Consider the following 111954-nt stretch of genomic DNA (forward strand, 5'->3'; position numbering starts at 1 on the left):
ACACCGCCGACCACATGTGCAGGATCACCGCGAGCAGCAGGACGACCTCGAGGGCCGTCAGCACCGTCCGGTACGGGACGGCGGGCTCACCGATCGTGCGCAGCCAGTGCGCGTAGTGGTTGAAGTCCTCCGCGCCGAAGAAGATCTTCAGGTTCCCGACCATGTGCGCGATCAGGAACAGCACGAGGATGCCGCCGGTCACGGCCATGACGGCCTTCTTGCCGACGGTCGACCGGTAGAACGCAGGTATCGCTATAGCCACGGGCGCACGGTATGTCCGACTCGGTGCAGAGCTCCAAGTCATCAGCGCACTCATTTCGATAGCCCAGGACTATCGACCGAGCAGAACAGGGGGTTCTCGCGTTCCACCGGACGTCCCGGGGTGAGGGACTTCACAGGGGGTTCGGGAACTCTGCCTCACAGTGACCAACATGACATTGACGGTCACTCGAACGCCCTGGTCAGCCGCCCGAACCCGCGAACGGGCCGGTTCGTCCCGTTGCCGTCCGTCCCGTGGGTCACACCTGGCGCGATAGCAGCAGGACGGCGAGGTCGTCGGTGAGCGCGTCCTCGTTGAGGTGCTCGACCTCGGAGACGAGCTCGTCGATCAGCGCGCGGCCGGTCGCGCCCGTCCCGCGCGCCGCGTGCGCGAGCTTCACCAGGCCGTCGGTGCCGAGCCGGTCGGGGCCCGCGCCGATCCGGCCCTCGATCAGCCCGTCGGTGTAGAGCATCAGCCCCCACGACTCGCCGAGGTCGATCTCCGTCGTCGGCCACTCGGCGCCCGGGATCAGCCCGAGCGCCGGGCCGTGCGCGTAGTCAGGCAGCGCCGACACGTCGTACGAACCGTTCGGGCCCTCGCGGAACAGCAGCGGCGCCGGGTGCCCGGCCAGGTGCATCCGCGCGGTCCGCCGGGACGGCGCGATCGTGATCATGCAGAGGGTCGTGAAGATCTCCTCGTTGCGCCGCTCGTGCCCGAGGACGCTGTCGAGGGTGCCGAGCAGCTGCTCCCCGGTGTGCCCCGCCAGGACGAGCGTCCGCCACGCCATCCGCAGCTGCACGCCGAGCGCCGCCTCGTCCGGCCCGTGCCCGCAGACGTCCCCGATCATCAGGTGGACGGCGCCGCCCTCGGTCTGCACGGTGTCGTAGAAGTCGCCGCCGAGCAGTGCGCGCCGCCGCCCCGGCCGGTAGCGGGTGTGGTGCCGCAGCGACGGGTCGTCGATCAGCGGGACGGGCAGCAGCCCGCGCTCTAGCCGCGCGTTCTCGCGCCGCAGGATCCGCGCCTCCACGAGGCGCCGCTCGGTCTCCTCGGCGCGCTTGCGCTCTATCGAGTACCGGACGGCGCGCGCCAGCAGCGGCCCGTCCACCTCCTGCTTGACCAGGTAGTCCTCGGCGCCCGCGGCGACGGCCCGCACCCCGAGGTGCGCGTCGTCCAGGCCGGTCAGCACCACGACGGCGGCGGTGCCGGACATTTCCAGGACCTCCCGCAGGCCCGCCATCCGGTCGTCGATGCCGGGCGCGGACAGGTCCACGATGATGCACTGCGTCCGCCGGGTGAGGGCGCGGCGGGCGGCGGCCAGGTCGGCGGCGACGGCGATGTCGGCGTCCAGGCCGCTGTCGGCGAGCATCTTCTCGACCATGAGGACGTCGGAGGGGGCGCCGTCGATGAGGAGGAGGTCCACCCGCTCCTCGGTTCCCGAGGCGGGGGGACGCGTCTGGTGGCTGATGGTGCTCACAAAGCTTCCAAGAGTTAGGGCCGGCGACGGGCACAGGCAACGTCAGGACGGCTCCGCATGCCGCGCGCTCACCGCGCGGACGGACGGCCGCACCGGGGTGGTGGCATTTGCCTAACCGCCAGGGTCCCGGCTCATGGAGCGCTGGGGAAGCCCGCTCCGTACGGTGAGAGCTTAGCGTCTCCTTACCAGGTGACGCACGGTGCGCGTCGGGGCGCGCGGCCGGAAAATCAGTCGATTCCCCGCCCGCGACCTGCATAGCCTGCGGTCGTGAAGCCATTGCCGGAGAAAGATCCAGGCAATCCCGATCACCGGTCTCCCGCCCGATATCTCCTGTGGCTGCTGCGCGCGCAGTGGCGCACCGCGTCCGCCGGCGCGGCCCTCGGCGTCCTCTGGATGCTCGGCTACGTGCTGATCCCCGCGGTGCTGGGCCGGGCCGTGGACGCCATGACCGCGCGGGACGCCGGGACGCTCGCCGCGTGGTCGGGCGTCCTGGTCCTCGTCGGGGCGTGCCAGGCCGCCGCGGGCGGCGTCCGCCACCGGTTCGCCGTCGCCAACTGGCTGGCCGCCGCCTACCGGACGATCCAGCTCGTCACCCGGCACGCGACGCGGCTGGGCGCGACGCTGCACAAGCGGATGAGCGCCGGGGAGGTCGTCAGCATCGGCATGTCGGACGTGGTCGGCATCGGGGACGTCCTGGACATCGTCTCGCGCGGCAGCGGCGCGGTCGTCGCGATCGTCGCCGTCGCCGCGATCCTGCTGACGATCTCGCCGCCGCTCGGCCTGATCGTCCTCGTCGGCGTCCCGTTGATCCTCGTCCTCGCGGCGCCGCTGCTGCGGCCGTTCCGGGAGCGCGAGGAGGCGCACCGGGAGCGGGTCGGGGAGCTCAACACCCGTGCGACCGACCTCGTCGCGGGGCTGCGCGTGCTGCGCGGCGTCGGCGGGGAGGAGCTGTTCGCCGGCCGCTACGCCGCCGAGTCCGCGCGGGTCCGCGCCGCCGGGGTGGCGGCCGCCCGCGCCGAGTCCCGGCTGAGCGGCGCCGAGGTGCTGCTGCCCGGCCTGCTGATCGCGCTCGTGACGTGGGTCGGCGCCCGGTTCGCCGTGCAGGGGACGATCTCCGCGGGCCAGCTCGTCGCGTTCTACGGCTACGCCGTCTTCCTCATCACCCCGCTGCAGACCCTCGGCGAGGCCGCGGGGAAGATCACCCGGGGCCTGGTCGCGGCGGAGCGGGTGGTGCGCCTCCTCGACATCGCCCCCGAGCGCGCGACCGGGGACGGCCCGGCCGCGCGGGTCGGCGCGCTCACGGACGTCGACTCGGGCCTGGTCGTGCGTCCCGGACGGCTCACCGCGATCGCGGCGGCCCGCCCGGAGGACGCCCGCGCGATCGCGGACCGGCTCGGCGGCTACGCCCCCGGCCGCGTCGACGCCGGCGGCGTGCCGCTGCACCGCCTCGGCGGCCTGCGCGACCGGATCGTGGTCGCGGTCAACGAGGACCGGCTGTTCGCCGGGACGCTGACCGAGGCGCTCACCCCGGCGCGCGGCCCCGTCGACCTGGAGCCCGCGCTGTGGGCCGCGAGCGCGACCGACATCGTCGCGGCGTCCGGCCCGGACGCGCACGTCGCCGAGGCGGGCCGCGAGTTCTCGGGCGGGCAGCAGCAGCGCCTCCGACTTGCGCGCGCGCTCGCCGCCGACCCGGAGGTGCTCGTCCTCGTCGAGCCCACCAGTGCGGTGGACGCGCACACCGAAGCACGCATCGCCGACCGCCTCGCCCAAGCGCGCGCGGGCCGCACCACCGTGGTGTGCACCACGAGCCCGCTGATGCTCGACCGCGCCGCGCACGTCGCGTTCGTCCTGGACGGACGCGTCGTCGCCGAGGGCACGCACCGCGACCTCCTCGACACCGACCCGCGCTACGCCGCCACGGTCACCCGAGGCGAGGCCAACGACACCGCCCCCCACCCCGCCCCGGACGCCCCCGAAGGCGCGGCGGACACGGATGGCGTGGACCAAGCGGATCGGGCCGGGGCAGCCCGCTCCGGGGTCGACCTCGCGGCGGACCGTGCGGGTGGCGTGGACCTCGGTGAAAGCGCGGACCATTTGGACGTCGCGAACGGCGCGGACGATGCAAAGCGCGCAAACCGGGCGGCAAACCGGGCGGAGCGTGCAGACGAAGCGGACGCGCGGGCGGTGCGCGGCGGGGTCGCGGACGAGGTCGCGGACGAGGTCGCGGACGAGGTCGCGGACGGGGTCGCGGACGAGGCCGCGGGAGAAGGGGTGCGGTCGTGAGTGCGGAGATCCTGCCGGTGGCGTCGCCCGCGCAGGTGCGGGCGTACGCGCGGCGGCTGGTGCTGCGGCATCCGCGGGCGCTCGCGGGCGCGCTGGCGCTGCACGCGCTCGCGGCGGCGGCCGGGCTCGTCGCGCCGCGCCTGCTGGGCGGCCTCGTCGAGGACGTCGCGGACGGGCGCGCGGACGTCGACACCGCGGGGATCGCGATCGCCGTGTTCGTGATCGTCCAGGGGGTGCTGCTGCGGTACGCGCACCTGCAGTCGGCGAAGCTCGGCGAGCGGGTCCTCGCGCAGTTGCGCGAGGAGTTCGTCCGGCGGGTGCTGCGGCTGCCGCTGTCGACGGTGGAGCGCGCCGGCACCGGCGACCTGGTGACCCGCGCGTCGCGCGACGTCGACACGCTCGCGACGTCCGTCCGGTACGCGATGCCCGAGACGCTGATCGCCGTCGTCATCGTGACGCTGACGGCGGGCGCGCTGGTGCTGAACGGTCCGCTGGTCGCGCTGCCGTGCCTGGTGTCGGTGCCGCTCCTGTGGGCGGTGACCCGCTGGTACCTGCCGCGCGCCCACGCGGGCTACCTGCGGGAGAACGCGGCGTACGCGCGGATCACCGACGGGCTCGCCGAGACGGTGCACGGGGCGCGGACGGTCGAGGCGCTGGGGCTGGCGGAGCGGCGGCGCGAGCGGGGGGACGCCGACATCGCCGCGGCGTTCGAGGTCGAGCGGTACACGCTGCGGCTGCGGACGGTGCTGTTCCCGGTGATCGAGCTCGGGTTCGTGCTGCCGGTCGCGGCGACGCTGCTCGGCGGCGGCCTGCTGTACATCAACGGCCACGCGACGCTCGCGCAGGTCACGGCGGCGACGCTGTACGTGCAGCAGCTGAGCGGGCCGGTGGAGACGCTGCTGTCGTGGCTGGACGAGCTGCAGCTCGGCGGCGCGTCGCTGGCGCGAGTGCTCGGCGTGGGCGACGTCCCGCCGGACCGGGCGCCGGACGGCCGCGAGCCGGCCGGCGAGCGGATCACGGCGCGCGACGTCCGGTACGCGTACCGGGGCGGGCGGGACGTCCTGCACGGCGTGGACCTGGAGCTGCGGCCGGGGGAGCGGCTGGCGGTGGTCGGGCCGAGCGGCGCGGGGAAGTCGACGCTGGGGCGGCTGCTCGCCGGGATCGACGGCCCCCGCACCGGGGAGGTCGCGGTCGGCGGCGTCCCGCTGGTCGGGCTGCCCCTGGACGACCTGCGCGGGCACGTCGCGCTGGTGACGCAGGAGCAGCACGTGTTCCGCGGGACGCTGCGCGACAACCTCGCGATGGCCCGCCCGGACGCGTCCGACGACGACCTGCGGCGCGTCCTGGCGGCCGTCGAGTGGGACGGCCCGGACCTGGACGCCGAGGTCGGTGCGGGCGACGCGGCGCCGTCCCCGGCGCAGGCGCAGCAGCTCGCGCTGGCCCGGCTGGTGCTCGCGGACCCGCACACGCTCGTCCTGGACGAGGCGACGTCGCTGCTCGACCCGCGCGCGGCCCGCCGCCTGGAGCGGTCGCTGGCGGCGGCGCTGGACGGGCGGACGGTCGTGGCGATCGCGCACCGCCTCCACACCGCGCACGACGCCGATCGTGTCGCGGTGGTGGAGGACGGGCGCATCAGCGAGCTCGGAACCCACGACGAGCTGCTCGCACAGAACGGGTCCTACGCCGCCCTGTGGGCGTCCTGGCACAGCTCCTGAGCGTTTACTTCGCCAGGGCGTTCTTGAGCCAGTCGACCTGGAGGTGCAGGAGGTTCTCCGCGACGACCTCCTGCGGGGTCATGTGCGTGACGCCCGACAGGGGGAGCACCGTGTGCGGGCGGCCCGCCGCGAGGAGCGCCGACGACAGCCGCAGCGTGTGCGCCGCGACCACGTTGTCGTCCGCGAGCCCGTGGATGATCATCAGCGGGCGCTCCAGCTTCCCGGCCATCTCGACGAGGGAGTTCGCCGCGTAGTTCTCCGGCTCCTCGTCGGGGTGGCCCAGGTAGCGCTCGGTGTAGTGGGTGTCGTACAGCCTCCAGTCGGTGACGGGCGCGCCCGCGATGCCCGCGTGGAAGACGTCCGGGCGCTTGAGGACGGCCAGGCCCGCGAGCCACCCGCCGAACGACCAGCCGCGGACGCCGACCCGGTCGAGGTCGAACGCGGCCGGGTGCAGCCGCGCCGCCTCGATCAGCGCGGCGATCTGGTCCTCCAGGACGGGCTCGACGAAGTCGCCGCGCACCGCGCGCTCCCACGCGGGCCCGCGGCCGGGCGTCCCGCGGCCGTCCGCGACGACGACGGCGAAGCCCTGGTCGGCGAGCCACTGCGCCTCGCAGTACGCCCGCCGAACCGCCACGACGCGCTGCGCGTGGGGGCCGCCGTAGGGGTCCATCAGGACGGGCAGCCGGCCGTGGCCGGGCTCCCACCCGGTCGGCAGCAGCACCGCCGTCCGGATCTGCCGGTCCCCGGCGCGGATCAGCTCGACCCGCGGCGTGATCACCGGCGTCTCGGCGAACGACGCGATCGGGTGCGTCCCGGCGGGGCCGCGGACCTCGATCTCCGACCCCGGCCGGTCCAGCCGCGCGCCCGTCACGACGGTCACCGCACCGGACCTGACGCCCCCGAAAACCCCCTGACCCTCTGTGATTTTCGTCACATCGCCGCCGTCGAGGGAGTAGAGGTGGACCTCCGTGGGCTCCTCCGACGCGGTGAACAGGATCGAGTCGCCCTCCACCCCGAGGACCGACCGCACCTGCAGCCCGCCCGGCGTCACCGGCTCCCCGCCGATCGTGATCCGCCGCGTGTCGGTCGTCCGGTCCTCGGTGACCCACACGAGCTCCCCGGCGCCGGTCCGCGCGGGCAGCCCCGGCACGATCTCCGTCCACACCGGGTCGTGCTCGTTGTGCAGCAGCGACGTCTCCCCGTTGGACGGGTCGACCCGCAGCACCCGCTGGGACCGCTGGTCGCGCGGCTGCACCACGATCAGCAGGCCGTGCTTGTCCCACGCCGCGTTCACCACGTACGGGAACTCGCCGCGGTCCCACGCGACCGCCAGCCGCCCGCCGTCCACCTTCAGCAGCACCAGCGAGACCAGCGCGTTCGGCGTCCCCGCGGCCGGGTAGGCGATCTCCGCGGGCGCCGCGTCCGGGTTCGCCGGGTCGGCGATGTGCCAGCGCTGCACGGGCGTCTCGTCCACCCGCGCCGCCAGCACCGTCCCGCCGTCCGGTGACCACCAGTGGCCGCGCATCCGGCCCATCTCCTCGGCCGCGACGAACTCGGCGAGCCCGTACGACACCTGCTCCGACTCCGGGCGGACGAGCGCGCGGTCGTCGCTCCCGTCCATCTCGATCACCCGCAGGGTGCGGCCCGACACGTACGCGACGCGCCGCCCGGCCGGGTCGGGCCGCGGGTCGAACACCGGCGTCGTCGCCGGCAGCTCCCGCACCTCGCCGCTCACCAGGTCGGCGACGTACAGCTGCCCGCCGAGCGTGAACACCGCCCGCCGCACGTCCCGGTCGACGGCGTACCCGACGATGCCCCCGGCCTGCTCGCGGGCCCGCTCCCGGCGCGCCCGCTCCTCCGCGGGCAGGTCCTCCTCACCGGGCACGTCCAGCGCGGCGGGGTCGGCGACGAGCCGCTCCTCGCCCGTCGCCGCGTCCAGCGTCCACAGGCAGGTGACGGGATCGTCGCCCGCGCGGGTGCGCAGGAAGACCACGCGCGACTCGTCCGGCGCGATCTGGAAGGCGCGCGGGACGCCGAGGGAGAACCGTCGGGTGCGGGCGCTCTGCCGCGGATAGCTGATGCTCATGGGAATCGAGTCTGCCAGCCTGATCGTTGGAGAAGTACGGCGCGCGGGCCCGCGCACCCCTATGATCACGGGTCGTCGCCTCGTGGGCGGTTAACGACCCCTGCCCGGGTCCGCGCTCGCGTAAGCTCAAAGCTTCCCCAAGCACTTGTTGTCGTCGCGGGCGGTGAGGAGAGGTCAATGTCGGAGCTGCAGCCGGGGGATCCCCGGCGGCTGGGCTCGTACGAGGTGGTCCAGCGCCTCGGCGAGGGCGGCCAGGGGGTCGTCTACCTCGGCGTCGACGCCTCGGGAAGCCAGGCCGCGATCAAGCTGCTGCGGACCGATCTGGCCGCGGACGCCTCGGCCCGGAACCGGTTCGTCCGCGAGGCCCAGGCCGCCAAGCAGGTCGCGCGGTTCTGCACCGCGCAGGTGCTCGAGGCCGACGTCGCGGGCGACCAGCCGTACATCGCGAGCGAGTACGTGCCCGGCCCGTCCCTGTACAAGCAGGTGACCGAGAGCGGCCCCATCACCGGCGCCGCGCTCGAACGGCTCGCGATCGGCACGCTCACCGCGCTCACCGCGATCCACCAGGCCGGGATCGTCCACCGCGACTTCAAGCCGCACAACGTCATCATGGCGCCGGACGGCCCCCGCGTGATCGACTTCGGCATCGCGCGGGCCCTCGACACCGGCCAGACGAACGCCACGAAGGCGATCGGCACCCCGTCCTACATGGCCCCCGAGCAGGTCGCGGGCGCGACCCTCACCGAGGCCGTGGACGTCTGGGCGTGGGCCACCACGATGGTGTTCGCCGCCACCGGGCGCCCCCCGTTCGGCGACGACACGGTCGTCGCGGTCATCAACCGGGTCATGCACGAGCCCCCGTCGCTCGAGGGCGTCCCGCAGGACCTGCATCCGATGATCTCCGCGTGCCTGGCCAAGGAGCCCACGCAGCGTCCGACGGCCCAGCAGCTGATGATGACCCTCATCGGCGGCGCGAACCCGAACGCCCCGATGGCGCCGGGCCAGACCCGCATGGACGACCCGACGCAGGCGACGTCGATGCTCGCCGAGGGCTCCACCCTCGCCGCCGGGATGGGCGTCGCGGGCATGGGCGCGATGGGCACCCAGCGCGTCTCGCCCGCCGACTACGACGGCGCCCTCCCGCCCGCGCGCGGCTATACCGGCGCGCACCGCGGCGGCCCGCGCTACGACGACTACGACGACTTCGAGCCCGAGCGCCGCTCCAAGGCTCCGATCATCGCGGGCGTCGCCGTCATCGCGATGCTCGCCGTCATCGTGGGCGTCTTCATGGCGAGCCGCAGCGGCGGCGACGGCGAGTCGAACCTCCCGACGATCGAGACGTCCCAGTCGACGTCCGAGACGCCGACCAGCGAGGAGCCGACGCAGGAGGAGCCGACCTTCAGCGAGGAGCCGACCACGGAGGCGCCCCGGACGTCCGAGGCCCCGCCGACGTCCGAGGCCCCGCCGACCTCCGAGGCCCCGCCGCCCAGCGGCGGCACCGGCGGCGGTGGCGGCGGTCCCGGCGGCGGCGGTGGCGGTGACGACGGCGGCGGCGATGACGGCGGCGACGACGGCACCACGCCCACGGGCGGCACCACGCCCACGGGCGGCACCACGCCCACCGGCGGAACCGGTGGTGGCGGCGGCGGTGGAGGCGGTGGAGGCGTCCCCGCCCCCTGATCTCCAGCCGTGGAGCAGAGCGCATGGAACCCCGTCCGGCTCGTGCCGGGCGGGGTTCGGCGTTCTGCGGGGGCGCGGGAGCGGGCCCGGGGCGCGGCGGCCGGTGGATTCCGGGTCCAACGGAGGGCGGTCATCGCCGGTGGGGCGCGGGCTGAGTAGGCTCGTTACCCATGAAGGAGCCGCGGATCCTGTTCGTCCATGCCCATCCGGACGACGAGTCCATCGGGACCGGGGCGACCATGGCCAAATACGCCGCCGAGGGCGCCCACGTCTGTCTCGTCACCTGCACGCTCGGCGAGGAGGGCGAGGTGATCCCGGAGGACCTGCGCCATCTGGCGCCCGACAAGGAGGATCGCCTCGGCGAGTACCGGATCGGGGAGCTCGCGGAGGCGTGCGCGGCGCTCGGGGTGCGCGACCACCGGTACCTGGGCGGGCCGGGGCGGTGGCGCGACTCGGGGATGATGGGCACCGCGGCGAACGACCACCCGCGGAGTTTCTGGCGCGCGGACGTGGACGTGGCCGGCGCCGAACTCGCGAAGATCGTCCGGGAGGTCCGGCCGCACGTGATCGTCACCTACGACGAGCGCGGCAACTACGGGCACCCGGACCACATCCAGGCGCACCGGGTGGCGTGGCGGGCGTTCGAGCTGGCGGCCGACCCGGCGCACGAGGACGGCGCCGAACCGTGGCGGGCCGCGAAGTTCTACGCGTACGCGACGCCGCGCACGGTGCTGGCGCGGGCGATCGCGGTGATGCGGGAGGCGCGGCTGCCGTTCGCGCGCGTGGCGGGCCTCGACGAGCTGGGGTCGGGCGTCCCGGACGACCAGGTCACCACGGTCGTGGACGCGCGGGCGCACCTGCCGGCGAAGCTCGCGGCGCTGCGGGCGCACCGGACGCAGATCGTGGTGGCGCCCGAGCAGGTGGGGCCGTTCTTCGCGCTGTCGAACAATCTGGGGCAGCAGGCGTTCGGCACCGAGTACTTCATCCTGCAGGCGGGCGAGCCGGGGCCGCTCGGGCCGGGCCGCCGCGAGCAGGACCTGTTCGCCGGGCTCGCGGACGCGGCGGGCTGACCCGCTGGATACGCTGGCGCCCGTGAAGAACGACGACACCGAGATCGAGTCGCGGGCCGAGGCGGTCGTGTCGGGCCTCGCGTACGTGATGCTCGCCGTGCTCGGCGCGGTGTACGGGCTCGCCGGTTCGTTCGTCCAGGACTGGACGGTGCGCGAGGTCCCGGTCGCGGCGCTCGTCCTCGTGGCGGTGCTGTTCGCGCTGGTGCGGCTCGCGGGCTGGGGGATGGGCGGACGGACGGGCGCGGTGATCCCCGCGCTCCTGTGGCTCGTCGCGGTGTTCGTGGTCTCGGTGCTGCGTCCGGGGGGCGATGTGGTGCTGCCGCAGACGGTCGCGGGCCACGTGTACCTCATGGGGGGCCTGCTGGCGGGGGTGCTCGGGGTGATGCGCGTCCCGGCGTCCGGACGGTCCGGGCAGTGGCTGCTGAGGGGCGCCGACGGTACCCGCGGGTAGGGTGCTGACGCTGTGGGCGACGAAACTGGCGAACGCGTCGATCCGGCGCTGTTCCGTGGTGTGGTGGGCCGGTTCGCGACCGGCGTGGCGATCGTGACGACGGTGTCCGCGGACGGCGTCGATCACGCGATGACCGTGAACGCGTTCACGTCGGTGTCGCTGGATCCGCTGCTGGTGATGTTCTGCGCGGAGAAGCTCGCGCGGTTCCACGACGTGGTGCTGGAGACGGGCCGGTGGGCGGTGTCGGTGCTCCCCGAGGACATGCGGGACGCGTCGCAGTGGTTCGCGACGCGGGGCCGGACGCTGGACGGGCAGCTGCTGGGCTGGGCGCACACGCGCGGGCCCGCGACGGGCGTGCCGGTCCTGTCGCGGGCCGTGGCGGCGGTCGAGTGCCGGACCCACGCCGTCCACGACGGCGGTGATCACACCATCGTGGTCGGCGAGGTCGTCGGCCTGGACGTCCCGGATCCGGACGGGCGCCCGCTGATCTTCTACGAGGGTGCCTACCGCACCTTGGACTGACCGGCCGGGACGGTCGCGGGCGGCGCGGCGGGCGCGGCGCCGCGGCGGTGCCCCTTCACGCCGAGGCACGCGGCGGCGCCCAGCAGGACGATCACGATGGGCACGGCCATCGTGGGCAGCAGCGCGTCGACGAACCCGTGCCCGAACACCTGCGCGGCCAGGTCCTGGACGCGGCCGGCGACCTCCGGCGGGAGGCCGGTGGGCGTCTGGTGGGCGCCGGTCTGGCCGGCGCCGACCTCGAGGCCGCCCTCGGCGGCGTTCGCGAACCCGTCGACGAACCCGGTGCGGGCGTCCGGCGGCAGCGCCGCGGCGCGTTGCGTCGCCTCCTCCTGCAGGGCGGCGGCGAGCCGGTTCTGCATGACGGCGCCGACGGCGGCGCCGCCGAGCACCGACCCCATCTGCCGGATCGTGTTGTTGACGCCGGACGCGGCGCCCGCGAGGTGCGGCGGCACGTTGCGGGTCGCCTCGGTGGCCATGGGCGCGAACACGCCGCCGACGCCGAGCCCGGTGAGGACGAGCGGCGCGATGAACGCCGTCCAGTCCGTGCCGACGTCCGCGATGGCGACCAGCCACAGCAGGCCGAGCGCGTAGAGGGTGAGGCCGGTCATGAGGATGAACTTGCCGCCGATGCGGTCGGACAGGCGGCCCGCGAACGGGGCGAGGAGCATCGACACGACCGACGACGGCGCCATGACGAGCCCGGCCTTGAGCGCGCTGAACTCCAGCACGGACTGCATGTAGATCGTCATCGGCAGGAACATCCCGACCATGCCGACGGACACGGCCGCGCCCACGAGGTTCAGGATCGTGAAGTTGCGGTCGCGGAACAGCGAGAACGGCACGAGCGGCTCGCGGTCCTGGCGTCCCCGCTGGTGCAGGACGAAGACGGCGAACAGGACGGCCCCGGCGGCGAGGAGCCCCCAGATGCGGGCGTCCCATCCGAACTTCTCGCCCTCGGTGAGCGCGAACACCAGGCAGAACAGCGCGGCGGACGCGAGCAGCACGCCCGGGACGTCGAACCGGTGCCGGACCCCCGGGGTGTGCGCGGGCAGGATGGGGATCGCCATCGCCAGCACCAGGATCCCGATCGGCAGGTTCACGAAGAAGATCCACCGCCAGTCGAGGCTGGTGACCAGGAGCCCGCCGACGGTCGGTCCCGCGATCGTGGAGACCCCGGCGACCGCTCCCCAGACGCCGAGGGCGGCGCCGCGCCGCTCCGGCGGGAACACGTTGATGATGATCGACATCGTCTGCGGCATCAGCAGCGCGGCGCCGAGGCCCTGCACGGCGCGGGCGGCGATGAGCTGCGCCGGGTCCTGCGCGAGGCCGCACACGAGGCTGGCCAGCGTGAACACCACGACGCCCGCGATGAACAGGTTCTTCTTGCCCCACAGGTCGCCGAGCCGGCCCGCGGTGATCAGCAGGACGGCCAGCACCAGGATGTAGGCGTTGACGACCCACAGCACCTGGTCCAGCGACGCGTCCAGCTTGTCGATCATGCTCGGGATCGCGATGTTCACGATCGTCAGGTCGAGCAGCGTCATGAAGAAGCCGAGGGACAGGGTGAGCAGGATCGCCCACGGGTTGCCGCGCCACCTGCTCATTCGGTTCCCCTCGTCGCGTCGGAGTCGGTCCAGGTCATCCGGCCGGACTCCAGGTCGTCGACGAGCGCGCGGACGTGGTCGAGTTCGCCGCGCACCCGCGTGATCGTCAGTTCCTGGTCGAGCAGCTTGTAGCGTTCGAGCCCGTTCTTGCGCAGCGCGTCGTAGACGGTCTGGCCCGCGGCGAGCAGCGCCTCCAGGGCCACGGCGCGGCTGCGCAGCAGCCGGGCGACCTCGCCCGGCGGGAGCAGGTTCGCGAACGCCAGCGCGGTGCCGAGGGACGGGTACTCCTCGGCCGGCTTGGCGAACAGCTCCGCGAGCCGGTTGTGGGCGGCGTCCCGTCCGGTGGTGGTGACGGCGTAGACGGTGCGCTCGGGACGGCGGCCCTCGCGGGACGTCTCGAGCGGCTCGATGAGCCCGGCGGCGGCGAGCCGGTCGACGGTGTGGTAGAGCGAGCCGGGCGTGATCTTGACTGCGGCGTCGTAGTGGCAGGTGCGGATGCGCTGCTGCATCTCGTACGGGTGCATGGGCCCGTCGCACAGCATGCGCAGCACGGTCAGCGCCGGCGGTGTGAGCGGTCTGGACATGGTCGATGCCTCATTGGTTCGTTCAGATTAGTCCGCTCAGACTAATCCAACGCAGAGCATCGGGGGACCGATTCCGAGAAACCCGACATGTCCGGCCCGTGGGCGGCGTGTCAGCGGACGGCGTGTCAGCGGACGGCGTCGACCGCGTTCGAGCCGCCGTTGCGGGCGACGTACTCCCCGATGCGGTCCTCGCGGACGGCCGTGAACAGCTCCGCGGCCCGCGCGTGGTCGAGGAGGATCACGCTCTGCTCGCCCCTGGCCGCCGGCCGGTCGACCGGCGTGGTCACGTACTCCAGCGTGCCGACGTCCAGGAGCCGCGTCGCGAGCTTGCGGAGCGTCGTCGCCGACACCGTCTCGTCCACGGTCACCGCGCCCGTCACGGCACGGATGAACCGGTCGATCCTGATGGGGTTCCGGGTGTCGAGCGCCTTGCCCGCGAGCGCCTCCAGGAACGCCTGCTGGCGCTTGATCCGGTCCAGGTCGCCGTTCGGCAGGTTGACCCGCTGCCGGACGAAGTCGAGGGCCTCGAGCCCGTCGAGGTGCTGGGTGCCCGCCTCCCACGCCCGCTGGTGCTTGGGGTCGTAGGTGTCCTCGGTGATCGTGACGGTGACGCCGCCGAGCGCGTCGGTCATCTCCACGAAGCCGCCGAAGTCCAGGGCCGCGTAGTGGTCGATGCGGACGCCGGTGAGCTTCTCCACCGTCCGGATCAGCAGCCGCGGCCCGCCGTAGGCGAACGCCGCGTTGATCTTGTCCGTGCCGTGCCCGGGGATCGGCACCCAGCTGTCGCGCGGGATCGCCACCACCGACACCCGGTCGCCGCTCTCCGCCATGTGGACGATCATGATGGCGTCCGCGCGGGCGCCCATCGACGGGATGTCGTCGCGCCGGTCGGAGCCGATCAGCATCCAGTTCTCGCCGCGCCCGGTGGCGGCCGGACGGTCGCCGGCCGTCGGCAGCGCGCCCTCGACCCGCTCGACCTGCCCGTTGTAGGAGTGCTGCAGCGCGTACGCGCCGCCGACGACGGCCAGCAGCAGGACGAGCGCCGCGCCGCCGCAGCCGATGAGGATGCGGCGGCGGCGCCGGTCGCGCGGGTTCGTGCCCGCGGCGTCGCTGTCGTCCGTCTGGGGGAGTCCCTGTGCGGGATCGTCCTGCTGGGGCGGCATGGGCTGCATGAAGCCACCCTGAGGCGCACGCCGCGCGCGCGCCGACACGGCAGGCGGGCGGCAGCCGACTCTTTGCCGATCCCGGGGTTTTCGATGGGCGTGGGAAAGGACATGGGCCGCCGCCGGGCGCCGTTGACCGGCGGCGGCCCCGTTCGGGGGTGCGGGCCGGTCAGCCCTTGAGGGCGATCTCGAGCTGGTCCAGCGCCCAGTCCAGGTCGGCGCGCTCGATGACCAGCGGCGGCGCGAGCCGCAGCGTGGTGGCGTGGGTCTCCTTGGCGAGGACGCCGAGTCCCATCAGCCGCTCGCTGACCGGGCGGGCCTGGCCGTGCAGCTCGACGCCCGCCCACAGGCCGCGGCCGCGCACCTCGCGGACGGCGTCGCCGGACAGCCCGCCGAGCCGCTCGTGCATGTGGGCGCCGAGCGTCCTGGAGCGTTCCTGGAACTCGCCCGTCCGCAGCATCGCGACGACCTCGCGGCCGATCGCGCACGCGAGCGGGTTGCCGCCGAACGTCGAGCCGTGCTGGCCGGGCTTGAACACGCCGAGGACGTCCGCGTCCGCGACGACCGCCGACACCGGCATGATGCCGCCGCCGAGCGCCTTGCCGAGGATGTAGACGTCCGGGACGACGTCCTCGTGCTCGACCGCGAACGTGGCGCCGGTGCGGCCGAGGCCCGACTGGATCTCGTCGGCGATCATCAGCGCGCCGTGCGCCGTGCACAGCTCCCGGACGGCGCGCAGGAAGCCGCTCGGCGGCACGTTCACGCCGGCCTCGCCCTGGATCGGCTCGACCAGCACGCCGACGGTCTCCGCGTCCATCGCCGCCTTGAGGGCCTCGACGTCGCCGTAGGGGACGGTGCGGAAGCCGGGCGTGTACGGGCCGTAGGAGTCGCGGGCGTCCGGGTCGGTCGAGAAGCTGATGATCGTGGTCGTCCGGCCGTGGAAGTTGCCCTCGAACGTGATGATGTTCGCCTTGTCGGCCGGGACGCCCTTGACCTCGTAGCCCCACTTGCGGGCGGTCTTCAGCGCGGTCTCGACGGCCTCGGCGCCGCTGTTCATCGGCAGGACCATGTCCTTGCCGCACAGCTCGGCGAGCTCGGTGACGAACGGGCCGAACCGGTCGTGGTCGAAGGCCCGGCTGACCAGCGTCACCCGGTCGAGCTGCCGCCGCACCGCCTCGGTGAGCCGCGGGTTGCGGTGCCCGAAGTTGACGGCCGAGTAGGCGGCCAGCATGTCCAGGTAGCGGCGGCCCTCGACGTCGGTCACCCACGCGCCCTCGGCGTCCGAGATGACGATCGGCAGCGGATGGTAGTTGTGCGCGCTGTGCTCCTCCGACAGCGCCCGCAGCTTCTCGGTCGGCGTCACGACGCTCCTTCGCGGCTCGGCCCCGGCCGGTCGGGCCGGGGGCAACGCTGAACACCGGGCGGGACGGGCCCGGTGCCGAGGGGGAGGACCGGACGGGACGGGTGGCCGACGGTCCGTTCCACAGCGTATGTTCGGGACCAACCGCCGACCAGTGACGAAAACCGACTTGGGGGGTGTTGTTTGTTGCGTCTTGACGAGATCGACCGTCGAATCGTTGCGCGCCTCCTGGAGGACGGCCGCGCCTCCTACGCGCAGATCGGCGACCGGGTCGGGCTGTCCGCCCCGGCGGTGAAGCGGCGCGTCGACCGGCTCCGCGCGGACGGCGTCATCACCGGCTTCGCCGCCGTCGTCGACCCGGCCGCCGTCGGCTGGACGACCGAGGCGTTCATCGAGATCTTCTGCACCGGCGCGACGTCCCCGGAGGAGATCCACTCGAGCGTCCGCGGCCATCCCGAGGTCGTCGCGGCCTACACGATCAGCGGTGACGCGAGCGCGCTCGTCCACGTGCGGGCCCGCGACATCCAGCACCTGGAGCAGGCGCTCGAACGCCTCCGCCGCGAGGACAACATCACCGCGACGAAGACGTCGATCGTCCTGTCGCGGCTGATCGGGCACCCGTTCGACGCGCCGTCCGGACGTCCGGACCCTGCCGGGACACAGGCGGTTACCGGACAGTAGGCTGCCGGTCATGGAGTTCGCGACCGCTGACCTCATCGACGACTTCGGGGACGAGCTGCGCAGCTGCGAGACGCAGTTCCGCCAGTACGGGGGCCGCGCGCGGTTCGCCGGGCCCGTCTCGACCGTCCGGTGCCACCGCGACAACGGCCTGGTGAAGAAGCTGCTGAACGGCCCCGGCGAGGGCCGGGTGCTCGTCGTGGACGGCGGCGGCTCGCTCGCGTCCGCGCTGATGGGCGACCTGATCGCGGCCGCCGCCGTGGAGAACGGCTGGGCCGGCGTGGTGATCAACGGCGCGGTGCGGGACGTCGTCGCGCTGCGCGGGCTCGACCTCGGCGCGAAGGCGCTCGGCTCGAACCCGCGCAAGAGCGCCAAGGACGCCGCCGGGGACGTGGACGTCCCGGTGACCTTCGGCGGCGTCGAGTTCCGCCCCGGCGACTGGCTCTACAGCGACGAGGACGGCATCGTCGTCGCGGAGCGCGATCTCCTCGCCCGAGCCTGAGACCGGCGCCCTCGATCACTGGCGCGACCTGCCAGAACGGGCCGGACAAGATCGTCTAAGTCCTCCATAGGACCCCGAACCGCGCGTATCTACCGTCGCAGTACCCCCGTGCGACAGGAGTGAGATGCGCGCCAAGAACGCTCTCGTGGTGCCCGTGGCGGCGGCGACGCTGCTCGCGGGCCTCGCGGCCGCCCCGGCCGCCGCGGAGCCGGGCCCCTCGGGCCCCGAACCCGCCGTGAACCCGTGGCAGATGCGGCACTGGCCGCAGACGCAGCCGTGGCAGCGTCCCGAACCGTCCCCGCGGACGTTCGCCGCGACCGACGGCCCGCGGCCCGTCGACCCGCAGAACTACGAGCTCCCCGACACGATGACGTGGGACGACTACACGTCCGTCCCCGGGACGTCGTGGGCCGACCCGTCCCGCGAGGGCTCGATCAAGAACTTCAAGGGCGCGGTCGTCCTCGTCGACTACCCGAACCAGCCGTTCGTCGTCACGCAGCCGAAGAACTCGTCCGTCTTCGGCAACCCGAACCTGGTCGGGGACGTCCCGCGCGAGGACGTCGCCCGGTTCTACGAGAACTTCCTGAACAAGCCGCAGGAGCTCAACCACGGCCACACCCTCCACGAGTACTGGATGGAGGACTCCGGCGGCCGGTACGGGGTCGACCTCACCGCGTTCGGCGCCTACAAGATGCCGGCGAAGGACCACGAGTACGGCATCGACGCCCGCATGCAGAAGGGCAACGGCTGTCCCGAGGGCGACACCTGCAACCGGGACCTGCGGACGGACGCGCGCGCCGCGTGGGTCGCCGACGTCGGCGAGCAGACCGCGGCGCAGTTCGACTTCGTGTTCTACCTGAGCGCCGGGCAGGACGAGTCGTCCACCTGGCAGGAGTTCGGCGAGATGAAGTTCGGCACGAGGGAGCAGGTGCCGGACCCGTGGGGCTCGGGCGACCCGAAGCTGCCGAACTGGGTCGACACCCGCTACGTCCCCTGGACGTCCTGGCAGGCGGGCTCGACGATCTGGCCGAACGCCACCCGGGGCAGCTCCACGCAGGCCGAGAGCTCCGGCATGGGCGTGTTCGCGCACGAGTTCAGCCACATCCTGGGCATCGGCGACAACTACAACAACCCGTACGGCGACCCGCCGCAGCGTGCGTTCAGCGGCCCGTGGGACATGCTGAGCCGCGGCAGCTTCAACGGGCCGGGCGGCCCGCACGCCCGCTGGACGATCCCGGCGACCGGCGCGTCCATGGGCGCCCAGCACATGCTGCGCAACAAGCTCGAACTGGGCATCGTCGACCCGTCCAAGGTCCTGCAGATGGACCGCGAGACGCTCGCCGCGCGCGGCACGGTCGTCGCGAAGATCACCGCGCGCGCCGCCGAACCGGGCGAGAACGCCTTCGCGGGCGTCAACCTCAAGTTCGGCGCGGGCGGCGACAGGAGCCCCGCGTGCGAGGTCGAGGACGACCCGCTGTGCGACGAGGGCGGCTACGACAACTACACCGTCGAGGTCGTCGACCGCATGGGCATGGACTCCTTCACCCCCGACTCCGGCGTCCTGCTGGCCAAGACCAAGGACGAGGACGACGCCCCGTTCATCTGGGTGAAGGACGCGAACCCGCAGGACATCGACAAGGTCGACTTCGTCCTCCCGGACGGGACGAAGAAGATGATGACGATCGGCGACTACCGGCAGCTCTCGGACGCCCTGTTCCACGCGGGCACGAACTCCGGCAGCGAGTTCGAGTACGTCGATGAGGCGAACCGCCTGCACTTCTACGTCCTCGACCTCGAACGCGACGAGAGCGGCGTCCTGTCGTACACCGTCGGGATCCGCTCCCTGGACGACGCGGCCCCGCGGCGGCGCGGCGTCAAGGTCGACTCCGCGAACGCGAGCCGCGAGGCCGGCGGCTGGCTGAAGTGCACGATGGAGGTCCACAACCGGGGCAAGGGCGGCACGGGCGTCCACGGCTCCGACGTGTTCCGCCTGAAGGCCGCGGTGGACGGCGGCGGCTGGCAGGTGCGGCTGCCGAACGAGCTCGCCGCCGCCCGCGACCGGCACAGCACGTGGGTCGAGGTGTGGGCCAAGCCCGGCCCGGACGCCGAGGGCAAGGCCAGGCTCCGGCTCACCGGCACCTCCGAGAGCGACCCGGCCGCGTCCGACTCCGGGACGTGCCGCCTTCGCTGACGCGTCCCCTTCCCCGGCGGGCCCGGGGCGCCGCGACCTCCGCGCGGCGCCCCGGGCCCGCCCGCGTCCGCACCCCGGTGCCCGGGTAATGCCGAACGCACCCAAAGTTGCCCCTGCATGGTGATGTCGCCGCCGTCCGGCGCCCGCGCCCTCGGTTACGTTGCCGAACGTGATGATCTTTCAGCGAGCGACGACGGCCCGCGCGGCCGGGATCCCCCTGGCGGCGCTGGCCGCGATCGTCCCCGGCGCCGTCCACGCCCCCGCCCGCGCGGCCGCGGCCGACCCCGACGGCGTGGCGCTGCGCCACGCCGCGACCCCCGCCGCCGCCCTCCGCGCCCTCGACGGCCGCCTCCGGCGCAGCGGCGTCGACGCGGTGCTGCGCGCGCCCGGCGCCCGCGAGCTCGGCCGGGACCGCTGCGGCAGGGCCGCCGCCGTGCCGCCCGGCTCCCTCGCGTACTGCTTCGACCGCAAGGACTCCCGCACGAAGACGTGGGTCCCGCAGGGCGTCACCACCGTGTCCGACGCCGTCGCCGACGAGAACTGGAACGGCGACCGCCCCATGCTCGTGTCGTGGCACGGCGGCGAGAGCGTCCGCGTCACGTTCGTCGACCCCGACAGGCGCGCCTACCGGCACGTCCTGCTCGTCCGGCCGGTCATGAAGGACGGACGGGCCACGTTCGGCGACATCGACGTCCACGCGGGCGGCATCGCCTGGTTCGGCGACAAGCTCTACGTCGCCGACACCACGCGCGGCTTCCGCGTGTTCGACATGACCCGGATCTACGACCTGGGGGCGAGCAGGTCGGGTTCGACGAAGCGCCCCGGACGCGTCGGGCTGCACGGCGGGACGTACTACGGGCACGGCCACCGCTACGTGCTGCCGCAGACCGCGACCTGGCGGTACGTCGGGGGCCGCGCGCCGTCGAACGGGTGCCGGGGCGAGGGGCCGCTCCGCACGTCCTGGACCGCCGTCGACCGCACCTCCTGGCCCCCCGCCCTCATCGCGGGCGAGTACTGCAAGGCCGAGAGGCCGCGCGGCCGCGTCGCGACCTGGCCGCTGCGCGACGGCACCGGCCCGGTGTCGTCCGGCGGCGTCGCTCACGCGAACTGGGTCGCGCCGATGCCGGACGACCAGATCCAGGGCGCCGTCCGGACGAACGGCTACTGGTGGTTCACCCGGGGCCGCGGCCGCGACACGCGCGGCGAGATGCTCGTGACCCGCACCGGCCTGTTCGGCGGCTGGGCCCCCGTCACTCGCCACACCATCTCCTACGGCCCCGAGGACCTCTCCTGCCACCGCGGCGCCAACCGCATCTGGACGGTCGCCGAGTACGCCGGCCGGCGCGCCCTCTGGGGCCTTCCCGCGAGCGCGTGCCACTGATCAGACCCGGGCGGGCGCCCGCTCCGGTTCGGTGACGCCGCCGCCCCGGCGCACCTGGCCCAGCGCGACCGCCGCCAGCGCCAGGACGCCCAGGCCCGCGCCGATCCACGCGGTGGACGCGTACCCGCCGCCGTCGCCGATCGCGAGGCCGCCCAGCCACGGGCCCACCGTGATCCCGACGTTGAACGCCGCGACGTTCCCCGCCGCGACCAGCGTCGCCGCACCGTCCACCATCCCGAACGCCCGCGTGTTCAGCGCCGGGTTCGTCGCGAACCCGAAGAACCCCAGCAGGAACACGAGCGCCACCGTGGGGACCGCCGACTCCAGCACCAGCGCGAGCCCCGCCGACACCGCGACCAGCCCGGCGAACCCCGCGTACAGCGTCGGCACCGTCCGCGCGTCCGCCGTCCGGCCCCCGACCGTGATCCCGATCAGCGCGCCCGCCCCGTACAGTGCGAGCACCCCGGGCACCCACGCCTCCGCGATCCCGGTCGCGTCCGTCAGCATCGCGCCCAGGTAGCCGAACGTCACCAGCAGCCCGCCCGTCGCCAGCGACGTCGCCGCGAACGCGAGCCACAACCGCGGGACGCCCAGGGCCCGCACCTGGTCCCGTACCCGCGGCGCCGCCCCCTCCGCGCGTTCGTCCGGGATCGTCGCGGCGACCCCCGCCATCGCGACCACCGACATCAGCGCGACCGCCCAGAACGCCGCACGCCACCCGAACTGCTGCCCCACGACCGTCCCGGCCGGAAGCCCCACGATCGTCGCGACCGTCAGCCCGCCCGCGACGACGCTCATCGCCCGTCCCCGCGCGTTCTCCGGCACCAGCTCCATGGCCGTCGCCGCCGCCACCGCCCAGAACCCCGCGTAGACGAACGCGCCCACCACCCGCGTCCCGAACAGCACCCAGTACCCGGGCGTCAGCGCCCCCACCACGTGCGCGAGCGCGAACACGGCGAGGAACGCCAGCAGCGCCCGCCGGTGCGGCCACCGCAGCGTCAGGACGGCCAGCACCGGCGCCCCCACCAGCATCCCGACCGCGAACGCCGAGATCAGCAGCCCCGCGTCCGGTACCGACACCCCCAGATCGTCCGCCATCGCGGGCAGCAGCCCCGCGAGCATCAACTCCGACGTCCCCTGCGCGAAGATCGCCCCGCCCAGCACGTACACGGCCGGTCGCATGACCGCCCTCCATTCTGAATCGATCAGTCCAAAACTGTGCCGTGAAAAAGGCGGCCGCACCGGCCGCCCGTCCTCAGATCGCGTCCAGCGCCGTCGCCGCGACGGCCCGCAGGGTCGCCCGGTCGGCGCCGCCGCGCGCCGCCACCCGGATGCCCCCGACCGTCGCCGCGACGAACTCCGCGAGCACCGCCGCGTCCTTCCCGGCGTCGATCTCGCCCGCGGCCATCCCCGTTGCGATCGCCGCCTCCAGCGCGTCCAGCCGCCGCCGTTTGTCCCGGTCGATCGCCGCCGCGATCCCCGCGTCCCGCGGCGCGAGCTCCACCATCGAGTTCACGACCAGGCAGCCGACCGGCTCCGCCTCGTCGCCCTCGGCGGCGCTCTCCAGCACCGCGCGCAGCCGCTCCCGCACCGGCCGTCCGGCGTCCTCCAGCACCTCGACCAGCCCGCCCGTCTTGATCTCCATGTACCGGGCGAGCGCCTTCTCGAACAACTCGCGCTTGCTCGCGAACGTGTTGTAGATGCTGCTGCGCCCGAGCCCCGTCGCCTCGCACAGCTCCTGCGTCGACGTCCCGTCGTACCCGCTCGTCCAGAACGCCCGCATGGCCGCCTCGACGGCCCGCCCCTCATCGAACATCCGCGGTCGTGCCATGGGAGGAGCGTAGCAGGGTTATGGACTGGGTAATCCAAAATCGTCCGGGCGAGTCGGCCGGGAGCCCCTCGCTGAGGACGACACCGCTCCCGGCCTGACCGCGCGCCCCGTCCCTACACGCTGACCGGGGTGCCGGGACGAGAGAAGTAGACCTTGATGGTCGTGCAGTCTCTCGCCAGGCTCCGGATCGGCTCGGTGACCGGTACCCGGACCTTCTCGAAGGGAGCGATCGAGACGAGCCCGCCGATGGGAAGGCTGCGCACCATCTGCTGGGAATGCCCCGGAGGCGGGTCCTCCCAGAGGATGCACACCAGCCGTACCGCGACTTCAACGCCGTTGACGTTGTGCAGGAGCAGCGCGTCGAAGTCGTTGGACGGTTCGGTGGGCCGATCGCCCAGAAACCGGCGCGCCTCCGGCCACTTGACGGCGCCCTCCGGCAGCTTCGACTCCTCCGTGCGCAATACGGTCACCTGGATATCGATGACGTCGCGGAAGCGAGGCCCGTCGAAGGCGAGTACGTCGACTGCCTCCGAGCGGGGCGGGAGGACGACCAGCCCACGGTCGCTCCCGTACGCGGTCCGCACCGTGACCCCGGGAACAGCGTGCCCGGTTCGGTCGAGAGGAACGAACTTCAAGGTCGGCGCGGTGGCGCCGAACCCGTGATTGGTCATCACGAGGGTCTGGTCCATGTAACCCGGGCCGGTGGTCCGCTCGAACGCGAAGTCGATCTGTGTCGCCGGGCTCGACGGCATGATGTTGGCGATGCCGACGCCGAAGAGCAGCACCCCCAGGCCAACGCTCGCCAGCCTCGTCCACAGGCGGGTGGACCGCAGGGCCCGGTCCTGACCCGGCGAGACGTCACCGGCCAGGAATCCCATGATCTTCGAAGACGGTTCGTACTCCCGCCGCAGTCGGTCGGCGATCTCGACGACCTCCGCCGCGGAGAGCGCGAGCCGTCCGGCGGGCAAGGCGATCGGGGCACCGAACCGCCGCAGGTTCGCGTGCACCGCCAAGCGGGCCGGGAACGCCACGCTGTCCAGCGCCTGGTCGGCTTCCCCGACGCGTACGACCAGCCGGCCGCCGCCCCGGCCGGTGCGGTGCTCCACCGCCGTCACATTGGCCCACGGAACATGCATCTCGTACTTGTGCCAGGTGATCCCGTCCGCTGTGAGGGTCAGGCCGCGGCGGGCGCGCAGGGCGGTCAGGACCGCGTTCGTCTCGAGGAGCGCGACGCTGGGAACCCACAGGACCATCGGCCCCCAGGCGTCCCAGCCGAGGAACCACCTGAGCGCGATGGCGACCGGCCATGCCACCGGCCAGAACCAGACGGCGCGGTTGCGATCCGTGATCTGCTGCTCATCCCGTGCTGTCGCCAATGAATCCCGCCCCTTGCGTTCGCTCCCGGCCCGGCGACGAAGATCATAAGGCTCGCGCGTGCCGCGGACGGCGCGGCCCGGTGCGGCTGCCCGCAGGCTAGGTCGGCGGGGACATCTTGGCCATCTGGAACGGGAGATGCCGTCCATGTCGGATGAGGACGCCGCGGCCGGGCGGTGCGTCTTCGGATTCGATGGGCGCGCCGTACAACCCCGCGACCGCACCGTTGCAGCGGCCCAGCAGGATCGTGGGCGCGCCCATCTCGTGCAGCGCGAGAACGATGGGAAACGCCGCCCCTCCAGACCGGTCGTCCCCGAGCGCGAGCACCAGATGGAGGCCGGTGCGGCCGGACGCGAACGCACGACGCAGGCCGAGTACGACCTGGGTGTCCCGCGGCCCGGGCGACCCCGTGATGATGAAGAAGCACTCGGTTCCCGCCGCACGCGCCGTGGCGGCGGCGGCAAAACGTGCGAGCCCGTCCGATGTGTCGGTGTACCGGACGCCGGGCGCCACCGGGCCGTCGAAACCGGCATCGGCGGCGCTTTGCTCGAGCAGTCCGGCGGGGTCGAAGACGTACACGGCCCTTTCCTCGGCGCCGTTTCCCGCCGCGAGCCCGGTCGAGATCAGGCGCACCAGGTTGCTGAGGCCCGTCCCCGGGCCCCCGACCACGACGAGGTGCGGGTCCGCGCCGAAGTCCAGCAGGACCGGGTCGCGAGCGCGGTTCCGCACACCGATGGGGACGCGTCCGTCCGTGGGCATGGGCAGTTCGTCGGCGCGCACCACGGCGGGAAGGTCGTCCGCGTCGGAGTCACGGCCGCCGCCGCCGAGGTGTTCCGCCAGCCGCACGCGGCGTCGTCCGTCCGGGCGGGCGAGGACGGCGTCACCGTGCGCGAGCGGGCCCCGCAGCGGCGCCTCGACGTCCCAGAGATCGGCCTCCCTGCCGTCGCAGTCACCCATGAACAACACGGCCCCGCCCGCGTCCCGCAGTCGTTCCACGAACGGGTCCGGGGGCTGACCGAGCATCAGCCGGTCCTTCACCAGGATGACGTGCAGCTTGTCCATCCGTTCGGTGCCGAGGAGGGGAAGCAGGGACTCCAGCGGATCGGCCTCGATCAAGTGCTTGCGGCCCAGCACGACCACGTACAACTCGGGCCGATGCCCGAAGCGCCGCCGAGAGTCCGTGGCCGTGGCCGAGGCGTCGGCGAGGAGTGCGGCGAACTCGTGGCCCGTGCGCGCGTACCGGGCGCCCGGCAGCGGGTCCTCCAACCGGCTGTCGAGCACGTAGACGAACTTGTCTCGTTCGCCCTTTCGCTGCGTGAGCCGCTCGACGAGCCGGCGTGCGAGCGTGCGCTTGCCCGAACCCGACGGCCCGGAGATCAGCAGGTGCCGATCCGTGTCGAAGTCGATTGCGACCGGCTCGCCGTCGTTTCCATCGGCCCCGATGGTGATTCCGGGCGCCGGCTGCGTCCGCTCGGTTTCCGTGTTCGGATCACTGGCCGTCGACCGGCCGCTCCGAACGGCATCGCCCTCACCCGGGTCGGGGCCGACGGTGAAGCGGTGGACGCCCTTGAGGGGGGACAGCAGGTAGGCCGTTCGGTCCCGGTCGAATGTCAGAGCAGACCGCTTGAGGACGCGCTGGGCCACGGCGGGTTCGAGGGCGCTCGTCGCGATCCGCCAGTCGAGCAGCGGCAAGATCTGGTCCCAGGCAGGGGAGCTCTCGACGGTCGTGGACGAGAGCACCAGCCCGATGCCGAGCGCCCTGCCTCGTTGAGCGAGCCTGAGCAGCGTGCTCGCCACCTCGGGCCGTGAGGACGGCAAGGTCAGCGAAACATCGACCACGACGAGGAGGAACGGTGCGTCGGAAGACGGCTGTGCGGCTCGGACTGCGAACTCCTCCGCCAGGAATCCCAGGAAGTGCTGGAGCCGGTCGGGGTTCCCGAGCAGCTCGTCCTCGGAGTACGTCACGTGCGGCTGCTCGATCGGCGTGCCCAGAGGGTGTTCGCCGAGCCCGCCGAGGACGAGCGAGAGGGAGTCGGGGGAGTGGGCCGCGGTGAGGGCCGGAGTGAGGACCCGCAGCATCCGCTGCCGGTCCTCCGTTTCGCCCACGATGAGGCCGTGCCCCGCGTCCCGTCCGAGGCCGGAGGGGAAAGGCGACACGACGGTGCCGTTGTCGTCGACTCCGATGACCGGGGCGTGCGGCCGCTCCCGCGGACCGTCTCCCTTGAGCGCGTCCGGCGCCGCCGTTTGCGTTCGTCCGGGGACGTCCCGGTCGCTCGGCACCTCGCCGTCCGGACCGCGGCCGCGGTCCTCGGCATCGGCCGTGTCGTCTCCGGGCGGTGCACTCGGGGCCTTGACGGACGGCCACGGTAGGCGGCGGGCGGGCGGGTATGCGGCGGTCATCGCCTCGACGTGCGGAACCATCGCGTCCAGGGAGAGGACTCCCGGACGGATCTGCACCGAGAGGCCCACGTTGGGGCGGTAGAGGATCGCGTAGCCGTCGTCCTCGTCGCCCGTGGCGGGTGCCAGCAGGGCCATGTCGCCGAGTGTGTCCAGGACGGGCCCGTCAGTGGTGCAGAGGACGAAGCGGACGCCTGCGGCGAGGGCGCGGTCGATCCGGTCCGCGAGGAAGTCGTGCAGCTCGGGACGGCGTTCCAGCAGCGGACCGGTGTTGTCGAGGACGACGACGAGGGCGGGCAGCCGGGGGCGCGGCGAGCCGAGTTCGAGGTAGGTCCAATAGTCGAGCCAGGTTCGGGCTCCGGCTTCGCGGAGGAGGCTCTCGCGGCGGGCCAGTTCGGCGTCGAGGGCCAGTGCGAACCCGTCGAGAAGCGACGAATCGGGAGACATCGCGTGGACGGCCGCGGAGACGTGCGGCAGGGTGCCCAGGCCGACGAACGAGGCGCCGCCGGAGAAGTCCACGAACGCGAACTCGACGATGCTCGGGGGGTGGTGGAGGGCGAGGCTGAAGACGAGCGTGCGGAGCCAGCGGTCGCGGAGCGCCCGGGGGCCGACGATCGCGAGGTTGTACCCGTCGCCGTCGGCCAGCAGGCCGATGCCGATGAGGGGGCCGGGGTCCTGCGCGCCGAAGGGGACGGGGTTCCAGCGGTCGGCCCACTCCCCGCCGATCAGCTCCTCCGGCGTGGCCCTGAGGAGCTCGAAGTAGTCCAGCGGCGCCCGCCGGACGGACGGGGCCGGGACCAGGTTCGCGCGGGTCCGCGGGGAGACGACCGCGAAGTGGTCGGCGTCCGCGACCAACCGCACCCGGCCCCCGGACGACGGGACGAGCGCGCGGAAGACCTCGGTGCTCGTCCCTGCGCGGCGCTCGATCTCCGCGGACACGGCCTCGAGGACGTGTCGCGTGTGCTGGGCTTCGGGACGCGGGAGGGTGTCGAGGAGGGCTTCGCGCGCCCCCGGGACGAACTCGTAGTGCAGGTCGTCGACGGGGCGCAGCAGCCCGCTCAGCAGCACTTCGGCGAGCTGCCCCGGCCCGGCGCCGCCGAGGATGCGGTGCTGGATCAGCCGCATGACCGGGAGGGACGGCACCGACACCGCGACGTGCGCGGCGAGTTCGGCGGCGGTCGGGGACGCCGTCGCGAGGAAGCGGCGGACGCGTTCGTCCACCGGCAGTTCGCGTTCCCGCTCGACGGGCGCCGGACGGGACGGGCGCGTCGGCTGCATCAGCGCGACGGCGACCGGCCGGGGCCCCGCCCCGGACACCAGGTCGGCCCACGCCGCGAACCAGCGCGGCGCGATCTCCAGCACCGGCACCGGCACGCCGGGCGCCGCGTTCCCGTCGTAGGGAACGAACCGGAGGTCGGTGTTCGGCGCGCCCGGACGCGGCGGGCGGGCGACGCCGGGGGTCGTGGGCGCGGCCGTCCGCCGCCACATGTGCTCGGGGAGCGGCTGCAGGATCGCGGCCGGCCCTGTGCGGGCCCAGCACCGGACGGCCCGCGCGGCGCGTCCGTCCCACCAGTGCGGACCCGAGCAGTCGCTGAGGACGAGCACCGCGTGGCGCCCGGACGGGTGCAGGAGCGTGCCTGGGGCCCGCGGCGGGGCGCCCGGCGCGCCCGACACCCGGTCGCCGCGCAGGTACGAGACGTGCACGTTCCGGAACGCGCCCTGCCGCACCAGGACTTCGGCGAGTTCGCGGGCGAGGGGTCGCCACAGCCGCATCGTCGGCCCGGTGTCGACGACGAGGTCGAGCGTCAGCCACCGTTCGGGGGCGGGCACGAGGACGGGCGCCCACAGGCCGGAGTCGGCGATGCGCGCGGCGGTCGCGTCCTCGTCGAGTTCGCGGCGGCGCGGGGACGGGACGCGGCGCTTCAGCGGACGCAGCGCGCGCTGCAGGCCGCGCGGGTCCGCCAGCATGGGCGCCGTCGGGACGAGCACCTCGTCGGCGCCCGTGTCCGCTGCGGGAGCCGGGGCGGGGGCGGGAAACGGGTGGAGCGGGACCTCGGAAGGCGGAGGCTCGGGAGGAACCGGCGGACGCCCGGACGTGCGAAAGAAGCTCGGAACGTCGATGAGGTCTTCCTCGGCGGAGGGAGCCGGATCGGGCACGGGCTCCGGCGCCGGTTCGTCCTCGCCCAGGTGGGCGGCGAGCCACAGCAGTTCGCTCAGCTCCCGCGCGTCCGGCGGCGGGCCGGTCGCGGCGAGGACCGCGCGGAGCCGTTCGATGTCACTCATCGTCGATCGGCGCCGTCAGGTACGGCATGATGCGGTCGGCGAGCTCCCGGCGGTCCTCGGCGTCCGCGTGCCGGCACAGGTAGACGGCGTTGAGGAGCTGGTCGGTCGCGAGGGTCCCGGCGGACGACCGTTCGAGGAACCGCCGCACCAGGTCGTCGCTGCGGTCGGCGAGCGGTCCGAGGTGCTCCCGGACGATCGCCGCGAGTTCGGCCTCGCCCGCCGGCTGCCGCAGCTCGACGGTAACGCAGCGGCGCAGGAACGCGGGCGGGAACTCCCGCTCGCCGTTGCTGGTCATCACCACGAACGGGAACGCGCGGCAGCGGACGGTCCCGCGGGCGATCGTGACGCTCGGGCCGTCGGCCGTCATGACCTCGGCGGACGGGTCGGCGCGCCGGGCCAGCTCGGGGATCTCGTACTCGCCCTTCTCGAAGATCGTGAGGAGGTCGTTCGGCAGGTCGATGTCGCTCTTGTCGATCTCGTCGACCAGCAGCACGCGCGGCCGTCCGTACGGGAGCAGGGCGGTGCCGAGCGGGCCGAGCCGGATGTAGCGGCCGATGTCGTCGTCCGACGGGAGGCGGCTCGCCGCGTACAGGCGGGTCAGCGCGTCGTACTGGTACAGCCCGTCGCGCAGCGTCGTCCGCGACGTGATGGGCCAGTGCAGGACGGGCCCGAGACCGAGCTCGTGCGCCACCGCGTACGCCAGCGTCGACTTGCCGGTGCCGGGCGGGCCCGTCACCAGCAGCGGGCGGCGCAGGTACAGTGCCGCGTTCACCTGCTGCACCGCGTCGTCCGACGGGCGGTACGTCGTCGCCTGGTGCGCGTTGCCGGAGCCGCCGTCCGGGATCGGGACGACGGGGCCGCCGTCGAACGCGCGCCACGGCGGCGGATCGGGCAGCCGGTCGATGCCGTCGTGCGGTTCGCGGCTCCCGGTGTACAGCAGCCAGTCGGGCACTATGCCTCCATCGCGAGCGGCGGGTCGGGGAGCCGGGTCGGGTCGTCCCACAGGATGGTCAACTTGTGGCCGCAGTGGCCGTCGGTCTCCGCGACCAGTGCTTCTTTGCGGAGTCTCAGCACGATCTGCGGCAGATCGTCGGGATGCTCGCCGAGGACGACGGCGGACAGTTCCGCAAGCACCTTCGCGCCACGGCAGTCGCCGTGGGCGCGGGCCTCGCACGGGGCTCGGGACCACAGCATGACGGGAACGCCGTTGTTCAGCGCCGCGTTCAGCCAGGCACGCTTGGGGCGCCTCCCATAGAGCAGTACGCACAGCTCCGGGTCGGCCTCGAGCCGATTGTGGAAGGCGTCGCCCGTGGGGGCGGTGTCGCAGGTGACCGGCACCGGGTCGCAGCGGCCGAGTTCGGTCAGCCGCCGCCACCGCCGGTGTGCGAGGTCGCGGCGAAACGAGTCGGGACGCAGCCGCTCCACGTCCCGGACGACCACCGGGTACTGGCGCATGAGGATCTTGTTGCGGCGGTCGGCGTGCCACAGTTCGAACGATTTGCCCAGCCAGTCCACCGGCACCGCGAACTCGATCATCCAGTCGCGTCCGAACAACGTCGGCGCGACCTCCGCGATGGCGTCCTCCACCGTCGCCTGCATGTGCTCCTGCCGAACGCCCGCGATGCGCCGCGACGTCCCGACCGCGCCGTCGCTCCAGGTCTGCACGGTTATCTCGACGGCCTTGTCGAACGTCTGCCGCTCCAGCCGCACGATGACGGACGCCGGCGCGGTACGCGGCTCGTCCGCCGTCTCGTCGGCCCGCAGGTGCCGGGACGTCCAGGCGCCGAGCGCCCGCCGCCGTGGCTCGGCCAGCCGCGTGCCGAGCGCCCCGAGGAACCGGGCGAGCCGGTCCTCCGGCCAGCCCTCCGCGACGAACCGGACCGCGCCCCACGCCGACCGGAACGCCTCGACCGGCGGGCGTCCGGCGACCTCGGCCAAGTCGGCCCGCAGCGGCTCCTCGCACGGCACCCCCGCGAGGATTTCCCGCAGCTCCCGCCGGGCGGGCGCGGTCAGCCACGGCAGCGGCAGCAGATCGTCCAGGTCCTCCCAGTAGCGACGGATCCGGGTGATCGGGAGCATCCACCCCCGGTCGGCGCCGCTCCGCCGCTCGGCGTTCGTCACCATGCCGATGACCTCGCCGGACGCCGCGTCATAGACCGCCGACCCGCTGTACCCCTCCTCGAGGACGTCACCGGAAACCGTCCGGATCTCCCACCACTCCCGCGCCCGCGACCAGCTCGGATCCGTCGTCACGGTCGCGTGCCGCTCGCCCGAGTCACGGCGGCGCGGGAACCCCCACACGCCGAACCGGCGCCCGGACGTGCCCACCGCGCACAGCTCCACCGGATCCGCGAACGTCGCCGGGGCCAGCGGCACCTCCGCCGCGAGCTCGAGCACCGCGACGTCGCCGGGATCCCCGTCCCGCGCCCAGTCCCCGCACCGGACGACCTTCACCGGCAGGCCCTCGGCGAACCCGGGGAACCCGACCCGCGCCTCGTCCCGCCCGTGCACCGTGTGCGCGCAGGTCAGCAACCGTGTCGGGGTGACCAGGAACGCCGCGCCGAGCTTGTCCCCGCCGTCCGCGTCCCCGACCCAGGCGCGCCACTCAGCCTCGACCACGACGGCTACGCCCCCTCGTCGTCGGCTCCCGGGGGCGTCGCCTCGTCCGGCCGTCCCCACGTCATCCGGACCTTGAGCTGCCCCTCGACGGACGTCTTCGCGATGACGGCACCCGCCTCCGCGTTCAGCTTGACACCGAACTCCAGCTCCAGGACGTCCGGCTTCAGCTCCCCGTTCCGCAGCGTCGCGAGCGCCGACTCGGCCGCGTCCCGCACGCTGTGCAGGGCGTCCTCGAACTTGGCGCCCGCGTCCCGGAGAATCCCGTCTCCCCGCGACACCGACTCGAAGCCCGGCTCGTCGTCGTCCATCTCGACGACGACGCTCCCGTTGGCGGTCTCCCAGCGCACCAGTTGGTTCAAAGGGGGGTCCTTTCGTTTCCGTCAATCTAACAAGAGGCCGAAAGGCGTTCAGGGAGCTCAACGAAGTCGTAGGCCGCCCGGCGCGCCGATTTCCGAAAGCGGTCAGGGGCGAAGGCGCATCTCGTGCGGATGCCCCGGATCCAGGACGATCCCCGCACCGGCGGCGGCCAAGACCTCGGCGCCGGTGACACTCCGCCAGGTCGTGCGGGTGGTCGTCGCCTGCAGCGCCAGCGGAGAGGTGAAGACGCCGTCGCCCTCGGGGGGCAGGTAAACGGTCGCACCACGCAGCTTCGCCATGACCTCGGCCACGGGACGTCCGGCGCGAACCGCACGGTAGAACGGGAGGTCGATCGCGCAGATCTCACCCGTCGGGAGCAGCGGTTCGCCAATGCCGACGTAGAGATATACGCCGGAAAGGGCAGGGCCGATGAGTTCTTCGAGCGTGGTCGGACGCCAGGACGTGAAACCTTCGGGCTCGTCCCATGTGGTCCAAGCGTCCCCAGTCGTCAGGGCAAGCCAGCGGAAGTCGTCCAGAACGTAGTCTGCGGGCGAGCCGTCCTCGCGCACGGGGATCATGACTCGCGCCGCGTCCATCACCGCGTGGAGAACATCGAGTCGGCGGCGTTTGAGGTCAGCCATCTCCCGCAGCCAGCCCTTGGAGCTATCGGTCACGTCCCGGGTGCGCTTCTCCAGGGAGACCTCTCTTTCGTAGCCCGCGAGGAGACGTTCTTTCCCTGGCCGGAACTCGTACCGGATGCCCTGGTCCGCGGGATAAGGGAACCGGTGATCGTACTCGCCGAAGTAAATGTCGTAGGGAATGCCGTCCGGGAAGGCGTTGCAGTAGAAAGTGTCGCCGGTGTCGAACAGATGATGACGTTCGTCCGGAGTGGACTCGGGGTTCGGCATCGACTTGAGCCTGATGCACGAGTCGCAGATGCTCGCAGGCGGAATGATCGTCGTCAATGCTCCCCCTTGAAGTGTTCGTCGATAAATTCTCCGATGGTCCTGGCGATGGCGCGAGGTGTGGTGCTCAATCGCCACTCGGTGAACCCTTCGGCGATCATCTCGCTGGCATTTTTTGCGCCGTACTGGCCGAGTCCCTCTTTGAGTGCCTTCTCGCCGAACATGACGCTCGCGTGCAGCGATTCGCTGTCGACCGTGACGCCGACCTCCTTCAACCTGCCTGCCAGCTCCCTGGTCAGCCTCGGATCATCAATGATTCTGTTGCCGATCTGGTGACCGAACTCGTGGTAGAAGGTCCCCTTGGCTGTAAGGCTGCCGGGGACGCTCCACCCCTTCTCCGTCCTTTCTTGTGAAATTGCGTCCACCACCTCCTTATTGGTGAAGTTCTCTCCGTTAAAATACAGTCCCTGGGGGCCTGGGCCCTTCCGGTCATTCAGCGAGTAGCCCATGAGATTCGTGCCCGCGTGCGGGTGAATGATCCGCAGACCGTCAAGGCTTCGAACCTGCACTACCTCCATGTCCCGGAAGACCGAAGGGTAGTCCCCGGCCGCGCCCTCCAGGGCTTCCGCCAGCTCCTCGGCGTTGCGCGGATCGATCGGGTAGCCGCTGAATTCGACGTCCACACCGTATTCCGCCGCGATGTGCTGCGCCCGCCGCTCGGTTCGTTGCAGGGCCGCGAGTTGTTCAGGGCTCAGGGACGGGGGCGCCGAGTCGGACGCGTTCCCCTGGCCACCGGGGGTGTCGCTCTCTGCCGGGGCATCGGCATCGCCGCCGTCGGGGGTGGCCGCCGCAGCCGCGGGGCTTTCGCCATCGTGCGGGCGCCCTCGCCCGGCGGGCGTCTCGTGCGGTGCGGGCTCACCGTCCGGTGCGCTGACCGGGCCGTCGCCCGGGCGAGCCGGGGCCGGGTCTGGGGCCGAGGGCTCGGGGATGGTCGGGACGGGGCCTCCGGGCCGGTTCGGGTCGCCGAAACCGTGCCTGATGTAGGCGAGTTCCCGCTCGTTGAGTTCGAGGTCGTCGATCAGCTTCTGGAGTTCGGCGGCGGTCGGCGTGCGGGCCGGTATGGGCGACTCTGCGTCGGGGAAACCGGCAGGGTAAACCGGATCGTCGAGGTGCCGCAGGGCACCGCCCTTGCCGAACGCCTTGATGAGGCCACCGCCTTCGAGCAGTAGCGAGGCGGCGTTCAGCCCGCCCAGGGACAGGACGTAACCGGGGCGTTCGTCCCATTCCCGCCATGGGATCATCGCGTCGATGAGGGCGGCCTTGGCGTCGAGCCGGTTCGTGATGAAACGCTTCGGGTGGACGCCGTCGCCGTCGACGACCCAGCCGTCCTTGCCCTTGATGCCCGAGAGGGCGAGTCCGGCGGTGCCGAGGCCGACGGCCAGGTCGGTCCAGTTGTCGCGGAGGTTGCCGGCGATGTCGCCGAACCCGTCGCCGAACGCGCCGCCGTTCTCGGAGTCGGTGAGGCCGGTGAGGTCGGTGAAGGCGTCGAGCAGCCCACCGAAGAACGTCCCGAAGCCCGCGCCGACGTCCTCCCACCAGCGGGTGTCCTTGCCGGGGGCGCCCCAGGGGGTTTCGGCGTCCTCGGGCAGGTTGTGCTCGTCGGCGCCGTAGACGACCCAGTCCGGACGGGCCGGGGTGCCCGCGGGCACGTAGCGGGCGCCGCCGAACGTCGAGGAGATCTTGTTGGCGCAGTCGCGTTCGGCGCCCTGGTACTCGGCGAGGGCGTGGGCGACCGCGCCGATCAGGATGTCGTTCTTCTCGGTCAGCCGACCGTCGTGCGTCCAGTCGTCCGCGCCCGCGATCTCCTCGCGGAACGCCGCCGCTTCCAGTTGCAGCCAGCGGAGCCGCTCGATCGCCGCGCGCGCCTCGGCGACGAACGTCAGCAGCGCGTCGCCGACGACCGTCAGGGCCCGTTCGGCGTCGTCGCCCGCGGCGGGGACGGGACGGATCGCGGCCAGCAGCTCGCCGGCCTCCGGCGCGCGGTAGGCGTCGCGCAGCCCGCTCCACGCCGTGGCGATACGGTGGCCGGTCGCGGCGATCGCGGCCCCGTCCTTCTTGATGGCGCGGGCGGCGGCCTCCAGCCCGGCCAGGTCGGGGGCGGGGATCCGGGCGGCGATCGCGGCCGGGTCGACCGCGGTAGGGCTCACCGGCCGATCCGCGGGGCGGGCGCCTTCGCGGCGTTGCGCTGCGCCTCCCGGGCCATCTCGAGGTCACCATCGACGTACGCCTTGGTGGCGGCGGTCGCGCCTTTGACGCAGCCGGTCGCCTTGGTGGCCATCCCGGTCAGTACAGGCTTGTAAGTGGCCACGAACGCGGTGAGCGCGTTGTTGATGGGCATGCTGTTCGCCGCCGCGTCGGCCTGGTCGATGTGTCCGGCGAGCGACTCGAACTGTCCCGCGAGGCCGTCGGTGCCGAGCACGTGCTCTTTGATGGGGGCGAGCGCGGCCCACACGCCGCCGGGGTCGATGTCCCAGGCTGTCATGCCGGGGTGTTCCGCTTCGTGCCGCTTCCGCTGAACCGGGTCGGCCGGAAATTGCCCGGGGGAGGGGAGGTGGCCGGTTCCGGACTCGCGTACCGAAAGGTCAGCGCGGCCAGCTCGCCCAGGGCCGCATCGAGTTCTCCGGCTGCGGTTTCGGCGCCGACGGAAAGGTCCGCGGTCAAATCCCGCAAGGTGGGCGGCCGATCATCCGATTCGGTCGTGGACGGAAAGTGCGGCGTATCGACGAGGTCGAACTTCACTGTGCTCCTCGGCTCGGGCGTCCAGCGTCGGATGCGGGGCGAACGGTATTATTCAGGCCCCACGCGGTGGTCGTCCACGGGATCGGTGACAGGGAGCGTGACGGTTTGTCAGCGTTCGATCTGTGGACTGGGTCGGTGCCGCGATGACCTATGACCTGATCGTTCTGCTGCCCACGGCCCCGGACGTCGCGGACGTGGTCGGCGGGCTCGTCGGCGCGGGCCCCGGGCTGCGGGTCCGGCCGGAGGGCGGCGGTGCCGTCCTGCGCCTCTACGACGACGATCGCCCGGTGCTGGGCATCGAGGAGGCCCGCCGCGTGGACGTCGCCGACGACGTGCGGCGACTCCTCGGCGCCCAGGCCGACGAAGGGCTCCGCGTGCCCTACTGGTGGACGGAGATCCGGGCGTCCGCCGGCGGCGGTGACGCGGAGGCGGCGCACCGGCTCGCGGACGAACTGGTGCGGCGGCTCGGCGGCCGGGTGTGGTCGCCGCGGGAGGCGCGTTGACCGCCCATCCCGCCGTGGACACCCGCACCGACGCGGCCGTGGTGGTCGTCCAGGACCGGCCGCTGGTGCCGCTGTCGTCCTGGCTGGTCGACGCCATCGCGACCGCCGACCGTCCGGCCTTCCACCTGCTGACGCCGCACGACTCCCGGATCACCCCGCCGCTGCGGACCGCGCTCGGCGGGACCGGCGCGCGGTGGGTCGTGCGAGAGCCGGGCGACGCCGGGTACTACGACGGCCTCACCGGCGAGCCGCTGGACTGGGACGGCTCGATGTTCGTCCCCGTGCCCGGCGCGCCGCCCGCCGCTTACGAGGCGGCCGAACGGACGGACGGGCACCACCTGGTGCTCGAGGTGAGCGTCGTGCACCGCGCCACGGCGGCGCTGGAACTCGGCCGCATCGCCGAGACGATCGGCGAGATTCTCGCGGGCGGCGTCCCGCTCTGCTGGGGAACGAGCGAACCCGCCCTGTGGGCATGGGATCGGGCGCGGCTCACCGACCTTTGCCGCCACCGCGCCCCGCGAGGCACGTTCGTCGTCATCGTGGGCCCCGGACTCGGCTTCATCGGCACCCAGCGTGTGACGCGGACGGCGAGCGGTGTCAAAGAGACGCTGACGTTCGTCGTGGGCCGCACCGGCCCCGAACCGCCGCTGCGCCCGCTCGTCCGTCTCGCCGACGGGCTTGCCGCCGACGGCGTCCTGCACGCCCTTACCGCCCACTGGACGGACGGACGCGCCGACCTCACGCACGCGCCGCGCCGGCACCGGACCTTCGAACACCTCGGGCTCGCGATCCGAGAACGCGCCGGGGACGGCCGGGGACGGCCGATCGGTACTGATGCGCACCCGGGAACCTGGTTCGGGGCGCACGACCGCGACTGATCTCGCGTGGCGCCACGGCGTCCGGTGTCCGGTGTCAGTGGGGCGGGGGGAGCGGGGAGACGGCGTTCCCCAGGTCGCAGCCCGCCTCGCCGGGCATCCGCTGGATGCGCGGCGGGATCCACACGTTCGTCCCGCCCGGCGCGACGCGGGCGACCGTGCAGTCGAGCGCGTCGCCGAAGTACGGCTTGACGGTCAGGACGACGCCGACCACGCCGTCCACCGTCGGAACGGTCCCCACCTGCACCTTGATCCGCGGGTCGAGATCGAGGGAGGCGACCGCCTCCCGCACGTCCGACTCGTCCACCGTGCCGCCGTCCGGCACGCGCGGCAGCGCCTTCCCGATCGCCTCCACGGACGGGATCTCGGGATCCTCCGGCCACGGCGCGAACGTCATCGGCGCCCCCGCCGGGCAGTCGACGCCGGCCGGCTCCTCCTGCCACTCCGTCTTCTCGGTGACCCGCAGCTCGAAGCATCGCCGGACGGTGACGGTCTGCTGGTCGTTCGGCCACGCTTCCCTGCCGGTCCCGGACACCCGCACGACGATCGTCGCGCCGGCCCGTCCGTCCGGCCGCACCCGCAGCACCTCGACGCCGTCGATGTCGTCCGCGAGATGCCCGATGTCCCGCGCGGGCCGGTCCGCGGCGTCGTACAGCTCCGCCGCGACCTCGCGGGCCGTCGCGCGGGCGTCGTCGGCCGCCCGGCCCTCGGCCGTCCCGCCCGCGACCCCGCAGGACGTCACGGCGAGCAGCGGCAGGACGGGGAAGATCAGAAGTCGGCGCACCCGCCCACGTTCGCAGGTCGGAACCGCCCGCGATATCCGTACGAATACTCAGGTGCGGGCGGGTTCGGTGTCCCGGGCGCGCGCCGTCCCCGGCTCGTCCGGCTCCCCGTCCCGCCGCGACGGGCCCGCCGGACGCCCCCGCCCCCACGCCACCGCCGCCGCGAAGCACGCGAACGGCATCGCGGGCAGCATGTACCGGTAGTCGAAGTCGACCGTGATCGGCGGCACCGCCAGCAGTGTCACCGCCGACGCCCAGAACAGGAACGTCCGCGCGCGCGCACGCCGCCACACCAGCCCCGCCGCGCCCGCCAGCAGCACCACGCCCAGCACCGTCCCCGGCACCCGCACGTGCTCCTGGTACCAGCGCATGACGTCCGCGTACGGGCCCACGATCCGCGTCTCCCCGGAACCGTGCGCGTACTCCCGCACGACGTCCGTCCGCTGCCCGCCGCCGATCACCGGCAGGTCCTGGTGGGCCCGCGGCTCCGTCGGGAAGTGGTACCGCGCCTCCGTGCCCACCGTCGGGTACTGATCACGCTCCCACGCGAACGTCCGGACGAAGAAGTCGTACGCCACCACCCGCACGTAGTCGAACGGCTGGTTCATGATCGCCCACACCGCGAACCGCTGCGCCAACGCGTTCGTCTCCGCCGGGAACGGCTCCCCGTCCGTCCACCCGGTCGGCGAGTTCGCCTCCCAGATCTGGTGCGACGACGCGGGCCGATCGTCCGGCGCCCCGTACGGGCACAGCCGCGCCAGGTCCGGCGGCGGCCGGTGCGCGTCGCAGTCGGCGAACGCCGCCGTCCGCCCCCACAGGAAGATCCCGTCCACGCCGCTCACCCCGAACCGGCCGTGCTCCGACGCGTACCACGCCGCGTAACTCCCGAGCGGCAGGACGAACGCCGCGCCGAGCGCCACGTACGTCGTCCACCGCGTCCGCCGCAGCAGCAGGAACAGCACCACGATCACGAACAGCGGCACGCCGACCGTCCGGGTCACCGACGCCAGCCCCAGCAGCGCGCCCACCACCGCGGCCCGCCGCCACCCCGCCGCCCCCGGCCGCGCCATCAGCAGCATCGCCCCGAACACCAGCACCGTGAACAGCGTGTCCGACAGCAGCAGATGCTCGAGCTCGATCTGGAAGGCGTCCAGCAGCACCGGCGCCACCGCCGGCGCCGCCCAGTGCCGCCGCACCTCGAAGTCCCGGACCAGCATCCGGTAGCCCAGCACCGCGATCCCCACGACCGCCGCATGCTGCAGGAACGTCACGAGCGCCAGGCTGTGGAACGGCTTCAGCAGCCACAGCGCCAGCCCGTACCCGGACGGCCGCAACTGGTGCGGGAACGGATCGTTCGCGATCCGCAGGAAGTCGTAACTGTCGTTGAACCAGAGCGCCGGCGGGAACCCGAGCATCGTCACCACCCGGAGCAGCACCCCGGCGAGCAGCACCACCGAGAACAGCCGATTGCCCCGCACGGCCGCCCACACCGAGCCTGCCTCCGGACGACGGCCGAACCTGGGGGAGAGCAACACGAGAACCTAACTCTGGACGTGCGACGGACGGAGACCCCCGCGGACCCGGCGGGCGCCGCGCACCGGACCGCCGGGCGACCGGTCTCCTATGCGATTGTCGGCGACGAGCCGCGGCGCGGGGGAGACGGGGGAGAAGAGCGGATCGCCGATCCGTCCGGCGATGAACCTTGAGTGACGTTGCCGCGGCCCCGCGCGATGGCGGCGATCATAGCAGCGGCCCCCCGATGCCCCGGCCGCCTCGCCGCCTCAGCCGTCCTCCAGCACCTCCAACACCGGCAACCGCCCCTCGGTCACCGCCCCGGCCGCCTCCGGCGCGATCGGCTTCCCGTCCCGGACGGTGTTCGTGATCTTCACAGGAGCGGCCGGTGCAACCATGTATTTCCCCGGTGGGAGCAAGTCCGGCCCTGGAAGTACCAGAACACGCTTTTTGACCCAATCGCTCAAGTAGGCGCACTCGGATTGATCGAAAGGTTGCGACTCTCTCACTGTCTCGACTTTTACGGGCAAGGCTGTGGCGTCGGCATCCTGTGGTAGTTTGTCAGGATCTGCCGGTGGTGTTTTATAAAGGGCGAGGTAGATGGGTCCTTTAATGCCGAGCTGGGTTGCTGATAGGCCGAGTGAGTATTCGTACGGCTTGGTCGTCGAGTGGTCGGAGTTCGGTCCGAAGCATTGCCGATTTCCGTCGGCGAGATAATTTGCGCCTGATGGAGTTCGCGCCTTAAAATGCGTGGTGACCTGCAAGGTGGTGCCCGGCTTGGCGCGTGCCGGTGTTACCGTCATTCTGAGATCCATATAAGGGGTATCGGATGCGGGCATAAATGGCTGGCTGAGAAGAACGCCGGGCTGGGCGAAGGAGGCGTGGATCGCCCCGCGGCTCTCCCCGCCCACGTTCGGTCCGGTCGGCCAGAACAGCCACCCTATGGCCACCGCCCCTGCGGCTCCCGTCCCGATACCCGCGGCTCCCTTGCCCCCGCCCACTTTGGCGAGAACGCCCTTGGATGATGAGCCAACGCCTTTGGCGGCGACATCGGCTGTGGCAGCCCCTTGTGCATGTACAGCGGAAGCCTGCCCGGTTGCTCCGGTCGCTAGGGCGCCTACGCCGGTTCCTCCCCCTCCTGTCGCAGAGATTCCCGGGGCCAGGAGAGCACCGCCCAACATGCTCAGCGGGACAGCCGTTCCCACTAGTGCAGCCACGGCTCCGAGTGCGATGACCCCGCGTCGCTCCCAATCGGGCCCGTACGTGCGGACGGCGACCTCTTCGAGTTGGGCTGCGAATTCACCTGCGTCCCAGAGCCGCTCGGAGGGGTTCTTGGCCATGCCCCGTCTGACCAGCGCGTGGAGCTCTTCGGGCACCAAATCAAGCGATGGCATGGTTTCGATGTGCGCGGTTCGGAGTTCGCTTATGTTCGCCGCCTGAAAAGGCTTCCTGCCGGTGACGCACTCGATGAACACACAGGTGGCCGCATAGAGATCGGTGGCAGGCGTTGCTGGTTGACCGCGCCATTGTTCCGGAGCCATATATGCGGGTGTGCCGCTCTTGTCTCCCTGGCCGGCGAGAACTGCGATGCCGAAGTCGACCAGCTTGCTTTGGCCGTCATCCTGTACGAGGACATTTGCGGGCTTGTAGTCGCGGTGGATGACTCCGGCGTTGTGAGCGCCGGCCATGCCGAGCAGCGATCCCTTCAGCACGGCCAGCGCCGCCTCGGGCGCCAACGCTTTCTTACGCTCGTCCAGGACGCGACGCAACGACCGTCCCGGAACGGCCTCCATGATGATGGCGGCACCGGTCGTCCACTCCACGTAATACAGCAACCGTGCCACATGTGGGTTGGTCACTCGTCGGAGTATTTCTGCCTCGCTACGGAACGAGTTCCGGGCGGTGACGTCCTCGAGTAGTGCAGGGGCGAGGTACTTGATGGCGACGGGGATGCCGCCAGACTCGTGACGGGCGAGAACTACCTGACCTTGTGCTCCTGCTCCCAACTCCGCGACTTCGATGTATCCGGGCAGGCTCCAACCCTGTGGCATTAACTTCCTGTATTCGTCTGTATCTCGCCCACGATAAGGGGGGTGGGAACGGAACTCCTCGACTCCTGTCCGAGGTCACCGCCGGCCAAGTCGCAGTCAGAACCATCACAGGTCCACGACACGTTCCACCTGATGGTCGCTGTGATCTTGTAGGAACCCCCGGGCTGCCCGGCTGATGAGCGTTGGTATGTGTAGGTGCAAGTCTTGCTGTCCTTGCCCCCGCCGTCGCTGCAGACGACTTCTTTTTCGCCCATGGACCAGGTCACCGAGACCGGCGTTGCCGTGGCCTGCACTGTTTGGTCACCTGCTGAGACCGGTTTCGTCTGGACGACTTCGAAACCATCGATCCAGAGGGATGTCTCCAACCGAACGTAGGTCTTGCCATCCGGTGCTGTGTGAACGCGAGGCACAGGAAATGCGGCCGAGTCGAGCGCGCTCTGTACCAGTTCCCAAGTACTGGGTATCGCGGGAGCGGGCGGGGGCGCGCCTTGATCGACGGGGATGAAGCCCGCAGCTTGATCGTCCGTAAGCCCTTCCGGAGCGGGGGGTGCCGCGGAACCGCCACCGCCCGATCCACCGCCGCTGGTGCCGCCGCCGCCATCAGAGGACCCGCCGTCACTGTGCGAAGGGTTGCAAACCATGCCTGATGAAGTCCTCTGACATGGTGCGGCCCAAGCCGGCAAGGCTATGAGAAGCGGGGTGGTGAGGGCCGTGGCGGTGAGGACGGTCTTGGCGGTGCGGCGTCGACGGAGCGGTCGACGGGACGACAGGGGTTGAGACATCGCGTGTCCTTCGTTGGACGTGGCGGTCGTGGAGGCGCGGGCCGTCAGCATGTGCGGTCCCGGACGGACGCGGCGACCTTCCAGGTTCCGGAGTCCCACTGGACGGTCGAGCGGTACAGGTACGCGTCGCCGGGGCCGCCGCCGAGGCGTTCGCCGGTCGTGGCGGAGTAGCGGTAACCGGCGAGAGTCTGGATGCAGTCGATGACGTACACCTTGGTGCTGTCGGACGACTTGGCGTAGATGCGCGGGTTGTGCGTGTTCGTGAAGCGCCAGATCTCGCCTTCGGCCTCGGTCGCCTCGATGTCGTCGGTGACCTGCGTGAGGAGCGGGTCCATCGCGACGGACGCGAGGTCGGACGGGTCGTTCGTCTCGTACGCCTGCTTGTAGACCTTCTGGTACTCGCGGTACCGGTCGAGGACGGTCTTGTGCAGTTGGGCGGTCGGGACGGCGGACGGAACCGGCGCGGCGGAGGTCGGGGCGGACGCGGGGCCGGTGCCGAAGGTGCCGCTCGGGTCGAGGTCGCCGCCGGACGAGCCGGACGTCCCGCAGCCCGCGAGCACGAAGACGATCGAGGCGCCGCCCGCCGCCGAAGCGGCACGGCGGACCGTCCGGGCGGGGGAACGTACCAACCGGGCGCGCATCGCCATCCCTGTTCGTCGTCCGACAGCGGGGCGGAGTACGGCGAAAGCTTACAGATGCGGCCGGGGGCGGAAAAGGGATTCGTCAGCCCTGCGCGCCCGTCTGGGACGGGTGTGGTCGGCGCGAGTGGGCGGCGGCGGTCGCGTGCTTACGCCGCCGTCCTGACCACGGTTCCCCGAATGCTCGGCGGGATCCCGACGGTCACGACCGGTCGGGGGCCTGCTGGCTGACGTAGGAGCCCTTGCCGCGCGTGGTCACGATGATCCCTTCGGCGCGAAGTGCCGCGATCGCCTTGCGGATCGTCCCGCGCGCCAGCCCGAACTCGCCTTCCAGGACGGTCTCGGACGGGATCGCCTGTCCCGGCGCCCACTCACCGGCCGCGATTCGTTCCCGCAGAAGCGCGGCGAGCTGCTCGTACTTCGGCACCGGCCCGTCCACGATCTCCACCATGATCACGACCATAGGAGGCTAACCACAGGGATACATAGATACACTTGTTCATGTACAAGTATGGACAAGCAGTAAGGGTGCACGAAAGCGGCCCCGGGTGACGCGGCAACGTCGACCCGGGGCCTAGAGACGACTGACAAGGAGTCGCCCCATGGGCAGTAAGCCTACGGTCGGTGCGTCGGCGCGGTGGGACGGGCCGACGTACGACGAGAGCGGGAAGTTCTGGAGCGCGTCCGTTCGGTATCGGCTCACCGATCGGGAGCGCGCGGTGGGCATCGAACCGGTCGTGTAGGGGCCGGACGCGGACGCGTGCATCCGCGAGACGGTTCGGCAGGATCGGGCGTGGTGCGAGTATCCGCTGCGGTCCGGCGATCGCGACGCCGCCCGCGAGCGGCTGCGGTTCCTCGCCTCCGGAGGCGCGTCCGGGGGTGCGGTGGCCGGGGGTGGGGCGTGATGGGGGCGACGCTGGCCGCGCTGGTCATGTCCGGACTCGTTGTGCTGGCGTGCTCGCTGGTCGGCACGGTGGCCATGGCGGCCGTCCTCGACCGGCGACGGCCCCGCTACCAGGGCAGGCACCGCCGCGCGTTCTGACGCGCGAAGCGCCCCGGCCCCCAAGGACGGGGGCCGGGGGCGCTCCGGCCCGGTTCAGGCCCTCGGGAAGACGGTGCGGAGGTTCGCCAGGTCGGTGTCGGTGAGGCCGTGGGCGGTGAGGAGGGCGCGGACGTCGCCGAGTTCGTCGAGGAACGCGAGCATGGTCTCGGCGGGCGCGCGCATGAGGACGTCGGGGAAGTCGGTGAGCGCGGCGGGGGCGGCGGGGGCGTACTGGCGTTCGAGGACCCAGGAGCGGATCGTCGGCATGGCGGCCTCGGTGAGCGCGTACTCCTCGCTGATGGTGCGGGGTCGACGCCGAGGGGGAGAGCACGACCGCGATGACGACGCCCGTGCGGTCCTTGCCGGCGGCGCAGTCGAGTCGCGCGCGACCGTCGGCAAGACGCTGCTGGAGGTGCGGTGATGAAGCTCGGGCTGAACCTGCCGAGCCTCGGCGTCGACACGTCCGCGACGGTGGCCGAGCACGCCCGGCACGCGGAAGGCGCCGGGTTCGAGTCGGTCTGGGTCGGCGACCACCTGATCCCCGCCGGGCGCCCGTTCCTGGACGCCACGCTCGTCCTCGCCGCCGTCGCGGCCGTGACCCGGCGGGTCGGCGTCGGCTTCGGCGTCATGGTGCTGCCGCTGCGGCGGCCGGCCTGGGCGGCGAAGCAGATCGCGAGCCTGCAGCACCTGTCGGGCGGGCGGGTGCTGCTGGGCGTCGGCAGCGGCGGGCCGGTGCACGGCGACGCCGCGTTCCGCGCGGTCGGCGTCCCGTTCGCCGAGCGCGGACGGCGCACCGACGCGGCCCTCGAAGTCCTGCCGGGCCTCGTCGAGGGGAGGCCCACCCGGCTGGACGGCGCGGAGGTGACGCTGTCGCCGGGCGCGCCGATGCCGCCCGTGCTGATCGGCGCCGGACCCGAGCGTCGGGTCGCCCGCTTCGCCGACGAGTGGTACCCCGGCGTTCTCGACGCCCGCCGAGGTGGCCGCCGGCCTGGAGCGCATCGCGCCGCTGGCCGCCGAGTACGGACGTCCCGTGCCGAAGGTGACGGTCGGCCTGAGCTTCGGCCTGGGCGACGTGCCCGCGCCGGAGATCGACGCGAAGGTGCGCGGGCTGACCGAGTACGGGATGAGCGAGGAGGCCGCGCGCGCGAGCCTGCTCACCGGCACTCCCGCGCGGGCCGCCGAGCGCCTCGCGGAACTGTCCGCCGCCGGCGTGCACCGGGTCATCGGGATGCCGTTCCCGACCGACCGCCGCCGCCAGGCGGACCTGCTGGCCGAAGCCGCCCGCCTGGCGGCGGGCTGACGGTCCGACGCGGTCCCGCCGCGTTATGGCGAGGCCGCATCATGGCGGGACCACGTTGGACGCGTACGGAAAGGGCGGCCCCATGGCCTTCTCGCTCGCCGAGTTCCCCGATCTGGTCGGCAGGGAGCTGTTCTGCTCGGAGTGGGTGCGGCTCGACGCCGCGGACGAGGAGGCGTTCGGGCACGCGACGTTCCTGCGCGCGGACTTCCTCGGCCGGGCCCCGTCGGGCCCCGACCCGGACGGGGAGCGGACGGTGTCCGGGTTCCTGCTGCTGTCGATGCTCGTCGCGTTCCACAAGCGCGAGCTGGATTTGGGCGGCGCGTCCGGCCTGAACTACGGCCTCGACCGCGTGCGGTTCCTGCGGCCCGTCCGGACGGGGCGGCGCGTCCGGGCGCGCGCCACGCTGACCGGCGTCCGGGGCAAGGGGCCGGGACGCACGCGCGTCGCCACCCGGAACGTGCTGGAGGTCGAGGGCGACGGCGGCGGCCCGGCGATGATCGCCGACTGGATCACCCTGTTCGTCGACGAGAACGCCGTCAGGTGAGGGCCTCGCGGGCCTCCATCAGCGCGAAGCCGAGCAGGTTCGTGCCCTTCCACTGGGACGGGCGGCGCGCCTCGGGCCGATGCTCGTCGAGCCCGATGCCCCACACGAAGTCCTCCGGGCTCGCCTCCACCAGGACCTTGCCGCGGGTGGACGCGAGGTACTCGCGCAGGTGCTCGTGCGCGGCGAACTTCGCCTTGCTGCCGCGGACGACGATGTCGTACCGGTGCGCGGCCCACGTCTCCTCGTCGAAGCCGCGCACCTCGCGTCCGATGCTCTTCGCGACCGCGGGGGACGGGTCGGCGAGGATGCGGGACTCGGCCCGCCGGTCGCCGAACAGGCGGGCCTTCTCGGCCATCATGTAGTGCTCGGCGGTGACGTACTCGACGCCGTCGATCGTGAACGGGGCGTGGAGCCACTGGCTGAGCTGTCCCTTCGGTTGCGGGCCGCCCCAGAACAGGACGAACTCCGGAAGCTCCCCGCGGGCTTCGAGGTCGAGCAACTCTTCCATGGTCATCATGCTTCCGAGCCTGCCGAAGGCCGCGATGGGTCGCAATCCGGTATTCCTGGCTAATCTTCGTGGAGAGGAGATCGAGGGGGATTGCGCGGTGACGCAGCAGCAGGATCGCATCGCGGAGCTGGAGCAGCGGGTCGTCCGGCTGGTGCGGGACCTGGCGCCGCCCGGGTGGCGCCGCATCGACCTGCACTGCCTCGCGACGATCGCGGTGAGCGACGTGGCGCTGACCGTGCTGACCGGCGACGGCACGACGGTGACGCCCGCCGACGGCGTCCCGCAGGAGCTGACCGGCGCGCTGCTGGACCTGCGCCGCGCCCACTACCTGTCCGAGCAGGGCACCTGGTTCTCGATGACGCTCATCGTCGAGCCGGGGCACGCGCGGCCCCTCTACAACTACGACTTCGACCCGGAGTGGGACCCGCCGATCCCGGTGGACTGCTGGCGGCGCGACCAGATCGTCATGCCGCGCGAGGGCGTGCACATGCCGGCGTGGCTGTCGGCCCGGCTGGACGACCGCGAGCCGTCCGGCGACGAGGACGGGCCCGCCCCCGGCCCGCTGAACCCGATGGAGCAGGCGGAGCTGCTGTCGGGGCCGCTGAGCGTGCTGGTCGCCGACAAGGCGCCGCCGCTGTGGCAGAAGGTGTTCGGCTACTACCAGGCGGCCGGCGGGCACGTCGAGTTCCCGCCGATGATGTGCTACAAGGCGGACGGGACGATGTCGACGTGGACGCCGCCCGCCGCCGCGGCGCGCGTCCTGGACCGGCTCCGCGCCGGGACGCACGGGTTCCAGGGGTCCACCTGGTCGCGGATCGACTTCGAGGTCCTGTACGAGGACGGCGGCGTGCGGTGCCGGGCGTCGTTCACGTTCGACGACGAGCCGCAGTGGAACGCCGCGCCGTCCGCCGACGACGTCCGGCGGGAGCTCGAGCGGTTCCCGCGCGAGAACGTCCCGGAGTGGATGGCGCGGCTGCTCGGGCCCGCGCCCGCCCCGGCGACGCGGGTCGTCCCGCCGGACGAGCTGGAGCGGCGCGCGCCCGGCGGGCTGCGGCGGGCCCGCATCTTCGACCGGGTCGACCCGGAGGACGGGCGCCCCGCGGTGTCCCGCCCGCCCGTCCCGCCGGAGGAGGCCGGGCCGCTCGCCGAGTACCTGCGCAGTGCGCCGCTGGTGATGGCGGCGCGGTCGAACGCCCCGGACCGTCTCGACCCGTCGCGCGGCGACCGCGTCCCGCTGACCTTCCACACCGACGGGACGTGGGTGTGGTCGGGCGCGGTGGGCTACTACCTGCGGGAGCACGGGGTGCCGCCGGAGCCCGACCTGGTCGCGCACGCCCGCGCGCAGGGGTTCCGGGTGCCGCCGGTGGACGACGACGCGATGGACGCTGCGGGCGCGTCCGTCACCGGCCGCGACACCGGGCAGAGCCCCCGCACGGTCGTGGAGCCCCCGCAGCCGCGCCCCGGCGACACCGGGCCGCGCCCCGGCGACACGGCCCCGTACACGGCGGCCGAGGCCATCGGCGCGTACCGGGGGACCGGTGCGACTCCCGCGCCGCCGCGCACGACCGTCGAACCAGTGGACGTCCGGCCCGCGCCGCGCCCCGGCGACACGGCCCCGTACTCGCCGTTCGAGGGGTCCGGGGGGACGGGCGAGGCGCCCGTGCCGCCGCGGACCACGGTCGAGCCCGCCGCCGCGCCGCGCGTCGCGGCCCCGCCGTCCGGTCCGGGGACGCGGGTCGAGGAGGAGTGGGCCGTCACGCTCCGGTCCCGCCTGGACGACCTGGGCATCGACCCCGGCGAGTACCGCATCCGCGGCGACGCGGACGGCGCCTGGTGCCTGCGCTACGACGGCGGCCGCTGGGCGGTGTACCGGACGGACGGCGGCGAGCGGCAGGGCGCGGCGGCGTTCGACGACCCCGCGCAGGCCGCCGCGTACCTGCTGGGCAGCCTGCTGATGACGCCGCGCCGCGCCGGGCCGATCGACCCGCTGGACGGGGAGCCGCCGCTGACGCTGCTGCGCGACCGGCACCGCACGCGGCTGGCGGCCGGCACCGAGGTCGACCGGTACGGCCCGCCCAGCGGCAACATGACGTACGCGGCGCGGACCCCGTTCGAGCGGCGCTCGCTGCCGCCCGACTGGGAGCGGCGGCCGTACCACGCCTACCGGCTGCGGCGCCCGCTGGAGGCGCTGACGGGGACGGCCGTGCCGTGGTTCGACCAGCCGGGCGGCGGCACCGCCTACCTGTTCGCCCGGCCGATCTCCGCGCTGCTCGCCGACGGCGCGCTCATCGAGATCACCTAGCGCCGATCGCCGAGACGAGGTCGAGGCCGAGGACCAGGTCGAGGTGGACGATCGTCTCGAGCTTCGCGCCCGGCGGGACGTCCGGGTCCGCGGCGAGCCGTTCGAGGACGGCGAGGGCGCGCGGGCCGTCGAGGTCGTCGGCGAGCGCCTCCTCGGCCTCGGCGGCGTAGCCGCGGTCCATGGGACGGCCCGGGGCGGTGGCCCACTCGGCGACGCGCGAGCGCCAGCGGGCGAGGTCGTCGCGGGCGCGGGCGGCGTCGACGAGCACCGGGTCGCGGTAGCGGGCCCGCAGCAGGGCGAACCGGACGGCGAGCGGGTCGCCGGGCACGCGCCCGTCGGAGAACACGACGAGCGAGAACCCGGGCGCGGGCGTCGGGCCGATCAGCAGCGCGCCCTCGGGCGCGGCGTCCGCGACCTCGAAGTCGGGGACGCGCAGGTCGTCGAACGTGCAGCCGTCCGGCGCGACGGACGGGGCCCGCGTGACGCGGGCGGGGCGGCGGCCCCGCTCGGCGAGCCGGCGCAGCAGGTCGGCGGTGACGAGGGCGCGCGCCCCGCCGCCGTGCAGGTGGATCCGCAGCGGGCCGGGCGGCAGGTCCTCCACCCGTCCCGTTCGGTGGTCGTAGAGGCGCATGATCACACCTTACGCGCCGCCTCGTCCCAGGTCAGAGGGGCGGGTCGGCCGGCAGCGGGCCGCCGGGGACGTGCGGGGCGCCGTCCGGCTTGCGGACGGCCGCGAACCGGAGCCGCACGTAGTCGGCGACCCAGCCGGACTCGCGGCGCAGCGCGGGCGCGGCGAGGTCGTTGACGCGGGTGAGCAGCGGCTCGACCAGCTCGGGCGGCACGGTGTCGAGCGCGCGGCCCGCGTAGGCGCGGATCCAGTCGGCGGCGCCGTCGGGGCCCTCGACCATCCGGGTGGGGCGGTCGGCGTGCTCCAGCAGCCGCAGCGTGAACCCGGCGTCCTCCAGCTTGGCCGCGTACTCGGCGGGGCTCGGGAAGTACCAGGGCAGTTCGGGCTCGCCGAGCCCGAACACGCGCCACGCCGTCTGCATCGCGGCGATCAGCTCGGCGCAGTTGCCCGCGCCGCCCAGCTCGCCGACGAACCGCCCGCCGGGCCGCAGCGCGGCGTGCACCTGCCCGATCACGGCGTCCGGGTCGCGGGTCATCCAGTGCAGGGCCGCGTTGGACGCGACCGCGTCGAACGACTCGCCGACCGTGAAGTCGTGGGCGTCCCCGACGATGAACGACAGCCCGGGGTGCATGGCGGCGGCCTGCGCGACCATCTCGGGGCTGCCGTCGATGCCCAGCACCTCGGCGCCCCGCTCGGCGATCTCCGCGCTGAACATCCCGGTGCCGCACCCGAGGTCGATGATCCGCTCGCCGGGCTGCGGGTCGAGCAGGTCCACCAGGGGCGCGCCGTGCGCGGAGACGTACCCGAAGGCGGAGTCGTACGTCGTCACGGCCCAGTTCACATGTACCAAAATATCGGACAATGGCTTGCTTACATGGCGGGTTACCGGGTGCGGACGGCCGGGCGTGATCCGTCTCACGCTCGCCCGCCCCGTACGGTTCGGGCATGAGCGAGGTCCGCATCACCGGCGCCGAGGGGCCTGATGGCCTGTCGCTGCGCACCGTCGGCCTGTCCGCCCGGGGCCGTCCCGAACTGGCCGTCTCCGGCCTCCCGCCCTACCTCGGGCACGGCTGGGCGCGCGTCCTCGGCGCGCTGGCCGGCCGGGTCGCGGCCGCCCCCGAGGTGCCCGCGGAGGTGGCGCTGGCCCCGGGCGTCGTCGTCCGGCTGCGGCCCGCGGGCGACGCGCTCACGCCCGTCCCGCCCCCGTCCGTCCGGGATCCGGACGAGTGGCGCCGCGAGATCGTCGTCGCGCTGTTCCCCGAGGCGAGCGCCTGACCGGCGGCCTCTAGAATCGCGTTCTAACCGAGAGAGGGGTCGCGAGTGCCGTACGAAGAGATCGAGTACGAGGTCGCGGACGGGATCGCCACGATCACCCTGAACCGTCCGGACCACATGAACGCCTACACGTTCACGATGCGCAACGAGATGCTCGACGCGTTCGACCGGATCGACGCCGACGATGCCGTCCGCGCGGTCGTGGTGACCGGCGCGGGCCGGGCGTTCTGCGCGGGCGCCGACCTCAGCACCGGCGGCGGCACCTTCGACCGGGAGCAGTCGAAGGAGATGTTCGCCGGGGACGACCTCCTCGAGGACGGCACGCCCCGCGACGGCGGCGGCACCGTCGCGCTGCGCATCGCCCGCTGCCTCAAGCCCGTCATCGGCGCGTTCAACGGCGCCGCCGTCGGCGTCGGCGTCACGATGACGCTGCCCATGGACGTCCGCCTCGCCAGCGAGAAGGCCAAGTTCGGGTTCGTTTTCGCCCGCCGCGGCATCGTCACCGAGGCCGCCTCGAGCTGGTTCCTGCCCCGCGTCGTCGGCATCTCGCAGGCGATGGAGTGGGCCGCGACCGGCCGCGTCTTCGGCGCCGACGAGGCCCTCGCCGGACGCCTCGTCTCGCGCGTCCTCCCGCCGGACGAACTGCTGCCCGCCGCGTACGCGCTCGCCCGCGAGATCGCCGACAACACCTCGGCCGTCTCCGTCGCCGCGATCCGCCGGCTGATGTGGTCCGGCCTCTCCGCGCCGTCGCCGTGGGACGCGCACGTCGCCGACTCCCGCCTGATGGCCGCCCTCGGCGGCGCGGGCGACGCCGCCGAGGGCGTCACGTCCTTCCTCGAGAAGCGCCCCGCCGAGTTCCCGCTGAAGGTCACGAAGGACCTCCCGCCCGAGGTCCCCGACTGGCCCGTCCGCTGAAAGCCCCCGCCGCCCGCCCCCACCCGGCGGGTGGCGGCCGGTTTTCACCCGCGGGGGCGCGGGGAGTTCACGGGCGCGCCACCGCCGCGCCCTTCCGCCGGCGCCGCCGCCCGTGCAGGATCATCGAGACCCGCCCCGTCCGTCGGAGGAGCCCCCGTGGTGGGCCCGATCCTGGCAATCGGCGCACTGGCGGTCTTCGCCGTGCCGCTCGTCCTGATGCTGTACTTCGCGGTCAGGTACGTCGCCGACATGATCCCGCGCACGGAACGCGACGGCCGCCCCCGCGCCCCGCGTCCCGCCGAGACCCGCGCACCGTCGCCCCCACCGCCGTCGCCCCCACCGGCGCCCTCCGGGCGGGCGGCCCCCTCGCCGGACGACCGGAGGGCGCCGGACGAGCGCGCCCCCTTCGGCCACGCGTCCGGCTGCCGCCTGTGCGGGCACTCGGCCGCGCACCACGAGCCCGGCCCGCGGGGCGGCTGCACCTGGAAGCGGCCCGGCTGGCGCCACGAGCGCGTCCACCGCGACGACGACCGGCACACCGGCTGGATCGACGAGCGTCGATGGCACGACGGCACGCCGTGCGGCTGCCCCGCGTACGTCGACTCCGGAGCCGACTGACCGCGCCCCCGGCCCGCCACCCGCCCCGGAGTTCACGAATCCGTCAGGTGTCGAGATCGTCGCGGAGGGTAGTGAGCGGGCGAAGCAACACGATCGGGGGTTCGTGGTGCAGAAGCGGAATGTCGCCCTTGCCGTCGGCCTGCTGTTCCTGCTCCCCGGATGCGGGGGCACCGAGCGGCCGGACCCGCGGCACGCCGGACGGAACGCGGCGCTGCGCGACACGCCGACCGGGACGGCCGCGCGGTCGCCGAGCCCGGCGCCGCCCCGGCGGATCGACTGCGGGCGGGCGAAGTGCGTCGCGCTGACCTTCGACGACGGGCCCGGGCCGCACACGGCGGCGCTGCTCGACACGCTGCGCCGCGCGGGCGCCCGCGCCACGTTCTTCGTCCAGGGCCTCCACGTGCCCGAGCATCCGGCCGTCGTCCGGCGGATGGTCGCGGAGGGCCACGAGATCGGCAACCACACGTGGAACCACCCGAACCTGACGACGCTGCCGCCGGACGAGGTCCGCGCGCAGATCCGGCGCACGCAGCGCGCCGTGCGGGACGCCGCCGGGGTGACGCCCACGGTGATGCGGCCCCCGTACCGGGCGATCGACGAGACGGTGATCGAGGCCGTCGGGATGCCGGTCGTCCTGTGGAGCGTGGACCCGCAGGACTGGCGGCGCGCCGACGTCGCCAAGAAGGTGAAGGTCGGCCTGCGCGACTCGGGCCGCGGCGACATCGTGCTCTACCACGACGTGCACGCGTCGACCGTCCGGGCCATGCCGGAGATCGTGGACGGCCTGCAGAAGCGGGGCTTCACGCTCGTGACCGTGTCGGAGCTGTTCGGCGACGAGCGCCTGAAGGCCGGGCGGGTCTACACCGGGCGCGAACCCGACGCGACGCCCGTCGGCGCGAACCCGCCGCCGCCGGGTTCGCCCGCCGGGCCCCCGGCGTCGCCCGGCGGGTGAGCCGGGGCGTCAGTCCGCGGCGCGGGGACGGCGGCGCGGCGGGGGCTGCGGCGGGACGACCTTGGCCGCGACCATCGCGTCCTCGGGGACCTCGACGAGTTCGCCGGTCCGGCGGCGCACCGCGAGCGTCCCGCCGGACCAGGATTCGAGTACGCCGACCACGTCGCTGTACTCTCCCGTTGGCAGACGACGGCGCAGCGAGATCCGCTGACCCACGTCCGTGTCGCTGATGGAGACCACCAGGCGCGCGGCGAAGCGGCCGGGCATGTGGGGACCCCCGTGTCGAATCGGCTGCGCGGTCGTGGCCATACTATTCACAGGCAGCTTGCGGTGAGCCGTGACGTGCGGCGGGGCCGGAGATCCGAGAGGAGTCACTGACGTGACCTACGTCATCGCGCAGCCCTGCGTGGACCTGCTCGACAAGGCATGCATCGAGGAGTGCCCGGTCGACTGCATCTACGAGGGGAAGCGCCAGCTCTACATCCACCCGGACGAGTGCGTCGACTGCGGTGCGTGCGAGCCGGTCTGCCCGGTCGAGGCCATTTACTACGAGGACGACGTTCCCGAGCAGTGGAAGGACTTCTACAAGGTCAACGTGGAGTTCTTCGACGACCTCGGCTCCCCCGGCGGCGCCTCCAAGGTCGGCAAGATCGACAAGGACCACCCGATCGTCGCCGCGCTGCCGCCGCAGAGCCAGGAAGACTGACGACGTTCGTGAGCGTGCGGCGCACCGCCCGGCCGGGGACGGGGCGCCGCACGTCCGTGTGAGAGAGGGTGTGCAGGTGTTCACGCTGCCGGACTTCCCGTGGGATCGGCTCGCGCCGTACAAGGAGCGGGCCGCCGCGCATCCCGGCGGCATCGTCGACCTTTCGGTCGGGACGCCCGTGGACCCCACCCCCGAGCCGATCCGGGCGGCGCTGGCCGCCGCCGCCGACGCGCCCGGCTACCCGCAGACGTACGGGACGCCCGCGCTGCGCGAGTCCGTCGCGGGGTGGCTGCGGCGCCGCGCCGGGGTGGTCGACGCGGACCCCGACGCCGTCCTGCCGGTGATCGGCACCAAGGAGCTCGTCGCGTGGCTGCCGACGCTGCTCGGCCTCGGCCCCGGCGACACCGTCGTGTTCCCCGAGCTGGCGTACCCGACGTACGACGTGGGCGCGCGGCTGTGCGGCGCGGAGCGCGTCGCGACGGACGGCCTGCTGTCCCTCGGCCCGGTGCGGCCGAAGATCGTGTGGGTGAACTCGCCGTCGAACCCGACCGGGAAGGTGCTGCCCGCCGAGCACCTGCGGAAGGTCGTCGCGTGGGCGCGCGGCCGGGGCGCGATCGTCGTCAGCGACGAGTGCTACCTGGAGTTCGGCTGGGACGACGCCAACCCGCCGGTGTCGATCCTGCACCCGGACGTGTGCGACGGCTCCCACGAGGGGCTGCTGGCCGTCAACTCGCTGTCGAAGCGCTCGAACCTCGCCGGGTACCGCGCCGGGTTCGTCACCGGCGACCTCGCCCTGGTGAAGCGGCTGCTGGAGGTCCGCAAGCACGCCGGGATGATCGTCCCGGCGCCGGTGCAGGCCGCGATGACGGTCGCGTTCGACGACGACGCGCACGTCGAGGAGCAGCGCGCCCGGTACGCGCGGCGCCGCGCCGCGCTGCGGGAGGCGTTCGAGGGCCACGGGTTCCGCATCGACCACTCCGAGGCGTCCCTGTACCTGTGGGCGACGCGGGACGAACCGTGCTGGGACACCGTCGCGCACCTGGCGTCCCTCGGGATCAGCGTCGGCCCCGGCGACTTCTACGGGACGGGCGGCGCCCGGCACGTCCGGGTCGCGTTCACCGCGACGGACGAGCGCGTCGCCGCGGCCGTCGAGCGGCTCTGAGCCGTCCAGACCCCCGCGTCCCCCTGCACATCATCCGTTAACGGACGAAACCGATTGTTATTTTGTCGCGTCTGATTGCGGTATGGGCCTGCGGTGCCACAATCGGTAGGCTTCCGCAGGTCCCCGTACGGGTGCCGTGGTCGTCGTGAGGGACGGAGGAGCCGTGGGCGAAACCGCGATAGTGATCCTGCTGGCGCTGATCCTGGTCGCCCTGGTGGTGCTGATCATCGTCCTGCTGCGCCGCCGCTCCGCCGCGTCGGCGGCGAAGCCGCAGGCCGCGGCCCCGCGCGACCCGCTGGCCGCGGAGGACCAGGCCGGCGGCGACCCCCGGACGATCAAGGCCGGGGACATGATCGAGTACCTGGGCGTCCGCTACTTCGTGCGCGGCTCGCTGCGCATGCGCGAGGGCGGCTACACCTGGGCCGAGCACCTGCTGGACGCCGACCAGCTCGAGGGCGTGAAGGTGTGGGTGTCGGTCGAGGAGGACCCCGACCTCGAGGTCGTCTGGTGGACCGAAACCGAGATGGGCGACATGTCGCCCAGCCAGAAGACGATCACGATCGACGGCGTGGAGTACCGCCGCGAGGAGCACGGCACCGCCGACTACGACAGCGAGGGCACCACCGGCCTCGGCGTGAAGGGCCGCGTCGAGTACGCCGACTACACCGCCCCCAAGGGCCGCTACCTGTCGTTCGAGCAGTACGGCGGCGGCCGGTGGGAGGCGGGGCTCGGCGAGCGCGTCCCCAACGGAGCGCTCACCATCTACCCCGGCGGAAGCTGACCGTGCTCACGACCCTCGACACCCCCTACCTGGACGCGCGCGCCGACGGCCTGTCGTTCGCGCTCGGCCTGCCCCCGCTCGACGCCCTCGCCGTCCTGCCCGTCGAGCGCGGCGGCCTGACCGTCGAGCTCCGCCTCCTCGGCGCGTCCCACCAGGTCATCGCCGGTCCGCTGAGCGAGACCGTCGCCTGCCTGGACGGCCCCGCCGAGCCGCTGCCCGGGCGCACGAGCACGACGCTGCCCGGATGGGCGTACGAATTCACCGCGACGACCGCCCGCCACGACGACGACGCCGCGTTCGGCCGGGCCGTCGAGGCGGTGTGCGCGCGGCTGGCGGACCGCGGCGACGCCCTGGCCGGGGCCTTCCCCGGCTCGCGGCACGCCGTCACCGCCCTCGCACTGGAGGAGACGGCAGAGGAGACCGGAATGGGCTGGCGGACGTGGCACGCCTATCCGCAGACCCGGGAGATCGTGATGACGCGGAGCCGGCTGGTGAGACCATGAACAGGAAGTACTGGACGATCGGCGCCGTGTCGGTCTCCATCGTCGCGGTGATCGTGCTCGTCGCGGTCCTCAGCCGGGACAAGTCCCCCGACAAGTGGATCGCCGGGAAGTACAAGCGGGTCGCGGTCAACGAGTACCGGGCGCCGAAGAAGCCGGCGGACGTCGCCCGCGAGATCCGCAAGGAGCTCAAGCCGATCGACCGGGTCAACGACATGGCGACGCTCGGCAACCGGGGCGGCATCTTCCTGCGCTACCCGAAGCACGTCGTGGCCGTCCTCCCGTACGGGGCCGGCAGCCGCATCACCGTCGACTCCGCGCGGGGCGGCTACAGCCGCTACCACTCCCATGTCGGCGGGCACTGGAGCACCCCCGGCAGCAACGGCTGGAACAACAGGGGATCCGCGTCGTTCCGCGGCGGCGGGCCCGGGTCGGGCAAGTGAGGAGCTAGGAGCTACCGATGAACGACATCCTGCACGACGGCGGCGCCACCCTCGCCTACGGAGCGCTCGGCCTGGCCCTGATGGTGCTCGGCTACCTGGTCGTCGAGGTGACGACCCCGGGGCGGCTCGGCCACCAGATCTGGACCGAGGGCAACCGGGGCGCGGCGCTGCTGCTCGCCGTCAAGCTCCTCGGCGTCGGCGCGATCGTCACCACCGCGATCGTCACCAGCGAGAACGACCTGAGCGACGGGCTGCTCGGCACCGCCGTGTACGGCGTCCTCGGCATCATCATCATGATCGTCGCGTTCTACGCGATCGACGTGCTGACCCCCGGGAAACTCGGCGCGATCCTCGTGGGCGGCGAGCAGGTCCACCCGGCCGGGTGGGTCGTCGCCGCCGCCGACCTGGCCGTCGCCGCGATCGTGTGCGGGGCGGTCTCCTGACGTCCCGCGACCTCGACGAGGCCGCCCCGTCCGCCGCCGACGCGGACGAGGCGGCCCGTCCCGTTTCCGAACCCGCGGACGAGCGCCCGGACGAGCGCCCGGACGAGCGGGGCGGGCGGCCCCGCGTGCCCGCGCGCGTCGCCCGGACGCTCGTCCTCGCGGCCGTGTTCACGTGCGCCGCGTGCGGGCTCGTCTACGAACTCGCGCTCGTCGCGCTCGGCAGCTACCTGGTCGGCAACTCGGTGACGCAGGCGTCGATCGTCCTGTCGGTCATGGTGTTCGCGATGGGCATCGGGTCGCTGCTGGCCAAGCCGCTGCAGAGCCGTCCGGTCGTGGCGTTCGCCGTCATCGAGGGCGTCCTCGCGCTCGTCGGCGGGCTGTCCGTCATGGGGCTGTACGCGGCGTTCGCGTGGGTCCATGTGTACGAGCCGGTGCTGGTCGTGGTCGCGTTCGCCGTCGGCGCGCTGATCGGCGCGGAGATCCCGCTGCTGATGACGCTCATGCAGCGGATCCGGCGGCAGGACGCCGGCAGCGCCGTCGCCGACCTGTTCGCCGCCGACTACGTGGGCGCGCTCCTCGGCGGGCTCGCGTTTCCGTTCCTCCTCCTCCCGACGTTCGGGCACATCAAGGGCGCCCTGCTGGTCGGCGCCGTCAACGCGGTCGCGGGCGTCGCGGTCGTCCTCTGGCTGTTCCGCGACCGGCTCCGCCGCTGGACGCGCGCCGCCCTGTGGGCCGGCATGGCGACCGTCCTCGCCGTCCTCGGCGGGACGTACGCGCTCGCGGACCGGTTCGAGATCACCGCCCGGCAGGCCCTCTACAACGACCCGATCGCCGTCGCGGAGCGCACGCCGTACCAGGAGATCGTCATCACGCGGAAGGTCGCCGTGTCGGGCAACGCCGACCTGCGGCTCTTCCTGAACGGCGACCTGCAGTTCTCCTCGGTGGACGAGTACCGCTACCACGAGTCGCTCGTCCACCCGGCGCTCGCCGGGAAGCGGGGCCGGGTGCTGATCCTCGGCGGCGGCGACGGCCTCGCGCTCCGCGAGGTGCTGCGCTACCCGGACGTCCGGGAGGTGACGCTCGTCGAGCTCGACCCCGCGATGATCCGGCTCGCCCGCACCTACGACCCGATCGAGAAGCTGAACGGCGGCGCGTTCGAGGACCCGCGCGTCCGGACCGTCACCGCCGACGCCTTCACCTGGCTCCGCGAGCTCCGCGGCGAGTTCGACTCGATCATCGTCGACATGCCCGACCCCGACGACGTCGCGACGGCGAAGCTGTACTCGGTCGAGTTCTACGGGATGGTGAAGCGCGCGCTGGCCCCCGGCGGCCGCATGGTCGTCCAGTCGGGATCGCCCTACTTCGCCCCGAACTCGTACTGGTGCATCCGCGCGTCGATCGCCGCGGCCGGGTTCGCGACCACCCCGTACCACGTGGACGTCCCGAGCTTCGGCGACTGGGGGTTCGTCCTGGCCGAGCCCACCGGCGGACCCCCGGCCCTCGAACTCCCGCCGGACGCCCGGGGGCTCCGCTTCCTGGACGAGCCGGTCCTGCGGGCCGCGAAGGTCTTCCCGAGGGACCGCGGGCCCCGCGACGTCGAGGTGAACACGCTCGTCCATCCCCGCCTCGTCGACTACGAGGACGACGAGTGGAAGCTGTCCTGATCAGCGCTCGGTCGACCGCCGGATCGCGTCGTCCACCGCGCGCTGGAACGACGTCACCAGCGACTGGATCAGCAGCGGCTTGAGCCGTCCCGCCATCTCCATCAGCCGCGCGCGGTCCTGCGGCGCCCGTCCGCCCTCCCGGTAGGGGCGGACCACGCTGTCCTGGAACACCGCCTGCAGCTCGGCCGCCAGCGCGGCCGTGTGCCGGTCGACGGCCGCGTGGGCGGCGACGAGCGTCTCCAGCGGCAGCGCCAGCGCGGCCAGTTCGGCCCCGATGCCCAGCAGGGCGGGGCTGACGACGCGCACCTCGTCCGCCGAGACCGGCTCCAGCACGCCGAGCGCCTCCAGCCGCTTCAGCGCGTCCTCGTCGAGGTGCCGTCCCACCCGGCGGTCCAGCTCGTGCCGGTCGAGCGTCTCGGCCTCCTCCGGCGCCCACGGCGAGAGCAGCGCCCGCTGCAGCGCGAGGTCCTCCACCGGCGCGTCCAGCGGGATCTTCTCCAGGTGCCGCTCGATCGCCGCGAGCGTCAGCCCGAGGCTCTGCAGCTCCCGGACGAGCTCCACCCGGGCGAGGTGCTCCTCGCCGTACAGGCCCGTCCGTCCGCGCAGTCTCGGCGGCGGCAGGAGCCCGCGCCCCGCGTAGAACCGGACCGTCCGCACGCTGACCCCGGCCCGCGCGGCGAGCTGGTCAACGGTCAGCTCCATCCCGCCCCCTCCATGTGACATCACCAGTGTTACATTAACCCTGTATCAGTAGACACTTATCGAGGGAGACCGCCGGATGGCACGGGAGATCTTCACCGAGGAGCACGAGGCGTTCCGCGACATGGTCCGCTCCTTCATCGAGAAGGAGATCGCGCCCCACCACGAGCAGTGGGAGAAGGACGGCGTCGTCTCCCGCGACGTGTGGCTGGCCGCCGGACGGCAGGGCCTGCTCGGCATCGACATGCCCGAGGAGTTCGGCGGCGGCGGGAACCCCGACTACCGCTACTACGTGATCATGAACGAGGAGTTCGCGAAGGCCGGCGTGCACGGCCCGGGCTTCTCCGTCCACAACGACATCAACGGCGGGTACCTGCGCCAGCTGTGCAACGACGAGCAGAAGGCCCGCTGGTTCCCCGGCTACTGCTCCGGCGAGATCATCACCGGCATCGCGATGACCGAGCCCGCCGCCGGCTCCGACCTGCAGGGCATCAAGACCACCGCGATCAAGGACGGCGACGAGTACGTCCTCAACGGCTCGAAGACCTTCATCTCCAACGGCATCCTCGCCGACCTGGTCATCGTCGTCGCCAAGACCGACCCGTCCGCCGGCGCCCGCGGCGTCAGCCTCCTCGCCGTCGAGCGCGGCATGGCCGGCTTCGAGCGCGGCCGCAACCTGGACAAGGTCGGCATGCACGCCCAGGACACCGCCGAACTGTTCTTCGACAACGTCCGCGTCCCCGCGAAGAACCTTCTCGGCGAGGAGGGCATGGGCTTCATCTACCTCATGCAGAACCTCGCCCGCGAGCGCCTCTCCATCGGCGCCACCGCGCAGGCCGCCGCGGAGTCCGCGTTCGAGCAGACCCTCGAGTACTGCAAGACGCGCGAGGCGTTCGGCCGTCCGATCGGCAAGTTCCAGCACAACCGCTTCACGCTCGCCGAGATGAAGACGGAACTGACCGTCACCCGCTCCTTCACCGACGAGTGCATCGTCAAGGAGAGCAAGGGCGAGCTCAGCGCCGAAGAAGCGGCGATGCTCAAGTACTGGAACACCGAACTGCTCAAGCGCGTCGTCGACCGCTGCGTCCAGCTCCACGGCGGCTACGGCTACATGACCGAGTACCCGATCGCCAAGGCGTACCAGGACGTCCGGATCCAGACCATCTTCGGCGGCACCACCGAGATCATGAAGGAGATCATCGGCCGCTCCCTCGGCGTCTGACCGACCCCGCGAAGCGCCCCCGGCCGCACCGGCCGGGGGCGCCCGCCCGCCGTCCACGGCCACCCCGCCTGGGAGATCGACGAGGTCATGGCGTGGCTCGCCGGACGGCTGCGCACCGACCCGCGCCACCCGGACACGCCCGCGCTGCTCCTCGCCGCGTTCGCGGCGCGCTTCCCGGTGGCCTACCGCCTGCAGGACGCGGCCGTCGAAGCGGGCGAAGAGCCCTTCGACAACCCCGACCTCGCGGACCTCGACGGCTGGCGGTGCCCCGGCTTCCTCGCCGTCCTGGCCGCGCACACCGCCGCCGAACTGCGCCTCTGGGCCGCCGACCGCTTCCCGCCCGCCACCACGACCACCCCGTAACGCCCTGCGCGTCGACGTAGCGGTGCGGGTCCGGGGTGCGTGGGATGATCGCGCGAGGATTGTTTCCTCCGGAAAGGGCCGGGTCTGTGACGGATCGGGGAGCACTGGACGCCCTGCGCCAGGCGGTCGAGGTGTCGCCGGACAACCTGCCGCTGCGGCGGCATCTGGCGGAGCAACTGCTGGCGGCGGGCCTGCTCATGGACGCCGAGGGCGAGTTCCGCGAGGCGCTCGCGCTCGCGCCCGGGGACGCGGAGCTCACGACGGGGCTCGCGGAGGCGTTCCTGCGGCAGGGCAAGCACGGCGCGGCGATCGCGGCGCTCGACCGGGTGGCGGACGGCCCGGCGCGGGCCGGGATCATCCTCGCGAAGGCGCTCGTGGGGGAGGGGGACGTCCCGGCGGCGCGGCCCCGCTACTGGGAGGCCGTCGCCCGGGACGCCTCGCTGGCCGACCCCGAGCTGGAGGCGGCGCTCGGGCATTCCGCGGCGCCGCCCCTCCTGGCCGAGGAGGCGGCCGCTCCGGTCCCGGAGGGGCGGACGCCGTCCGGGGACGGGTCGGGCGTCACGTTCGACGACGTGGCCGGGATGGAGGAGGTCAAGCAGACCCTCCGGATGAAGCTGCTCCTCCCGGTGCAGCAGCCCGACCTGTTCGCCGCCTACGGCAAGACCGCGGGCGGCGGCGTGCTGCTGTACGGGCCGCCCGGGTGCGGCAAGACGCACCTCGCGCGGGCGGCCGCCGGGGAGCTCGGCGCCGGGTTCGTCAGCGTCGGCCTGTCCGACATCCTCGACATGTACATCGGGTCGAGCGAGCGCAACCTGCACTCGACGTTCGAGACGGCCCGCCGCAACGCCCCGTGCGTCCTGTTCTTCGACGAGGTGGACGCCCTCGCCGCGCGGCGCTCGGACATGAAGCAGGCCGCCGGCCGCCAGGTGATCAACCAGTTCCTCGCCGAACTGGACGGCGTCGAGGCCGGCGCGAACGAGGGGGTGCTCGTGCTCGCCGCCACGAACGCCCCCTGGTACCTGGACGCCGCGTTCCGCCGTCCCGGACGGTTCGACCGGCTCGTGTTCGTGCCGCCGCCGGACGCCGCGGCGCGCGCGGCCGTCCTGTCCCTGCTGTGCCGGAAGGTGCCGCTCACCGAGATGGACTTCCGGAAGGTCGCCGAGGCCACCGACGGGTTCGCGGGCGCCGACCTCAAGGGCGTCGTCGACCGGGCCGTCGAGACGAAGCTGCAGGAGGCGCTGCGCGCCGGGCGTCCGCTGCCGCTGTCCACCGCCGACCTGCTGGCGGCGGCCCGCGCCGCCCGCCCGACGGCCGTCGCCGAGTGGCGGGCCACGGCCCGCAACTACGTCATGCACGCCAACGAGAGCGGCACCTGGGACGACCTGCTCCCGTGGGTCGGCGGGAAGGGCCGGTGACGGACGGGACGCGCGCGGACGTCGCGCTCGAACGGGCGCGGACGCTGCTGGACCTGCAACGTCCCGCCGACGCCGAGCGCGAGGCCCGTTCGGCGCTGGCGGAGGACGCCGGCAACGTCCGGGCGCACCTGTACCTGGCGCGCGCGCTGTCCCGGCAGGGCGACGTCGACGGCGCGCTCGACGCGGTGAACACCTACGTCGCGGCCCGGCCGGACGACTGGGTCGGCCACACGGAGGCGGGCTCGATCCTGTACTCGGCGGGGCGATGGCAGGAAGCGGTCGTCGCCTATCAGCACGCGTTGGCGCACAACACGGACGAGCCGTTCGTCTACATACGGCTCGCATGGACCCACTACGACCTGGAGGAGTGGTATCCGGCGCGGACGGCCGCCGAACACGCCCTCACCCTGTCCCCGGACGATCCCGAAGCCCTCGCCGTCCTGGGCATGACCCTTGCCGAGTACGGCGAGACCCAGCGGGCGAGGGAGCATGCAGAGCGCGCGCTGGAGCTCGACCCCGAGAACGCGGCGATGCACCGCGCGCACGCCGTGGTGCTGCTGAAGACGGGACGGCCCCGCGACGCGGCCGACGCGTTCCGCGAGTCCCTGCGGATCGACCCCGCCTGGACGGGCGGCCGGCAGGCGGTCATGCAGGCGGAGATGAGCCGCAACCCGCTCTTCGGCCTGCACCGCCGCCTGTGGGAACTGCGGTCGAAGCCCCGCGCGCAGATCGTCTGGTGGCTCGGGCTGTGCATCGTCCCGTTTTGGTTCGTGTTCATGGCGATCTGCACCCTGCTCATGTGGGTGAACTGGGTGAACCTCGCCCTCACCGCCCTGTGGCTGCACCGCGACCCGCGCCGCCGCGACCTGGTGGAACCGGCCGCCCTCTACAAGATCGCCGGAGCTGCCCTCGGCGCCGGCGCGGCGATGGTGCTGCTCGGCGCCGTCCTGCACGACGGGCGCACCGCCCTGCTGGGCCTCGCCGTGCTCTCCCTCGTCACGCCGGTGATGGAACCGGCGTCCCTCGACGGGACGCGCGACGCGCTGTTCATGCTCCTCCCGCTCGTCCTCATCGGCTGGCTCGCCGTCCTGATCCCCGTCGCCTACACCCTGCATCCGGGCTGGACGATGCCGGCGGCGCTCGGCACCTTCTACGTCGGCATGGGCTCCACCTGGCTCTCCGTCCTCCTGCACCGCCGCCACACCCGCGCGCGGGCATGAACCGCGCGCGCGTCCACAGCGACCGGGCGGAGATGCTGCTCGACCTGCGGCGTCCCGCCGACGCCGAACGGGAGGCCCGCGCCGCGCTGGCCGCGGACCCCGAGAACGCCCGCGCCCACCTGCAGCTCGCCCGCGCGCTGTCCCGGCAGGGCGACACCGGCGGCGCGCTCGACGCGGTGAACGCGTACGTCGCGCTGCGCCCCGACGCGTGGATCGGCCACTGGACGGCGGGCGTCGTCCTGTACCGGGCGAACCGGGACCGCGAGGCCCTCGCCGCGTTCTGGCAGGCCCGCGAGCGCGCCCCCGCCGAACCGTCCGTGTACCGCATGCTCGCGTGGACCCACTACGCCCTCGACGAGGCGGGGCACGCCCGCTCCGCCGCCGAGCACGCCGCACGCCTCGCCCCCGACGACGCCGAGACGGCCGCCGTCCTCGCGCTGTCCCTCCTCGCGCTCCGCGACAAGGCCGGTGCCTGGGAGCAGGCCGAACGGGCGCTGCGGCTCGCGCCCGACGACCCGTCCGTCCACCGCTGGCACGGGACCGTCGCGCTGCACACCGGACGGCACCGCGCGGCCGCCGAGGCGTTCCGCGAGTCGCTGCGGACGGATCCCGAGTGGGCCGAGGGCCCCGCGCAGATCGTCGAGGCCGAACGCCGCCGAGCCCGCGTCTCGGTCCTGCATCGCGGGCTGTCGCGCCTCCGCGACGCGCCCCGCCGCACGGTCCTGCTGTGCCTCGCCGCCTCGGTCGTCTCCCCGTGCCTCCTGCTCAACGTGCTGATCACCCTCCTGACCTGGCTGAACTGGACGCTCCAGGCCGGGGTCTCGCTGCGGCTCGGCCGCGACCCCCGGGTGCGCCCGCTCCTGCCCGCCGCCGAACTGCGCGCCGCGTCGATCTCCCTCGGCCTCGTCCTCCTCGGCGCCGTGCTCGGGACCGCGGCCGCCGTCCTGGGGGAGCCGTCGGCCGTGCCGCCCGCCGTCGCCGTGCTCGCCCTCGTCACGCCCGTCCAGGAGACGGCCCGGCTGGACGGGCGGCGCCGCATCGGCTTCGCCGCCCTGACGATCGTCCTCGCCGCGGCCGTCGCGCTCGCGGCCCCGTTCGCCTGCACGGGCGCCGACTGGGCGACCGTCGTCGCGGTCCTCGCCCTCTACACGGCGCTCGGCTCCACCTGGCTCGCACTGCTCGTCGCCCGCCGCCCGTGGTGACTGGCCCCGGACTGCAACACGTTCTAGTATTTGGCGACCAGTTGTCGTCGACCCGGGGACGGATCGCATGAGGTTCACCTACGCCGAGGCCATGACCGACCCGTCCCACTACCTGCCGCTCGCGCGCGCCGCCGAGGCCGCCGGGTACACGAGCTTCTCCGTCGCCGACTCGCTCATCTACCCGAAGGAGTCCGACACCTCCTACCCGTACACCGAGACGGGCGACCGGGAGTTCCTGGAGGACAAAGCGTTCATCGAGACGTTCATCCTGATCGCGGCGATGGGCGCGGTGACCGAGCGCATCCGCTTCACCCCGTTCGTCCTCAAGCTCCCGGTGCGTCCGCCCGTCCTGGTGGCGAAGCAGGCGATGTCGATCGTCGGGCTGATCGGCGACCGCCTCGGGCTCGGCGTCGGCCTGAGCCCGTGGCCCGAGGACTTCACGGCCATGGGCGTCCCGTGGGAGCGCCGCGGTAAGCGGATGGACGAGGCCATCGACATCCTCCGCGGCCTCGCGACGGGCGAGTACTTCGAGTACCGCGGCGAGTTCTACGACATCCCCGCGATCAAGCTCAACCCGGCCCGTCCCGTCCCGATCCTCGTCGGCGGGCACAGCGAGCCCGCCCTGCGCCGCGCGGTCGTCCGCGGCGACGGCTGGATGCACGCGGGCGGCGGCGACGACCTCGACGCCCTCCTGACCAAGCTGAACGCGATCCGGGAAGCGGAAGGCAAGGCGAACGACCCCTTCGAGATCCACGTGATCTCGATGGACGCCTACACTCCCGACGGCGTGAAGCGCCTCGAGGACAAGGGCGTCACCGACGTGATCGTCGGCTTCCGCAACCCCTACCAGAAGGGCCCCGACACCGAACCCCTCGCGAAGAAGATCGAGCACCTCGAACGCTTCGCCGAGACCGTCATCGCCAAGGCGAACTGACCATCGACGACGAAACGAGAACAGGTTACGGTTCGCTCATGGAAGCCGTTACCTGGGACGCCCCCGACGCCGACCACCCCGCCCGCCGCGCCTCCCGCGCGTCCATGGCCGCCGTACTCGCCGAGGACAAGGACGCGTGGCTGAAGCTGTTCGCCCCCGACGTCCTTCTCGAAGACCCCGTCGGCCCGTCCTTCATGGACCCGTCCGGCGAGGGCCACCGAGGCCACGAGGGAATCGGCGCCTTCTGGGACAACTTCATCGCCACGGTCGCCGAGTTCCGGTTCCACATCCACGACTCGTTCGCCAACGGCGACAGCTGCGCCAACGTCACCACGATCACCACGACGATGGGCGACGGCGCCGAACTGACGATCGACTGCGTCCTGATCTACCGGGTCGACGACACGGGCCTCGTCACGTCCATGCGAGCCCACTGGGAACCCGACCGAGCCCTGAAGACCCGCCAGAAGCCGTCCCCCTGAGGCGTCAGCCGATTCGCGGCGCCGTCTGGAGCAGGCCCCAGGAGAACGCCGCGTTGTAGTCGCCTCCAGGCCCGGGGATTCCCCACTCGGAGAACGGGTGCCACGAGTCGCCGGGCTTGAGCGGGCCGAAGTGCTCCGATACCTCGTCGAGAGTGACCTGCCAAGGCGCGAGTTCCCCGGGGTGCGTCGGCATGGCGGGCGTCCCGCCCGTGGTCCGCACGAACTTCGCGTCCGTCCATATGCCGAATTCGTTGGCCGTCACCGTAAAGGTGAACGCGGGCCAACTGTCGAAGACGTGCCGGACGACCGTCGTGATGCGCCCATCGGCCTCGACCGTCTCCGGCGTCGTTTCCTCGCCCAGAATCTCCAGAAGCCGGTCAAGCTGCCCCGGCGCCAGCCGCGTCGCCTCGCTGACCTCGGCTCGCGTCCGCTCTGCCTGCCGGGGGGACGTGCCGAGCCGCCGCAACTCCCGGTTGCGCAGGCCGTCGTCACAAGCCATCGTCTGCAACAGGTAGATCTCGAATTCCATGGCGCTCAATGTTGCCTGGTGCGCCTGCGATGTGCGGTGTGGGAACGCGCGGAGGTGGGCCGCTCTCGGCCGCGACGTGTGGGGTGGTCCGGCCGCTTGGGGGCGGCCGGACCGGGGTGGGTCAGAGGTCGGTGGTGATGATTTTGTCGATGTTGCGTTCGGCGAGGGCGGTGATGGTGACGAAGGGGTTGACGGTGGTGTTGCCGGGGATGAGGGAGCCGTCGATCACGTAGAGGCCGGGGTGGCCGTGGAGGCGGCCGTGGTTGTCGGTGGCCTTGTTCAGGACGGCGCCGCCGAGCGGGTGGTACGTGAGGTGGTCGCCCCAGATCTTGTAGGCGCCGAAGAGGTCGGTCCGGTAGATCGTCCCCTCCTTGCGGTTGATCTTGTCGAAGATCGACTTGGCCATGTCGATGCTGGTCTGCTTCCAGGACGTCTGCCAGTTCAGGTCGACGCGGCTGCCGTTCCAGGTGAACTGGGCGCGGTGCGGGGTGTTGGTGATCGACAGGTAGAACGAGGCGTACGTCTCGATGCCGGTGGGGAGGGGCGCGACCTCGGCGAAGGCGCCGCCCTCGTCCCAGTTGTCGATGCCGACCGTGGGGATGGACGACTGGAGCGAGCCCGTCGCGTCCCACATGTGGTTGGCGCGGCCGCACATGACGTTGCCGTTGTCGCCCCAGCCCTTGCCGACCTCGCTGTTGAGGTTGGGGAGCGCGCCGGTCGCCTTCAGCTTCACGAGGAGCTTGCTGGTGCCGACGCTTCCGGCGGCGAAGAAGACGCGGTCGGCGGTCACGGTCTTGGTGGAGGTGACGTCGCCGCTCGTGTTGAGCTGCTCCATGGCGACCGTGTAGCCGCCGCCGGAGGCCGGTGCGACCGAGGTGACGCGGTGGAGGGGGGAGATGGTCACGCGGCCGGTCGCGGCGGCCTGGGCGAGGTAGGTCTGCTGGAGCGACTTCTTGCCGTGGTTGTTGCCGTAGAGGATCTCGGCGGCGAGGGCCGATCTGGGAACGTTCCCGAGGTCCTCCGCCTTCATGTAGCCGAAGTCGTACACGTTCGGGACGTAGACGAAGTCGAAGCCCGAGCGCTCGGCGTGCTTCCGGCCGACGCGCGCGTACTGGTAGCAGTCGGTGGTGTCGAACCAGGCGCGGTCGATCTGGTTGACGCCGAGGCCCGCGTTGGCGCGGGGGTAGTAGACGTCGTACATCTCGTCGGCGTCGACGGACGGGAGGACGGCGCCGAACCGTTCGCGTTTCGGGGTGACGGCCATGCCCCCGTTGACGAGCGAGCCGCCGCCGACGCCGCGGCCCTGGTAGACGGTGATGCCGCTGAATTCTTCGGCGTCGAGGATCCCGGTGTACCGGGGGACGTTCTTGTCGATCGGGAAGCCGAGGAAGTTGCTGAGGGGCTGCTTGGTGCGGGTCCGCAGCCAGAAGGAGCGGTGGTCCGGCGTCCGGGTGTTGGCGAAGATCTTGCCGTCGGGGCCGGGGGTGTCCCAGGACTGGCCCATCTCGACCATGTGCACGGGGACGCCGGCCTGGGCGAGGCGGAGGGCGGCGACGGAGCCGCCGTAGCCGGTGCCGATGATCAGGACCGGAACGTGCGATCCGTTGCCGATCGCGGCGGCGGCGGAGGCGGGACGGGCGAGCAGTCCGAGTCCCAGGATGGAACCGGTTCCAGCGATGAATCCGCGGCGCGAGACGCCACGTGCCTTGCTTACGGGCAGCGATGGGTCACTCATGTGAGCTCCCTCACTATGGGGTGGGTTGGAACAGGTTCTACCTCGGAGGTGAAGGAAAAGCCACAACGTACGCGAGGGTAACTTTTGTTCGATCACTCACCCGGAGTGACCGATTACGGTCGGTAAACCAAATGCTTGCTTGGCAAGCGATCCGGGCCCTGTTAGCCTCCGCCGTATGATCTCCACGGTCGTCTGGGGCACCGGAAACGTTGGTCGGCTCGCCCTCCGGGCCGTCGAGGCCCACCCCGCACTGAAGCTCACCGGCGTGATCGTCCACGATCCCGGCAAGGTCGGCCGCGACGCCGGCGACCTCGGCGGACTCGGCCGCGACCTCGGCGTCGCGGCCACCGACGACGTCGGCGCGGTACTGGACGAGCGCCCCGGGGCCGTCGTGTACGCCGCGTCCGGCGACGTCCGTCCGGACGAGGCGCTCGCCGACATCCTGCGCGCGATCCGGGCCGGCGCCGTCGTCGTGACGCCCGCCCTGTACGCGCTCTACGACCAGCGCAGTGCCCCGGAGGAGATGCGGGAGGCGGTGCTCGCGGCGGTCGCGGAGGGCGGCGGCTCCCTGCTCGTCTCCGGCGTCGACCCCGGCTGGGGCAACGACGTCCTGCCGCTGATGATCAGCGGACTGGGCACCACCGTGGACGTCGTCCGGTGCCAGGAGATCTTCGACTACACCACCTACGACCAGCCCGACTCGGTGCGCTACCTCGTCGGGATGGGGCAGCCGATGGACTACGAGCCGCCGATGCTGGCGCCGTCCGTCCCGTCCATGGTGTGGGGCGGGCAGGTGCGGCTGATCGCGCGGGGGCTCGGCGTCGAGCTCGACGAGGTCCGGGAGACGGTGGAGCGTCGCCCGCTGGACGCCACGGTGACGACGGAGCTGATGGGCGAGTTCGAGAAGGGCACGCAGGGCGCCGTGCGGTTCGAGGTGCAGGGCGTCGTGGGGGGCGAGCCCCGCATCGTGATCGAGCACGTCACCCGCATCCACCCGTCCTGCGCCCCCGACTGGCCCGTGCCGCCGTCCGGCGACGGCGCGCACCGCGTGATCATCGAGGGCGATCCGCGCATCGAGGTCACGGTCGAGGCCGTCGACGCGAGCGGCAACCGGGCGGCGGGCGGGAACGCCACCGCGGTCGGACGCCTCGTCGGTGCGATCGACTGGCTCGTCGAGAACGACCCCGGACTGTACGACGCGCTCGACGTCCCGATGCGTCCGGCGACCGGCAAGCTCGGAAGGACCGCGCGATGAACATCGACATCCCCGAGGGCAAGGACCCGATCGAGTACGTGTGGGGCGAGATGGTGCCGGGCATCGGCCCCGCCGCCGCGAACTTCTCCCTGTCGGTGTACGCCCACACGACGCTCGGCCTCCGCGAGTTCGAGGCGGCGCGGCTGCGGATCGCCCAGATCAACGGCTGCGTCTTCTGCCTCGACTGGCGGACGGACAAGGACGGCGAGAAGGTCGAGGACGGCTTCCTCGACGCCGTGACCGAGTGGCGGACGACCGACGCGTTCGACGACCGCACCCGCCTCGCCGCCGAGTACGCCGAACGGTACGCGCTCGACCACCACGGCCTCGACGACGAGTTCTGGGCCCGGATGACCGCGCACTACAGCCAGCTCGAGATCGTCGAGCTGAGCATGAGCATCGGCTCCTGGCTCGCGTTCGGCCGCCTCAACCACGTGCTCGGACTCGACGCCATGTGCATGCTGCCGCGGCATCGGACGGACGTGCGGGGCTAGCGCGCCGCACGTGCCCTGCGTCCGACCGGCCTGCGGCGGAGCGCCGGGACGGCGATGAGGAACGCGGCCAGGAGCGCGAGGCCCGTGCCGAGGAGGGCGAGGCCCGCGGTGCGCCGCTCTCCCGTCGAGCCGACGATGGCGTCGTCCGGGTTCCGGGAGTCGTAGACGACGTCGACGGTGTCGCCCCGGTCGGCGACCCCGCTCGTCCAGAAGGTGCGGCGGACGCCGCCGGCGTCGGCGAACTCCACCCGGTAGGAGGCGTTGCCGCCGCCCTTCGAGCCGGCGAGGCCCCGCGTCTCCAGGACGGTGCCGTCGGCGCGCACCCGGTGCCCGTCGAGCGCCGCGGCGCTGGACATGTACCCGATCCCGGCGGTCACGCAGAGGACGCCGCAGGCCAGGAGGATGAGGGGGATCGCCAGGATCCGGAGTCGTGCGCTGACGGCGCTCATGCGGAGACATAAGCACCGTCAGGCCCGGCGGATCAACCGTCCCCGCTAGTCGGCGGCCGGGAGTTTGTCGGGGTTCGTCACCGTGTAGATGCCGGTGATGTGGTCGCCGTCGAGGTCGAGGACCATGACGGCGAAGGGCGCGTCGCCCGCGAACAGGACGGCGGACGGGTCGCCGTTGACGGTGCGGTAGTCGATGTCGAGGTCGATCTCGCGGGCCTGGCGGGGCGCGGTCGCGGCGAGGGTGCGGGCGACGCGGTCGCGGCCGTGGATCGGGCGCAGCGGGCTCCCGGGGCTGCCCCCGGCGTCCATCCACAGCGTGACGTCCGGGGCGAGAATCTCCAGGAGCGTGCCGATGTCGCCGCCGAGCGCCGCGCGCAGGAACCGTTCGGTGGCCTGCCGCCGGACGTGCGGGTCCGCGGTGTACCGGGGGCGGCGGGCGTGGACGTGCGCGCGGGCGCGGCGGGCGAGCTGCCGGACGGCGGACGGCGAGCGGTCCAGGATCGCGGCGATCTCGGCGTGCGGGTAGCCGAACACCTCGTGCAGGACGAACACGGCCCGTTCGAGCGGGCTGAGCGTCTCCAGCACGACGAGCAGGGCCATCGAGACGGCCTCGGTGCGCTCGGCGGACTCGTCGGCGCCCGCGACGAGCGGGTCGGGCAGCCACGGGCCGATGTAGGTCTCGCGGCGGCGGCTGATCGCGGCCTGCCGGGCGAGGGCCGCGTTGACGGCGACGCGGACGAGGTAGGCGCGGGGGTTCGTCACCTCGGGGCGTTCGCGGGACGCCCAGGCGAGCCAGGCGTCCTGCAGGACGTCCTCGGTGTCGGCGACGCTGCCGAGCAGGTTGTAGACGACGGAGAAGAGCAGTTCGCGGTGGTCGGCGAAGACGCGTGTGGCGGTGTCGTGTTCGGTGATGCCGGTGGCCTCCATGCCTGTGAGAGGGGACGCGACGGGACGAGTGTGACATCGGCCCGCTGTGACGTGGGTCTCACGCGGGCGATGTCACCGGCGGAGGTCCGGACGCCCGCCGCCGCTAACCGGGGCGGGCGTCCGGCGGCGCCCGGACCAGGAGGGTCCCCGCGAGCACCACCAGTCCCGACAGCATGAGGACGAACTGGGCCGGGGCCATCCCGAACGGCGTGGCGTCCGCGCCGTCCAGGAGGTCGGCCGCCAGGCCCGACAGCAGCGCGGCGAGCGCCAGGCCGAACCGCAGCGTCGCGTGGAAGGCGGTGAGGGCGAGGTTGCGGTCCCCGCCGCCGAGCCGTTCCTGCAGGTAGGTGATCCCGCCGACGAGCGCGCTGGTGGCGCCCGCGCCGAACAGGACCGCGCCGGCGAACGACCACGCCGGCGACGCGAGCGCCCCCATCAGCGCGATCACCACGCCCTGCACCATCGTCCCGGTCCGGATCTGCGACAGCAGGTTCCAGCCCTTGCGGTGGACGAGCAGCAGGCCGATGAGCGCGCCGACGCCGAACAGCACGACGAGCGCGCCGAACCCGACCGCGCCCGCGCCCAGCACGTTCCGGACGAACACCACGCCGAGGGAGAACAGGGCGCCGAGGCCGAGGGCGATGACGGCGACGCCCGGGAGCACGCCCCGCACGGTCGGCAGCCGCAGCGCCGCGACGAACCCGCGCTGCGCGTCCGTCCCCCGCTCCGCCGCCTCCCGCTCCGTCGCCCGCCGCTCGTGCGGGCCCGGCCCGAGGTCCGGGATCGACCGGACCGCGACGTACGACGCCAGGTAGGTCAGCGCGTTGAACCAGAAGACCACGACGTAGCGCCAGTGGCCCTCCCAGCCCGCCTGGTTCGACGCCCACAGGATCAGCCCGAACGCGCCCGCGCCCACCGGGATCATCCCGTAGGACGTCGCCATCGTGATGCCGTTCGCGACCTCCAGCGTGCTCGTGTCGTGCTCGTCCTCGTCGTCCTCGATGAGGAACGGGACGGCCGCGTCCCGGGCCGGCAGGAAGATCAGCCCCACGACCTCGATGAGGAACGCCCAGAAGTACACCCACCACAGGAACGGCAGCAGCGGCAGCGTCACCGCCATCCCCGCCCTGATCAGGTCGGACGTCAACATCACGCTGCGGCGCCGCCACCGGGTCACCACCCGCGCGGCGAGCGGCGCGCCCAGCGCGGACGGCAGCAGCCGCAGCACCAGCACCCCGCCGACGGCCGTCGTGGAGCCGGAGATCTCCAGCACGAAGTACATCAGCGCGAGGGTGCCCATCCAGTCGCCGAACGACGAGATGGCCTGGCCGACGATGAGCCGCCGGAAGTCCCGGCGGTTCAGCCGATCCTTGAGTCCCATGCGGGCTCCATCCCCGGTCCGTCGCCCTCCCGCGCGTCGCGCGCGCCGGTCGGGGAGCCGCGCAGCAGGGCGGCGAGGCGCGCCGCGGCGCCGTCCCAGCTCCATTCCGCGCGCGTCCAGGCACGACCCGCCGCGCCGAGCGCGCGGGCGCGTCCGGGATCGGCCAGCAGCCGGTGCAGCGCGAGGGCCAGCTCGTCCGGGCCGCGGGACGCGTCGACGAGCACGCCCGTCCGCCCGTCCACGAGGGACTCGGGGCTGCCGCCCGACCGGCCGACCACCACCGGGAGCCCGGACGCGGACGCCTCGAGCGTCGACAGCCCCAGCCCCTCGGTCTGCAGCCCGCGGCGGTCGTCCCGGCAGGGCAGCGCGAACACGTCGGCGGCCGCGTAGTACAGCGGCAGGTCGTCGGCGGACACCGGGCCCGTCACGGTGACGGACCCGGGCGCGGTGCGCTCGCCCAGCTCGGTGAGGCGGCGCAGCATCGGGCCGTCCCCGACGATGACGAGCCGCGCGTCCGGCCGCCGCCGCACCACGTCCGCCCACGCCCGGATCAGCGTGTCGTGGCCCTTGCGGCGGACGAGCCGCGCCACGCTGAGCACCACCGGACCGGACCCGAGCGCGTGCCGCCGCCGGATCCCCGAGCCGTCCAGACCCGGCCGGAACCGGTCGGTGTCGACGGCGCCCGCGAGCCGCACGAGCCGGGTGCGGCCGCCGAGCGCGTCCTCCAGCTCGGGCAGCGTGGACGCGCACAGGTGCGTGAGGGCGTCGAACGACCCGGCCGCCGCGCGCAGCGCCGCCCGCGTCGGCGCCGCCCGGAACCAGCCGAGCTCCTGCCCGTGCGTCGACCCGACGAGCCGCCGCACCCCCGCCGCCCGGACGAACGGCGCGTACATCGCGAACGGGGCGGCGGCGGTGATCCACCCGGCCTCGATCCGGTGCCGCGCGACGAGCCGCCGCAGCCCGCGGAACAGCAGGTACCCGTGCCGCCGGACGACCGGGAACGGCAGGCCCGCGTCGAACTCCGCGGCCCCCGCCCACGCGGGCGCCACCACGACCAGCCGGTCGGCGGGCAGCCGCCGCACCAGCTCCCACGTGAACGTCTGCACCCCGCCCGGCTCCGGGGGGAAATGCCCGGTCAGCACCAGGGTCCGCGGGATCTCCATGCCGACACGCTTCCCCCGCAGCCGCCCGCCATGCACGCCCCGTACGGGCCCGGCGACCGAGCGTCATGCCCGTCCACGGCACGCCGGCGGGGGACGGCCGCGCCCGCATCGACGCCCGCGAACGGCTCCGCCCGGACTCCCGCGAGCCCGTACGCCCCGATTTCGTCGGGCCTTCACCCGTTCGCCGGCCCGTCCGGCCCGGCGGTCTTCATCCGCCGTTCGTCGGGCGTCCGGTCAGCGGATGATGACGCGGTCCTTCGGGGCCTCCGGGTCCGACTTCCAGCCGTCGTGGCCGGAGTCCGCGCGCCACGCCCGGCCCGCGTGCCGCACCTCGGTCAGCCCGTACACCTGCGCGTGCGTCACCGCCCACGACGCGACCGCCCAGCCGATCCGCTCGCCCGGCACCGCCAGCGCCGTCCACGGCTGCGACGCCGCGCCGGACGCCTTCAGGCCGCCGCCGAACGCCCGCCGCATCTCCCGTACGGCCTCGTCCCGGCGCGGCTCGGTCCGCTCGTCCGGCGGGAACCAGCACCGCGCGGTCGCCGGCTCCTTGCCGGTGAACGCCGCCGCCAGCAGCTCGCCCTCCGGCTCGTGCTGCTGGTACAGGGACCCGTCCGCGCTGCGCTGCACCTCCTGCGCCGCGATGTGCAGGTCCTTGTCGAGGTAGTCCTTCACCTGGACGAGCCCGTCGAAGAACTTGCTCGTCGTCACCACCGGGTCGCGGAGCTGCTCCGGCGTGCCCCAGCCCTGCGACGGGCGCTGCTGGAACATGCCGACCGAGTCGCGGTCGCCGCCCGCCAGGTTCCGCAGGTGCGACTCCTGGATCGCGGTCGCGTACGCGATCACCACGGCCCGTTCCGGCAGCTCCTTGCGGAACGCCACCGCCGCGATCGTGGACGCGTTCGCGCCCTGCTCCAGGCTCAGCGACATCTTCCCCGCGGCCGTGCTCACCTCGCAGCCCGTCCCGTGCAGGTACGGCCGCGTCCACTGGTACGTCGCGTACCCGCCCCCGCCGAGCACGACCACGAAGACGGACGTGATGACGGCCCAGCGCCGACGGCGGCGCGGCACGCCCCCGCCCGGTCCCTCCGCGGGACGCGACTTCGACCTCGCCCATACAGCCACGCGAAGACCGTACCGGGAACAGGCCACCAGTAAGCTCAGGGAACATGACCGAAACGTTCACCAGCCCGATCTCCGACGGCATCGACGAGCTGTGGGAGCGGCGCGCCGACCTCACGCCGGACGACACCGACGCGCGCGCCGCCATCACCGCGGCCGTCGACCAGCTCGACACCGGCGAGGCCCGCGTGGCCTTCGTCGACCCCGCGACCGACGAGGTCGTCGTGGACGAGCGCGCGAAGCGGTCGATCCTGCTCAGCTTCAAGGTGCTCGGCATGGTGCGTTCGCAGGTCGGCGACTTCCGGTACCACGACCGCATCCCGCTGAAGAGCCGCCTCGACGGCGTCCGCGTCGTCCCCGGCGCGATCGCCCGCTGGGGCGCCTACCTCGCACCGGGCGTCGTCCTCATGCCGTCCTTCACGAACTTCGGCGCCTACGTCGACTCCGGCACCATGGTCGACACCTGGGCCACCGTCGGCTCGTGCGCCCAGATCGGCAAGAACGTCCACCTGTCCGGCGGCGTGGGCATCGGCGGCGTGCTGGAGCCCCCGAACGCCAAGCCCGTCATCGTCGAGGACGAGGCCATGATCGGCAGCCGGTCGATGATCGTCGAGGGCGCCCGGGTGGGCAAGGGCGCCGTCGTCGGCTCGGGCACGAACCTGTCGGCGTCCATGCCGGTCATCGACGTCGAGACCGGCGAGGAGATCAGCCGCGGCCGCATCCCGGACTGGTGCGTCGCCGTCGGCGGCACCCGCACCAAGGAGTTCAAGGGCGGCACGTTCGGCCTCCCCGCGGTGCTCATCCTCAAGCGCCTCGAAGAGGGCCAGCGCCACAACAAGGCGGAGCTGAACGACATCCTCCGCGATCACGGCCTCGGCTGACGCCCGCACGCCGCGCGGCCTCCGGGCGCCGAGCGCCCTCCGGCCGCGCGAACCCATCCCACACCCCTCCCCGCAGGGGCCCGGGCGGGTCAGGGGTAGGGGTAGGGGTGTTCGGTGATCTTCAGGGTGTGGGGGGTCAGGGCGGCGAGGGACGCGGCGTAGCCGGGGCCGGGGGTCAGGTCGGCGAGCCGGACGGGCGTGACGGCGGCGTCGTCGTCCCAGCTCAGGACCTCGGGGGCGGTGTCGGGCGGGGAGAGGTGCAGGGCGGTCATGGGGGCCGCCAGGCCGTGGCCGGTGGCCTTCAGGACGGCCTCCTTGCGGCTCCAGTAGACGTGGAACGCGCGTTTGCGCCGTTCGGGCGTCAGGGCGGTGAGCGCGTCGCGTTCGGGGGCGGCGAGCACCATCTCGGCGAGGCGGTCGATGTCGCGGTCGCTCTCGCGTTCGACGTCCACGCCGACCTGCACGCCCTCGGCGACGGCCAGGACGACGCGGTCGCCGGAGTGCGAGAGCGAGAAGTCGATGTCGTGGCCCGGGAGGCGGGGCTTGCCGTGGTCGGCGCCGCAGTGCGGGCACTCGGTGGTGAACGCGATGGCCTCGGGGGCGAGGCCGGTGCGGGCGGCGAGGGCGGCGCGGGCGAGGAAACGGCCGGTGACGAAGCGGGCCTTGTCCTCGGGACGGGCGAAGCGGTCGTAGCGGGCACGTTCGGCGGCGGGCAGCAGGTCGCGCATGTGCGGCTCGTCGGCGGGGGCCGACCAGTGCACCTGGATGGGCGTCTCCACGCCGGTGATCCTATGCCGCGTACGCTTGTCGGCCATGCGGCTTGATCTGTTCTCGGACGTGGCGGACCTGACGGCGGCGATCGTCGACATCGAGTCGGTGAGCGGCGGGGAGGGGCCGCTCGCGGACGCGGTCGAGGAGGCGCTGCGGGCGCTGCCGCACCTCGCGGTCGAGCGGGTGGGGCACAACGTCGTCGCGCGCACGGAACTCGGGCGCGCGGAACGGGTCGTCCTGGCCGGGCACCTCGACACCGTGCCGCTGAACGGGAACCTGCCGTCGCGGGTCGACGGCGACCGCCTGTACGGGTGCGGCACCACCGACATGAAGAGCGGCGTCGCCGTCGCGCTCAAGCTCGCGGCGACCGTGACCGGGCCGACGCGCGACATCACGTTCGTGTTCTACGAGTGCGAGGAGATCGAGGCGTCGCGCAACGGGCTGCGGCGGCTCGCCGCCGACCGTCCCGAGCTGCTCGCGGGCGACTTCGCCGTCCTGATGGAGCCGACGGGCGCGCTGATCGAGGGCGGCTGCCAGGGCACCATGCGGGTGGAGGTCACGGCCACGGGGGAGCGGGCGCACAGCGCGCGCGCCTGGATGGGGTCGAACGCGATCCACTCGGCCGGACGCATACTGGACGTCCTGCGCGCCTACGAGCCCACGCGTCCGATCGTGGACGGGCTCGAGTACCGCGAGGGCCTGAACGCGGTGTTCGTCCGCGGCGGCGTCGCGGGGAACGTCATCCCGGACGAGTGCGTCGTGACGGTGAACTACCGGTTCGCGCCCGACAAGTCGCTCGATGAGGCCGAGGAGTACCTTCGGCGAATCTTCGACGGGTTCGCGGTGAAGGTCACGGACGCCTCGCCCGCGGCGCGCCCGGGGCTGACGCACCCGGCGGCGGACGCGTTCGTCCGGGCGGCCGGTGCGGAGGTCCGGGCGAAGCTCGGCTGGACGGACGTCGCGCGGTTCGCCGAACTGGGCGTGCCGGCCGTCAACTACGGGCCGGGGGAGCCGACGCTCGCGCACACGAAGGACGAGTACGTCGAGATCCCGCTGATCGCCGACTGCGAGCGCCGCATGCGCGCGTGGCTCACCGCCTGAGCCGCGTCCGCGTGCCCCGCGCTCCGGCCGCCGGCGAACGCGAACCGGCGGGAAAACCGGGAGGTGGGCGTACCCGGCGCGCCATTACGGTGGGGTCATGACATCCGAAGACACCCGCCGATCCCGGCGGCAGGGGCCCGCCATGCTCCGCGGGCGCGCCGTCCCCCCGACGACCACCGACCAGCGGCTGCTCGACGCGCGCGGCCCGGCCGACTGGGTGCACGAGGACCCGTGGCGGGTGCTGCGCATCCAGGCCGAGTTCGTGGAGGGCTTCGGGCTGCTGGCGGAGCTGCCGAAGGCGGTCAGCGTGTTCGGCAGCGCCCGCACCAAGCCGGGCACGCCCGAGTACGAGATGGCCGTCGACATCGGCGCCCGGCTGCACGACGCCGGGTACGCGGTGATCACCGGGGGCGGCCCGGGCATCATGGAGGCGGCCAACAAGGGCTGCGACGAGAACGGCGGCCTGTCGGTCGGGCTCGGCATCGAGCTGCCCTTCGAGCAGAAGCTGAACGACCACATCGACATCGGCCTCGAGTTCCGGTACTTCTTCGTCCGCAAGACGATGTTCGTGAAGTACTCGCAGGCGTTCGTGGTGCTGCCGGGCGGGTTCGGGACGCTGGACGAGCTGTTCGAGGCGATCACGCTCGTCCAGACCAAGAAGATCACCCGGTTCCCGATCGTCCTCGTCGGCACCGAGTTCTGGAGCGGCCTCCTCGACTGGGTCCGCACCGCGATGCTGCCGTCGGCGAAGATCTCCCCCGAGGACCTGGACCTGATCCACCTCACCGACGACGCGGACGAGGTCGTCAAGGTGATCGTCGACGCGCACCTCCAGCAGGAGCGGCTCATGCAGGAGCGGGCGGCGGTCGAGGAGACGGCGGAGCAGGGAGTGGACGGCACGTGAGCGAGTCCCTCGCGGTCTGCGTCTTCTGCGCGTCCAGCAGCAAGATCGACCCCCGTTTCCTCGACCTCGCGACCGAGGCCGGCGCCGAGCTGGCGCGGCGCGGCCACAGCCTGGTCAGCGGCGGCGCCCAGGTGTCCTGCATGGGCGCCGTCGCGCGCGCCGCGCGGGCCGGCGGCGCCCGCACCGTCGGCGTGATCCCCGAGAACCTGGTCGACCTCGAGATCTCCGACGAGGAGAACGACGAGCTGATCGTCACCCCCGACATGCGGACCCGCAAGGGCGAGATGGACCGCCGCAGCGACGCGTTCCTCGTCCTGCCCGGGGGCATCGGGACGCTCGAGGAGCTGTTCGAGATCTGGACGGCACGCACCCTCGGCATGCACGACAAGCCGATCGTCGTCCTCGATCCCGTCGGCGTCTACGAGCCGCTGCGCGAGCTGATGAAGGGGCTCGCGGAGCACGGCTTCACCCGCCCGAAGACGTTCGACGCGGTGAGCTGGGCCTCGACCGTCCCCGAGGCGTTCGACCTGCTCGAACGCTCCCAGGTCCGGATCGAGGCGACCCCCGAGGACTACGCCGAGGCCGAACTGTAGGGCGTCCCGCCCTGGGGCGCGAGGGGCCGCATCCGGTCCCGGAGGCGTGATCTCCGCCGGCGGGGAAGGAGCCTCTGCGGAGGTGGGTCCTTGAACGGCGTGACCAGGGTGAAGGCGTGCGCGGTGGCGGTCGCGGGCGGGTTGCTGCTCGCGGGGTGCACCGGCGGCGGGGACGGCAGCGGGGGCGGCGGGGGCGGCGGGAGCGCGGCGCCGGCCGGTGCGGGCACGCCCGTCCCGGCGACGGGCGCGGCGGCGGGCCTGCAGGAGCAGTACCAGCGGATCGTCGACGCCGTCCTGCCCTCGGTCGTGAAGATCGAGACCGATCGGGGCGAGGGCTCCGGGGTCGTGTTCGACGGGCAGGGGCACATCGTCACGAACGCGCACGTCGTCGCGGGTGCGCGGCGCATCCGGGTGACGGCCGCGAGCGGCGGCGCGCGGATGGACGCGCGGCTCGTCGGGGCGTTCCCGCCGGACGACCTCGCCGTCGTCAAGGTGGACGGCGCGTCCCTGAAGCCCGCGGCGTGGGCCGACTCGAGCAAGGCGCAGGTCGGGCAGATCGTGCTCGCGATGGGCAATCCGCTCGGGCTCGCCGGGAGCGTGACGAACGGGATCGTGTCGGCGCTGCACCGGACGGTGTCGACGCAGGGCGAGGGCGACTTCCAGGGCTCGACCATCGCCGACGCGATCCAGACGAGCGCGCCGATCAACCCCGGCAACAGCGGCGGGGCGCTCGTCACGCTGACCGGCGAGGTGATCGGCGTGCCGACCGCCGCGGCGTCCGACCCGTCGATCGGCGGCGCGGCGAACGGGATCGGGTTCGCGACGCCGAGCGACACGGTGCAGCGGATCGTCCCGCAGCTGATCCGGAGCGGCGAGGTGACGAACTCCGGACGGGCGGCGCTCGGCGTGGTCGTCCGGACGATCGTCGACCCGGAGAGCGGGCGGGAGTCGGCGGTCGCGGTCGTGGAGGTGCTGGAGGGCGGCGGCGCCGCCGGGTCGGGGATCGCGGCGGGGGACCTGATCCTCGCCGTGAACGGGACGCCGACGCCGAACCAGACGGCGCTGACGACGGTGCTGGCGAACCTGGAACCGGGACAGAACGTCACCGTGAAACTTCGCAAACCGGACGGAACGGAGCGGCAAGTGAAGGTGACGCTCGGTGAGCTCCCGGCGTCCGACCGGCCCTGATCTCGTCAAAGGATCAACTGTGTCCTGGGGGTTTCCCGATCCGCGTCCGCTCGTTCACTTCCGATTCAGCATGGCGGAGAAGGCTCCCGCGTGATCCCCTCACGCGATCCCTCACTAAGGAGCGTTCATGTCCGTCACCCGTCGTGGAGTGATGAAGGGCGGCGCCGTCGGCGCGATGTCCATCGCGATGGCCGGCAGCCTCGACGCCATTTTCCAGACCTCCGCGGTCGCCGACACCGGAGCCGGCGAAGCCTACGGTTACGGCCCGCTCGTCCCCGACCCCAAGGGCGTTCTCGACCTGCCCCAGGGCTTCTCCTACAAGGAGATCTCCGTCGAGGGCAGCGAGATCTCCGGCGGCGGCCGCGTGCCCGGCCGCCACGACGCCATGGGAACGTTCCCGACCGGCAAGAACAACGAGCTGCTGGTGGTCCGCAACCACGAGCAGACCGCCAGCGGCGTCAAGCCCACCGCCCCGGACGAGCTGGTGTACGACCCGGCGGCGTTCGGCGGCACCACCACGATGCTGCTGAAGAACGGCGACGAGCTGCAGTCGCAGTACGTCAGCCTCGCCGGCACGTCCACGAACTGCGCCGGCGGCGTCACCCCGTGGGGCACCTGGCTGACCTGCGAGGAGACCGAGGGCTTCAACGGCGAGACCAAGAGCCACGGCTGGGTGTTCGAGGTCGACCCGTACGGCCGCCGCACCAAGCCGGAGCCGCTGAAGGAGATGGGCCGCTTCGCGCACGAGGCCGTCTGCATCGACCCGCACACCCTCACCGCGTACCTCACCGAGGACGCGTCCGGCCCGTTCGGCCTGTTCTACCGGTTCCGTCCCCGCGCCCACCGCGGCGACTACCACGCGTACATGCAGGGCGGCCGTCTCGAGGCCGCCTACGTCCGGGGCGTCCCGGACCTGTCGCTCATCGACGAGCCCGGCACGAAGCTGCACGTCCGCTGGAAGGCCATCCCGGACAAGTACGCCAAGCAGACCCCGATCCGCGAGCAGTTCGGCGACGAGATGACCCGCACGCAGAAGCTCGAGGGCTGCTGGTGGGGGCACGGCAAGGCGTGGTTCACGGCCAGCTTCGCCTACAAGTCCGACGGCGCCGCCCGCGACCACAAGGGCCAGGTCTGGACGTACGACCCGAAGACCAACGAGTTCGAGCTGCAGCTCATCTTCAAGGCCGACTCGAAGTTCGACGGCCCGGACAACATCGTCGTCTCCCCCTACGGCGGCGGCGTGATCATCGCCGAGGACGGTGACGGCGCGCAGCACCTCGTCGGCACCACGAAGGACAACAAGCCCTTCGCGTTCGCCCGCAACGCCGCCAACGGCAGCGAGTTCTGCGGCGTGACGTTCTCGCCCGACGGCCGCACCCTGTACGCCAACCGGCAGAGCGGCCCCGGCGTGACGTTCGCCATCACCGGCCCGTGGAACAAGATCCGCGGCTGACCTAGGCCAGCCCGCGCCGGGTCTCCGCCGGGGGCCGCTCCCCCCGGATGGAGGCCACCATGTCCAGGACGTCGCGCACGGCGGCGGCCTGCGACGCGGGGACGCGCAGCGCCCGCGCCCCCGCCCACGCGTAGACGGACGCCGCGGCCAGCAGCCCGGGATCGGGCTCCCGCGCGTCCGTCTCCAGCGTGACCAGCACCTTCTCCCCGGCGGCGGCCAGGTCCGCGACCCGGCCCGCCGGGGGCGCGGTGCCCGCGTCCACGATCCCGTCCGGCACCCGCGCGTCCGGTTCCAGCAGCGTCACCGGCTCATGCTTCCCCATGCCCCCAAGCGTGGCACGATCTGTTCGGGGGACGATCGCGCGCCCCCGGCGGCCGGATGTTCCGGCGGCCCCGCCGCGTAGACTGATCGGAGCATGATCGTGTTCGTCGTCCTCGGGCTGGCGGCCGTCGCCGTGCTGGGCGCGGTCGTCCTGCTCGCCATGGGCCGGGGCGGGGAGCTCGCGGCGGCGCACCCCGACCATCCGCGGCTCACGCTCGGCGCCGAGGGGTGGCCCGTCACCCAGGCCGACGTCGCGTACCTGCGGCTGCCGCGCACCCTGTGGGGCTACCAGCCCGACCTGACCGACGAGGCCGTGCGGCGCCTCGCCCGCGCGCTGGCCGACCGCGACGCCGAGATCGACGCGCTGCGGCGGGAGAACGCCGAGCTGCGGCTCCGCGGCGGCGAATCGGTCGGCGCCCTGTACGGGCTGCGCGAGAGCACCGGCCCGAACGCCCTCCCGTCCGACGACGTCCCCCCGGACGCCGGCGAGCCGCGCGACGACCGGACGGCGGTCGACGCCGAGGAGGAGGACGAGCGGCCGTGACGACCGCGATCACCGGTGCCGACGGACTCGCCCGCTGCCCGTGGGGCGCGGGCCCGCCCGACTACCTCGCCTACCACGACGAGGAGTGGGGCCGTCCCGTCCGCGACGACCAGGGGCTCTACGAGCGGCTGTGCCTGGAGGCGTTCCAGTCGGGGCTGTCGTGGCTGACGATCCTGCGCAAGCGCGAGGGGTTCCGGGCCGCGTTCTGCGGCTTCGACCCCGAGAAGGTCGCCGCGTTCGGGACGGACGACGTGGAGCGGCTGCTCGCGGACGCGGCGATCGTCCGGAACCGGGCGAAGATCGAGGCGGCGATCGGGAACGCCCGCGCCGCGCTCGACCTGCCCGGCGGGCTCGCGGCGACCGCGTGGCGCTACGCCGACCCCGACGCCCCCGGGCACGCCGACACGGCCGACGTGCCCGCCTTCACCGACGGCTCGAAGGCGCTCGCGAAGGAGCTGAAGCGGCACGGGTTCCGGTTCGTCGGGCCCACCACCGCCTACGCGCTCATGCAGGCGTGCGGCCTGGTCGACGACCACCTGATCGGCTGCCACCGCCGCGGCGCCCACCGCTGAGCCGCCCCCGGGTCACTCGGCCCGGGTCGCGGCCAGCACCGGGACGCCGGACGCCCGCCGCGCGGGCAGCGCGGACGTCGCCAGCGTCACCACGGCCGCGCCCGCGACGATCAGGGCGAACAGCCACCAGGGCGCCGTCGGCCGCAGGAACGAGCTGCCCGTCACCGCGTGCAGCACGCCCATCGTGCCGAGCGCGGCCCCGATCCCCAGCAGGCTGCCGAGCAGGACGACCGTGGCGGCCTCCCACCGGACGATCGTGCGGATCTGCGGCACCGTCGCGCCGACCGCGCCGAGCAGCCCGAACTCGCGGGTGCGCTCGCCGACGCTCATCGACACGGTGGTGGCCATCCCGAACAGCGCGAGGACCAGCGCCATGCCGATGAACCCGTACAGGACCGTCAGCCCGTTGGTCATCCCGTCGACGGTCGCGTCGAGGTAGGCGTCCCGGTCGAGGACCTCCGCGCCCGGGACGTCCGCGACCGCGCGGGCGAGCGCCGCCCGGTCGCCGCCGCGCACCAGCACCGCCTGCGCCGCCGCGCCGGGGGCGAGCCGGTCCATGGCGGCGGGCGCCACCAGGGCCTGGTCGGCGAACAGGTGGGACGGGTCGTGGTAGGCGCCCGCGACCGTCAGCGCCACGCGCCCCGCCTCGCCCCGCAGCACCAGCCGGTCGCCCGCGTCCAGGCCGTGCGCCTCCATGACCGCCGAGGACAGCCCGATCTCGCCGGGGCCGAGCGGCCGCAGGCTCCCGCCGAGGTCGAGGGTCGCGCGCAGGTCCCGCTGCTCCGCGCCCGTCACCATGAGGTACGGCACGGTGAGCTCGGACGCCCCGACGATCGTGGCGTTCGTCATCGTCAGGGCCGTCGCGGACGTCACGCCCGGGACGTCCGCGAGGCGTCCGGCGAGGTCGCGGGGCAGTGCGCCGCCGCGGTCGGACGCGGCACCGGTGGCCGCGATCGCGTGGTCGGCCCGCAGCACCTCCCGGCCCGCCTCCCCGAACCGGTCGTTCACCGACAGCATCAGCAGCGCGGTGGCGCCGACCAGCGCGACGCCGAGCATGAGCGACGACGCGGCGGACGACACCCGGCGCGGGCTGCGGGTGATCGTGGCGCGGGCGAGCCGCCCCGCCTCCCCGCTCACGGCCGTCCCCACCCGCCCGACGAGCCCGCCGAGCGGGCCCACGAAGAACGGCGCGAGGACGGCGAGCGCCGCCACGGTCGTCATGGAGCCGAACAGCACGAGGACCGCGACGCCCATCGTCCGCTCCATCCCGGGCGGCTCCTCGTACTGCACGACGATCGCGGGCCCGAAGAACATCCACGCGCAGGCGAACACGGCGAGCGCGCCGACGAGCCGGGGCCACCTGCGGCCCTCGGCCCCGGTGCTCGCCGCCCGCAGCGCCTGCATCGGCGACACCGCGGCGGCCCGCCGCGCCGCCCGTCCCGCCGCGAGCTGGGTGACCAGCAGCCCGGCCGCGACGGGCACCGCCAGCGCGACCCAGCCGACCTGCGCGTCCGCGGCGGAGATGTCGAAGCCGTCCGCGGCGAACAGCCGGGTCAGCAGCGCCGACACCGGGTAGCCGACGAGCAGCCCGCCCAGCGACGCGACGGCGCCGACGGCCAGCGCCTCCAGCCGGATCAGCCGCTTCAGCTGCCGCGGGGTGGCGCCGATCGCGCCGAGCAGCGCCAGCCGCGGCGTCCGCTGCCGGACGAGCGCGCCGAACGTGTTCGCCACCACGAACAGGCCGACGAACACCGCCACCGACGCGAGCATCCCGATCGCGCCGCCCACCGACACCCCGGTCGACCGCAGGTCCGCCGAATGCGAGTCCCGCACGTCCTTCGCCGTCCGGACGGTCGCGTCGCCCTTCAGCTCGCGGGCCAGCCGCCCGCGCAGCTCACCGGCCCCGACGCCGGGCGCGGCGCCGACCCAGACCGTCTGCCACACGCCCGGCTCCAGCCCGGCCGCGCGCCGCACGGTCTCCGGCGGCGCCAGCACCAGGTCGCCGGACGCGACCGCGTCGCGGCCCTGCACGGTGACGATCCCGACGACCGTCATCGTCCGGACCCGGTCCGGCAGCAGCACCGACAGCGCGTCGCCGGTGCCGACCTCCCCGGCCCGCGCGACGTGCCGGGTGACCGCGACCTCCCCGTCCCGCGCGGGCGCCCGCCCCGACTCCAGCCGGTACGCGTTCAGCGACGGCTCCGCGATCCACGGGCGCAGCGTCGTGCCCGCACCGGCCGGCGGGAGCACCGGCTCCCCGTCCCGCCCGCTCACGGTGACCGGCACCCGCGCGTCCCCGGCCGCCGCCGCGACCCCCGGACGGCCCGCGACCGCGCCGAGCGCGATCCGCCCGTCCGGCGTCGCGTACAGGTCGCCCGGGTCGGACTCGCCGGCCTGCACCACCACGTCCGTCCGGGCGAACTCGCTGGCGTCGCTGCCCGACACCGCCGCCTGCGCCCGCAGCGCGAACTGCAGCGACCCGGCGATCAACCCGATCGCGAACACGCCCGCGAGCAGCGTCGCGACCAGCCGTCCCCACCCCTCCGCGAACGAGCGCCGCGCGATGAGCCACATGGCGGTCAGCCCTCCATCCGGCGCATCACCGCGTGGACGCCGTCGATCGTCGGGTCCGCCAGCTCCCGCACGATCCGGCCGTCCGCGAGGAACAGCACCCGGTCCGCGTGCGCGGCCGCCGCCGGATCGTGCGTCACCATGATCACCGTCTGCCCGTAGGCGTCGACCGCCGTCCGCAGGAACCCGAGCACCTCGCCGCCCGAACGGGAGTCGAGGTTGCCCGTCGGCTCGTCCGCGAACAGGACGTCCGGCCGCGTCAGCAGCGCCCGCGCCACCGCGACCCGCTGCTGCTGGCCGCCCGACATCTCGCCCGGCCGGTGCGCCAGGCGCCCCCGCAGGCCCAGCGCGTCCACGATGGTGTCGAACCACGCGGGGTCGGCCCGCCGGCCGCCGAGCCGCCCGGTGAGCCGGATGTTCTCCTCCGCCGTCAGCATCGGCAGCAGGTTGAACGACTGGAACACGAACCCGAGCCGGTCCCGCCGCAGCCGCGTCAGCTTCGTCCGCGACAGCCCCGTGATCTCCACGCCGCCGATCCGCACGGAACCCGACGTCACGGTGTCGAGCCCCGCGAGGCAGTGCAGGAACGTCGACTTCCCCGACCCGGACGGCCCCATGATCGCGGTGAACCGGCCGCGCGGGAACGCCGCCGAGACCCCGCGCAGCGCCGTCACCGCGCCGTCGCCCGTCCCGTACCGCTTGACAAGGTCGTTCGCCACGGCCGCGTGCTCGCCCGTGTGCGCGGTGGGCGGCGCGGAGGATGTCTGCGTCATGCCGTCGAGTCAACCGCCGCGCGCCCGGTGGCGCACTGGCGCGCACTCCCGGACCCATGGTGGGGTTACCCCCCGCTCCACCCAGGTGGAGCCCCGAGGTAGACCTGGCCCTACCCCGGTTCCGTCGGCTGGCGCCAATGTTCCGCGAGCCGCGCCGCGATTGCCTGGAACGCGTGAAAACGCAGCTCAACGCACCCGCCCTCTACGGCCTCTGCGCGGTGTTCGCCGCCGCGACGGCGGCCGTCACCGACCTCCCCCCGCACCGCGCCTGGGGCACCCTGGCGGCCCCGGCCTACGCCCTCGCCGCCCTCCTCTCCGCCACCCCCCACCTCCGCACCCGCCGCCCGACGTCCGGTTCCCGCACTCGCCTGCGGCATCGCCGAGGCGGTGCGGCGGGGCCGCGCTCGGGCGGCCCACGGACGGCGGCCGGTTCCCGCGCCGGACTCCGGTCTCGCCGGGGCGCTGCGGCGCGCTCGGGCGGCTCGGTCGCGGCGGTGGCGGGCGCGTTCCGGGGGCACGCGGGGGTCGCGTTCGTGGGGGCGGTGGTGGTGCCGTTGGTGGTGCTCGTGGGGACGGGGCAGGCGCAGCCGGAGGTCGGCGTCGTCGAGCGGTCGGCCGCGCACCTCGTCGACCACGGCACGCCCTACCGCGTCCCCGGGGCCGGCGAGGGCTACGAGGCGTACAACCCGTACCTGCCCGTGATGGCGCTGCTCGGGCTGCCGTCGGCGCTGACCGGACTGGACGTCCGCGTGGTGTTCGCCGTCGCGTTCGCCGCGCTGTTCGCGGCGTCCGCCCTCCTGCTGCGCGGGCGGGCGGCCCTCGGGCCGCTCGCGGTGCTCGCGGCGTCGCCGCTGGTGGCGCTGCCGCTCGCGGTCGGCGGGGACGACCTGCCGGTGCTCGGCCTGGCGTGCCTCGGGCTCGCGCTGGCGGCGCGGGGGAATCCGGGGGCCGCCGGGGCCGTGCTGGGGCTCGCGGGGGCGATGAAGCCGACCGCGTGGCCGGTGCTCGCCGTGTGCCTGGCCCTGCTCGTCCACCGCCGGTCCGGCGGACGGCGGTTCGCCGCGGCGGCCGGGGCGGTGCTCGCGGCCGGGGTCGCCGGTCCGGCGCTCGCCGACCCGCGGGGGTTCGTCGAGAACGCGGTGCGGTTCCCGATGGGGCTGGCGGGGGTCGGGTCGCCCGCCGACAGCCCGCTGCCCGGACGGCTCCTTGCCGACCTCGGGACGGCCGGGCACGCGGCGGCGCTCGCGGGGCTCGTCCTCGCGGCGGCGGCCATGGCGGTCTCGCTGGCGGTGCGGCCCCCGGCGGACGTGCGGGCGGCGGCGCTGCGGGTGGCGGCGGGGCTCGCGCTGGCGACGGCGCTGATGCCCGCGTCCCGCTGGGGCTACCTCGTGTACCCGGCGGTGCTCGTGCTGTGGGCGCGGATCGCCGCGCGGCCCCGCGTGCGGAAGGAGGACGAGCTGTGGCTCGCAGCCTGATCGTCACCAACGACTTCCCGCCCCGGCGCGGCGGCATCGAGACGTTCGTGTTCGAGGTGGCGCGCCGGTTCCCGCCGGACGAGGTCGTCGTGTACACCTCGGCCGAGCCGGGCGCCGCGGAGTTCGACCGCGGACTCCCGTTCCCGGTGGTGCGGGACCGGGCGCGGACGCTGCTGCCGACGGCCCGCACGGCCCGGACGGCCCGCGGGTTGATCGACGTCCACGGGTGCGACCGGGTGTGGTTCGGCGCGGCGGCGCCGCTCGGGCTGCTCGCCGGACGGCTCGGCGTGCCGTCGGTCGCGACGACGCACGGGCACGAGGTGTGGTGGGCCGGGGTGCCGGGCGCGCGGGGCGCCCTGCGGAGGATCGGCGAGCGCGCCGACGTCGTCACCTACCTCACCGAGTACACGCGGCGCCGGATCGCCCCCGCGCTCGGGCCGGGCGCGCGGCTCGAACGGCTCGTGCCCGGCGTCGACGCCGAGGTGTTCCGCCCCGACGCGGACGGGACGGACGTGCGCCGCAGGTTCGGGCTCGGCGGCCGCCCGGTCGTCCTCAGCGTGTCGCGGCTCGTCGCCCGCAAGGGGCAGGACCGGCTGATCCGCGCGATGCCGCGGGTGCGGGAGGCGGTGCCGGGGGCGACGCTGCTGGTCGTCGGGGGCGGGCCCCGCGAGGCGCGGCTGCGGCGCGCGGCCGGGGACGGCGTGGTGTTCGCCGGGCCGGTCCCGCACGCGGAGCTGCCGCCGTACTACGCGGCCGCCGACGCGTTCGCGATGCCGTGCCGGTCGCGGCGGTTCGGGCTGGAGACCGAGGGCCTCGGCATCGTGTTCCTGGAGGCGGCGGCGGCCGGCCTGCCGGTGCTCGCGGGCGACTCGGGCGGCGCGCCGGAGACCGTCCGGCACGGCGAGACGGGCTACGTGGTGGATCCCGCGTCGGTCGACGAGATCGCCGGGCGGCTCGTCGACCTGCTCGTCCGTCCGGGGGCGATGGGGGAGAAGGGACGGGCGCGGGTGCGGGACGAGTGGAGCTGGGACCGTACGTACCAGGCGCTCCGGCGGCTTACGGTCTGAGGATGCACGGTCTGAGCATGCGCGGTCCGAGCAGGCGTAGCCCGTGGCGGTCGATGGCGGGGAACCCGCTGCGGTTCCTGCTGTCGTCGTGGCCGTGGCGGTCGCTCGCCTACCTGCTGAGCGGCCTGGTGACCGGGATCCTCTGGATGCTGCTGGCGCTCGTGCTGGTGGTGGTCGGGGTGCTCCTCGCCCCCGCCGGGATCGGGATCGTCCTGCTGCTGTGCGTGCCGCTGTCGGCGATCGGGCTCGGCGCGGTGGACCGGCGGCGGCTGCGGCTGATCGACGCGCGCCCGGCGCCGTCCCCGCACCGCGACCCGCGGGAGGCGGGGCTGCGGCCCTGGCTGCGGTTCCGGCTGCGGGAGACGGCGACGTGGCGGGAGCTGGGCCACGCGGTGCTGGCCGGCCTGCTGTCGGTGGCGGCCGTCATGGCGCCGTTCGTGCTGTTCGTGGGCGGCGTCGTGCAGGCGGGCGCGCCGATGCTGGTCGAGAACGGCGACCAGATCATGTACGGGACGGCCGGGACGGTCGACACGCGCGGCGAGGCGTGGCCGGTGGCCGTGTTCGGGGGGCTGATGGTCCTCCTCGGCTTCTACGCGATGACGGTCGCGGCGGCGGCGCGGGCCGCGCTCGACCGGGCGCTGCTCGTCCGCCCGGTGGAGGAGGAGCTCGTGGCCGTCCGGGCGTCCCGGGCGCGGATGGCGGACGCGTTCGAGGCCGAGCGGCGGCGCATCGAACGGGACCTGCACGACGGCGCGCAGCAGCGTCTCACCGGGCTGATCATGACGCTGGGCCTGGCGAAGCTCGACGGCGGCGGGGAGTGGGCGGCGAAGGCGCAGGACGAGGCGCGGGCGGCGCTCGAGGAGCTGCGCGACCTCGTGCGCGGCATCCACCCGTCCGTGCTGACCGACCGGGGCCTGCGGGCCGCGGTGGAGTCGCTCGCCGAACGGTCGGCCGTCCCGGTCGAGGTGGACGTCGACCTGCCCGGACGGCCGCCGGAGGCGATCGAGTCGGCCGCGTACTTCGTCGTCGCCGAGGCGCTCGCGAACGTCGCCAAGCACAGCGGGGCGAGCCGCGCCCGGGTGACCGTGCGGCGGAACCGGAAAGCGCTGCACGTCGAGGTGCGCGACGACGGGACGGGCGGCGCGGCGGCCCACGGGGCCCACGGGGCCCGGGAGGACGGCGGGGGCAGCGGCCTGCAGGGACTCGCCGATCGTGTCGCCGTCCACGACGGGACGGTGCGGCTGTCGAGCCCGCCCGGCGGGCCTACGATCCTTCGGGTGGAGATCCCATGCGAGTCGTGATCGCCGAGGACTCGGTGCTGCTGCGCGAGGGCCTCGGCCAGATCCTCGGCCGGTTCGGGCACGAGGTCGCCGCGGCCGTCGCCGACGCGCCCGCGCTGGCCGCCGCGGTCGCCGAGCACGCCCCGGACGTCGTGCTGACGGACGTCCGGATGCCGCCCGGCTTCCGCGACGAGGGCCTGCGCGCGGCGCTGGCGCTGCGCGCCGCGACCCCCGACCTGCCGATCCTGGTCCTCTCGCAGTACGTCGAGCAGTCCTACGCCGCCGACCTCCTGCAGACGGGCGGGGCGGTCGGCTACCTGCTCAAGGACCGGGTCGGGGAGGTCGCCGAGTTCGTCGACGCCCTCGACCGGGTCGCCGCGGGCGGCACCGTGATCGACCCGGAGGTGGTGCGGCGGCTGCTCGCGCGGCGGCGGGACCACTCGCCGCTGGAGCGCCTCACCGCGCGCGAGCGGGAGGTGCTGGCGCTGATGGCGGAGGGACGCTCCAACGGCGCGATCGCCCGCGCCCTGGTGGTCGGCGAGGCGGCGGTGGTCAAGCACGTCGGGTCGATCTTCGGGAAGCTCGACCTGCACCAGACGTCCGACGACCACCGCCGCGTCCGCGCCGTCCTCGCGTACCTGCGCGACGGCGGCTGACCCGGGCGGGCCGGGGCTAGCGGCCCTCGAACGTCGGCTGCTCCTTCTTCAGGAACGCCGCGGTGGCGTTGCGGTGGTCGGACGTCCGGACGGCCTCGTCCTGCAGGTCGGCCTCCTTCGCGAGCGCGGACGCCAAGTCGTGCGTCGCCGCGTGGTCGAGCGCCGCCTTGACCGCGGCGTACGCGGCGGTCGGGCCGGCGGCGAGGCGGCGGGCCAGCTCGACGGACGCGGGGGCGAGCTCGTCCGCCGGGACGACCCGGTTGACCAGGCCCAGTTCGAGGGCCTCGGGGGCCTTCAGGGGCTCGCCGAGCAGCAGCAGCTCGGCGGCCTTGGCGCGGCCGACGAGCCGCGGCAGCGTCCACGACATGCCGCTGTCGGGGGCGAGGCCGATTCCGGTGAACGCGGTCGCGAACCGGGCCTTGTCGGACGCGACGACCAGGTCGCACGCCAGCGCCAGCGAGGCGCCCGCGCCCGCCGCGACGCCGTTCACCGCCGCCACGACCGGCTTGCCCATGGTCGCGATGCCGAGCACGATCGGGTTGTACTGCTTGCGGACCGTGTCGTTCAGGTCCCGTCCGGCGGCGAGGTTGTCGGCGTGCTCGCGCAGGTCCTGCCCCGCGCAGAACGCCCGCCCCGCGCCGGTCAGGATCACCGCGCGGGCCGAGCCGTCGGCCGCCGCGCGCTCGACGGCCCCGCGCAGGGCGTCCTTCATCTCCGACGTCAGCGAGTTCATCCCGTCGGGACGGTTCAGCGTGATCGTCGCGACGGCATCGGTCACGTCGTACAGCACGGTGTCGGACATTCGGCGCCCTCCAGCTCTTTCGTAGATCTTCTCCGGCAACCATCGACGAACCGGACGCCGCGGGGCAAGGGCCGATCCCGCCCGCACGGCCGTCCCGGCGCCATTCCCGCAACCTTGGGGTCCTTCCCCGAAAAGGGCCCCGGACCTGCGGCGGGCTCGATCCGGTGGCTGATCGTTACCACTTCGCGCCCAGAAGACGAGATAATGGACCACTACTGATGACGCTTGTTGCGACTGGCGGCCGTGCGGCCACCGCTGAGCCCGGGCTGAGCGAGGTCGCGGCCCTACGCAGGAAGGGGATACACGCATGGCGGCGATGAAGCCGCGGACGGGAGACGGTCCGCTCGAAGTGACCAAGGAGGGGCGCGGAATCGTCATGCGGGTCCCGCTCGAAGGCGGCGGCCGCCTTGTTGTCGAGCTCTCCGCAGACGAGGCCAAGGACCTCGGCGAGGCCCTGAAAGACGTCGTGGGCTGACGCCCCGCGCACCCGGCTTGCCGGCGACGGTCCCGGCGACGCCGCCGGGGCCTTCGCCGTTTCCGCGTACCGGCAGCACGCCGTCTCGCACCTCGCACCTCGCACCGCACAGATCCGCGTCACCACAGGGTCGCGTCACCACCGAGTCGCGTCACCACAGGGGGGAACCGCCGTCATGCCCATCGAAACCCGTGTCCGCGGAGCGGGCGGCACCGTCTCCGGGACGGCCGCCGAACTCGGGGCGGAGGTCGCGGCGGTCCCCGTCCGCTCCGGCCCGGACGGCCCCGTCGCGCCCGCCGCGGAGATCGCCGGGCTCCTCCCGTTCGGCCTCGACGAGCTGCTGACCCTGCACCGCGCCAAGGGCGAGCCGGGCGAGATCGTGTCCGCCCACGTCCCCCTGGACGGCCGCGTGCGCGAGCTGCTGCTGTACGGGGTGGGCGAGGCGCGCCCGGCCGACCTGCGCCGCGCCGGCGCCGCGCTGGCCCGCCGCGGCCGGGGCCGGTCCGCGCTGGTCGCGGGCGTCCCGGACGGCGACCTCGCGGCGTTCGCGGAGGGCGCGCTGCTCGCCTCCTACCGGTTCACGGTCGGCGCCCCGTCCGGTCCCGGTCCCCTCGGGGAGCTGGTGGTGCTGACCGAGGCCGGTCCGGAGGCCGGGGCGGACGCCCTGGAGCGCGGCACCGCCCGCGCCCACGCGACCGCGCTCGCCCGCGACCTCGCGAACACGCCGTCCGCCGAGAAGGACCCGTCCTGGCTCGCCGCGGAGGCCGAGCGCGTCGCCGCGGACGCCGGGCTCGGCGTCCGGGTCCGGGACGAAAAGGAGCTCGCCGACGGCGGGTTCGGCGGCCTCCTCGCGGTCGGCGCCGGGTCGGCCCGGCCGCCCCGGCTCATCGAGCTGACGTACGTCCCGGACGGGACGCCCGAGCGGCACGTCGTCCTCGTCGGCAAGGGCATCACGTTCGACACCGGCGGCCTCCAGCTCAAGCCCAACGAGGGCATGAAGACGATGAAGACCGACATGGCGGGCGGCGGCACCGTCATCGCCGCCATGAGCGCGCTGCGCGCCCTCGGCGTCCGCGCCCGCGTCACCGGTCTCGTCGCCGCCGCCGAGAACATGCCGTCGGGGTCGGCCATGCGCCCCGGCGATGTGATCACCCACTTCGGCGGCCGGACGTCGGAGGTGCTCAACACCGACGCCGAGGGCCGGCTCGTCCTCGCCGACGCGCTCGCCTACGCCGCCGCCGAGCTGGACGCCGACGCCGTCGTCGACGTCGCGACCCTCACCGGCGCCGCGAAGGTCGCGCTCGGGCTGCGGCACGGGGCGCTGTTCGCGTCGGACGACGCGCTCGCCGCGGCCCTCACCGCCGCCGGGGACGCCGCCGGCGAACCGCTGTGGCGGCTCCCGCTCGTCGACGAGTACCGCGCCGCGATCGACTCCGACGTCGCCGACGTCGCCAACCTCGGGCGCGGCGGCTACGGCGGCGGCGCGATCACCGCGGCGCTGTTCCTGCGGGAGTTCGCGGGCGACCGCCCGTGGGCCCACCTGGACATCGCGGGCCCCGGCCGGGCGGCGTCCGACGACGCCGAGATCACCCGCGGCGCCACCGGGTACGGCACCCGGCTGCTGCTGGAGTGGCTGTCCTGACGTTCCCCGGACCGGCCGGCCGCCGCCGGGTCACCCCGTGCGGCGGCCGCCGCGAGCGCACTTTGCGCGGCGTCCGCCGCGGGGTCACTTCGTGCGGCGGTCGATCACCGGGATCTTGCGGCGGCGCCGCGCCTGCTTGACGACCTCCGGCAGGGACGCGTCCCAGCCCGGCTCCACGGAGAACGCCCACGGTTCCGCGGCGGCCGTCTCCGGGACGTCCCGCAGCGTCAGCGCCACGAGCGCCGGGCGCTCGGCGGTCCGCGCGAGCTCCGCCAGCTCCGGCGTCGGCAGGAACACCAGGTGGTCGCGGACGCCGCCGCGCGCCCCCGTGACCCCGCGCCGGATCGCCGCCATCGCCGCGACGTCGTCCCACGGCAGCGTCCGCGCGGCCCGCTTCGGCAGCGGCCAGCGCGCCGGGCGCCGCACCCCGTCCGCGTCGAACTCCAGGACGGGGCGCCGCGCGGTCAGCTCCCCGGCCGCCACCAGCAGCCCCCACCCGAACAGGGCGACCCCGGCGGCCCCGAGCACGACGAACACCGCGCTCGCGAGGCCGAGGCCGCGCACCACCCCGCCGGAGGCGAAGCCCACCGACGCGAGGAACAGGATCAGCAGCGCCAGCGCCCGCCAGGCGCCTCGCCACCCGATCCGGTCGCGGACGGCGAACACGCCCGCGCCGGTCTCGGCGGTGGGCGCGGTGTCGGTGGGCGCGGTGTCGGTGGCGGGTGCGGTCTCGGGCTCGCTCCGGGGGCCGGGCCCGGCGTCCGTGCCGTCCACGGCGGTCAGCCGCGCTTGACGGCGCAGAGCAGGCCGTCGCCCACCGGGATCAGCAGCGGGACGAGCCGCTCGTCGTCGGCGATCATCCGGTGCACGTCCCGGATCGCCTCCGTGACGGGGTCGCGGACCTGCGCGTCGGCCACCCGGTGGTGCCACAGCGCGTTGTCGAACGCGACGACGCCGCCCGGCCGCAGCAGCCGCAGCGCCGCCGTCAGGTAGTCGGGGTACTCCTGCTTCACCGCGTCGCAGAACACCATGTCGTAGGCGCCGTCGGTGAGCCGCGGCAGCACCTCCAGCGCCGGGCCGCTGATCATGCGGGTGCGGAACGAGCCGAGCCCCGCCTCCCGGTACGCCTGCTTCGCCAGCCGCTGGTTCTCGGGCTCGATGTCCACGCTCGTCAGCACCGCGTCCGGCGGCATCCCGCGCATCAGGTACACGCCGGACACGCCGCAGCCCGAGCCGACCTCGACGACCGTCCGGGCGCCGATCAGGGTCGCCAGGAAGCGCAGCGCCGCACCGCCGGCCGCACCGATCGGCTGCGCGCCGACCTCCTCCCCGCGCCGCCGGGCGTCCCGGAGCGGCTCGTCCTCGGGGTGGAAATCCTCCACGTAGGCCAGGGTGGCCTGAATGGCGTCGATGGCTGCCTCCTCGCGGGACCCCCGCCTGGCTCATGCTGGAAAGACCATATCGTTGACAGGGAACCAACTGGCGTTTCAGCGCGTTGTAACCAGCGAAAGCGTCCACCCTGATGGACGGGAGAACTGCCGTCGAACCGGCGCACAGCCGCCCCAGCCCCGGCGAAAGCGTGCCGTTCCAAGACGACGTCTTGGGTGACATCAGAGAGGAACAGCCCGGCACCATGGGAGTCGCAGCACTCAGTTTCCGAAGCGCTGTGGGCGTCGGCGCCAGGCAGGGGCTCAACAGCGCCGCCCGCACCCGAGAGAACGCCCCCGAGGCCGAGTGGGCGCCGCCGTCCTGGGACGAGGTCGTCCGCGAGCACTCCGGACGCGTGTACCGGCTCGCGTACCGGCTGACCGGCAACCAGCACGACGCCGAGGACCTCACGCAGGAGGTCTTCGTCCGCGTGTTCCGGTCCCTGGCCAACTACACGCCCGGCACGTTCGAGGGCTGGCTGCACCGCATCACCACGAACCTGTTCCTCGATCAGGCGCGGCGCAAGCAGCGGATCCGCTTCGAGGGCCTCGCCGACGACGCCGCCGAGCGCATCCAGGGCCGCGAGCCGACCCCGGCGCAGGTGTACGACGACACCAACTTCGACGCCGACGTCCAGGCCGCGCTCGACGCCCTCGCGCCCGAGTACCGCGCCGCCGTCGTGCTCTGCGACATCGAGGGCCTGTCCTACGAGGAGATCTCCGCCACCCTCGGGGTGAAGCTCGGCACCGTCCGCAGCCGGATCCACCGGGGCCGCGCGCAGCTCCGCGAGGCGCTCGACCACCGGGCGCCGACCCGCCGCCGGCCCGGGACCAGGAACGAGCAGTTCCCGGTGGCAGCCGCGGCCGACGCCGGGGCCGACGTCCCGGCCGACGAGCCGGTCGCGCACGCGGGGGCGTCCGCGGCGGGCGTCACCGCGGCCGCAGCGGACACGGGGGCGCACGGGGGCGTCACCGCGTCGGAGTACCGGCCGGAGGACGCGTAAGCGAACCGGCGCGCGGAGACGCGCCGCGCACGACCTGACAGAACGACGAGGGAGCCGCGTGAGTTGTCTGGGGGAACGTCTGACCGCCCTGGTCGACGGTGAGCTGGGCCACGACGAGCGCGAGCGGGCCCACGCACATCTCGCGGTGTGCGCCCGCTGCCGGGCGGAGGCCGCCACCCTGCGCAGTCTCAAGGGACGCCTGCGCGGGCTCGGGGGAGCCCCCGGGCCCGGCGCCGACGACCTCCCGAGCGACGACTTCCTCACCCGGCTGCGCGCCCTCGGCGAGACCGCGGCCGCGCCCTCCGAGCCGGCCGACCCTTCCGAGACCTCACCGGGCACGCCCGGATCGTCCCGTCCGTCCGGGGATCCGGACCGGTTCGCCTTCCCCGGACGGTCCGGCGAGCACACGCTGCCCGGACGGTCCGGTGAGCCCGCCCCGACGCGGGGGCGGCCCGCACGCCCGCGACGATCATCCGGCCGCCCGTCCCGTCCGGTCCGCGCGGCGGCGTTCGCGGCGCCGCGCGACACGCGTCCCGCCGGGCACCCCGCCGCCCTCGCCCGCCCCCGCCGCCGCTTTCTGGTGATGGGCGCGGCGACCCTCGTCCTCGGCCTCGGCACCGCCTCGTACGCGGCCGGCGGCGGCCGGCCGGGGCCCGCGGTCACCCCCGAGTTCGACCGGTTCGCGGTCGAGCACGCCATGACCTCGGGCGACGCGCCGGTGACCGGCGCCGACCCGCGGCCGCTCGGCCGGACCGGCTCCACGGCGTCGCCCGGCGCGTCGCCGGGCGCGGACGTCCCCGGCGCCCCCACCGCGCGCGGGGGGCCGGTCGCCTCCCCGGTCGCGTCCGTCCCGGTCCCCGCGGGGCCGTGACCGCCGCGTCCAGCGCGGCGCGCCGGCGGCGCCGCGCCGTCGTCACGGGTGGGATCGCGGGCGCGCTCGCGCTGGTCGTCGCCCTCACCGGCGACCCGGTGTCGGCCCGCCGCGTCCGCAGCGACCCGGCCGCCGTCGGGCTGCTGCGCGCCGCCGCCGACGCCGCCCGCCGCGTCCCCTACGAGGGCCTGCGGATCCTCACGACCCGGTCCCGCGAGCGCGCGGCGACATCCCGGGTGACGGTCGTGCACCGGCCCGGCGAGGGCATCCGCTACACCTCGGCGTCCGGCACGTCCGGCTACCGCCCCGAGTCGGCCGCGGGGGAGACCACCGGGTTCACCTCCGAGACCCTCGAACTCCTCACCCGCAACTACACGGTCGTGCAGGTCGCGGACGCCGCCCGGTGCGGCCGCGCCGCCCACGTCGTCGAGGCCCGCCGCGCCGACGGCACCCTCGCCGGACGCTTCTGGCTCGACGTCGAGACCGGCCTGATGCTGCACCGCGAACTCGTCGACGCGTCCGGGCGGGCCGTCGTCTCCACCGGCTTCACCGAGATCAGCTTCACCGTGCCCGCACCGGCCGGCGACACCGGCGCCGGGACGTCCGGCGGCGCGGACACCGGGACGTCCGGCGGGACGGACGGCCCGGCGCGGCCGCTGAGCCGCCGCGGCAGCAGCATCGGCGAGGCCCCGGAGCAGCCCGCGGCCACCGGCGGCGACGGCACCGCGGCCGCCGCCGGGGAGCCCGTCGCCGACGAGGCCCTCGACGACCTGCGCGCCGCGGGCTGGCCGATACCCGCGCTGCTGCCCGGCGGCCTCACCCTGCACGACGTCCGCCGCAGCGACGGCGCCCTCCACCTCGGCTACTCCGACGGGCTCGCCGCCGTGTCGGTGTTCGTGCAGCGCGGCGCCCTCGACGAGGGCCGCATGCGCGGCTGGGCGAAGAGCACCCGCCACGGCCGCACCGTCTACCACCGCGCCGACCTGCGCCGCTGGGCGGTCTCCGCGGGCGACGGGTTCGTCTACACGGTGCTGACCGACGGCCCGGCCGCCACCGCCGAGAGCGTCGCCCGCGAACTCCCCGACGGGTCCGACTCCACGTGGGCGCGGGTCGGGCGCGGCGCCCGCCGCCTCGCGGACGCCGTCAACCCCTTCGACTGACCCCCGCCGGGCGCCCGGCGGGACCGCCGGGCCGGGCCGGGCGGGATCGATGGATAGCCTTGGGGGCATTGGGCGGGTGCCGCCGCTCGGCGCGGCGCGGTTTACGCTCGCCACATGCCCCACGGGGCAGCATGAGCACGGATGACGAGGACCATGCTCGGTAGGAGAGATGGGGATGACGGAAGACAACCGCGGGCCGTTCCGGGCTTCCACGGAGGACGATGACGTCGTCCCCGCGGGGGACCCCGGACGGCAGGAGGCGGCGGCTCCTCCCGAGACGGTGACCGACCAGGAGATCTCCGCCGATCCGGGGGACGACGCGTCCGGTGCTGCGGCCGGTGCCGCGTCCGGACGGCGCGAGGACGAGCCCGGCTACGAGCCCGGCTACGAGCCGGGTTACGAGGCCGGCTACGAGGCCGAGCCGTCCGGCACCGACCCGGCGGAGCGGCCGGATCCGGCCGGGGTCTCCGACGGCGACCGCCTGGTCGCGGGCGGCGCGCAGAGCGGTTTCGCGCCGCCGGACGGCCCGTTCGGCGAGACCGCCGAGGACATCCCGGCGCAGGACGCCGGGCGGCCCGGCCCGCCCCCGGACCAGAACATGGGCCCGCAGGAGGTCCCGCTCCAGGAGGGCTCCGTCCGGGACGTGCCCCCGCCGCCGTCCCTCGAGAAGCAACCCCCGCCGGCGCCGCTCGACCCGCCGCCCGCACCGGACGGCCCCGACGGGCGCCCCCGCCCCGGGTTCGTCCCCTACGACCAGGCGCCGCCCGCGCCGGGCGGCATGTACGGGCCCGGCGGCTGGGCGTCGCAGCGGCACGGGCAGCCCGGCCCGCCTCCCGGCGGGCCGCCCGCCGGGGGCCCGCCGCCCGCGCCGATGGGCCCGCCGCACGGCGGCCCGCAGGCCGCCGGGTTCGGCGGCCCCGCCCCGAACTGGGCGCCGGTGCCCGCACCGCCGCCCTCGTCCCGCACCGGCCCCGGCCTCGGGCTGCTCGCCGTCATCGCGCTGATCGTGGCGCTGGTGGCGGGCGCGGTCGGCGCCGGCGTCGGCGTCATCGCGACCGACGGGGACGACGGCGCGGTCAGCCTCGGCGGCGGCGGCGAAACGTCCGGGGGCGCCGCGCCCAACCGGCCGCCGGACTCGGTGGCGGGCGTCGCGAGCCGGGTCCTGCCCAGCGTCGTGATGATCCGCGTGCAGTCCGCGCAGGGCGAGGTCGGCGGCACCGGCTTCATCGTCGAGGGCGGCTACATCATCACCAACAACCACGTCGTGTCGGGCGGCGGCGCCGGCGGGCGCATCGAGGTCGTGTTCAACGACAAGAAGACGCTGCCCGCCACGATCAAGGGCACCGACCCCGGCACCGACATCGCGGTGATCAAGCCGGAGGGCAACCACGAGCTCAAGCCGCTGCAGCTCGGCGACTCCGCGGCCCTCGCCGTCGGCGACCCGGTGATCGCGATCGGCTCGCCGCTCGGCCTGCAGGGCTCGGTCACCACCGGCATCGTCTCGTCCCTCAACCGCGCGGTGCCGATCGGCGACGAGGGCGGCGGCGAGTCGTCCTACCTCAACGCCATCCAGACGGACGCGGCCATCAACCCCGGCAACTCGGGCGGCCCGCTGGTCGACATGAAGGGCCGCGTGATCGGCATCAACACCGCGATCGCGACCGTCGGCGGCCAGCCGATGGGCGGCGAGCAGCAGGGCGGCAACATCGGCCTCGGCTTCGCGATCCCGATCAACCAGGGCAAGCGGATCGCCGAGGAGATCATCGCCAACGGCCAGGTCCGCCAGGCGCTGCTCGGCGTCCTGCCCGACCCGCGCTACCAGCAGGGCGGCGCGCGGATCCTGCCCGAGCCGATCGAGGGCCAGCAGCCGGTCACCCCGAACGGCCCGGCCGACAAGGCGGGCATCAAGCCCGGCGACGTCATCACCAAGATCGACGGGCGGCCGATCCAGGACGCCACCGACCTGATCGCGCAGATCCGCAGCCGGGCCCCCGGCGACCAGGTCAAGGTGACCTACGAGCGGGACGGCCGCGAGAGCACCGTCACGGTGACGCTGGGCGCCTCGTCGTAGCGTCCGGGGAGATGTTCAGGTCCGGTTCATCCGGGCTGGGGATACGCTGGGGGGACCGTCCCGCGCGGGACGGTCCCCCTGGGCATGGCGTGTGGAGGACGGTTTGTTCGACGTCGGACTCGGCGAGATGGCGGTGCTCGTCGTCCTCGCCCTGGTCATCTTCGGAGACAGGCTGCCCCAGGTCGCCGGGCAGGCGGGCCGGATGCTGCGGCAGGTGCGCCAGATGGCGAACTCGGCGCGCAACGACCTGCAGGAAGGGCTCGGCCCGGAGTTCAAGGACTTCGACATCGCCGACCTGAACCCCAAGACGTTCGTCCGCAAGCACCTCCTCGAGGACGACGACGACTACCGGCCGTCCCGCACCAACGGCAAGATCTTCGACGACGAGCCGTCCTTCGCGACGACCGCGGGCGAGCTCGACTACGACGAGCGCCCCCCGTTCGACAGCGAGGCCACCTGACGCGGTGACGCACGAAGGCCCCGTCCCACCTCGGGACGGGGCCTTCGCGCGTCGTGCGTCAGCGGCGCTTGGGGGAGATGCCGAGCGACATCCCCGCGAGGCCGCGACTGCGGCCGCCCAGCGTGTCGGCGATCGTCCGCAGCTCCTTCGCGGCGCCGGCGTCCGGGTCGGACAGCACCAGCGGGACGCCGTCGTCGCCGCCCTCGCGCAGCCGCGGGTCGATCTGCACCTGGCCGAGCAGCGGCACCCGGGTGCCGAGCGTCTGCGTCAGCGCGTCCGCGACCGTCTGGCCGCCGCCGGACCCGAAGATCTCCTGCCGCTCGCCGCAGTGCGGGCACGCCAGGTACGACATGTTCTCGATCACGCCGACGACCTGCTGGTGCGTCTGCGCGGCGATCGCGCCCGCCCGCTCGGCGACCTCGGCGGCCGCCTGCTGCGGCGTCGTCACCACGAGGATCTCCGCGGACGGCAGCAGCTGCGCCACCGAGATCGCGATGTCGCCGGTGCCCGGGGGCAGGTCCATCAGCAGGACGTCGAGGTCGCCCCAGTAGACGTCCGCGAGGAACTGCTGCAGCGCCCGGTGCAGCATCGGCCCGCGCCACACGACCGGCTGGTTTCCGGCGGTGAACATCCCCACCGAGATCACCTTCACGTCGTGCGACGACGGCGGCATGATCATGTCCTCGACCTTGGTGGGCGGGTTCTGCACGCCCAGCATCCGCGGGATCGAGTGGCCGTAGATGTCGGCGTCGACGACGCCCACCTTGCGGCCCTGCGCCGCCAGCGCCGCCGCCAGGTTCACCGTCACCGACGACTTGCCGACGCCGCCCTTGCCGCTCGCGACCGCGTACACCTTGGTCAGCGAGTTCGGCTTCGCGAACGGGATCTCCTTCGCGGGCTCCCCGCCGCGCAGTTTCGTCTGCAGTGCCTTGCGCTGCTCCTCGCTCATGACGTCCAGTTCGACCTGGACGGACGTGACGCCGTCGAGCCGCGATACGGCCTCGGTGACGCTCTTGGTCAGGGTGTCCTTCATCGGACACCCGGCCACGGTCAGGTACACGCCGACCTTCACCGCGCCGTCCGGCGCGATGTCGACGCTCTTGACCATGTCGAGCTCGGTGATGGGCTTACGGATCTCAGGATCGTTCACCGTGGCGAGCGCCGCGGTCACCTGCTCGGTCGTCAACTCGGAGGCCATGCGTCCATGGTATGGACTGTTACGGCCCCCTGAACACTCGGGTGTCGAGCGTCATAACCCGATCAACGCCTCCGCGCGCGACGGACGCTGTCGACGTGCGTGGCGAGGGGTGCCGGGACGTCGCGCGGTCGGGATCAGCGGGCGGGGTCTTTGGTGTCCAGGTCCTTGAGGATCTGCTGGAGTTCGGAGCGGAGGAAGTCGCGGGTGACGACCTCGCTCAGGGCGACGCGGAGGCCGGCGATCTCGCGGGTGAGGTACTCGGTGTCGGCGGTCGTCCGCTCGGTGCGGGCGCGGTCCTGCTCGTACTGGACGCGGTCGCGGTCGTCCTGCCGGTTCTGCGCGAGCAGGATCAGCGGCGCCGCGTAGGACGCCTGCAGCGACAGCATCAGCGTGAGGAAGATGAACGGGTACGGGTCCCAGCGCAGGGCGGGCGGGCCGAACCAGTTCCAGCAGATCCACACGATGATGAACACCGTCATGTAGACGAGGAACCGGGCGGTGCCGAGGAACCGCGCGATGCGCTCCGACAGCCGTCCGAACGACTCGGGGTCGTAGTGCGGGCGCGGGACGAGGCTGCGGCGGTAGCGCCGCGGCTGGTCCAGGCGGGTCGTCTCCAGGCGCGTGGTCGTGGTCATGTCCTCCCCCGGAGGGCCTCTTCCTCGGGATCCGAGGGCGGCTCCTGTTCGCCCGCGTCCATCACGGCCTCCCGCCAGTCCTCGGGCAGCAGATGGTCGAGCACGTCGTCGATGGTCACCGAGCCCAGCAGGTGGCCGTTCTCGTCCACCACGGCGCCCGCGACCAGGTTGTAGGCGGCCAGCAGCATCGCGACCTCCTCGAGCGTCATCCCCGGCCGCAGCGGGTCGAGTTCCGCGTCGACGACCGCGCTGACCAGGGTGCGGGGCGGTTCGCGCAGGAGCCGCTGGAAGTGGACGGTGCCGAGGTACCGGCCGGTCGGGGTCGCGGTGGGCGGCCGGCACACGTACACCTGCGCGGCGAGCGCCGGGTTCAGCTCGGGCGCGCGGATCAGCGCGAGCGCCTCGGCGACCGTCGCGTCCGGCGCGACGATCACCGGGTCGGTCGTCATCAGGCCGCCCGCCGTGTAGTCCTCGTAGGACAGCAGCCGGCGGACGGGCGCCGCCTCGTGCGGCTCCATCAGTGCGAGCAGCCGCTCGCGCTGCTCGTCCGGCAGTTCGCCGAGCAGGTCGGCGGCGTCGTCGGGGTCCATCGCCTCCAGGACGTCGGCGGCCCGTTCGGCCTGCAGCGTGCCGAGGATCTCGATCTGGTCGTCCTGCGGCAGTTCCTCGAGGATGTCGGCGAGCCGCTCGTCGCCGAGCGCGTCGGCGACCTCCGCCCGCCGCTTCTCCGGCATGTCGTGGATGACGCCGGCGAGGTCGGCGGGCTTCATCCGCTCGAACGCCGCGATCAGCCCGGCGGCGCCCTGCCCGTGCTCGACGGCCGAGAACCCCTCGACCGCGTCCCAGTCGACGACGAGGCTCTCGCCCCGGCGCCGCAGGCCCCGCTTCGTGTGCCGCCGCCGCACCGCCACCTTCGACAGCAGCCAGTCGCGCGTGCGGGTCGGCTCCATCGCCACGTCCACGACCGAGACCGGTTCCCCGGTGTCGCAGAACCGCACCGTCCGGTCGAGGATCTCGGCGATCACCAGCGTCTCCGACTCCCGCTGCCGGAACCGCCGGATGTTCAGCCGCCCGTCGAAGATGATCGCGTCCGACTCGATCACCGTCACCCGGGTGATCGGCAGGAACACCGGCCGCCGCGGCTGCACCTCCACGACGAGCCCGAGCACCCGCGGCGGCCGCGGCGCCAGCCGCAGCGCGACGACGACGTCGCGGACCCGGCCGACCTGATCGCCCACCGGATCGAACACCGCGATCCCGGCGAGCCGGGCGATGAACACCCGTGTCGGAGATGCGCTCATGGCGAGGACACTACCCATGATCGAACGGCCGACCCGGCCGCGCCGGTCATCTCCGTCACACACCGGACGCCGCGGTTGGAGCCGCCCGCGGGCCGGTGGGCATGATGGAGGCAGACGGAGGGAGATCGGGATGGTCGGGACGGTCCAGGCGGCGGACGAGACGTTCGAGGAGCATCGGAGCCTGCTGTTCGCGGTCGCCTACCGGATGCTGGGCACCGCCGCCGACTCCGAGGACGCCGTGCAGGACGCCTGGCTCCGCTGGTCGGCTGCGGACCGGTCGGACGTCCGCGATCCGCGCGGCTACCTCGTCCGGATCACCACCAACATCGCGCTCGACCGGCTGCGGAGCGCGCGGGCGCAGCGCGAGACGTACGTGGGGCCGTGGCTGCCCGAGCCGATGCTGACCGCCCCGGACGTCGCGGACGACGCCGAGCTCGCGGAGTCGGTGTCGCTGGCGCTGCTCGTCGTCTTGGAGACGCTCAGCCCGCTCGAACGGGCCGTGTTCGTCCTCAAGGAGGCGTTCGGCTACCCGTACGCGGAGATCGCGGCGGCGCTGGACCGGTCGGAGGCGTCGGTGCGGCAGCTCGGGACCCGCGCCCGCAAGCACGTGGAGGCGCGGCGGCCCCGGTTCGCGGCCGACGGCGCGGAGCGCCGCGCCGCCACCGACCGGTTCCTCGACGCGGTCGTGGGCGGCGACGTGAACCGGCTGATGGAGATCCTCGCCCCCGACGTCACCATGTGGACGGACGGCGGCGGCAAGGTCCGCGCGGCGATGCGGCCGATCGTCGGGGCGGCGAAGGTCGCCCGGTTCATCGGCGCGATCGCCGGGGCGCCCTACGCGGGCGTCGAGCCCGCCGACATGCGGATGCGGCGGACGGACGTCAACGGCCGTCCGGGGCTCGTCATCGACGCCCCCGACCGGACGCTCTGCACGGTGACCGTGGAGTTCGACGGGGACGGCCGCGTGGAGGCCATCCACATGGTGTCGAACCCGGACAAGCTCGGCGCCGTGGCGGGGGGCCGCGAGCTGGTCCCCTAGCGGTCGGCGGCGCGGCGGCGGGCGCCGGCCAGCCGGGGCGGCGGGCCCGCGGTCGTCGCGGGGGACGGCACCGGCCGGACGTGCGCGTAGTCGCCGGACGGCTCGATCTCCTCGCCGGTCGGCGTCAGCCGGATCACCCACGACTCGGCGGCCCACCGTTCGAGTTGCCCCTCGTGCGTCCCGGCGTTCAGCCGGTCCTTCGCGAGCTTGGGCGCCACTTCGTCCCACAGGTCGGTTCCTGGCCGCACGTGCTCGCACGCGGCGACGAACGCGACGAGCCGTCCGCCCTTGTCCTTGCTGCGCAGGATCACGGTCACCCGGTCCGCCTCGGGCAGGCCGGGGAGCGGCTGCTCGCCCTCGCCGCCCGTCAGCACGTACGCCGACCCCTCGTGCCAGACGTGCCAGGCCGCCCGGGGCTGCGGCAGTCCCGGCAGGTCGAGCCACAGCAGCCCCGACTTCTTGGCCGCCTCCTCCACCAGCGCCGCGCTCAGCGCGTGCGCCGAGGGCCGGTTCGGGTCACCCATGCTCCGCAGCGTCTCACACCCGGTGGATACGATCCGCCCCATGCGCTCACGACGTACCACGCTCGCGGTCCCCGGCAGCAACCCCCGGTTCATCGAGAAGGCGCAGGGACTGCCCGCCGACGAGATCTTCCTCGACCTGGAGGACGCCGTCGCGCCGTCCGCGAAGGAGGCGGCGCGCGCGTCCGTCGTGGCGGCGCTCAACGAGGGGGACTGGACGGGCAAGATCCGCGTCGTGCGGGTCAACGACCTCGACACCCCGTTCGCCTACCGGGACGTCATCGAGGTCGTCGAGGGCGCGGGCGCGAACCTCGACGCGATCATGCTGCCGAAGGTGCAGGACCCCTCGCACGTCCAGTGGCTCGACCGGCTCCTTACCCAGATCGAGGGCGCGATGGGCTACGAACCCGGACGCATCGGTATCGAAGCCCAGATCGAGGACGCGCGCGGCATGACGCGCATCGACGACATCGCGGCGTCGTCGCCCCGGCTGGAGACCCTCGTGTTCGGCCCCGGCGACTTCATGGCCTCGATCAACATGAAGACGCTCGTCGTGGGGGAGCAGCCGCCCGGCTACACCGAAGGCGACGCCTACCACTACATCCTGATGCGGATCCTGCTGGCCGCCCGCGCCCACGACCTGCAGGCCGTCGACGGCCCCTACTTCAACGTCCGGGACGCCGACGGGTTCGAGCGCGCCGCGCGCCGCTCGGCCGCCCTCGGCTTCGACGGCAAATGGGTGCTGCACCCGTCGCAGATCGACGCCGGGAACGCGATCTTCTCCCCGACGCAGGACGACTACGATCACGCCGAGCTGATCCTCGACGCCTACGACCACGCGATCAACGTCGAGGGGCGGGGCGCCGCGATGCTCGGCGACGAGATGATCGACGAGGCGTCCCGGAAGATGGCGCTCGTGATCGCCGCGAAGGGCCGTGCCGCCGGGCTGTCCCGGACGCGTACGTTCGAGCCCTCCGGGAACTGACCGGCCGTACGATTCGTCCTCGCATACCGAGGCGTGACGAGCCGGCCGAGGAGAAGGGGACGCATGTCTGACCAGGAGGACGCGAACGGCTGGGCGCCGCTCGATCCCGGCATGGGAGACGGGCGGGCACGTCCTCCTGCCCCGGAGCCTCCGGCACGGGACGAGCCGGGCCCCCCGCCGCCCCCGCAGCAGGGCGCGCAACCGGCCTGGCCGGGGCAGCGGCCCCAGGGCCAGGGGCAGCCCCACGAGGCTGGCGACCCCCCGGCATGGGGCCAGCCCTACGGCACGCAGCAGCCCCACCCGGGCCAGGCCCAGGCCGGGCAGCCCTACCCGGGTCAGCCCCACCCAGGCCAGCTCTACCCGGCTCAGCCTCACCCCGGCCAGCACACCGGGGCGCAGCCGGCCTGGGGGCAGCAGCCCGACCCGTACGGGTACTACCCGCAGCAGTACCCCTACGGCCCCGGTCCGCAGGGCGGCTATCCGCAGCCGGTGAAGCGGCCCTGGCTCGTCCCGTCGCCGCGCGGGGTCCCGTTCCACCGGATGGCGCGGACGGACGTGCACTCCTGGTGGCGCCCCCTCGTCGGCACCGTGACGATCGTCGTGGTCGGGCTCGGCATCGGCGGCGTCCTCGGCGTCATCGGGCTGATCATCCAGATGATGGTGTCGGACGACGACCCGGCGCTGCTCGACGACCCGACCGGCACGTCGTTCTTCGGCAACGACACGGCCGACATCGCCTACGCGCTGCTGTCCCTGGCGGTGTTCCTGCCGCTGGTCGGGTTCGCGGCGTGGGGGATCCAGCGGCGGCGCCCCGGGACGCTGTCGTCGGTCGTCGGACGGCTGCGCTGGCGGTGGATGCTCGCGTGCTCGGGCATGGCCGTCCTGTTCTGCGTGGTGTCGTTCGGCCTGTCGACGGCCGCGGGCGCGTTCGTCGAGGACGATCCCGCCGGTTCGGCCGCCGAGGGCTCGTGGGTCGGCTGGGGCGACTTCCTCCTGCCGGCGCTCGTGATCGTGGCGCTCGTCCCGTTCCAGTCGGCGGCCGAGGAGTACTTCTTCCGCGGCTGGCTGATGCAGGCGATCGGCGCGTGCACGCTGGAGAACGCCCGGAACGGGTTCGCGCGGGCGCTGAGCGTCGTGTTCCGCACCCCGTGGCCCGGCATCGTGATCGGCGCCGCGCTGTTCACGTCCGGGCACGGCTACACCGGCTGGGGGATGCTCGACATCTTCATCTTCGGCGCGATCGCCGGGTGGCTCACGGTGCGGACCGGCGGCCTGGAGTGCACGATCGCGCTGCACGTGTTCAACAACCTGATGGCGTTCCTGCTCCCGGCGGCGCTCGGCGAGCTGAGCCTGGAGCAGGGCGGGATCCCGTGGCAGTACGTCCTCGCGGACGTCGCCTCGATGGCCCTGTACGCGGCGGGCATCGTGCTGCTGGCGCGCCGGTTCAAGGTGCGGACGGTGACGCCCGGCGACGGCCCCGCCGACGACCCGGGCCCCGCCGACCCGGGCCCCGACGCGCCGCAGCGCCCCGGGGACGTGCCGGGCGCCCAGCCCGCGTACTAGCCGGCCGTCCGGCCGCGGCTCACAGGACGTCCCACTCCGTGAGGGCGTCGAGCAGGCCGGGCACGAGGGGGAGGTCCCGGAGTTCGGCGGGGGCCGCCCAGCGGACGTCCGCCGCGTCGTCCCCGGCGCGCGGCGTCCCGCCGAGCACGGTGGCCGCGTAGTCGTGGATCTCGTACACGACGCCGCCCGGCCCGTCCCGTTCGACGGTGCCGACGAGCGCGCCGACGCGCACCCGCAGGCCCGTCTCCTCGAGCAGTTCCCGCGCGACGGCCGCGGCGTCGTCCTCGCCCGGCTCCACGCGGCCGCCCGGCACCGACCAGCGGCCCGCGCCGGGCGGCCGGCCGCGCAGCACCAGCAGCAGCCGCCCGTCCCGGTCACGGACGATCGCGCCCACGCACCGTTCCCGCATGCCTCCATTTTGTCCCGTCTTTTCCGGGCGCGCCTTGACGGGCGGGGGAGGTGCCGCGCAAGGTGGGGAATCATGAGGGCGGAGCCCACATGCCCGCGATGCGGGGCCCAGGTGCAGGCGCCGGGCCTCTGGTCGAGCGACTGGAGATGCGGCGTGCACGGCGCCGTACTCCCCAGGCAACCGCCCGTCCGGCCGGGACCGGACGCGCTCACCATCGTCCGGCAGGACGTGCGCGTGCCGGTGTGGACGCCCTGGCCGCTCCCGCTCAACTGGCTCGTCACCGGGTTCACGACGGTGGGGGACGAGCGCGGCGGCGCGCGCGCGTGCGGTGTCGCGCTGTCGGGGCCGGGGCTGCTCGGCGGGCCCGCCGACATGATGCTGATCGCCGAGGAGCCCGGCGTGGGGCTCGGCGCCCACTACGCGGGGCTGGACGGGGCCGACCCCGGCGAGGAGTTCGACGGCAGCCCCCCGCACGCCAAGATCGGCATCAGCGGTCCGGCGGCCACGCCCGGGCACACCGTCCCGCTGTGGGCGGTCGGCCGCGAACCGGACCGGGCCGTCTTCGTCGGCGAGGCCCTCGGCAACTGGCTGTGGGCCGTCCTGTGGCCCGCGGACGCGGGCGTGCTCATGCTGGAGGAGCTGAACCTCCTCGACCTCCGCGAACCCGGAATGGAAGTGGACCTCCCCTACGGCGCCTACAGCGGCAGACTGGACCTCTGACATACACGCGCGCCTAGGCTGTGGGAATGGTGATCGACCTCCATGTCCACAGTGACGTGTCCGACGGCACCCGCCCGCCCGCCGAGGTGATGCGGCGCGCGCGCGGCAACGGCGTGGACGTCGTCGCCCTCACCGACCACGACACCACCGCCGGATGGGACGCCGCCGCGGCGGCCCTCCCGGACGGCCTGACGCTCGTCCCCGGGATCGAGCTGTCGTGCGTCCACGAGGGCCGGAGCCTGCACATGCTCGGCTACCTGTTCGACCCCGCCGAACCCGTCCTGGCGGCCGAACTCGCCCGCATCCGCGACGACCGCGTGATCCGGGCCCGCACGATGGTCGACCGGCTCCGCGGGCTCGGCGTGGACGTCACCTGGGAGCGGGTCCGCGGGCTCGCGCGGGGCGAGGCCGTCGGCCGTCCGCACATCGCCCAGGCCATGCTGGAGGCCGGGGCCGTCGCGTCCCACGACGAGGCGTTCACCCGCGACTGGATCGCCGAGGGCGGCCGCGCGCACGTCGGCCGGTACGCGCTCGACCCCGATCGCGCGGTCGCGCTCGTCCGCGCGGCCGGCGGCGCGTGCGTCCTGGCGCACCCCCGGGCGGGGCGCCGCGGTTACGCGTTCCCGGACGAGCTGATCGAGCGGCTCGCCGCCGCCGGGCTCACCGGCGTCGAGACCGACCACCCCGACCACGCCCCCGAGGACCGCGCCCACCTGCGCGGACTCGCCGCGTCGCTCGGCCTCGTCGTCACCGGCTCCAGCGACGACCACGGCGCCCCCACCGGCGACCGCATCGGCGCCGAGACCACCGCGCCCGCCGCCTACGAGGCCCTCGTCGCCGCCGCCCGCGGCACCGTCCCGCCGCTGCCCTGACCCGGTTGCGAAGCGCGGTAGGGTGCCTGCGTGGACGCGCGCATCGAACAGGTGGTGACGTCGGGCAAGCTGACCCTTGACGACACCGAGTACGACGTCGAGAACAACACCTACATCGTCGGCGACGACGAAGAGGTCATCGTCATCGACCCGGCGTTCGACGCCGAGGCGATCCTCGAGAAGGTGGGCGAGCGCGAGGTCATGGCCGTGCTGCTCACCGACGGCAACGAGCACCGGCTGGCCGTCGTGCTCGAGGTCGCCGCCGCCGGCGAGGAGGACGAGGAGAACTGGGCCCCGATCGCGCTGCACCGCGCCGACCGGCTGCTGTGGCGCGACTACTTCGGCCGCCTCGCCAAGGAAGAGGAGGACGAGGACGACGCCAAGGCGCTGCGGTCCCTCGAGCCCGACATCTGGCTGGAGGACGGCGGCGTCTTCGAGATCGCCGACGCCCAGCTCGAGATCGTCCAGACCCCGGGGCACACCCCCGGCAGCGTCTGCGTGATCAGCGAGCAGCTCGGCGTGCTGTTCTCCGGCGACACCCTGCACCGCGGCCGTCCGGGCTCCATCGGCGGCGTCTACGACGACCTGCGCAAGCAGCTCAACTCGATCGGCGCGCTGCTCGACCCGCTGCCCCGCGACCTGCAGGTCATGCCCGCCCAGGGCGACGAGACCACCGCCGGCGAGGAGAACGCCCGCTGGGAGTCCTGGGGCGACATGGCGCGCGAGGACACCGACTGACGCGTGGCCGCCGAGCAGCTCGGCTTCGACGGCATGCCCGAACGCCTGTACGCGTGCACGCCGTCGCGGCTCAACACCTGGCGGGACTGCCCCCGCCGCTACCGGATGACCTACCTCGATCGTCCGATGCCGCCGAAGGGCCCGGCGTGGGCGCACAACAGCTTCGGGGCCAGCGTGCACAACGCGCTGGCCGCGTGGTGGCGGCTGCCCGAGGCCGAGCGGACGCCCGCCGCCGCCGGGTCCCTGCTGGTCCGCGGCTGGATCGCCGAGGGGTTCCGCGACGCCGAGCAGTCCGCCGCGCAGCGCGAACGGGCCCGTGGCATGGTCGAACGCTACGTCGCGGGCCTCGACCCGTCCGACGAGCCGGTCGGCGTCGAACGGACGGTAGCGACCCGCACCGCCCGCATCGCCGTCTCCGGCCGCATCGACCGCCTGGACGCCCGCGGCGACGAGCTCGTCGTCGTCGACTACAAGACCGGACGCCGTCCGCTCACCCCCGACGACGCCCGCGGGTCGCTCGCCCTCGCGATCTACGCGGTCGCGGCGTCCCGGGTGCTGCGCCGCCCCTGCCGCCGCGTCGAGCTGCACCACCTGCCGTCCGGCGAGGTGGCCGCGTGGGAGCACAGCGCGGAGTCCCTCGACCGCCACATCGGCCGCGCCGAGGACATCGCGGCCGAAGCCTCGGCGGCGGACGACGACTACCGCTCCCGCGTCCCGAAGCCGCGCCGGGGCGAGGCCGCCCGCCCGGTCGACCACGCCCCGTTCGACGAGCGGTTCCCGGCCCGTCCGGGTCCGCTGTGCGCGTGGTGCGACTTCGCGCGCCAC

General features: G+C 73.6%; 110 protein-coding genes and 2 pseudogenes (2 of these 112 cut by a window edge). 64 read left to right on the forward strand and 48 right to left on the reverse strand.

From position 1 onward, the window contains the following. Nucleotides 1–262 carry the 5' end (the start) of a succinate dehydrogenase cytochrome b subunit gene (locus AB0L25_RS09700; RefSeq protein ID WP_500170364.1) on the reverse strand. 428 nt of this gene lie to the left of the window's left edge, so 262 of the gene's 690 nt are visible here — the first part of the coding sequence; the start codon lies at nucleotides 260–262; its stop codon lies off the left edge, out of view. 256 nt (nucleotides 263–518) lie between these two features. Continuing rightward, a complete protein-coding gene (locus tag AB0L25_RS09705) occupies nucleotides 519–1733 on the reverse strand; it encodes a PP2C family protein-serine/threonine phosphatase (protein WP_500170366.1) in 1215 nt (404 codons plus the stop codon). 267 nt (nucleotides 1734–2000) lie between these two features. Here AB0L25_RS09705 and AB0L25_RS09710 point away from each other — a divergent pair, with 267 nt between their 5' ends. Together AB0L25_RS09710 and AB0L25_RS09715 are read left to right on the forward strand one after the other, a co-directional pair. Beyond that, entirely contained in the window at nucleotides 2001–4016 is a 2016-nt protein-coding gene (locus AB0L25_RS09710) for an ABC transporter transmembrane domain-containing protein (protein WP_500170367.1), read from the forward strand. Beyond that, entirely contained in the window at nucleotides 4013–5731 is a 1719-nt protein-coding gene (locus tag AB0L25_RS09715) for an ABC transporter ATP-binding protein (RefSeq protein WP_500170369.1), read from the forward strand. The genes AB0L25_RS09710 and AB0L25_RS09715 overlap by 4 nt, the downstream gene beginning before the upstream one ends. Before the next feature lie 4 nt (nucleotides 5732–5735). Here the strand turns inward: AB0L25_RS09715 and AB0L25_RS09720 are convergent, their stop codons facing one another. Continuing rightward, nucleotides 5736–7817, reverse strand: a complete 2082-nt coding sequence (locus AB0L25_RS09720) for a S9 family peptidase (RefSeq protein WP_500170370.1) — start codon at nucleotides 7815–7817, stop codon at nucleotides 5736–5738. Between the two features lie 177 nt (nucleotides 7818–7994). Here AB0L25_RS09720 and AB0L25_RS09725 point away from each other — a divergent pair, with 177 nt between their 5' ends. From AB0L25_RS09725 to AB0L25_RS09740, 4 genes are all read left to right on the forward strand, one after another. After that, nucleotides 7995–9497: a serine/threonine-protein kinase gene (locus AB0L25_RS09725; protein ID WP_500170371.1), complete on the forward strand. Its 1503-nt coding sequence runs from the start codon at nucleotides 7995–7997 to the stop codon at nucleotides 9495–9497. 170 nt (nucleotides 9498–9667) lie between these two features. Further along, a complete protein-coding gene (gene mshB, locus AB0L25_RS09730; RefSeq protein WP_500170373.1) occupies nucleotides 9668–10567 on the forward strand; it encodes an N-acetyl-1-D-myo-inositol-2-amino-2-deoxy-alpha-D-glucopyranoside deacetylase in 900 nt (299 codons plus the stop codon). Between the two features lie 22 nt (nucleotides 10568–10589). Then, nucleotides 10590–11018 carry a DUF6113 family protein gene (locus tag AB0L25_RS09735; RefSeq protein WP_500170374.1) on the forward strand — a complete coding sequence of 143 codons (429 nt, stop codon included), beginning with the start codon at nucleotides 10590–10592 and terminating at the stop codon, nucleotides 11016–11018. A gap of 12 nt (nucleotides 11019–11030) precedes the next feature. Next, nucleotides 11031–11540 carry a flavin reductase family protein gene (locus AB0L25_RS09740; protein WP_500170376.1) on the forward strand — a complete coding sequence of 170 codons (510 nt, stop codon included), beginning with the start codon at nucleotides 11031–11033 and terminating at the stop codon, nucleotides 11538–11540. Here the strand turns inward: AB0L25_RS09740 and AB0L25_RS09745 are convergent. The 4 genes from AB0L25_RS09745 to rocD all read right to left on the reverse strand — a co-directional run bounded on the left by AB0L25_RS09745 (nucleotide 11522) and on the right by rocD (nucleotide 16254). Continuing rightward, the gene (locus AB0L25_RS09745; RefSeq protein WP_500170377.1) at nucleotides 11522–13144 is read right to left on the reverse strand and encodes a DHA2 family efflux MFS transporter permease subunit; all 1623 of its coding nucleotides are present in this window, start codon (nucleotides 13142–13144) and stop codon (nucleotides 11522–11524) included. The two genes, AB0L25_RS09740 and AB0L25_RS09745, sit on opposite strands and share 19 nt — an antisense overlap. Beyond that, nucleotides 13141–13728: a PadR family transcriptional regulator gene (locus tag AB0L25_RS09750; protein ID WP_500170379.1), complete on the reverse strand. Its 588-nt coding sequence runs from the start codon at nucleotides 13726–13728 to the stop codon at nucleotides 13141–13143. The genes AB0L25_RS09745 and AB0L25_RS09750 overlap by 4 nt, the downstream gene beginning before the upstream one ends. Nucleotides 13729–13853: 125 nt before the next feature. After that, nucleotides 13854–14900, reverse strand: a complete 1047-nt coding sequence (locus AB0L25_RS09755; protein ID WP_500170380.1) for an LCP family protein — start codon at nucleotides 14898–14900, stop codon at nucleotides 13854–13856. Between the two features lie 160 nt (nucleotides 14901–15060). Beyond that, nucleotides 15061–16254, reverse strand: coding sequence for an ornithine--oxo-acid transaminase (rocD, locus tag AB0L25_RS09760; RefSeq protein WP_500170381.1), 1194 nt, complete (start codon nucleotides 16252–16254; stop codon nucleotides 15061–15063). A gap of 183 nt (nucleotides 16255–16437) precedes the next feature. On the opposite strand from rocD, the gene AB0L25_RS09765 reads away from it, so the two are divergent. The 4 genes from AB0L25_RS09765 to AB0L25_RS09780 all read left to right on the forward strand — a co-directional run bounded on the left by AB0L25_RS09765 (nucleotide 16438) and on the right by AB0L25_RS09780 (nucleotide 21003). Next, nucleotides 16438–16932, forward strand: a complete 495-nt coding sequence (locus AB0L25_RS09765; RefSeq protein ID WP_075907154.1) for an Lrp/AsnC family transcriptional regulator — start codon at nucleotides 16438–16440, stop codon at nucleotides 16930–16932. 10 nt (nucleotides 16933–16942) lie between these two features. Beyond that, the gene (rraA, locus tag AB0L25_RS09770) at nucleotides 16943–17431 is read left to right on the forward strand and encodes a ribonuclease E activity regulator RraA (RefSeq protein ID WP_500170383.1); all 489 of its coding nucleotides are present in this window, start codon (nucleotides 16943–16945) and stop codon (nucleotides 17429–17431) included. Between the two features lie 124 nt (nucleotides 17432–17555). Beyond that, entirely contained in the window at nucleotides 17556–19622 is a 2067-nt protein-coding gene (locus AB0L25_RS09775) for a M6 family metalloprotease domain-containing protein (RefSeq protein WP_500170385.1), read from the forward strand. Nucleotides 19623–19794: 172 nt separating this feature from the next. After that, nucleotides 19795–21003, forward strand: a complete 1209-nt coding sequence (locus tag AB0L25_RS09780; RefSeq protein WP_500170387.1) for a hypothetical protein — start codon at nucleotides 19795–19797, stop codon at nucleotides 21001–21003. On the opposite strand, the gene AB0L25_RS09785 is transcribed toward AB0L25_RS09780, so the two are convergent. The 11 genes from AB0L25_RS09785 to AB0L25_RS09835 form a co-directional block, all read right to left on the reverse strand. Then, the gene (locus AB0L25_RS09785) at nucleotides 21004–22185 is read right to left on the reverse strand and encodes a Cmx/CmrA family chloramphenicol efflux MFS transporter (RefSeq protein WP_500170388.1); all 1182 of its coding nucleotides are present in this window, start codon (nucleotides 22183–22185) and stop codon (nucleotides 21004–21006) included. It abuts the gene before it with no gap. 73 nt (nucleotides 22186–22258) lie between these two features. Continuing rightward, nucleotides 22259–22834, reverse strand: coding sequence for a TetR/AcrR family transcriptional regulator (locus tag AB0L25_RS09790; protein WP_500170390.1), 576 nt, complete (start codon nucleotides 22832–22834; stop codon nucleotides 22259–22261). Nucleotides 22835–22947: 113 nt separating this feature from the next. Next, nucleotides 22948–24210: a hypothetical protein gene (locus AB0L25_RS09795; protein WP_500170391.1), complete on the reverse strand. Its 1263-nt coding sequence runs from the start codon at nucleotides 24208–24210 to the stop codon at nucleotides 22948–22950. A gap of 97 nt (nucleotides 24211–24307) precedes the next feature. After that, nucleotides 24308–28888, reverse strand: coding sequence for an SAV_2336 N-terminal domain-related protein (locus tag AB0L25_RS09800; RefSeq protein ID WP_500170393.1), 4581 nt, complete (start codon nucleotides 28886–28888; stop codon nucleotides 24308–24310). Next, nucleotides 28881–29840 (reverse strand): AAA family ATPase, encoded by a 960-nt coding sequence (locus AB0L25_RS09805; RefSeq protein ID WP_500170394.1) that lies wholly within the window; start codon nucleotides 29838–29840, stop codon nucleotides 28881–28883. The genes AB0L25_RS09800 and AB0L25_RS09805 overlap by 8 nt, the downstream gene beginning before the upstream one ends. Next, on the reverse strand, nucleotides 29840–31507 hold the full coding sequence (locus AB0L25_RS09810) for a VMAP-C domain-containing protein (protein WP_500170396.1): 1668 nt from the start codon (nucleotides 31505–31507) through the stop codon (nucleotides 29840–29842). The genes AB0L25_RS09805 and AB0L25_RS09810 overlap by 1 nt, the downstream gene beginning before the upstream one ends. Nucleotides 31508–31512: 5 nt before the next feature. Then, on the reverse strand, nucleotides 31513–31866 hold the full coding sequence (locus AB0L25_RS09815; protein WP_500170397.1) for a CU044_2847 family protein: 354 nt from the start codon (nucleotides 31864–31866) through the stop codon (nucleotides 31513–31515). 102 nt (nucleotides 31867–31968) lie between these two features. Beyond that, nucleotides 31969–32829, reverse strand: a complete 861-nt coding sequence (locus AB0L25_RS09820) for an SseB family protein (protein WP_500170398.1) — start codon at nucleotides 32827–32829, stop codon at nucleotides 31969–31971. After that, nucleotides 32826–34976 (reverse strand): hypothetical protein, encoded by a 2151-nt coding sequence (locus tag AB0L25_RS09825; RefSeq protein ID WP_500170400.1) that lies wholly within the window; start codon nucleotides 34974–34976, stop codon nucleotides 32826–32828. Before AB0L25_RS09825 ends, AB0L25_RS09820 begins: the two co-directional genes overlap by 4 nt. Continuing rightward, nucleotides 34973–35311, reverse strand: a complete 339-nt coding sequence (locus AB0L25_RS09830; protein ID WP_500170401.1) for a DUF6507 family protein — start codon at nucleotides 35309–35311, stop codon at nucleotides 34973–34975. The genes AB0L25_RS09825 and AB0L25_RS09830 overlap by 4 nt, the downstream gene beginning before the upstream one ends. Continuing rightward, nucleotides 35308–35568 (reverse strand): hypothetical protein, encoded by a 261-nt coding sequence (locus tag AB0L25_RS09835; RefSeq protein WP_500170402.1) that lies wholly within the window; start codon nucleotides 35566–35568, stop codon nucleotides 35308–35310. The genes AB0L25_RS09830 and AB0L25_RS09835 overlap by 4 nt, the downstream gene beginning before the upstream one ends. A gap of 122 nt (nucleotides 35569–35690) precedes the next feature. Between AB0L25_RS09835 and AB0L25_RS09840 the strand changes: the two genes are divergently transcribed. After that, nucleotides 35691–36071 (forward strand): hypothetical protein, encoded by a 381-nt coding sequence (locus tag AB0L25_RS09840; RefSeq protein ID WP_500170404.1) that lies wholly within the window; start codon nucleotides 35691–35693, stop codon nucleotides 36069–36071. Then, on the forward strand, nucleotides 36068–36949 hold the full coding sequence (locus tag AB0L25_RS09845) for a DUF6177 family protein (RefSeq protein WP_500170405.1): 882 nt from the start codon (nucleotides 36068–36070) through the stop codon (nucleotides 36947–36949). The genes AB0L25_RS09840 and AB0L25_RS09845 overlap by 4 nt, the downstream gene beginning before the upstream one ends. 34 nt (nucleotides 36950–36983) lie before the next feature. Here AB0L25_RS09845 and AB0L25_RS09850 read toward each other — a convergent pair whose 3' ends face one another. The 5 genes from AB0L25_RS09850 to AB0L25_RS09870 all read right to left on the reverse strand — a co-directional run bounded on the left by AB0L25_RS09850 (nucleotide 36984) and on the right by AB0L25_RS09870 (nucleotide 43162). Next, nucleotides 36984–37730, reverse strand: coding sequence for a hypothetical protein (locus tag AB0L25_RS09850; RefSeq protein WP_500170406.1), 747 nt, complete (start codon nucleotides 37728–37730; stop codon nucleotides 36984–36986). A gap of 48 nt (nucleotides 37731–37778) precedes the next feature. Further along, a complete protein-coding gene (locus AB0L25_RS09855; protein WP_500170408.1) occupies nucleotides 37779–39260 on the reverse strand; it encodes a hypothetical protein in 1482 nt (493 codons plus the stop codon). Between the two features lie 249 nt (nucleotides 39261–39509). Beyond that, a complete protein-coding gene (locus AB0L25_RS09860) occupies nucleotides 39510–41291 on the reverse strand; it encodes a serine/threonine-protein kinase (RefSeq protein ID WP_500170409.1) in 1782 nt (593 codons plus the stop codon). An 826-nt stretch (nucleotides 41292–42117) separates the two neighbouring features. Then, on the reverse strand, nucleotides 42118–42714 hold the full coding sequence (locus AB0L25_RS09865) for a hypothetical protein (RefSeq protein WP_500170411.1): 597 nt from the start codon (nucleotides 42712–42714) through the stop codon (nucleotides 42118–42120). Between the two features lie 199 nt (nucleotides 42715–42913). Next, on the reverse strand, nucleotides 42914–43162 hold the full coding sequence (locus AB0L25_RS09870; protein ID WP_500170413.1) for a GntR family transcriptional regulator: 249 nt from the start codon (nucleotides 43160–43162) through the stop codon (nucleotides 42914–42916). Nucleotides 43163–43313: 151 nt separating this feature from the next. Here AB0L25_RS09870 and AB0L25_RS09875 point away from each other — a divergent pair, with 151 nt between their 5' ends. Next, nucleotides 43314–43454 (forward strand): hypothetical protein, encoded by a 141-nt coding sequence (locus tag AB0L25_RS09875; protein ID WP_500170415.1) that lies wholly within the window; start codon nucleotides 43314–43316, stop codon nucleotides 43452–43454. Nucleotides 43455–43615: 161 nt separating this feature from the next. Next, entirely contained in the window at nucleotides 43616–43753 is a 138-nt protein-coding gene (locus AB0L25_RS09880; protein WP_500170417.1) for a hypothetical protein, read from the forward strand. Between the two features lie 54 nt (nucleotides 43754–43807). Here AB0L25_RS09880 and AB0L25_RS09885 read toward each other — a convergent pair whose 3' ends face one another. Further along, nucleotides 43808–44020 carry a hypothetical protein gene (locus AB0L25_RS09885; RefSeq protein ID WP_500170418.1) on the reverse strand — a complete coding sequence of 71 codons (213 nt, stop codon included), beginning with the start codon at nucleotides 44018–44020 and terminating at the stop codon, nucleotides 43808–43810. On the opposite strand from AB0L25_RS09885, the gene AB0L25_RS09890 reads away from it, so the two are divergent. The 3 genes and pseudogenes from AB0L25_RS09890 to AB0L25_RS09900 all read left to right on the forward strand — a co-directional run bounded on the left by AB0L25_RS09890 (nucleotide 44019) and on the right by AB0L25_RS09900 (nucleotide 45597). After that, a complete protein-coding gene (locus tag AB0L25_RS09890; protein WP_500170420.1) occupies nucleotides 44019–44174 on the forward strand; it encodes a hypothetical protein in 156 nt (51 codons plus the stop codon). The genes AB0L25_RS09885 and AB0L25_RS09890 overlap by 2 nt on opposite strands. Continuing rightward, nucleotides 44174–44923: pseudogene (locus tag AB0L25_RS09895) on the forward strand (LLM class flavin-dependent oxidoreductase); the annotation flags it as partial. The gene AB0L25_RS09890 and the pseudogene AB0L25_RS09895, both read left to right, overlap by 1 nt. A 212-nt stretch (nucleotides 44924–45135) precedes the next feature. After that, nucleotides 45136–45597: a hotdog family protein gene (locus tag AB0L25_RS09900; protein ID WP_500170422.1), complete on the forward strand. Its 462-nt coding sequence runs from the start codon at nucleotides 45136–45138 to the stop codon at nucleotides 45595–45597. Here the strand turns inward: AB0L25_RS09900 and ybiA are convergent. Further along, nucleotides 45590–46114, reverse strand: a complete 525-nt coding sequence (gene ybiA / locus AB0L25_RS09905) for a riboflavin biosynthesis intermediates N-glycosidase (protein WP_500170423.1) — start codon at nucleotides 46112–46114, stop codon at nucleotides 45590–45592. The genes AB0L25_RS09900 and ybiA overlap by 8 nt on opposite strands. 88 nt (nucleotides 46115–46202) lie before the next feature. Between ybiA and AB0L25_RS09910 the strand changes: the two genes are divergently transcribed. Beyond that, nucleotides 46203–48407, forward strand: a complete 2205-nt coding sequence (locus AB0L25_RS09910; RefSeq protein WP_500170425.1) for a TNT domain-containing protein — start codon at nucleotides 46203–46205, stop codon at nucleotides 48405–48407. On the opposite strand, the gene AB0L25_RS09915 is transcribed toward AB0L25_RS09910, so the two are convergent. Further along, a complete protein-coding gene (locus tag AB0L25_RS09915) occupies nucleotides 48400–49038 on the reverse strand; it encodes a hypothetical protein (RefSeq protein ID WP_500170427.1) in 639 nt (212 codons plus the stop codon). The genes AB0L25_RS09910 and AB0L25_RS09915 overlap by 8 nt on opposite strands. Before the next feature lie 31 nt (nucleotides 49039–49069). Further along, a complete protein-coding gene (locus AB0L25_RS09920; RefSeq protein WP_500170428.1) occupies nucleotides 49070–49876 on the reverse strand; it encodes a class I SAM-dependent methyltransferase in 807 nt (268 codons plus the stop codon). A 104-nt stretch (nucleotides 49877–49980) separates the two neighbouring features. On the opposite strand from AB0L25_RS09920, the gene AB0L25_RS09925 reads away from it, so the two are divergent. The 4 genes from AB0L25_RS09925 to AB0L25_RS09940 all read left to right on the forward strand — a co-directional run bounded on the left by AB0L25_RS09925 (nucleotide 49981) and on the right by AB0L25_RS09940 (nucleotide 52795). Beyond that, nucleotides 49981–50310, forward strand: a complete 330-nt coding sequence (locus tag AB0L25_RS09925) for a hypothetical protein (RefSeq protein WP_500170430.1) — start codon at nucleotides 49981–49983, stop codon at nucleotides 50308–50310. A gap of 45 nt (nucleotides 50311–50355) precedes the next feature. Continuing rightward, nucleotides 50356–51225: a crotonase/enoyl-CoA hydratase family protein gene (locus AB0L25_RS09930; protein WP_500170431.1), complete on the forward strand. Its 870-nt coding sequence runs from the start codon at nucleotides 50356–50358 to the stop codon at nucleotides 51223–51225. Between the two features lie 156 nt (nucleotides 51226–51381). Then, nucleotides 51382–51843, forward strand: a complete 462-nt coding sequence (locus tag AB0L25_RS09935; protein WP_500170433.1) for a hypothetical protein — start codon at nucleotides 51382–51384, stop codon at nucleotides 51841–51843. Between the two features lie 106 nt (nucleotides 51844–51949). Further along, nucleotides 51950–52795 (forward strand): polysaccharide deacetylase family protein, encoded by an 846-nt coding sequence (locus tag AB0L25_RS09940; protein WP_500170435.1) that lies wholly within the window; start codon nucleotides 51950–51952, stop codon nucleotides 52793–52795. A 9-nt stretch (nucleotides 52796–52804) separates the two neighbouring features. Here the strand turns inward: AB0L25_RS09940 and AB0L25_RS09945 are convergent, their stop codons facing one another. Next, entirely contained in the window at nucleotides 52805–53062 is a 258-nt protein-coding gene (locus AB0L25_RS09945) for a putative acetyltransferase (protein ID WP_500170437.1), read from the reverse strand. Nucleotides 53063–53174: 112 nt separating this feature from the next. On the opposite strand from AB0L25_RS09945, the gene fdxA reads away from it, so the two are divergent. The 7 genes from fdxA to AB0L25_RS09980 all read left to right on the forward strand — a co-directional run bounded on the left by fdxA (nucleotide 53175) and on the right by AB0L25_RS09980 (nucleotide 58494). Beyond that, nucleotides 53175–53501: a ferredoxin gene (gene fdxA / locus AB0L25_RS09950; protein WP_026401360.1), complete on the forward strand. Its 327-nt coding sequence runs from the start codon at nucleotides 53175–53177 to the stop codon at nucleotides 53499–53501. A gap of 76 nt (nucleotides 53502–53577) precedes the next feature. Continuing rightward, the gene (gene dapC / locus AB0L25_RS09955; protein ID WP_500170438.1) at nucleotides 53578–54663 is read left to right on the forward strand and encodes a succinyldiaminopimelate transaminase; all 1086 of its coding nucleotides are present in this window, start codon (nucleotides 53578–53580) and stop codon (nucleotides 54661–54663) included. Between the two features lie 163 nt (nucleotides 54664–54826). Then, nucleotides 54827–55444: a DUF4178 domain-containing protein gene (locus tag AB0L25_RS09960; RefSeq protein ID WP_500170440.1), complete on the forward strand. Its 618-nt coding sequence runs from the start codon at nucleotides 54827–54829 to the stop codon at nucleotides 55442–55444. Between the two features lie 2 nt (nucleotides 55445–55446). After that, entirely contained in the window at nucleotides 55447–55947 is a 501-nt protein-coding gene (locus AB0L25_RS09965) for a DUF2617 family protein (RefSeq protein ID WP_500170442.1), read from the forward strand. Beyond that, a complete protein-coding gene (locus AB0L25_RS09970; protein WP_500170444.1) occupies nucleotides 55944–56387 on the forward strand; it encodes a DUF4247 domain-containing protein in 444 nt (147 codons plus the stop codon). The genes AB0L25_RS09965 and AB0L25_RS09970 overlap by 4 nt, the downstream gene beginning before the upstream one ends. Nucleotides 56388–56404: 17 nt before the next feature. Further along, on the forward strand, nucleotides 56405–56830 hold the full coding sequence (locus AB0L25_RS09975; RefSeq protein WP_500170445.1) for a DUF350 domain-containing protein: 426 nt from the start codon (nucleotides 56405–56407) through the stop codon (nucleotides 56828–56830). Nucleotides 56831–56955: 125 nt separating this feature from the next. Then, nucleotides 56956–58494 (forward strand): polyamine aminopropyltransferase, encoded by a 1539-nt coding sequence (locus AB0L25_RS09980; protein ID WP_500170599.1) that lies wholly within the window; start codon nucleotides 56956–56958, stop codon nucleotides 58492–58494. Here the strand turns inward: AB0L25_RS09980 and AB0L25_RS09985 are convergent, their stop codons facing one another. Continuing rightward, entirely contained in the window at nucleotides 58495–59196 is a 702-nt protein-coding gene (locus AB0L25_RS09985; RefSeq protein ID WP_500170447.1) for a MerR family transcriptional regulator, read from the reverse strand. 76 nt (nucleotides 59197–59272) lie between these two features. Here AB0L25_RS09985 and AB0L25_RS09990 point away from each other — a divergent pair, with 76 nt between their 5' ends. The 7 genes from AB0L25_RS09990 to AB0L25_RS10020 all read left to right on the forward strand — a co-directional run bounded on the left by AB0L25_RS09990 (nucleotide 59273) and on the right by AB0L25_RS10020 (nucleotide 66031). Further along, on the forward strand, nucleotides 59273–60415 hold the full coding sequence (locus AB0L25_RS09990) for an acyl-CoA dehydrogenase family protein (RefSeq protein ID WP_500170449.1): 1143 nt from the start codon (nucleotides 59273–59275) through the stop codon (nucleotides 60413–60415). A gap of 87 nt (nucleotides 60416–60502) precedes the next feature. Next, nucleotides 60503–60778 (forward strand): hypothetical protein, encoded by a 276-nt coding sequence (locus AB0L25_RS09995; RefSeq protein ID WP_500170450.1) that lies wholly within the window; start codon nucleotides 60503–60505, stop codon nucleotides 60776–60778. Between the two features lie 86 nt (nucleotides 60779–60864). Further along, a complete protein-coding gene (locus AB0L25_RS10000) occupies nucleotides 60865–62193 on the forward strand; it encodes an ATP-binding protein (RefSeq protein ID WP_500170452.1) in 1329 nt (442 codons plus the stop codon). Continuing rightward, nucleotides 62190–63413: a tetratricopeptide repeat protein gene (locus AB0L25_RS10005; RefSeq protein WP_500170453.1), complete on the forward strand. Its 1224-nt coding sequence runs from the start codon at nucleotides 62190–62192 to the stop codon at nucleotides 63411–63413. Before AB0L25_RS10000 ends, AB0L25_RS10005 begins: the two co-directional genes overlap by 4 nt. Continuing rightward, nucleotides 63410–64615, forward strand: a complete 1206-nt coding sequence (locus AB0L25_RS10010; protein ID WP_500170455.1) for a tetratricopeptide repeat protein — start codon at nucleotides 63410–63412, stop codon at nucleotides 64613–64615. Before AB0L25_RS10005 ends, AB0L25_RS10010 begins: the two co-directional genes overlap by 4 nt. A 67-nt stretch (nucleotides 64616–64682) precedes the next feature. Further along, the gene (locus AB0L25_RS10015) at nucleotides 64683–65549 is read left to right on the forward strand and encodes a TIGR03619 family F420-dependent LLM class oxidoreductase (protein WP_500170457.1); all 867 of its coding nucleotides are present in this window, start codon (nucleotides 64683–64685) and stop codon (nucleotides 65547–65549) included. A 38-nt stretch (nucleotides 65550–65587) separates the two neighbouring features. Further along, nucleotides 65588–66031: a nuclear transport factor 2 family protein gene (locus tag AB0L25_RS10020; RefSeq protein ID WP_500170458.1), complete on the forward strand. Its 444-nt coding sequence runs from the start codon at nucleotides 65588–65590 to the stop codon at nucleotides 66029–66031. Nucleotides 66032–66035: 4 nt separating this feature from the next. Here the strand turns inward: AB0L25_RS10020 and AB0L25_RS10025 are convergent, their stop codons facing one another. After that, nucleotides 66036–66560: a hypothetical protein gene (locus tag AB0L25_RS10025; RefSeq protein WP_500170460.1), complete on the reverse strand. Its 525-nt coding sequence runs from the start codon at nucleotides 66558–66560 to the stop codon at nucleotides 66036–66038. Between the two features lie 121 nt (nucleotides 66561–66681). Then, nucleotides 66682–68295, reverse strand: a complete 1614-nt coding sequence (locus AB0L25_RS10030) for a GMC oxidoreductase (protein WP_500170462.1) — start codon at nucleotides 68293–68295, stop codon at nucleotides 66682–66684. Between the two features lie 175 nt (nucleotides 68296–68470). On the opposite strand from AB0L25_RS10030, the gene AB0L25_RS10035 reads away from it, so the two are divergent. Beyond that, nucleotides 68471–69550 carry an NAD(P)H-dependent amine dehydrogenase family protein gene (locus tag AB0L25_RS10035; protein WP_500170463.1) on the forward strand — a complete coding sequence of 360 codons (1080 nt, stop codon included), beginning with the start codon at nucleotides 68471–68473 and terminating at the stop codon, nucleotides 69548–69550. Continuing rightward, nucleotides 69547–70044 (forward strand): carboxymuconolactone decarboxylase family protein, encoded by a 498-nt coding sequence (locus tag AB0L25_RS10040; protein WP_500170465.1) that lies wholly within the window; start codon nucleotides 69547–69549, stop codon nucleotides 70042–70044. Before AB0L25_RS10035 ends, AB0L25_RS10040 begins: the two co-directional genes overlap by 4 nt. Here AB0L25_RS10040 and AB0L25_RS10045 read toward each other — a convergent pair. The 5 genes from AB0L25_RS10045 to AB0L25_RS10065 form a co-directional block, all read right to left on the reverse strand. Then, on the reverse strand, nucleotides 70041–70493 hold the full coding sequence (locus AB0L25_RS10045; RefSeq protein ID WP_500170466.1) for a DUF3592 domain-containing protein: 453 nt from the start codon (nucleotides 70491–70493) through the stop codon (nucleotides 70041–70043). The two genes, AB0L25_RS10040 and AB0L25_RS10045, sit on opposite strands and share 4 nt — an antisense overlap. Before the next feature lie 45 nt (nucleotides 70494–70538). After that, a complete protein-coding gene (gene sigJ / locus AB0L25_RS10050) occupies nucleotides 70539–71420 on the reverse strand; it encodes an RNA polymerase sigma factor SigJ (protein ID WP_500170468.1) in 882 nt (293 codons plus the stop codon). Between the two features lie 103 nt (nucleotides 71421–71523). Then, the gene (locus AB0L25_RS10055) at nucleotides 71524–72801 is read right to left on the reverse strand and encodes an MFS transporter (RefSeq protein ID WP_500170470.1); all 1278 of its coding nucleotides are present in this window, start codon (nucleotides 72799–72801) and stop codon (nucleotides 71524–71526) included. Continuing rightward, nucleotides 72780–73964 carry a glycosyltransferase family 4 protein gene (locus AB0L25_RS10060; RefSeq protein ID WP_500170471.1) on the reverse strand — a complete coding sequence of 395 codons (1185 nt, stop codon included), beginning with the start codon at nucleotides 73962–73964 and terminating at the stop codon, nucleotides 72780–72782. The genes AB0L25_RS10055 and AB0L25_RS10060 overlap by 22 nt, the downstream gene beginning before the upstream one ends. Nucleotides 73965–74198: 234 nt before the next feature. Beyond that, nucleotides 74199–75089 carry a hypothetical protein gene (locus AB0L25_RS10065; RefSeq protein WP_500170473.1) on the reverse strand — a complete coding sequence of 297 codons (891 nt, stop codon included), beginning with the start codon at nucleotides 75087–75089 and terminating at the stop codon, nucleotides 74199–74201. A gap of 44 nt (nucleotides 75090–75133) precedes the next feature. On the opposite strand from AB0L25_RS10065, the gene AB0L25_RS10070 reads away from it, so the two are divergent. Next, on the forward strand, nucleotides 75134–75967 hold the full coding sequence (locus AB0L25_RS10070; protein WP_500170474.1) for a 2,3,4,5-tetrahydropyridine-2,6-dicarboxylate N-succinyltransferase: 834 nt from the start codon (nucleotides 75134–75136) through the stop codon (nucleotides 75965–75967). A gap of 89 nt (nucleotides 75968–76056) precedes the next feature. Here the strand turns inward: AB0L25_RS10070 and AB0L25_RS10075 are convergent, their stop codons facing one another. Further along, entirely contained in the window at nucleotides 76057–76746 is a 690-nt protein-coding gene (locus AB0L25_RS10075; protein WP_500170476.1) for a 4'-phosphopantetheinyl transferase family protein, read from the reverse strand. Between the two features lie 34 nt (nucleotides 76747–76780). Between AB0L25_RS10075 and dapE the strand changes: the two genes are divergently transcribed. The 5 genes from dapE (at nucleotide 76781) to AB0L25_RS10100 (ending at nucleotide 81977) form a co-directional block, all read left to right on the forward strand. Beyond that, nucleotides 76781–77839 carry a succinyl-diaminopimelate desuccinylase gene (dapE, locus tag AB0L25_RS10080; RefSeq protein WP_500170478.1) on the forward strand — a complete coding sequence of 353 codons (1059 nt, stop codon included), beginning with the start codon at nucleotides 76781–76783 and terminating at the stop codon, nucleotides 77837–77839. A 97-nt stretch (nucleotides 77840–77936) separates the two neighbouring features. Further along, nucleotides 77937–78743, forward strand: coding sequence for an LOG family protein (locus AB0L25_RS10085; protein ID WP_500170479.1), 807 nt, complete (start codon nucleotides 77937–77939; stop codon nucleotides 78741–78743). Next, a complete protein-coding gene (locus AB0L25_RS10090; protein WP_500170481.1) occupies nucleotides 78740–79336 on the forward strand; it encodes an LOG family protein in 597 nt (198 codons plus the stop codon). The genes AB0L25_RS10085 and AB0L25_RS10090 overlap by 4 nt, the downstream gene beginning before the upstream one ends. Before the next feature lie 99 nt (nucleotides 79337–79435). Beyond that, the gene (locus AB0L25_RS10095; protein ID WP_500170483.1) at nucleotides 79436–80524 is read left to right on the forward strand and encodes a S1C family serine protease; all 1089 of its coding nucleotides are present in this window, start codon (nucleotides 79436–79438) and stop codon (nucleotides 80522–80524) included. A 127-nt stretch (nucleotides 80525–80651) separates the two neighbouring features. Further along, nucleotides 80652–81977, forward strand: a complete 1326-nt coding sequence (locus AB0L25_RS10100) for an alkaline phosphatase PhoX (RefSeq protein WP_500170485.1) — start codon at nucleotides 80652–80654, stop codon at nucleotides 81975–81977. Between the two features lies 1 nt (nucleotide 81978). Here AB0L25_RS10100 and AB0L25_RS10105 read toward each other — a convergent pair whose 3' ends face one another. Further along, nucleotides 81979–82299: a hypothetical protein gene (locus tag AB0L25_RS10105; RefSeq protein ID WP_500170487.1), complete on the reverse strand. Its 321-nt coding sequence runs from the start codon at nucleotides 82297–82299 to the stop codon at nucleotides 81979–81981. 93 nt (nucleotides 82300–82392) lie between these two features. Here AB0L25_RS10105 and AB0L25_RS10110 point away from each other — a divergent pair, with 93 nt between their 5' ends. Together AB0L25_RS10110 and AB0L25_RS10115 are read left to right on the forward strand one after the other, a co-directional pair. Continuing rightward, nucleotides 82393–82842 carry a hypothetical protein gene (locus AB0L25_RS10110; protein ID WP_500170488.1) on the forward strand — a complete coding sequence of 150 codons (450 nt, stop codon included), beginning with the start codon at nucleotides 82393–82395 and terminating at the stop codon, nucleotides 82840–82842. After that, nucleotides 82839–83414 carry a DNA-3-methyladenine glycosylase I gene (locus AB0L25_RS10115; RefSeq protein ID WP_500170490.1) on the forward strand — a complete coding sequence of 192 codons (576 nt, stop codon included), beginning with the start codon at nucleotides 82839–82841 and terminating at the stop codon, nucleotides 83412–83414. The genes AB0L25_RS10110 and AB0L25_RS10115 overlap by 4 nt, the downstream gene beginning before the upstream one ends. A 12-nt stretch (nucleotides 83415–83426) precedes the next feature. Here AB0L25_RS10115 and AB0L25_RS10120 read toward each other — a convergent pair whose 3' ends face one another. Together AB0L25_RS10120 and AB0L25_RS10125 are read right to left on the reverse strand one after the other, a co-directional pair. Further along, nucleotides 83427–85988 carry an FtsX-like permease family protein gene (locus tag AB0L25_RS10120; RefSeq protein ID WP_500170491.1) on the reverse strand — a complete coding sequence of 854 codons (2562 nt, stop codon included), beginning with the start codon at nucleotides 85986–85988 and terminating at the stop codon, nucleotides 83427–83429. A 5-nt stretch (nucleotides 85989–85993) separates the two neighbouring features. Further along, entirely contained in the window at nucleotides 85994–86758 is a 765-nt protein-coding gene (locus tag AB0L25_RS10125) for an ABC transporter ATP-binding protein (protein WP_500170493.1), read from the reverse strand. 173 nt (nucleotides 86759–86931) lie between these two features. Here AB0L25_RS10125 and AB0L25_RS10130 point away from each other — a divergent pair, with 173 nt between their 5' ends. The 4 genes from AB0L25_RS10130 to AB0L25_RS10145 are packed head-to-tail and all read left to right on the forward strand — an operon-like array spanning nucleotide 86932 to nucleotide 91236. Next, complete coding sequence (locus tag AB0L25_RS10130) at nucleotides 86932–88233, forward strand: glycosyltransferase 87 family protein (protein ID WP_500170495.1); 1302 nt, start codon at nucleotides 86932–86934, stop codon at nucleotides 88231–88233. Continuing rightward, complete coding sequence (locus AB0L25_RS10135; RefSeq protein ID WP_500170497.1) at nucleotides 88218–89300, forward strand: glycosyltransferase family 4 protein; 1083 nt, start codon at nucleotides 88218–88220, stop codon at nucleotides 89298–89300. Before AB0L25_RS10130 ends, AB0L25_RS10135 begins: the two co-directional genes overlap by 16 nt. A 2-nt stretch (nucleotides 89301–89302) precedes the next feature. Further along, nucleotides 89303–90601 (forward strand): sensor histidine kinase, encoded by a 1299-nt coding sequence (locus tag AB0L25_RS10140; protein ID WP_500170499.1) that lies wholly within the window; start codon nucleotides 89303–89305, stop codon nucleotides 90599–90601. Further along, nucleotides 90589–91236 carry a response regulator gene (locus AB0L25_RS10145; protein WP_500170501.1) on the forward strand — a complete coding sequence of 216 codons (648 nt, stop codon included), beginning with the start codon at nucleotides 90589–90591 and terminating at the stop codon, nucleotides 91234–91236. Before AB0L25_RS10140 ends, AB0L25_RS10145 begins: the two co-directional genes overlap by 13 nt. Before the next feature lie 16 nt (nucleotides 91237–91252). On the opposite strand, the gene AB0L25_RS10150 is transcribed toward AB0L25_RS10145, so the two are convergent. Further along, nucleotides 91253–92038, reverse strand: coding sequence for an enoyl-CoA hydratase-related protein (locus AB0L25_RS10150; protein ID WP_500170502.1), 786 nt, complete (start codon nucleotides 92036–92038; stop codon nucleotides 91253–91255). Between the two features lie 307 nt (nucleotides 92039–92345). Here AB0L25_RS10150 and AB0L25_RS10155 point away from each other — a divergent pair, with 307 nt between their 5' ends. Next, the gene (locus AB0L25_RS10155) at nucleotides 92346–92513 is read left to right on the forward strand and encodes a DUF3117 domain-containing protein (protein WP_075898952.1); all 168 of its coding nucleotides are present in this window, start codon (nucleotides 92346–92348) and stop codon (nucleotides 92511–92513) included. A gap of 175 nt (nucleotides 92514–92688) precedes the next feature. After that, the gene (locus AB0L25_RS10160; protein WP_500170504.1) at nucleotides 92689–94155 is read left to right on the forward strand and encodes a leucyl aminopeptidase; all 1467 of its coding nucleotides are present in this window, start codon (nucleotides 92689–92691) and stop codon (nucleotides 94153–94155) included. A gap of 84 nt (nucleotides 94156–94239) precedes the next feature. Here AB0L25_RS10160 and AB0L25_RS10165 read toward each other — a convergent pair whose 3' ends face one another. Further along, nucleotides 94240–94929: a hypothetical protein gene (locus AB0L25_RS10165; protein ID WP_500170506.1), complete on the reverse strand. Its 690-nt coding sequence runs from the start codon at nucleotides 94927–94929 to the stop codon at nucleotides 94240–94242. Between the two features lie 5 nt (nucleotides 94930–94934). Beyond that, a complete protein-coding gene (locus tag AB0L25_RS10170; protein WP_500170508.1) occupies nucleotides 94935–95537 on the reverse strand; it encodes an O-methyltransferase in 603 nt (200 codons plus the stop codon). A gap of 251 nt (nucleotides 95538–95788) precedes the next feature. Here AB0L25_RS10170 and sigE point away from each other — a divergent pair. The 5 genes and pseudogenes from sigE to AB0L25_RS10195 form a co-directional block, all read left to right on the forward strand. After that, nucleotides 95789–96400, forward strand: a pseudogene (sigE, locus tag AB0L25_RS10175) (RNA polymerase sigma factor SigE); the annotation flags it as partial. Nucleotides 96401–96644: 244 nt separating this feature from the next. Beyond that, nucleotides 96645–97457, forward strand: a complete 813-nt coding sequence (locus AB0L25_RS10180; protein ID WP_500170510.1) for an anti-sigma factor family protein — start codon at nucleotides 96645–96647, stop codon at nucleotides 97455–97457. After that, the gene (locus tag AB0L25_RS10185) at nucleotides 97454–98617 is read left to right on the forward strand and encodes a sigma-E factor regulatory protein RseB domain-containing protein (protein WP_500170512.1); all 1164 of its coding nucleotides are present in this window, start codon (nucleotides 97454–97456) and stop codon (nucleotides 98615–98617) included. The genes AB0L25_RS10180 and AB0L25_RS10185 overlap by 4 nt, the downstream gene beginning before the upstream one ends. A 175-nt stretch (nucleotides 98618–98792) precedes the next feature. Then, entirely contained in the window at nucleotides 98793–100688 is a 1896-nt protein-coding gene (locus AB0L25_RS10190) for a S1C family serine protease (protein WP_500170514.1), read from the forward strand. Between the two features lie 103 nt (nucleotides 100689–100791). Beyond that, nucleotides 100792–101148, forward strand: coding sequence for a sec-independent translocase (locus tag AB0L25_RS10195; protein ID WP_500170515.1), 357 nt, complete (start codon nucleotides 100792–100794; stop codon nucleotides 101146–101148). Between the two features lie 58 nt (nucleotides 101149–101206). Here the strand turns inward: AB0L25_RS10195 and AB0L25_RS10200 are convergent, their stop codons facing one another. The 3 genes from AB0L25_RS10200 to AB0L25_RS10210 form a co-directional block, all read right to left on the reverse strand. Next, a complete protein-coding gene (locus AB0L25_RS10200; protein ID WP_500170517.1) occupies nucleotides 101207–102346 on the reverse strand; it encodes an Mrp/NBP35 family ATP-binding protein in 1140 nt (379 codons plus the stop codon). 134 nt (nucleotides 102347–102480) lie between these two features. Continuing rightward, nucleotides 102481–102981, reverse strand: a complete 501-nt coding sequence (locus AB0L25_RS10205) for a DUF1003 domain-containing protein (RefSeq protein WP_500170519.1) — start codon at nucleotides 102979–102981, stop codon at nucleotides 102481–102483. Beyond that, nucleotides 102978–104282 carry a magnesium transporter MgtE N-terminal domain-containing protein gene (locus AB0L25_RS10210; protein ID WP_500170520.1) on the reverse strand — a complete coding sequence of 435 codons (1305 nt, stop codon included), beginning with the start codon at nucleotides 104280–104282 and terminating at the stop codon, nucleotides 102978–102980. The genes AB0L25_RS10205 and AB0L25_RS10210 overlap by 4 nt, the downstream gene beginning before the upstream one ends. 130 nt (nucleotides 104283–104412) lie before the next feature. Between AB0L25_RS10210 and AB0L25_RS10215 the strand changes: the two genes are divergently transcribed. After that, complete coding sequence (locus AB0L25_RS10215) at nucleotides 104413–105321, forward strand: RNA polymerase sigma-70 factor (protein ID WP_500170522.1); 909 nt, start codon at nucleotides 104413–104415, stop codon at nucleotides 105319–105321. On the opposite strand, the gene AB0L25_RS10220 is transcribed toward AB0L25_RS10215, so the two are convergent. Then, entirely contained in the window at nucleotides 105318–105845 is a 528-nt protein-coding gene (locus AB0L25_RS10220) for a hypothetical protein (RefSeq protein WP_500170524.1), read from the reverse strand. The two genes, AB0L25_RS10215 and AB0L25_RS10220, sit on opposite strands and share 4 nt — an antisense overlap. 40 nt (nucleotides 105846–105885) lie before the next feature. On the opposite strand from AB0L25_RS10220, the gene AB0L25_RS10225 reads away from it, so the two are divergent. Both AB0L25_RS10225 and AB0L25_RS10230 read left to right on the forward strand, forming a co-directional pair. Continuing rightward, nucleotides 105886–106827: an HpcH/HpaI aldolase/citrate lyase family protein gene (locus AB0L25_RS10225; RefSeq protein ID WP_500170526.1), complete on the forward strand. Its 942-nt coding sequence runs from the start codon at nucleotides 105886–105888 to the stop codon at nucleotides 106825–106827. A gap of 63 nt (nucleotides 106828–106890) precedes the next feature. After that, on the forward strand, nucleotides 106891–108390 hold the full coding sequence (locus tag AB0L25_RS10230; protein WP_500170528.1) for a CPBP family intramembrane glutamic endopeptidase: 1500 nt from the start codon (nucleotides 106891–106893) through the stop codon (nucleotides 108388–108390). A 19-nt stretch (nucleotides 108391–108409) separates the two neighbouring features. Here the strand turns inward: AB0L25_RS10230 and AB0L25_RS10235 are convergent, their stop codons facing one another. Next, complete coding sequence (locus AB0L25_RS10235; protein ID WP_500170529.1) at nucleotides 108410–108799, reverse strand: NUDIX hydrolase; 390 nt, start codon at nucleotides 108797–108799, stop codon at nucleotides 108410–108412. Nucleotides 108800–108871: 72 nt separating this feature from the next. On the opposite strand from AB0L25_RS10235, the gene AB0L25_RS10240 reads away from it, so the two are divergent. The 4 genes in view from AB0L25_RS10240 to AB0L25_RS10255 are tightly spaced (at most 30 nt apart) and all read left to right on the forward strand, a layout consistent with a single transcriptional unit that may run on beyond the window. Beyond that, on the forward strand, nucleotides 108872–109519 hold the full coding sequence (locus AB0L25_RS10240) for a DUF6758 family protein (RefSeq protein WP_500170531.1): 648 nt from the start codon (nucleotides 108872–108874) through the stop codon (nucleotides 109517–109519). A 26-nt stretch (nucleotides 109520–109545) separates the two neighbouring features. Next, nucleotides 109546–110391: a PHP domain-containing protein gene (locus AB0L25_RS10245; RefSeq protein WP_500170533.1), complete on the forward strand. Its 846-nt coding sequence runs from the start codon at nucleotides 109546–109548 to the stop codon at nucleotides 110389–110391. Nucleotides 110392–110421: 30 nt separating this feature from the next. Beyond that, nucleotides 110422–111129 carry an MBL fold metallo-hydrolase gene (locus AB0L25_RS10250; protein WP_500170535.1) on the forward strand — a complete coding sequence of 236 codons (708 nt, stop codon included), beginning with the start codon at nucleotides 110422–110424 and terminating at the stop codon, nucleotides 111127–111129. 3 nt (nucleotides 111130–111132) lie between these two features. Continuing rightward, nucleotides 111133–111954, forward strand: the 5' portion of a protein-coding gene (locus AB0L25_RS10255) for a RecB family exonuclease (RefSeq protein ID WP_500170537.1). Its footprint extends 66 nt past the window's final position; the window shows 822 of its 888 coding nt (coding positions 1–822); it begins with the start codon at nucleotides 111133–111135; its stop codon lies beyond the right edge, outside the window.

Origin of the sequence: Spirillospora sp. NPDC052242, assembly GCF_040679555.1 — a bacterium.
Lineage (GTDB): Bacteria > Actinomycetota > Actinomycetes > Streptosporangiales > Streptosporangiaceae > Spirillospora.

Coding starts and splice junctions, on each gene's coding strand:
- AB0L25_RS10055 (WP_500170470.1), bottom strand. CDS start 72,801: ATGGGACTCAAGGATCGGCTGAACCGCCGGGACTTCCGGCGGCTCATC.
- AB0L25_RS10150 (WP_500170502.1), bottom strand. CDS start 92,038: ATGTCCGACACCGTGCTGTACGACGTGACCGATGCCGTCGCGACGATC.
- AB0L25_RS10160 (WP_500170504.1), top strand. CDS start 92,689: ATGCCCATCGAAACCCGTGTCCGCGGAGCGGGCGGCACCGTCTCCGGG.
- AB0L25_RS09800 (WP_500170393.1), bottom strand. CDS start 28,888: ATGAGTGACATCGAACGGCTCCGCGCGGTCCTCGCCGCGACCGGCCCG.
- AB0L25_RS10030 (WP_500170462.1), bottom strand. CDS start 68,295: ATGAGTGACCCATCGCTGCCCGTAAGCAAGGCACGTGGCGTCTCGCGC.
- AB0L25_RS09890 (WP_500170420.1), top strand. CDS start 44,019: ATGGCGGCCTCGGTGAGCGCGTACTCCTCGCTGATGGTGCGGGGTCGA.
- AB0L25_RS09915 (WP_500170427.1), bottom strand. CDS start 49,038: ATGCGCCTCTACGACCACCGAACGGGACGGGTGGAGGACCTGCCGCCC.
- AB0L25_RS09975 (WP_500170445.1), top strand. CDS start 56,405: ATGAACGACATCCTGCACGACGGCGGCGCCACCCTCGCCTACGGAGCG.
- AB0L25_RS10145 (WP_500170501.1), top strand. CDS start 90,589: ATGCGAGTCGTGATCGCCGAGGACTCGGTGCTGCTGCGCGAGGGCCTC.
- AB0L25_RS09865 (WP_500170411.1), bottom strand. CDS start 42,714: ATGCGCGCCCGGTTGGTACGTTCCCCCGCCCGGACGGTCCGCCGTGCC.
- AB0L25_RS09985 (WP_500170447.1), bottom strand. CDS start 59,196: ATGGAGCTGACCGTTGACCAGCTCGCCGCGCGGGCCGGGGTCAGCGTG.
- AB0L25_RS10100 (WP_500170485.1), top strand. CDS start 80,652: ATGTCCGTCACCCGTCGTGGAGTGATGAAGGGCGGCGCCGTCGGCGCG.
- AB0L25_RS09885 (WP_500170418.1), bottom strand. CDS start 44,020: ATGCCGACGATCCGCTCCTGGGTCCTCGAACGCCAGTACGCCCCCGCC.
- AB0L25_RS09860 (WP_500170409.1), bottom strand. CDS start 41,291: ATGCCACAGGGTTGGAGCCTGCCCGGATACATCGAAGTCGCGGAGTTG.
- AB0L25_RS09830 (WP_500170401.1), bottom strand. CDS start 35,311: ATGACAGCCTGGGACATCGACCCCGGCGGCGTGTGGGCCGCGCTCGCC.
- rraA (WP_500170383.1), top strand. CDS start 16,943: ATGGAGTTCGCGACCGCTGACCTCATCGACGACTTCGGGGACGAGCTG.
- AB0L25_RS10040 (WP_500170465.1), top strand. CDS start 69,547: ATGAACATCGACATCCCCGAGGGCAAGGACCCGATCGAGTACGTGTGG.
- dapE (WP_500170478.1), top strand. CDS start 76,781: ATGCGGCTTGATCTGTTCTCGGACGTGGCGGACCTGACGGCGGCGATC.
- AB0L25_RS10155 (WP_075898952.1), top strand. CDS start 92,346: ATGGCGGCGATGAAGCCGCGGACGGGAGACGGTCCGCTCGAAGTGACC.
- AB0L25_RS09990 (WP_500170449.1), top strand. CDS start 59,273: ATGGCACGGGAGATCTTCACCGAGGAGCACGAGGCGTTCCGCGACATG.
- AB0L25_RS10015 (WP_500170457.1), top strand. CDS start 64,683: ATGAGGTTCACCTACGCCGAGGCCATGACCGACCCGTCCCACTACCTG.
- AB0L25_RS09945 (WP_500170437.1), bottom strand. CDS start 53,062: ATGCCCGGCCGCTTCGCCGCGCGCCTGGTGGTCTCCATCAGCGACACG.
- ybiA (WP_500170423.1), bottom strand. CDS start 46,114: ATGATGACCATGGAAGAGTTGCTCGACCTCGAAGCCCGCGGGGAGCTT.
- AB0L25_RS10210 (WP_500170520.1), bottom strand. CDS start 104,282: ATGAGCGCATCTCCGACACGGGTGTTCATCGCCCGGCTCGCCGGGATC.
- mshB (WP_500170373.1), top strand. CDS start 9,668: ATGAAGGAGCCGCGGATCCTGTTCGTCCATGCCCATCCGGACGACGAG.
- AB0L25_RS09970 (WP_500170444.1), top strand. CDS start 55,944: ATGAACAGGAAGTACTGGACGATCGGCGCCGTGTCGGTCTCCATCGTC.
- AB0L25_RS09725 (WP_500170371.1), top strand. CDS start 7,995: ATGTCGGAGCTGCAGCCGGGGGATCCCCGGCGGCTGGGCTCGTACGAG.
- AB0L25_RS09995 (WP_500170450.1), top strand. CDS start 60,503: ATGGCGTGGCTCGCCGGACGGCTGCGCACCGACCCGCGCCACCCGGAC.
- AB0L25_RS10110 (WP_500170488.1), top strand. CDS start 82,393: ATGATCGTGTTCGTCGTCCTCGGGCTGGCGGCCGTCGCCGTGCTGGGC.
- AB0L25_RS09925 (WP_500170430.1), top strand. CDS start 49,981: ATGAGCGAGGTCCGCATCACCGGCGCCGAGGGGCCTGATGGCCTGTCG.
- AB0L25_RS09785 (WP_500170388.1), bottom strand. CDS start 22,185: ATGCGACCGGCCGTGTACGTGCTGGGCGGGGCGATCTTCGCGCAGGGG.
- AB0L25_RS09720 (WP_500170370.1), bottom strand. CDS start 7,817: ATGAGCATCAGCTATCCGCGGCAGAGCGCCCGCACCCGACGGTTCTCC.
- AB0L25_RS10045 (WP_500170466.1), bottom strand. CDS start 70,493: ATGAGCGCCGTCAGCGCACGACTCCGGATCCTGGCGATCCCCCTCATC.
- AB0L25_RS09790 (WP_500170390.1), bottom strand. CDS start 22,834: ATGGCACGACCGCGGATGTTCGATGAGGGGCGGGCCGTCGAGGCGGCC.
- AB0L25_RS10220 (WP_500170524.1), bottom strand. CDS start 105,845: ATGGGTGACCCGAACCGGCCCTCGGCGCACGCGCTGAGCGCGGCGCTG.
- AB0L25_RS10085 (WP_500170479.1), top strand. CDS start 77,937: ATGACATCCGAAGACACCCGCCGATCCCGGCGGCAGGGGCCCGCCATG.
- AB0L25_RS10025 (WP_500170460.1), bottom strand. CDS start 66,560: ATGGAATTCGAGATCTACCTGTTGCAGACGATGGCTTGTGACGACGGC.
- AB0L25_RS09755 (WP_500170380.1), bottom strand. CDS start 14,900: ATGCAGCCCATGCCGCCCCAGCAGGACGATCCCGCACAGGGACTCCCC.
- AB0L25_RS09775 (WP_500170385.1), top strand. CDS start 17,556: ATGCGCGCCAAGAACGCTCTCGTGGTGCCCGTGGCGGCGGCGACGCTG.
- AB0L25_RS10215 (WP_500170522.1), top strand. CDS start 104,413: ATGGTCGGGACGGTCCAGGCGGCGGACGAGACGTTCGAGGAGCATCGG.
- AB0L25_RS10235 (WP_500170529.1), bottom strand. CDS start 108,799: ATGCGGGAACGGTGCGTGGGCGCGATCGTCCGTGACCGGGACGGGCGG.
- AB0L25_RS10240 (WP_500170531.1), top strand. CDS start 108,872: ATGAGGGCGGAGCCCACATGCCCGCGATGCGGGGCCCAGGTGCAGGCG.
- AB0L25_RS10010 (WP_500170455.1), top strand. CDS start 63,410: ATGAACCGCGCGCGCGTCCACAGCGACCGGGCGGAGATGCTGCTCGAC.
- AB0L25_RS10020 (WP_500170458.1), top strand. CDS start 65,588: ATGGAAGCCGTTACCTGGGACGCCCCCGACGCCGACCACCCCGCCCGC.
- AB0L25_RS09870 (WP_500170413.1), bottom strand. CDS start 43,162: ATGGTGGAGATCGTGGACGGGCCGGTGCCGAAGTACGAGCAGCTCGCC.
- AB0L25_RS09745 (WP_500170377.1), bottom strand. CDS start 13,144: ATGAGCAGGTGGCGCGGCAACCCGTGGGCGATCCTGCTCACCCTGTCC.
- AB0L25_RS10105 (WP_500170487.1), bottom strand. CDS start 82,299: ATGGGGAAGCATGAGCCGGTGACGCTGCTGGAACCGGACGCGCGGGTG.
- AB0L25_RS10125 (WP_500170493.1), bottom strand. CDS start 86,758: ATGACGCAGACATCCTCCGCGCCGCCCACCGCGCACACGGGCGAGCAC.
- AB0L25_RS10230 (WP_500170528.1), top strand. CDS start 106,891: ATGTCTGACCAGGAGGACGCGAACGGCTGGGCGCCGCTCGATCCCGGC.
- AB0L25_RS10200 (WP_500170517.1), bottom strand. CDS start 102,346: ATGGCCTCCGAGTTGACGACCGAGCAGGTGACCGCGGCGCTCGCCACG.
- sigJ (WP_500170468.1), bottom strand. CDS start 71,420: ATGGAGGCCACCGGCATCACCGAACACGACACCGCCACACGCGTCTTC.
- AB0L25_RS09880 (WP_500170417.1), top strand. CDS start 43,616: ATGGGGGCGACGCTGGCCGCGCTGGTCATGTCCGGACTCGTTGTGCTG.
- AB0L25_RS10225 (WP_500170526.1), top strand. CDS start 105,886: ATGCGCTCACGACGTACCACGCTCGCGGTCCCCGGCAGCAACCCCCGG.
- AB0L25_RS09875 (WP_500170415.1), top strand. CDS start 43,314: ATGGGCAGTAAGCCTACGGTCGGTGCGTCGGCGCGGTGGGACGGGCCG.
- AB0L25_RS10140 (WP_500170499.1), top strand. CDS start 89,303: ATGCACGGTCTGAGCATGCGCGGTCCGAGCAGGCGTAGCCCGTGGCGG.
- AB0L25_RS10245 (WP_500170533.1), top strand. CDS start 109,546: ATGGTGATCGACCTCCATGTCCACAGTGACGTGTCCGACGGCACCCGC.
- AB0L25_RS10035 (WP_500170463.1), top strand. CDS start 68,471: ATGATCTCCACGGTCGTCTGGGGCACCGGAAACGTTGGTCGGCTCGCC.
- AB0L25_RS10205 (WP_500170519.1), bottom strand. CDS start 102,981: ATGACCACGACCACGCGCCTGGAGACGACCCGCCTGGACCAGCCGCGG.
- AB0L25_RS09750 (WP_500170379.1), bottom strand. CDS start 13,728: ATGTCCAGACCGCTCACACCGCCGGCGCTGACCGTGCTGCGCATGCTG.
- AB0L25_RS09900 (WP_500170422.1), top strand. CDS start 45,136: ATGGCCTTCTCGCTCGCCGAGTTCCCCGATCTGGTCGGCAGGGAGCTG.
- AB0L25_RS10190 (WP_500170514.1), top strand. CDS start 98,793: ATGACGGAAGACAACCGCGGGCCGTTCCGGGCTTCCACGGAGGACGAT.
- AB0L25_RS10120 (WP_500170491.1), bottom strand. CDS start 85,988: ATGTGGCTCATCGCGCGGCGCTCGTTCGCGGAGGGGTGGGGACGGCTG.
- AB0L25_RS10070 (WP_500170474.1), top strand. CDS start 75,134: ATGACCGAAACGTTCACCAGCCCGATCTCCGACGGCATCGACGAGCTG.
- AB0L25_RS09780 (WP_500170387.1), top strand. CDS start 19,795: ATGATCTTTCAGCGAGCGACGACGGCCCGCGCGGCCGGGATCCCCCTG.
- AB0L25_RS10060 (WP_500170471.1), bottom strand. CDS start 73,964: ATGGAGATCCCGCGGACCCTGGTGCTGACCGGGCATTTCCCCCCGGAG.